The organism is Kribbella deserti (assembly GCF_042434725.1).
GTDB lineage: Bacteria > Actinomycetota > Actinomycetes > Propionibacteriales > Kribbellaceae > Kribbella > Kribbella deserti.
The window spans coordinates 56,403-164,740 of the sequence record NZ_JBHLTC010000040.1; the positions used below are offsets into that span (position 1 = coordinate 56,403).

At 67.2% G+C, this 108,338-nt stretch carries 116 protein-coding genes, 4 tRNA genes and 1 pseudogene (2 of these 121 cut by a window edge); 85 read left to right on the forward strand and 36 right to left on the reverse strand.

All coding sequences use genetic code 11. The annotated features are described in order from the left end of the window. Together ACFFGN_RS31455 and ACFFGN_RS31460 are read left to right on the forward strand one after the other, a co-directional pair. Positions 1–829, forward strand: the 3' portion of a protein-coding gene (locus tag ACFFGN_RS31455) for a hypothetical protein (RefSeq protein ID WP_380055271.1). 230 nt of this gene lie to the left of the window's left edge; the window shows 829 of its 1,059 coding nt (coding positions 231–1,059); the start codon falls outside the window, past its left edge; it ends in the stop codon at positions 827–829. A gap of 52 nt (positions 830–881) precedes the next feature. Beyond that, positions 882–1,244, forward strand: coding sequence for an NADH-quinone oxidoreductase subunit A (locus ACFFGN_RS31460; RefSeq protein WP_380055274.1), 363 nt, complete (start codon positions 882–884; stop codon positions 1,242–1,244). A 24-nt stretch (positions 1,245–1,268) separates the two neighbouring features. Here the strand turns inward: ACFFGN_RS31460 and ACFFGN_RS31465 are convergent, their stop codons facing one another. After that, positions 1,269–1,670, reverse strand: a complete 402-nt coding sequence (locus tag ACFFGN_RS31465; RefSeq protein ID WP_380055277.1) for a hypothetical protein — start codon at positions 1,668–1,670, stop codon at positions 1,269–1,271. A gap of 50 nt (positions 1,671–1,720) precedes the next feature. Beyond that, the gene (locus ACFFGN_RS31470) at positions 1,721–2,608 is read right to left on the reverse strand and encodes an ornithine cyclodeaminase family protein (protein ID WP_380055280.1); all 888 of its coding nucleotides are present in this window, start codon (positions 2,606–2,608) and stop codon (positions 1,721–1,723) included. Positions 2,609–2,821: 213 nt separating this feature from the next. Between ACFFGN_RS31470 and ACFFGN_RS31475 the strand changes: the two genes are divergently transcribed. Further along, positions 2,822–3,028 (forward strand): hypothetical protein, encoded by a 207-nt coding sequence (locus ACFFGN_RS31475; RefSeq protein WP_380055283.1) that lies wholly within the window; start codon positions 2,822–2,824, stop codon positions 3,026–3,028. Positions 3,029–3,046: 18 nt separating this feature from the next. Here the strand turns inward: ACFFGN_RS31475 and ACFFGN_RS31480 are convergent, their stop codons facing one another. The 3 genes from ACFFGN_RS31480 to ACFFGN_RS31490 form a co-directional block, all read right to left on the reverse strand. Further along, entirely contained in the window at positions 3,047–5,944 is a 2,898-nt protein-coding gene (locus ACFFGN_RS31480; protein WP_380055286.1) for an ATP-binding protein, read from the reverse strand. Positions 5,945–6,060: 116 nt separating this feature from the next. After that, positions 6,061–6,339: a hypothetical protein gene (locus ACFFGN_RS31485; RefSeq protein ID WP_380055290.1), complete on the reverse strand. Its 279-nt coding sequence runs from the start codon at positions 6,337–6,339 to the stop codon at positions 6,061–6,063. A gap of 300 nt (positions 6,340–6,639) precedes the next feature. After that, positions 6,640–6,780, reverse strand: coding sequence for a hypothetical protein (locus ACFFGN_RS31490; RefSeq protein ID WP_380055294.1), 141 nt, complete (start codon positions 6,778–6,780; stop codon positions 6,640–6,642). Positions 6,781–7,058: 278 nt separating this feature from the next. On the opposite strand from ACFFGN_RS31490, the gene ACFFGN_RS31495 reads away from it, so the two are divergent. From ACFFGN_RS31495 to ACFFGN_RS31505, 3 genes are read left to right on the forward strand one after another with little or no spacing between them, the layout of a single operon-like run. After that, a complete protein-coding gene (locus ACFFGN_RS31495; RefSeq protein WP_380055297.1) occupies positions 7,059–7,568 on the forward strand; it encodes a VOC family protein in 510 nt (169 codons plus the stop codon). A gap of 41 nt (positions 7,569–7,609) precedes the next feature. After that, positions 7,610–8,443: a MerR family transcriptional regulator gene (locus ACFFGN_RS31500; protein ID WP_380055299.1), complete on the forward strand. Its 834-nt coding sequence runs from the start codon at positions 7,610–7,612 to the stop codon at positions 8,441–8,443. 24 nt (positions 8,444–8,467) lie between these two features. Further along, a complete protein-coding gene (locus ACFFGN_RS31505; protein ID WP_380055303.1) occupies positions 8,468–8,677 on the forward strand; it encodes a hypothetical protein in 210 nt (69 codons plus the stop codon). Between the two features lie 60 nt (positions 8,678–8,737). Here the strand turns inward: ACFFGN_RS31505 and ACFFGN_RS31510 are convergent, their stop codons facing one another. The 5 genes from ACFFGN_RS31510 to ACFFGN_RS31530 are packed head-to-tail and all read right to left on the reverse strand — an operon-like array spanning position 8,738 to position 13,568. Continuing rightward, the gene (locus tag ACFFGN_RS31510; RefSeq protein WP_380055306.1) at positions 8,738–9,652 is read right to left on the reverse strand and encodes a PfkB family carbohydrate kinase; all 915 of its coding nucleotides are present in this window, start codon (positions 9,650–9,652) and stop codon (positions 8,738–8,740) included. Positions 9,653–9,683: 31 nt separating this feature from the next. After that, complete coding sequence (locus tag ACFFGN_RS31515; RefSeq protein ID WP_380055309.1) at positions 9,684–10,829, reverse strand: ADP-ribosylglycohydrolase family protein; 1,146 nt, start codon at positions 10,827–10,829, stop codon at positions 9,684–9,686. Beyond that, a complete protein-coding gene (locus ACFFGN_RS31520; RefSeq protein ID WP_380055312.1) occupies positions 10,826–11,542 on the reverse strand; it encodes a GntR family transcriptional regulator in 717 nt (238 codons plus the stop codon). Before ACFFGN_RS31520 ends, ACFFGN_RS31515 begins: the two co-directional genes overlap by 4 nt. Next, the gene (locus ACFFGN_RS31525) at positions 11,539–12,111 is read right to left on the reverse strand and encodes a cysteine hydrolase family protein (protein WP_380055315.1); all 573 of its coding nucleotides are present in this window, start codon (positions 12,109–12,111) and stop codon (positions 11,539–11,541) included. Before ACFFGN_RS31525 ends, ACFFGN_RS31520 begins: the two co-directional genes overlap by 4 nt. Then, complete coding sequence (locus tag ACFFGN_RS31530) at positions 12,108–13,568, reverse strand: purine-cytosine permease family protein (protein ID WP_380055318.1); 1,461 nt, start codon at positions 13,566–13,568, stop codon at positions 12,108–12,110. The genes ACFFGN_RS31525 and ACFFGN_RS31530 overlap by 4 nt, the downstream gene beginning before the upstream one ends. 200 nt (positions 13,569–13,768) lie before the next feature. On the opposite strand from ACFFGN_RS31530, the gene ACFFGN_RS31535 reads away from it, so the two are divergent. Continuing rightward, positions 13,769–14,341: an NADH-quinone oxidoreductase subunit B gene (locus ACFFGN_RS31535; RefSeq protein ID WP_446685230.1), complete on the forward strand. Its 573-nt coding sequence runs from the start codon at positions 13,769–13,771 to the stop codon at positions 14,339–14,341. Then, a complete protein-coding gene (locus tag ACFFGN_RS31540; RefSeq protein ID WP_380055321.1) occupies positions 14,338–15,315 on the forward strand; it encodes an NADH-quinone oxidoreductase subunit C in 978 nt (325 codons plus the stop codon). Before ACFFGN_RS31535 ends, ACFFGN_RS31540 begins: the two co-directional genes overlap by 4 nt. 306 nt (positions 15,316–15,621) lie before the next feature. Here the strand turns inward: ACFFGN_RS31540 and ACFFGN_RS31545 are convergent, their stop codons facing one another. After that, positions 15,622–16,836 (reverse strand): NmrA family NAD(P)-binding protein, encoded by a 1,215-nt coding sequence (locus ACFFGN_RS31545; RefSeq protein ID WP_380055324.1) that lies wholly within the window; start codon positions 16,834–16,836, stop codon positions 15,622–15,624. 105 nt (positions 16,837–16,941) lie between these two features. Between ACFFGN_RS31545 and ACFFGN_RS31550 the strand changes: the two genes are divergently transcribed. The 8 genes and pseudogenes from ACFFGN_RS31550 (at position 16,942) to ACFFGN_RS31585 (ending at position 25,008) form a co-directional block, all read left to right on the forward strand. Further along, complete coding sequence (locus ACFFGN_RS31550) at positions 16,942–17,901, forward strand: complex I subunit 1/NuoH family protein (RefSeq protein WP_380055327.1); 960 nt, start codon at positions 16,942–16,944, stop codon at positions 17,899–17,901. 452 nt (positions 17,902–18,353) lie between these two features. Next, a complete protein-coding gene (locus ACFFGN_RS31555; RefSeq protein WP_380055330.1) occupies positions 18,354–18,881 on the forward strand; it encodes an alkaline phosphatase family protein in 528 nt (175 codons plus the stop codon). A 210-nt stretch (positions 18,882–19,091) separates the two neighbouring features. Then, positions 19,092–19,307 (forward strand): annotated as a pseudogene (locus tag ACFFGN_RS31560) (4Fe-4S binding protein); the annotation flags it as partial. Between the two features lie 113 nt (positions 19,308–19,420). Further along, complete coding sequence (locus ACFFGN_RS31565) at positions 19,421–19,954, forward strand: NADH-quinone oxidoreductase subunit J family protein (protein WP_380055332.1); 534 nt, start codon at positions 19,421–19,423, stop codon at positions 19,952–19,954. Then, on the forward strand, positions 19,954–20,283 hold the full coding sequence (nuoK, locus tag ACFFGN_RS31570) for an NADH-quinone oxidoreductase subunit NuoK (protein ID WP_380055336.1): 330 nt from the start codon (positions 19,954–19,956) through the stop codon (positions 20,281–20,283). Before ACFFGN_RS31565 ends, nuoK begins: the two co-directional genes overlap by 1 nt. Then, complete coding sequence (locus ACFFGN_RS31575; protein ID WP_380055338.1) at positions 20,280–22,049, forward strand: NADH-quinone oxidoreductase subunit 5 family protein; 1,770 nt, start codon at positions 20,280–20,282, stop codon at positions 22,047–22,049. The genes nuoK and ACFFGN_RS31575 overlap by 4 nt, the downstream gene beginning before the upstream one ends. Next, positions 22,046–23,560 (forward strand): complex I subunit 4 family protein, encoded by a 1,515-nt coding sequence (locus ACFFGN_RS31580; RefSeq protein WP_380055341.1) that lies wholly within the window; start codon positions 22,046–22,048, stop codon positions 23,558–23,560. The genes ACFFGN_RS31575 and ACFFGN_RS31580 overlap by 4 nt, the downstream gene beginning before the upstream one ends. Then, positions 23,557–25,008, forward strand: a complete 1,452-nt coding sequence (locus ACFFGN_RS31585; protein ID WP_380055344.1) for an NADH-quinone oxidoreductase subunit N — start codon at positions 23,557–23,559, stop codon at positions 25,006–25,008. Before ACFFGN_RS31580 ends, ACFFGN_RS31585 begins: the two co-directional genes overlap by 4 nt. A 139-nt stretch (positions 25,009–25,147) precedes the next feature. Here ACFFGN_RS31585 and ACFFGN_RS31590 read toward each other — a convergent pair whose 3' ends face one another. Further along, on the reverse strand, positions 25,148–25,987 hold the full coding sequence (locus ACFFGN_RS31590) for an arylamine N-acetyltransferase family protein (RefSeq protein WP_380055346.1): 840 nt from the start codon (positions 25,985–25,987) through the stop codon (positions 25,148–25,150). A gap of 78 nt (positions 25,988–26,065) precedes the next feature. Here ACFFGN_RS31590 and ACFFGN_RS31595 point away from each other — a divergent pair, with 78 nt between their 5' ends. Continuing rightward, entirely contained in the window at positions 26,066–27,085 is a 1,020-nt protein-coding gene (locus ACFFGN_RS31595; protein WP_380055349.1) for a lactonase family protein, read from the forward strand. Here ACFFGN_RS31595 and ACFFGN_RS31600 read toward each other — a convergent pair. Then, positions 27,082–27,390 carry a hypothetical protein gene (locus ACFFGN_RS31600; RefSeq protein WP_380055352.1) on the reverse strand — a complete coding sequence of 103 codons (309 nt, stop codon included), beginning with the start codon at positions 27,388–27,390 and terminating at the stop codon, positions 27,082–27,084. The genes ACFFGN_RS31595 and ACFFGN_RS31600 overlap by 4 nt on opposite strands. Next, positions 27,387–28,238, reverse strand: a complete 852-nt coding sequence (locus ACFFGN_RS31605; protein WP_380055356.1) for a phytanoyl-CoA dioxygenase family protein — start codon at positions 28,236–28,238, stop codon at positions 27,387–27,389. The genes ACFFGN_RS31600 and ACFFGN_RS31605 overlap by 4 nt, the downstream gene beginning before the upstream one ends. Positions 28,239–28,346: 108 nt before the next feature. On the opposite strand from ACFFGN_RS31605, the gene ACFFGN_RS31610 reads away from it, so the two are divergent. Beyond that, complete coding sequence (locus tag ACFFGN_RS31610) at positions 28,347–29,126, forward strand: AraC family transcriptional regulator (protein WP_380055358.1); 780 nt, start codon at positions 28,347–28,349, stop codon at positions 29,124–29,126. Positions 29,127–29,229: 103 nt separating this feature from the next. Further along, positions 29,230–29,742: a hypothetical protein gene (locus ACFFGN_RS31615; RefSeq protein WP_380055360.1), complete on the forward strand. Its 513-nt coding sequence runs from the start codon at positions 29,230–29,232 to the stop codon at positions 29,740–29,742. Positions 29,743–29,838: 96 nt separating this feature from the next. Here ACFFGN_RS31615 and ACFFGN_RS31620 read toward each other — a convergent pair whose 3' ends face one another. Next, positions 29,839–30,330, reverse strand: coding sequence for a YajQ family cyclic di-GMP-binding protein (locus tag ACFFGN_RS31620; RefSeq protein WP_380055363.1), 492 nt, complete (start codon positions 30,328–30,330; stop codon positions 29,839–29,841). 81 nt (positions 30,331–30,411) lie between these two features. Here ACFFGN_RS31620 and ACFFGN_RS31625 point away from each other — a divergent pair. Next, positions 30,412–30,494 (forward strand) — tRNA-Tyr (locus ACFFGN_RS31625). 91 nt (positions 30,495–30,585) lie between these two features. Here ACFFGN_RS31625 and ACFFGN_RS31630 read toward each other — a convergent pair. Next, positions 30,586–31,104 (reverse strand): hypothetical protein, encoded by a 519-nt coding sequence (locus ACFFGN_RS31630; protein WP_380055366.1) that lies wholly within the window; start codon positions 31,102–31,104, stop codon positions 30,586–30,588. 104 nt (positions 31,105–31,208) lie between these two features. Between ACFFGN_RS31630 and ACFFGN_RS31635 the strand changes: the two genes are divergently transcribed. The 3 genes from ACFFGN_RS31635 to ACFFGN_RS31645 all read left to right on the forward strand — a co-directional run bounded on the left by ACFFGN_RS31635 (position 31,209) and on the right by ACFFGN_RS31645 (position 33,716). Further along, on the forward strand, positions 31,209–31,628 hold the full coding sequence (locus tag ACFFGN_RS31635) for a VOC family protein (RefSeq protein ID WP_380055369.1): 420 nt from the start codon (positions 31,209–31,211) through the stop codon (positions 31,626–31,628). 116 nt (positions 31,629–31,744) lie between these two features. Next, positions 31,745–32,809: a hypothetical protein gene (locus ACFFGN_RS31640; protein WP_380055372.1), complete on the forward strand. Its 1,065-nt coding sequence runs from the start codon at positions 31,745–31,747 to the stop codon at positions 32,807–32,809. A gap of 94 nt (positions 32,810–32,903) precedes the next feature. Beyond that, positions 32,904–33,716: a transglutaminase-like domain-containing protein gene (locus ACFFGN_RS31645; RefSeq protein WP_380055375.1), complete on the forward strand. Its 813-nt coding sequence runs from the start codon at positions 32,904–32,906 to the stop codon at positions 33,714–33,716. A gap of 239 nt (positions 33,717–33,955) precedes the next feature. Here the strand turns inward: ACFFGN_RS31645 and ACFFGN_RS31650 are convergent, their stop codons facing one another. The 3 genes from ACFFGN_RS31650 to ACFFGN_RS31660 all read right to left on the reverse strand — a co-directional run bounded on the left by ACFFGN_RS31650 (position 33,956) and on the right by ACFFGN_RS31660 (position 37,124). Continuing rightward, positions 33,956–35,173 carry a hypothetical protein gene (locus ACFFGN_RS31650; RefSeq protein WP_380055378.1) on the reverse strand — a complete coding sequence of 406 codons (1,218 nt, stop codon included), beginning with the start codon at positions 35,171–35,173 and terminating at the stop codon, positions 33,956–33,958. 359 nt (positions 35,174–35,532) lie between these two features. Next, positions 35,533–36,351, reverse strand: a complete 819-nt coding sequence (locus ACFFGN_RS31655) for a TrmH family RNA methyltransferase (RefSeq protein WP_380055382.1) — start codon at positions 36,349–36,351, stop codon at positions 35,533–35,535. A gap of 284 nt (positions 36,352–36,635) precedes the next feature. Then, entirely contained in the window at positions 36,636–37,124 is a 489-nt protein-coding gene (locus ACFFGN_RS31660) for a GNAT family N-acetyltransferase (RefSeq protein ID WP_380055386.1), read from the reverse strand. A 192-nt stretch (positions 37,125–37,316) separates the two neighbouring features. Here ACFFGN_RS31660 and ACFFGN_RS31665 point away from each other — a divergent pair, with 192 nt between their 5' ends. Continuing rightward, on the forward strand, positions 37,317–37,706 hold the full coding sequence (locus tag ACFFGN_RS31665) for a MerR family transcriptional regulator (protein WP_380055389.1): 390 nt from the start codon (positions 37,317–37,319) through the stop codon (positions 37,704–37,706). 22 nt (positions 37,707–37,728) lie between these two features. Here the strand turns inward: ACFFGN_RS31665 and ACFFGN_RS31670 are convergent, their stop codons facing one another. Further along, on the reverse strand, positions 37,729–38,676 hold the full coding sequence (locus tag ACFFGN_RS31670; RefSeq protein WP_380055392.1) for an aldo/keto reductase: 948 nt from the start codon (positions 38,674–38,676) through the stop codon (positions 37,729–37,731). 55 nt (positions 38,677–38,731) lie between these two features. Further along, positions 38,732–39,604 carry an alpha/beta fold hydrolase gene (locus ACFFGN_RS31675; RefSeq protein ID WP_380055397.1) on the reverse strand — a complete coding sequence of 291 codons (873 nt, stop codon included), beginning with the start codon at positions 39,602–39,604 and terminating at the stop codon, positions 38,732–38,734. Positions 39,605–39,676: 72 nt separating this feature from the next. Here ACFFGN_RS31675 and ACFFGN_RS31680 point away from each other — a divergent pair, with 72 nt between their 5' ends. Then, on the forward strand, positions 39,677–40,177 hold the full coding sequence (locus ACFFGN_RS31680; RefSeq protein WP_380055400.1) for a CGNR zinc finger domain-containing protein: 501 nt from the start codon (positions 39,677–39,679) through the stop codon (positions 40,175–40,177). A gap of 103 nt (positions 40,178–40,280) precedes the next feature. Then, entirely contained in the window at positions 40,281–40,826 is a 546-nt protein-coding gene (locus tag ACFFGN_RS31685) for a GNAT family N-acetyltransferase (protein ID WP_380055404.1), read from the forward strand. Positions 40,827–40,965: 139 nt separating this feature from the next. Here ACFFGN_RS31685 and ACFFGN_RS31690 read toward each other — a convergent pair whose 3' ends face one another. Next, a complete protein-coding gene (locus ACFFGN_RS31690; RefSeq protein WP_380055407.1) occupies positions 40,966–41,904 on the reverse strand; it encodes a M23 family metallopeptidase in 939 nt (312 codons plus the stop codon). 453 nt (positions 41,905–42,357) lie between these two features. On the opposite strand from ACFFGN_RS31690, the gene ACFFGN_RS31695 reads away from it, so the two are divergent. The 3 genes from ACFFGN_RS31695 to rpmG all read left to right on the forward strand — a co-directional run bounded on the left by ACFFGN_RS31695 (position 42,358) and on the right by rpmG (position 42,787). Then, a tRNA-Thr gene (locus tag ACFFGN_RS31695) sits at positions 42,358–42,430 on the forward strand. 48 nt (positions 42,431–42,478) lie between these two features. Beyond that, positions 42,479–42,552: transfer RNA gene (locus ACFFGN_RS31700), tRNA-Met, on the forward strand. 67 nt (positions 42,553–42,619) lie between these two features. Next, complete coding sequence (rpmG, locus tag ACFFGN_RS31705; RefSeq protein WP_328990830.1) at positions 42,620–42,787, forward strand: 50S ribosomal protein L33; 168 nt, start codon at positions 42,620–42,622, stop codon at positions 42,785–42,787. Between the two features lie 74 nt (positions 42,788–42,861). Here rpmG and ACFFGN_RS31710 read toward each other — a convergent pair whose 3' ends face one another. After that, positions 42,862–43,626, reverse strand: coding sequence for a hypothetical protein (locus ACFFGN_RS31710; RefSeq protein WP_380055410.1), 765 nt, complete (start codon positions 43,624–43,626; stop codon positions 42,862–42,864). 86 nt (positions 43,627–43,712) lie between these two features. Here ACFFGN_RS31710 and ACFFGN_RS31715 point away from each other — a divergent pair, with 86 nt between their 5' ends. Genes ACFFGN_RS31715 through ACFFGN_RS31725 form a run of 3 tightly spaced genes read left to right on the forward strand, consistent with a single transcriptional unit; the run spans position 43,713 to position 45,592 of the window. Beyond that, the gene (locus tag ACFFGN_RS31715; protein WP_380055413.1) at positions 43,713–44,138 is read left to right on the forward strand and encodes an FAS1-like dehydratase domain-containing protein; all 426 of its coding nucleotides are present in this window, start codon (positions 43,713–43,715) and stop codon (positions 44,136–44,138) included. Beyond that, complete coding sequence (locus ACFFGN_RS31720) at positions 44,135–44,557, forward strand: MaoC family dehydratase (protein WP_380055415.1); 423 nt, start codon at positions 44,135–44,137, stop codon at positions 44,555–44,557. Before ACFFGN_RS31715 ends, ACFFGN_RS31720 begins: the two co-directional genes overlap by 4 nt. Before the next feature lie 3 nt (positions 44,558–44,560). Beyond that, positions 44,561–45,592, forward strand: a complete 1,032-nt coding sequence (locus tag ACFFGN_RS31725) for a UDP-N-acetylmuramate dehydrogenase (protein WP_380055418.1) — start codon at positions 44,561–44,563, stop codon at positions 45,590–45,592. A 778-nt stretch (positions 45,593–46,370) separates the two neighbouring features. On the opposite strand, the gene ACFFGN_RS31730 is transcribed toward ACFFGN_RS31725, so the two are convergent. From ACFFGN_RS31730 to ACFFGN_RS31745, 4 genes are all read right to left on the reverse strand, one after another. Beyond that, positions 46,371–46,562 (reverse strand): hypothetical protein, encoded by a 192-nt coding sequence (locus ACFFGN_RS31730; protein ID WP_380055422.1) that lies wholly within the window; start codon positions 46,560–46,562, stop codon positions 46,371–46,373. A gap of 646 nt (positions 46,563–47,208) precedes the next feature. Beyond that, a complete protein-coding gene (locus tag ACFFGN_RS31735; RefSeq protein WP_380055425.1) occupies positions 47,209–48,522 on the reverse strand; it encodes an NsdA family TPR-like regulatory protein in 1,314 nt (437 codons plus the stop codon). Positions 48,523–49,385: 863 nt separating this feature from the next. Continuing rightward, positions 49,386–50,429 carry an adenosine deaminase gene (locus ACFFGN_RS31740; protein ID WP_380055428.1) on the reverse strand — a complete coding sequence of 348 codons (1,044 nt, stop codon included), beginning with the start codon at positions 50,427–50,429 and terminating at the stop codon, positions 49,386–49,388. A 129-nt stretch (positions 50,430–50,558) separates the two neighbouring features. Further along, positions 50,559–51,752, reverse strand: a complete 1,194-nt coding sequence (locus tag ACFFGN_RS31745; protein ID WP_380055431.1) for a pyridoxal phosphate-dependent aminotransferase — start codon at positions 51,750–51,752, stop codon at positions 50,559–50,561. 200 nt (positions 51,753–51,952) lie between these two features. Between ACFFGN_RS31745 and ACFFGN_RS31750 the strand changes: the two genes are divergently transcribed. From ACFFGN_RS31750 to rplA, 5 genes are all read left to right on the forward strand, one after another. Next, a tRNA-Trp gene (locus ACFFGN_RS31750) sits at positions 51,953–52,025 on the forward strand. A gap of 124 nt (positions 52,026–52,149) precedes the next feature. Continuing rightward, positions 52,150–52,392, forward strand: coding sequence for a preprotein translocase subunit SecE (gene secE, locus ACFFGN_RS31755; protein WP_380055434.1), 243 nt, complete (start codon positions 52,150–52,152; stop codon positions 52,390–52,392). A gap of 284 nt (positions 52,393–52,676) precedes the next feature. Next, positions 52,677–53,501 carry a transcription termination/antitermination protein NusG gene (gene nusG, locus ACFFGN_RS31760; RefSeq protein WP_380056121.1) on the forward strand — a complete coding sequence of 275 codons (825 nt, stop codon included), beginning with the start codon at positions 52,677–52,679 and terminating at the stop codon, positions 53,499–53,501. A 12-nt stretch (positions 53,502–53,513) separates the two neighbouring features. Continuing rightward, on the forward strand, positions 53,514–53,945 hold the full coding sequence (gene rplK, locus ACFFGN_RS31765; RefSeq protein WP_380055437.1) for a 50S ribosomal protein L11: 432 nt from the start codon (positions 53,514–53,516) through the stop codon (positions 53,943–53,945). Between the two features lie 80 nt (positions 53,946–54,025). After that, positions 54,026–54,748, forward strand: coding sequence for a 50S ribosomal protein L1 (gene rplA, locus ACFFGN_RS31770; RefSeq protein WP_380055440.1), 723 nt, complete (start codon positions 54,026–54,028; stop codon positions 54,746–54,748). A 79-nt stretch (positions 54,749–54,827) separates the two neighbouring features. On the opposite strand, the gene ACFFGN_RS31775 is transcribed toward rplA, so the two are convergent. Next, complete coding sequence (locus ACFFGN_RS31775; protein WP_380055443.1) at positions 54,828–55,856, reverse strand: alpha-hydroxy acid oxidase; 1,029 nt, start codon at positions 55,854–55,856, stop codon at positions 54,828–54,830. Positions 55,857–55,960: 104 nt separating this feature from the next. Here ACFFGN_RS31775 and ACFFGN_RS31780 point away from each other — a divergent pair, with 104 nt between their 5' ends. The 4 genes from ACFFGN_RS31780 (at position 55,961) to srmL (ending at position 58,938) form a co-directional block, all read left to right on the forward strand. Then, the gene (locus tag ACFFGN_RS31780) at positions 55,961–56,680 is read left to right on the forward strand and encodes a class I SAM-dependent methyltransferase (protein WP_380055446.1); all 720 of its coding nucleotides are present in this window, start codon (positions 55,961–55,963) and stop codon (positions 56,678–56,680) included. A gap of 48 nt (positions 56,681–56,728) precedes the next feature. Beyond that, a complete protein-coding gene (locus ACFFGN_RS31785; protein ID WP_380055449.1) occupies positions 56,729–57,208 on the forward strand; it encodes a hypothetical protein in 480 nt (159 codons plus the stop codon). Then, on the forward strand, positions 57,205–57,549 hold the full coding sequence (locus tag ACFFGN_RS31790; protein ID WP_380055451.1) for a type II toxin-antitoxin system RelE family toxin: 345 nt from the start codon (positions 57,205–57,207) through the stop codon (positions 57,547–57,549). The genes ACFFGN_RS31785 and ACFFGN_RS31790 overlap by 4 nt, the downstream gene beginning before the upstream one ends. A gap of 198 nt (positions 57,550–57,747) precedes the next feature. Continuing rightward, positions 57,748–58,938, forward strand: a complete 1,191-nt coding sequence (gene srmL / locus ACFFGN_RS31795; RefSeq protein ID WP_380055454.1) for a PheS-related mystery ligase SrmL — start codon at positions 57,748–57,750, stop codon at positions 58,936–58,938. A 199-nt stretch (positions 58,939–59,137) separates the two neighbouring features. Here srmL and ACFFGN_RS31800 read toward each other — a convergent pair whose 3' ends face one another. Genes ACFFGN_RS31800 through ACFFGN_RS31815 form a run of 4 tightly spaced genes read right to left on the reverse strand, consistent with a single transcriptional unit; the run spans position 59,138 to position 64,139 of the window. Continuing rightward, positions 59,138–60,535, reverse strand: a complete 1,398-nt coding sequence (locus ACFFGN_RS31800; protein WP_380055456.1) for a GntP family permease — start codon at positions 60,533–60,535, stop codon at positions 59,138–59,140. A gap of 24 nt (positions 60,536–60,559) precedes the next feature. After that, complete coding sequence (locus ACFFGN_RS31805; RefSeq protein ID WP_380055459.1) at positions 60,560–61,195, reverse strand: bifunctional 4-hydroxy-2-oxoglutarate aldolase/2-dehydro-3-deoxy-phosphogluconate aldolase; 636 nt, start codon at positions 61,193–61,195, stop codon at positions 60,560–60,562. Further along, positions 61,195–62,835: an N-acyl-D-amino-acid deacylase family protein gene (locus ACFFGN_RS31810; protein ID WP_380055462.1), complete on the reverse strand. Its 1,641-nt coding sequence runs from the start codon at positions 62,833–62,835 to the stop codon at positions 61,195–61,197. Before ACFFGN_RS31810 ends, ACFFGN_RS31805 begins: the two co-directional genes overlap by 1 nt. Beyond that, positions 62,835–64,139: a type III PLP-dependent enzyme domain-containing protein gene (locus ACFFGN_RS31815; RefSeq protein WP_380055465.1), complete on the reverse strand. Its 1,305-nt coding sequence runs from the start codon at positions 64,137–64,139 to the stop codon at positions 62,835–62,837. The genes ACFFGN_RS31810 and ACFFGN_RS31815 overlap by 1 nt, the downstream gene beginning before the upstream one ends. A 153-nt stretch (positions 64,140–64,292) precedes the next feature. On the opposite strand from ACFFGN_RS31815, the gene ACFFGN_RS31820 reads away from it, so the two are divergent. Genes ACFFGN_RS31820 through ACFFGN_RS31830 form a run of 3 tightly spaced genes read left to right on the forward strand, consistent with a single transcriptional unit; the run spans position 64,293 to position 66,467 of the window. Next, positions 64,293–65,312: a sugar kinase gene (locus ACFFGN_RS31820; RefSeq protein ID WP_380055467.1), complete on the forward strand. Its 1,020-nt coding sequence runs from the start codon at positions 64,293–64,295 to the stop codon at positions 65,310–65,312. Beyond that, positions 65,309–66,058, forward strand: a complete 750-nt coding sequence (locus ACFFGN_RS31825) for an IclR family transcriptional regulator (protein WP_380055470.1) — start codon at positions 65,309–65,311, stop codon at positions 66,056–66,058. Before ACFFGN_RS31820 ends, ACFFGN_RS31825 begins: the two co-directional genes overlap by 4 nt. A 10-nt stretch (positions 66,059–66,068) precedes the next feature. Beyond that, positions 66,069–66,467: a RidA family protein gene (locus ACFFGN_RS31830; protein ID WP_380055473.1), complete on the forward strand. Its 399-nt coding sequence runs from the start codon at positions 66,069–66,071 to the stop codon at positions 66,465–66,467. Between the two features lie 64 nt (positions 66,468–66,531). Here the strand turns inward: ACFFGN_RS31830 and ACFFGN_RS31835 are convergent, their stop codons facing one another. Then, positions 66,532–67,392, reverse strand: a complete 861-nt coding sequence (locus ACFFGN_RS31835; RefSeq protein ID WP_380055476.1) for a trypsin-like serine protease — start codon at positions 67,390–67,392, stop codon at positions 66,532–66,534. Positions 67,393–67,528: 136 nt separating this feature from the next. Beyond that, entirely contained in the window at positions 67,529–67,717 is a 189-nt protein-coding gene (locus ACFFGN_RS31840; protein ID WP_380055479.1) for a DUF1918 domain-containing protein, read from the reverse strand. A gap of 147 nt (positions 67,718–67,864) precedes the next feature. On the opposite strand from ACFFGN_RS31840, the gene ACFFGN_RS31845 reads away from it, so the two are divergent. The 3 genes from ACFFGN_RS31845 (at position 67,865) to rplL (ending at position 70,418) form a co-directional block, all read left to right on the forward strand. Then, positions 67,865–69,058: an MFS transporter gene (locus ACFFGN_RS31845; RefSeq protein WP_380055482.1), complete on the forward strand. Its 1,194-nt coding sequence runs from the start codon at positions 67,865–67,867 to the stop codon at positions 69,056–69,058. Positions 69,059–69,344: 286 nt separating this feature from the next. Continuing rightward, positions 69,345–69,968, forward strand: a complete 624-nt coding sequence (gene rplJ, locus ACFFGN_RS31850) for a 50S ribosomal protein L10 (protein ID WP_380055485.1) — start codon at positions 69,345–69,347, stop codon at positions 69,966–69,968. 63 nt (positions 69,969–70,031) lie between these two features. Beyond that, positions 70,032–70,418, forward strand: a complete 387-nt coding sequence (gene rplL, locus ACFFGN_RS31855) for a 50S ribosomal protein L7/L12 (protein WP_380055488.1) — start codon at positions 70,032–70,034, stop codon at positions 70,416–70,418. A gap of 133 nt (positions 70,419–70,551) precedes the next feature. Here rplL and ACFFGN_RS31860 read toward each other — a convergent pair whose 3' ends face one another. Beyond that, on the reverse strand, positions 70,552–71,724 hold the full coding sequence (locus tag ACFFGN_RS31860; protein ID WP_380055490.1) for an acyltransferase family protein: 1,173 nt from the start codon (positions 71,722–71,724) through the stop codon (positions 70,552–70,554). Further along, a complete protein-coding gene (locus ACFFGN_RS31865) occupies positions 71,721–72,953 on the reverse strand; it encodes an acyltransferase family protein (RefSeq protein WP_380055492.1) in 1,233 nt (410 codons plus the stop codon). The genes ACFFGN_RS31860 and ACFFGN_RS31865 overlap by 4 nt, the downstream gene beginning before the upstream one ends. A gap of 318 nt (positions 72,954–73,271) precedes the next feature. On the opposite strand from ACFFGN_RS31865, the gene ACFFGN_RS31870 reads away from it, so the two are divergent. The 38 genes from ACFFGN_RS31870 to rpsE all read left to right on the forward strand — a co-directional run. Next, positions 73,272–74,228 (forward strand): ABC transporter ATP-binding protein, encoded by a 957-nt coding sequence (locus tag ACFFGN_RS31870; RefSeq protein ID WP_380055495.1) that lies wholly within the window; start codon positions 73,272–73,274, stop codon positions 74,226–74,228. Then, positions 74,225–74,998: an MlaE family ABC transporter permease gene (locus ACFFGN_RS31875; protein WP_380055498.1), complete on the forward strand. Its 774-nt coding sequence runs from the start codon at positions 74,225–74,227 to the stop codon at positions 74,996–74,998. Before ACFFGN_RS31870 ends, ACFFGN_RS31875 begins: the two co-directional genes overlap by 4 nt. 2 nt (positions 74,999–75,000) lie before the next feature. Then, entirely contained in the window at positions 75,001–75,831 is an 831-nt protein-coding gene (locus tag ACFFGN_RS31880; protein WP_380055501.1) for an MlaE family ABC transporter permease, read from the forward strand. A 3-nt stretch (positions 75,832–75,834) separates the two neighbouring features. Continuing rightward, entirely contained in the window at positions 75,835–77,145 is a 1,311-nt protein-coding gene (locus tag ACFFGN_RS31885; RefSeq protein WP_380055504.1) for an MCE family protein, read from the forward strand. Further along, a complete protein-coding gene (locus ACFFGN_RS31890) occupies positions 77,142–78,179 on the forward strand; it encodes an MCE family protein (protein WP_380055506.1) in 1,038 nt (345 codons plus the stop codon). The genes ACFFGN_RS31885 and ACFFGN_RS31890 overlap by 4 nt, the downstream gene beginning before the upstream one ends. After that, a complete protein-coding gene (locus ACFFGN_RS31895) occupies positions 78,176–79,222 on the forward strand; it encodes an MCE family protein (protein WP_380055509.1) in 1,047 nt (348 codons plus the stop codon). The genes ACFFGN_RS31890 and ACFFGN_RS31895 overlap by 4 nt, the downstream gene beginning before the upstream one ends. Beyond that, on the forward strand, positions 79,219–80,412 hold the full coding sequence (locus ACFFGN_RS31900) for an MCE family protein (RefSeq protein WP_380055512.1): 1,194 nt from the start codon (positions 79,219–79,221) through the stop codon (positions 80,410–80,412). The genes ACFFGN_RS31895 and ACFFGN_RS31900 overlap by 4 nt, the downstream gene beginning before the upstream one ends. After that, positions 80,409–81,650 (forward strand): MCE family protein, encoded by a 1,242-nt coding sequence (locus ACFFGN_RS31905; protein ID WP_380055515.1) that lies wholly within the window; start codon positions 80,409–80,411, stop codon positions 81,648–81,650. Before ACFFGN_RS31900 ends, ACFFGN_RS31905 begins: the two co-directional genes overlap by 4 nt. Then, entirely contained in the window at positions 81,647–82,933 is a 1,287-nt protein-coding gene (locus tag ACFFGN_RS31910) for an MCE family protein (RefSeq protein WP_380055518.1), read from the forward strand. Before ACFFGN_RS31905 ends, ACFFGN_RS31910 begins: the two co-directional genes overlap by 4 nt. Further along, positions 82,930–83,538 (forward strand): Rv1363c family protein, encoded by a 609-nt coding sequence (locus tag ACFFGN_RS31915; RefSeq protein ID WP_380055521.1) that lies wholly within the window; start codon positions 82,930–82,932, stop codon positions 83,536–83,538. The genes ACFFGN_RS31910 and ACFFGN_RS31915 overlap by 4 nt, the downstream gene beginning before the upstream one ends. Further along, entirely contained in the window at positions 83,538–84,302 is a 765-nt protein-coding gene (locus tag ACFFGN_RS31920; RefSeq protein WP_380055524.1) for a hypothetical protein, read from the forward strand. The genes ACFFGN_RS31915 and ACFFGN_RS31920 overlap by 1 nt, the downstream gene beginning before the upstream one ends. A gap of 260 nt (positions 84,303–84,562) precedes the next feature. Next, positions 84,563–88,045, forward strand: a complete 3,483-nt coding sequence (gene rpoB / locus ACFFGN_RS31925) for a DNA-directed RNA polymerase subunit beta (RefSeq protein ID WP_380055527.1) — start codon at positions 84,563–84,565, stop codon at positions 88,043–88,045. A 71-nt stretch (positions 88,046–88,116) separates the two neighbouring features. Then, positions 88,117–91,977, forward strand: coding sequence for a DNA-directed RNA polymerase subunit beta' (locus ACFFGN_RS31930; RefSeq protein WP_380055530.1), 3,861 nt, complete (start codon positions 88,117–88,119; stop codon positions 91,975–91,977). Between the two features lie 198 nt (positions 91,978–92,175). Then, entirely contained in the window at positions 92,176–93,567 is a 1,392-nt protein-coding gene (locus ACFFGN_RS31935) for a nuclear transport factor 2 family protein (RefSeq protein WP_380055533.1), read from the forward strand. Beyond that, the gene (locus ACFFGN_RS31940) at positions 93,560–94,291 is read left to right on the forward strand and encodes a maleylpyruvate isomerase family mycothiol-dependent enzyme (protein ID WP_380055537.1); all 732 of its coding nucleotides are present in this window, start codon (positions 93,560–93,562) and stop codon (positions 94,289–94,291) included. Before ACFFGN_RS31935 ends, ACFFGN_RS31940 begins: the two co-directional genes overlap by 8 nt. 316 nt (positions 94,292–94,607) lie before the next feature. Next, on the forward strand, positions 94,608–94,982 hold the full coding sequence (gene rpsL / locus ACFFGN_RS31945) for a 30S ribosomal protein S12 (RefSeq protein ID WP_012923692.1): 375 nt from the start codon (positions 94,608–94,610) through the stop codon (positions 94,980–94,982). Beyond that, positions 94,982–95,452, forward strand: coding sequence for a 30S ribosomal protein S7 (gene rpsG / locus ACFFGN_RS31950; RefSeq protein ID WP_328990880.1), 471 nt, complete (start codon positions 94,982–94,984; stop codon positions 95,450–95,452). The genes rpsL and rpsG overlap by 1 nt, the downstream gene beginning before the upstream one ends. A 116-nt stretch (positions 95,453–95,568) precedes the next feature. Beyond that, entirely contained in the window at positions 95,569–97,629 is a 2,061-nt protein-coding gene (gene fusA, locus ACFFGN_RS31955; RefSeq protein WP_380056124.1) for an elongation factor G, read from the forward strand. Positions 97,630–97,703: 74 nt separating this feature from the next. Beyond that, on the forward strand, positions 97,704–98,897 hold the full coding sequence (gene tuf / locus ACFFGN_RS31960; protein WP_380055541.1) for an elongation factor Tu: 1,194 nt from the start codon (positions 97,704–97,706) through the stop codon (positions 98,895–98,897). A gap of 354 nt (positions 98,898–99,251) precedes the next feature. Further along, on the forward strand, positions 99,252–99,560 hold the full coding sequence (gene rpsJ, locus ACFFGN_RS31965; RefSeq protein ID WP_012923688.1) for a 30S ribosomal protein S10: 309 nt from the start codon (positions 99,252–99,254) through the stop codon (positions 99,558–99,560). A 17-nt stretch (positions 99,561–99,577) separates the two neighbouring features. Further along, the gene (gene rplC, locus ACFFGN_RS31970) at positions 99,578–100,234 is read left to right on the forward strand and encodes a 50S ribosomal protein L3 (RefSeq protein ID WP_380055543.1); all 657 of its coding nucleotides are present in this window, start codon (positions 99,578–99,580) and stop codon (positions 100,232–100,234) included. Further along, entirely contained in the window at positions 100,231–100,923 is a 693-nt protein-coding gene (gene rplD / locus ACFFGN_RS31975; protein WP_380055546.1) for a 50S ribosomal protein L4, read from the forward strand. Before rplC ends, rplD begins: the two co-directional genes overlap by 4 nt. Then, entirely contained in the window at positions 100,920–101,228 is a 309-nt protein-coding gene (gene rplW / locus ACFFGN_RS31980; protein WP_380055549.1) for a 50S ribosomal protein L23, read from the forward strand. Before rplD ends, rplW begins: the two co-directional genes overlap by 4 nt. Then, on the forward strand, positions 101,228–102,061 hold the full coding sequence (rplB, locus tag ACFFGN_RS31985; RefSeq protein ID WP_380055552.1) for a 50S ribosomal protein L2: 834 nt from the start codon (positions 101,228–101,230) through the stop codon (positions 102,059–102,061). The genes rplW and rplB overlap by 1 nt, the downstream gene beginning before the upstream one ends. A 15-nt stretch (positions 102,062–102,076) precedes the next feature. Further along, entirely contained in the window at positions 102,077–102,358 is a 282-nt protein-coding gene (gene rpsS / locus ACFFGN_RS31990; protein WP_012923683.1) for a 30S ribosomal protein S19, read from the forward strand. Positions 102,359–102,407: 49 nt separating this feature from the next. Continuing rightward, a complete protein-coding gene (gene rplV, locus ACFFGN_RS31995; protein ID WP_380055556.1) occupies positions 102,408–102,860 on the forward strand; it encodes a 50S ribosomal protein L22 in 453 nt (150 codons plus the stop codon). Then, the gene (rpsC, locus tag ACFFGN_RS32000) at positions 102,860–103,738 is read left to right on the forward strand and encodes a 30S ribosomal protein S3 (protein WP_380055559.1); all 879 of its coding nucleotides are present in this window, start codon (positions 102,860–102,862) and stop codon (positions 103,736–103,738) included. Before rplV ends, rpsC begins: the two co-directional genes overlap by 1 nt. Positions 103,739–103,741: 3 nt before the next feature. Then, positions 103,742–104,161 (forward strand): 50S ribosomal protein L16, encoded by a 420-nt coding sequence (gene rplP, locus ACFFGN_RS32005; RefSeq protein WP_380055562.1) that lies wholly within the window; start codon positions 103,742–103,744, stop codon positions 104,159–104,161. Beyond that, the gene (gene rpmC / locus ACFFGN_RS32010; protein WP_380055565.1) at positions 104,161–104,457 is read left to right on the forward strand and encodes a 50S ribosomal protein L29; all 297 of its coding nucleotides are present in this window, start codon (positions 104,161–104,163) and stop codon (positions 104,455–104,457) included. Before rplP ends, rpmC begins: the two co-directional genes overlap by 1 nt. Continuing rightward, positions 104,454–104,750 (forward strand): 30S ribosomal protein S17, encoded by a 297-nt coding sequence (rpsQ, locus tag ACFFGN_RS32015; protein WP_380055567.1) that lies wholly within the window; start codon positions 104,454–104,456, stop codon positions 104,748–104,750. The genes rpmC and rpsQ overlap by 4 nt, the downstream gene beginning before the upstream one ends. An 88-nt stretch (positions 104,751–104,838) precedes the next feature. Then, complete coding sequence (gene rplN, locus ACFFGN_RS32020) at positions 104,839–105,207, forward strand: 50S ribosomal protein L14 (protein ID WP_020388099.1); 369 nt, start codon at positions 104,839–104,841, stop codon at positions 105,205–105,207. Position 105,208: 1 nt separating this feature from the next. After that, complete coding sequence (gene rplX / locus ACFFGN_RS32025) at positions 105,209–105,619, forward strand: 50S ribosomal protein L24 (RefSeq protein ID WP_442914241.1); 411 nt, start codon at positions 105,209–105,211, stop codon at positions 105,617–105,619. Then, positions 105,619–106,191, forward strand: a complete 573-nt coding sequence (gene rplE, locus ACFFGN_RS32030) for a 50S ribosomal protein L5 (protein ID WP_380055571.1) — start codon at positions 105,619–105,621, stop codon at positions 106,189–106,191. The genes rplX and rplE overlap by 1 nt, the downstream gene beginning before the upstream one ends. A gap of 1 nt (position 106,192) precedes the next feature. Next, positions 106,193–106,378 carry a type Z 30S ribosomal protein S14 gene (locus tag ACFFGN_RS32035; RefSeq protein WP_328990893.1) on the forward strand — a complete coding sequence of 62 codons (186 nt, stop codon included), beginning with the start codon at positions 106,193–106,195 and terminating at the stop codon, positions 106,376–106,378. 103 nt (positions 106,379–106,481) lie between these two features. Further along, positions 106,482–106,889 carry a 30S ribosomal protein S8 gene (rpsH, locus tag ACFFGN_RS32040; protein ID WP_328990894.1) on the forward strand — a complete coding sequence of 136 codons (408 nt, stop codon included), beginning with the start codon at positions 106,482–106,484 and terminating at the stop codon, positions 106,887–106,889. 28 nt (positions 106,890–106,917) lie between these two features. Further along, the gene (rplF, locus tag ACFFGN_RS32045; protein WP_380055575.1) at positions 106,918–107,460 is read left to right on the forward strand and encodes a 50S ribosomal protein L6; all 543 of its coding nucleotides are present in this window, start codon (positions 106,918–106,920) and stop codon (positions 107,458–107,460) included. 2 nt (positions 107,461–107,462) lie between these two features. Beyond that, the gene (rplR, locus tag ACFFGN_RS32050) at positions 107,463–107,846 is read left to right on the forward strand and encodes a 50S ribosomal protein L18 (protein ID WP_380055578.1); all 384 of its coding nucleotides are present in this window, start codon (positions 107,463–107,465) and stop codon (positions 107,844–107,846) included. 35 nt (positions 107,847–107,881) lie between these two features. Continuing rightward, positions 107,882–108,338 carry the 5' portion of a 30S ribosomal protein S5 gene (rpsE, locus tag ACFFGN_RS32055; protein WP_328990897.1) on the forward strand. The gene runs 143 nt beyond the window's last position, so only the first 457 of its 600 coding nucleotides appear in the window; its start codon is at positions 107,882–107,884; its stop codon lies beyond the right edge, outside the window.

Below are 108,338 nucleotides of genomic sequence, written 5' to 3' on the forward strand. Positions count from 1 at the left end.
TGCGCGCAACCAGAACAAGTGGTCGGCCCTGCGCACGATCACCACCGGCAACGGTTCGTTCGCGTTCGACGTCACCCAGAGCACGGCGTACGACTACCGCGCGGTCTACGCGGGCAGTACGGCGTACAAGCCGGCCACGGGCGCCACGTACTACCCGGCGGTTCTGCGCAAGGTAATCCTCGACTCGATCAAAACCACCGACTACGCCAGTGGCCGCCTGCAAGTCTCCGGACGGGTTTATCCCGCTGGGCCGAAGGTGCAGCTTCAGCGCTGGGTAGCCGCTAGCCGTACCTGGAAGACGATCGGCACCTTTACCGGCAGCGGGACCGCTGTGAAGGTCGACGCGACGGTAGGTGGTTCGGTCCTGACCTACCGCCTCTACTCGCCGATGGCCTTCCCGTACGGCGCAGGCTCCTCGAAGGCCAGGTCGTTCCAGCACTTCGTCTGGCGGGGTGTGTTCAAGAAGCCCTTGCTAGCGCGTGGCGGCACGGCCAACCCGGAGTTCAACGTATTGCCCGCTAGCGAGGTCCCCGCGCTCTCCGAGGCCGACCTGCTGGCCGACCGCACCGGAACGGTCTGGGGCGATCTGAACACTCGAGGCTGCACGAAGATCAAGGCCTGGTTCGGCAACCTCACCGACGGCACAGTCCGGACGTCCTTGCTCAACGGCACCACGGTGATCGGAGCCGTCAACCAGCCGCAAGAGTCCGAGACCGAGCTGATCCGGTCACTGGCCGGTTCCACCCGAACCCGCCTCCAAGTCCAGGACACGAACTCCGGCTACGGTCCCTCTGTCGCTACCGACACCTACGTGCTCTGCAACAACTAGCCCCACGGACCTGACGGGTGCCGACAGGCGTCCGGGGAATTAGGGTGGGGGTATGGCGGAGGGTTATGGCGTGATCGCGGCGGTGGTCGTGCTCGGCCTGGGGGGACTGGTCGGGGCGTTCGCGCTGAACAAGGCGCTGACGGTGACCCACGCGACGCCGGAGAAGCTCACCACCTACGAGTCCGGGGTCGACCCGGTGGGCGAGGGCTGGGCGCAGGCGCACATCCGGTATTACCTGTTCGCGTATCTGTACGTGATCTTCGCTGTCGACGCGGTGTACCTGTTCCCCTGGGCGACGGTGTTCGCGCTGGCCGGATTCGGCGCGGCCAGCCTGGTGGAGATGTTCGTGTTCCTGGCCTTTGTCGCGGTGGGCCTGCTGTATGCCTGGCGCAAGGGCGTCCTGTCCTGGACCTGATCCGCCGGGCTAGTTGGACCTCGGTTAGTTGGACTTGGCGCACTGCTTGCGGAAGGCGGCCGCGGCAGCTTCGCGGGTGGCCTGGTTCGCGGTGACGAGGGCGTCCGCGGCGATGGCGAGGTTCTTGATCGACTCGTCGGAGCTGCCGCGGTAGTGCCCGATCGCGCGGCGCAGAGGCGGTTCGATCACCTTGCGCTGGGCGGCGTTGGCGCTGAACCACGCGTCGCCCGCGTCGCAGAGCAGCTTGCCCGCGGCCTTCGCGTCCACCTTCGGGTCGGGCAGTTCGGTCGGGATCTGCGGGATGTTGACCTTCGGAACCGTCACGTCCGGTACGTCGGGTAGAGCCGGGGTATCTTCCCCGCAGCCGCTCAAGGCCAGGCCGAGTACCAGTGCCACCGCTGCCGTCGTACCGCGCGTCAGTCTCACAGCCACTCCTCCAGTCGGTAGACCTAGCATCCCAGCCTCCGAGGGTCTAACTAAGCGAGCAGACTTGTAACGGCCCAGTCCTGGGCAGCGAGGCCTACGGACTTGAAGACCGTACGACCGCGCGGAGCCGGTGGGGACGCCAAGGCGGCTCCAAGCTCAACAGGTTCCACGGGAAGTCCTGCGGCCAAGGCGTCGATGATCTCGCCGGATTCGGCCAGCGCGGCTTCCAGTTGATCCACCACCACTACCGAGGCGTCGGCGAGCAGGTCGAGCGGCAGTTCGCACATGGACGGCCGGAAGGCGCCGATCGCGTTCACGTGGGCCCGCTCCGGCAGCGCCGACAACTCGAACAACGGTGTGGACGACGACGTCGCGCAGCAGACCACGTCCGCGTCCCCGATGGCCTCGTCGATCGACGTACCGGCGGTGAACAGCACCTCGGCATAGTCATGCGCCAGTACGGCGGCCAGCGTGGACGCGCGGGTGAGGTCCCGCCCGACGATCGTGACGTGTTCGATCGGCCGGACGGCCAGTACGGCGTGGACCTGGTCCGCCGCCTGCGCGCCCGTGCCGATCAAGGTGAGCCGGATCGCGCCCGGCCGGGCCAGGAGGTCTGTCGCGACACCGACGACCGCGCCGGTTCGCAGGGTGGTGAGCGTGGCGCCATCCGCGACGACCTGGCCGCGGGCGCCGGTCCAGACCACGGTCGCCTGCACGGCCGGAACCCGGTCGAGGTCGATGCCGATCGTCTTCACCACGGCCGTGTTCGTGGGCGAGTGGTAGGCCGACATCACCAGCACCTTGCCGTCACCGAAGACCTCGCGGGGCGGGAGCACGAAATGGCCGGCCTGGAGATCGAAAAACGCCTGCCGAACGGCCCGGATGGCCTCTGCCATCGGCACGGCCCGGCGAACCTGATCCGCGCTGAAGGACTTCACCTGTTGATGAAACAGCACCGCGGCCGCACGGCCAAACGGCGTCCGGATTGTGCTGGGCAACCAGCGCGGGCGGTGACCGTGTGTAATTGCTTAGCGCAACAATGCGAAGGTTTCATGTGCATTGAGTAACGGCAGCCCACGCTCTGTTCGCAACAATGTTAGATCATGGTTAAGCTGCTACGTGGGGGAACGGGGAGAACACGGGGAGATGTGATGGCGTGGCATTACTGGGTTCCAGCGTTGGCAGGGCTGTTCCTGCTCTTCGCGATCATCTGCGCGGTCAAGTTCCATCACGCCTCGCAGGTGTTCGATCAGCTGATCAGCAGCGTCGATCAGGCGCGCGATGACGAACTCGCGCAGCGCCGCGACCGCCACGCCGGCCTGATCCACCACCCCCGCCTACGCCACCGCCACCACTAGCGGCGACGTCGAGGCGGCCTACAGCAGTCCCGTGCGACGGGCTACGGCGGCGGCTTCGGTGCGGCTGCGGACGCCCAGCTTGGCCAGGATGTTGGAGACGTGCACGCTCACCGTCTTCTCGCTGATGTACAGCTCGCGCGCCAGCTGACGGTTCGTCCGTCCCTCGGCCAACAGAGCGAGTACCTCGGTCTCACGACCGGTCAGAGCCGTGTTGGCGTCCGTACTGCCCAATTCGGCGAGTAGCGGCTTCGCACCGAGACGGCGGGCCACCTCCGCGGCCAGGTCGGTCTGCTCGTGGGCGTCGGCGATCCGACCCGCGGCCCGCAACGCGGCGGAGAGGTGAACGCGGCACCGGGCCTGCTCGTAGACATACCCGTAGCCGAAGGCCTCGACCGCCCGCTGCCAACTCTCGACCAGTTCCTCCGCGGTAGGCGCGTCGATCGCAGCCAGCCAGCGCAGGCGATCCCACTCCGCGTCCAGACGCGCGAGCCAGGCCCGGCCCTCGACACCGAGCGTACGGCCCGCGGGTAAGCCCTTTTCATCGACGGCCCGGCCCATCTCGACCAGTTCGGCGCCCTTGGCCACGAGCTGGGCGCGAGTGGCGTCCGGCTCGGTCACGACCCGGTGGCAGAGCACTTCGAGTTCGAGACTGGAGAAGCGGACGCGGGCGTGGAACCACTGCGTCTGGAACACCTCGGCGCACAGCTCGGTCGCCGCGTGCAGCGCCCGCTCGGCGGCCGCCGGCTGGTCAAGCTGCAGATACGCGTCGACGGCTCCTCCGACCCCGGCGATCGGGAGCATCACGTCCAGGCTCCACGAACCGCGCCGGTCCTCGAAGTCGGCCGCTACCGAGGTGTCACCGCGGGCGCTGCGAATCCCGAGGCCGAGCGAGACCAGGGCGGCCTCCGCGACGGGTGGCGGCGAGTCGCGAACCGCGGCGGTCGCCATCGCCGCATCCCAGTCGCCCATGACGAACTCGCACAAGGCGAGCATCCGGCGGGAGTCGAACCCGTACACCGCCCATTGCCGGCCGAGCTCGGTGGCGCGCTCGTACGCCGCGCTGAAGGAGGTATGGGCATTGGAGAGATCGCCGAGGTCGTACTGGATCGAGCCCACCAGGAACCGGCTCCGCACCTCGGCCGCGGCGTCGCCCGCCAGCCGGGCCTGCACCGCGGCCTCCTCCAGTTGCTGCATGGCCGTGCGGGGATCGCCCGCGCGACGGCGGAGCTGGGCCAAGGTGATGCTGGCATCGCTGGCGGCATCCTGGTATCCCGCTTTGGCGGCGACCTCGAGCGCCTCGGTGGCCCAGCGCTCGGCCTCCATGTTCCGGCCGAGCGCCCAGGTGGTCCGCGCGTGCAGGGCGAGCACCTCGGCGCGCAGTTGACTCGAGTCCCCGCTGGTCAGCCGTACGGCGAGCGTGCTCGCGCTATGCGCCTCCTGGTCGTGGTCCACCTCCAGCGCCACCGTGGCCAGAGCCAGTAACAGCCGGGCCCGGCCCCTGTCCGGCACGTCTGCGGGCAGATCACCCAGGGTCTTGCGAACCAGCTTCAGCGCGCGCGGCTGTTGCCCGGACAGGGCGGCGGCCTTCGCGGTGGCGCAGACCAGCCAGAGCTTGTCGATCTTCGAGTCGGGCGACGCGTTCGGCAACAACTCCAGCGCCATCTCGTAGTGCTTCAGCGCCTCCTGCGGCGCCGCGACCGACATAGCCTCGTCGGCCGCGCGGACCCGGGCCTCGAACGCGGTGGCCAGATCGTGCGACCGGGTGGCGTGGCGAGCCAGTTCGGCCGCCGTACCAGCGACGGTCTGTTGTTCCAGGGCAGTCGCGTACGCCGCGTGCAGGCGAACGCGCTCGCCCGGCAGCAGGTCGTCGTACACCGCCTCGGCGAGCAGCGCGTGGCGGAAGTAGTAACCGGAATCGCCGGGGTGCTCGATCACGTGGCCGTCGATCAGCTCGCGCAGAGCCGTCTCCAGCTCACGCTCGGGCAGTCCCGCGACGGCGCTCAGCAGGGTGTGCGGCACGCGGCGACCGGCCACGGTGATGACCCGCGCGACCTGGCGAGCGTCCTCCGAGACCGCATCGAGCCGGACGAGCAGCAGATCCGCCAGCTCAGGCGGTACGACGCAGGGATCGCCCATGCTCGACGCGGCGGCGACGAGTTCCTCGGTGAAGAAGGCGTTACCGCCCGCGCGATCGAGGATGCGCTGCACCTCGCGCTCGGCCAACGGCTCGGTGAGCAGGGCGGACAGCAGCGTGCGGGACTCGTCCGCGTCCAAGGGCAGCAGGTTCAGCCGGCGCACGTGCGGAATGCGGGACCACTCGCCGATCACCCGGCGGAGCGGATGACGGCGGTGCAGATCGTCGCTGCGGTACGAGACCAGCAGGGCGATCCGCTGCGTGTTCAGCCGGGTGAACAGGAATCCGATCAGGTCGCGGGTCGAGTCGTCGGCCCAGTGCGCGTCCTCGATCACCAGCAACAGCGGTTCGGCGGCGGAGATCGCGGTCAGCGCGCCCAGCACGGCGTCGAACAGCGCGGCGCGGGCGATCTGGCCGTCCTGCGGCGCGGACGGGGCACCGATCAACCGGTGCGTCGGCAGCAGCCGGCCGATCGCGGGGTAGCCGGTGAGCAGGCCGTCGAGTTGCTCCTGCGCCAGCCGGCCGAAGACCTCGGTGAACGGCAGGTACGGCAGCTCGGCGTCACCGAAGTTGGTGCAATGGCCGACCAGAACACTGAACCCGCGTTCCTGTGCGCCGGTCGCGACCTCGTCCAGCAAACGGGTCTTGCCGACGCCCGCGTCACCGGCCAGCAGCAACGCGCCGGCCCGCCCGGTTCGCGCATCGTCCACGGCGCTGAGCAAGGTGGCCATCTCGGTTGAGCGGCCGACGAGAGGTGTCGAAGTCCAAGGCACGTCGTCCATCTTCGCCCTTGGCGCCGACACCAGTCGACGGCAGCCCACCCGAGTACGCGAACCGCCCCCGGTCGAAGCCCCGGAAGTTGCCGGGAACAAGCGATCGGGGGCGGTGCCGACGGAGGTCATGCGGCCTGGGTGGGACGCAGTCCCCGACGTGCGTGCCGGGCGTGGTGCCGGGCGGTGTGCAGGCTGGCCGGCGACTGCAGCTCATGCGTGGTATGCGCTGCCTGAGCGGCCTCGACAACGCGCGCCTCGGCGGCCTCGACCGCCTGCAGCGCCCGCTCCTGCTTGGCCGCCGCCCGGCGCTGCCGCCAAGCCGACGCCTGGGCGAAGTCCCGGCTGATCCGTTCGGTGCGATAGGTCATCTCGGCTTGAGCGACCTGGGTGGTGGGGAACAACATTTGGTGCCTCCTGGCTGGTGTGGCTCGACTCCTTGTCGATGTCCCTACAGTGCTCCCCTGAGGCCCTCGTCCACATCGGAACAACTCCCTATCCCGCCTCACCCCACTCCCTACCCAGCCTCCTCCCGGACCCCTATGCCGCTCGCCACCGGCGCTTTCCGCGCGTACGGCGAGGCGCAGGGGTCCGCCGTACGGCGAGGGCCCGGGGATGTGGGCGGTCGGGGAAACGTGAAAGCGCGACCGGAGGCGGGGAGCCTGCGGTCGCGCTGGGTGGATGGGGCGGCGGGCGTGGGCCCGGGATCATGCGGTGTGGCGGGCCCGCAGGTGGAAGAAGCGGCGGTGTAACGGCTCGCTGTGCTTGGTCGACCTGCGGTAGCTCTTGGCCAGCAGCTCCTGACGGTAGGAGATCTCGGCCTGGGCTAGCTGGGTGGTGGGGTACATCGTGCGCCTCCTGGCGATTGTTGCCTCGACTCCTTGTCGATGCCCCTAATCTCCCGTTCTGAGGATGCCGCGCACATCAGGACAACTCCCTATGCCGCCGCTCCGCGCTCCCTATCCCGGTCCGCTCACGCCGTCCCCACGCCCTAGACCGCCGGTCACAAGCGTCCGATGAACCCCGACACGCCTGGTCACAAGCGTCCGATGAACGGCGACACGCGGGCGTGGGCGGGGCGGGGCGGGGTTGACCCTGACGTGGCGTGAGGGGGGACGGTGGGGGCATGGCTGATTACTACTCCGCGTTCGAGATGAGTCCTGTTCCGGTGCCGGCGCTTGATGCCGAACCGCCCGAGATCTGCCGGGGCATTTATGGCATGCCGATGTTCGTCACCGTGCCGACGACCGACTTGGCGGCGTCGGTCGACTTCTGGATTCGGGGGATGGGGTTCATCGACCTGTTCACGATTCCCGGGCGGCTCACGCACCTTCGCCGGTGGGCGTTCCAGGACGTGCTCCTGCTCCAGGCCGACGAGCCGGTCGAGAAGGCGCCCGCGGTGAGCGTGAGTTTCTCGTGCGTGTTGCGCCAGATCGACGAGGCGGCCGCGGCTTGTGCCGAACTGCTGCCCGGCTGTACCACCGGGCCACGGAAGACGCCGTGGAATTCCGTTGAGCTGGAGGTTGTCACGCCGGAGCGGGCCCGGGTCATTCTGACGGCCGCCCGTCCGCTCGAACCCGACAGCGAGGAGGCTCGTTATCTCAAGGCCGTCGGCATCGAGCGCCCGAAGGAGTGATGCCCGGAACCGCGCTCGTGCGGGCTGGCAAACTGGAACGCATGACTCTCGGTCCCGAGCCGTCCGACGCCCTGGCTGTTGAAGCTGGGGCGGAGGGTCTGACGGTTGGGGCTGCCGCGTCGGTGGTTGGGGTGACTGTGCGGACGCTGCATCACTGGGACGCGATCGGACTCGTTTGCCCGTCCGGGCGGACCTTGAGCGGCTACCGGCTCTACGCCCCGGCGGATGTCGCCCGGATCCACCGAGTCCTCATCTATCGCGAGCTCGGGTTCCCGCTCGAGGCCATCGGCGCTGTCCTGGACGACCCGTCGAACGACGCCACCAAGTCGCTGCAGCAGCAACGTGACCAGCTGGTCGACCGGATCGCCCGCTTGCAAGGCATGGTCGGTTCGGTCGACCGGCTGATCGAGGCAAGGAACGCGGGCATTCTGCTCTCGGACGAGGAGCAGGTCGCCATCTTCGGTGCGGACTGGCAGCCGTCCTCGGTCATCGAAGCCCGTGAGCGCTGGGGCGACACAGCCCAGTGGGCCCAGTACGCCGAGCGCTCGGCGGGCAGAACCGTCGAGGACTGGCAGGAGCTCGCCGAAAACACCGCGGCTCTCCACGAGGCCCTGGCCACTGCCAAACGGGCGGGCGTCACGCCCGGCAGTCCCGAGGCGAATGCACTCGCGGAGCGGCACCGGGCCTCGATCAGCGCCTACTTCGACTGCACTCATTCGATGCAGGTGTGCATCGGGCGGACGTACGTCGCGGACCCGGGCTACGCGACGTACTACGACGCCATCGAGCCCGGGCTCAACTCCTGGCTAAGCAGCGCCATTGACGCGAATGCCCGATCGCGCGGCATCGATCCGGACACCGCGACCTGGACCTGACGCGGCTGCAGGCTTTGCAGCCGCGTGAACAGTCTGAGCGGCTTCAGCCGGCTGAGCGGTTTCAGCGGTTTCGATGGCTTTCCCGAGGCGTCGCCGGGTGAACCAGCCCGCCCGGCGAAAGTCGCGGCGAATGCGTTCCTGGCGGTAGGCGATCTCGGTAAGGATGAAGTCGGTGTGCGGGTACACGGCGTCCTCCGGAAGCTCGTGGTCGATAACCCGACTCTGCGCGTCTGAGGACGCCCCGGACATCGGTACAACTCCCTACTCCGGCTGCGCCTGCTCTCCCTAGTACGTCTAGGAACGGAGGAAAACGTCTAGCTCCGCACTAGTGGGACCAGTAGCCGGCCCTCGGCGGGTAACGGCCAAGGCCGCGGCAGCGTTCGCACGGCTGGCAGCGGCGGCCGGATCGGCTCCAGCGGCCAGAGCCGCCAGAAAGGCTCCGGCATGCGCATCACCCGCACCGTTGAGGTCAACCGCCTCGACCGCGAAACCCGGCATGAGCCGCGGCTCGGCGCCCCGAACGGCGAGCAGGCATCCCGACGACCCAAGCCGTACGACGACCCCGCGACGGCCTGTCCGTTCTAGAAGGACCCGGGCGGCTTCTGCCGGGTCGGCCAGGTTGGTGAGGTCTGAGGCCTCGCGTTCGTTGCAGCTCCACCAGTCAGTCCGAGCCAGTACGACGGCCAGGTCGTCCGCAGGAACTTGGTGGCCGAGCGGCCCGGGGTCGACGTACACGAGCACGTCGTCGGGGATCCGGCTCAGCCAAGGAACGAGCGCCGCCCGGTTGGACGGGTGCATCAGGCCGTACCCGGACAGGTAGACGAGGTCGTCCGGGCCGAGGCTTATCCGGTCGAGGTCGGCCGCCGTGAGGGTGGATTCGGCTCCACGGCTGGTGACGAAGGTGCGTTCGCCGTCGGCCTCGACCAGCGTGACGACAAATCCGGTGTCTATGCCCGGCGTGATCGGCTGGACCACCTCGATCCCGGCGGCGGTCAAGGCCTCGCGGGCCAGCTCGCCGAACGGGCCAGTGCCGTGCGCGCCGCCGTACCCGACGGGCAGGCCGAGCCGGACCGCCGCCGCCATCACGTTGAAACCGCCGCCCGGGGTGGTCGCCGTACTGCTCGCGATCACGTCACCACCACGCGCCGGCAGATCGTCGATGGTCAGCACCAGGTCGATCACGACATTGCCGAGATGTAGCAGCCTCACGATCGGCCCTGCCGCAGCGCCAGTCCCGGCCTCATGATTGCCTCAGCGCCAGCAGGTCGCCGGCCAGTTCGTCCAGCCGCAGATTGTTGACCTCGGCAACGGTCTTGCGGGCCTCGTCGGGAAAGGCCCCGGCGCCGTGGCAGGCGCCCGCGATCGCACCGGCCATCGCGCCGATGGTGTCGCAGTCACCGCCGACCGACGCGGCCACGCGGCTGGCCAGCCACGGGTCGTCGGGATACGCGGCGAGGATCGCGAAGGCCGCTGGTACCGATTCCTGGCTGGCCAGGCTGGTGCCGACGAGGTCGTAAACCAGAGCGGACACGGCACCTGGGCAGGGAGGCTGTCCTGGTGCCGCTCCGAGACTCGGGCGAGCGGCCGGGGATACGCCGTCCGATCCGACGGTGGCCAGGGAACCACCGGCCCGGGAATGCCGGCCCACGCTCGGGCCGTCCGGAGGGTCAGTCGCATCGTCGATCAGCCGTACGCCGGAACGGATCAGGCCGACGGCCCAATCGATCCGGGTGGCGATATCGGCGCCGGCCACCCAGTGGCCGCGATCAGCCGCGATCCGGGCCGCCTCGATGCCGACGATGATGGCCTCTTGCACGGTCGCGCCGTCCACGCCCGCGCTGACCGCGGCCGCGACGGCCGAAGCGCCGGCGAGGGCCAGACCCGTGTTGTGGGTGACCGCGCTCGCCTCGACCACACGGTCGACCAGTGCCGGTAGATCGCTGCACCCGGTGGCGATACCGACCGGGGCGATTCGCATTGCTGCGCCGTTCGTCGTACCGAAACGGCCGGTCTGGCTGATGTCGGTACCGGCCAGCAGTTCGGTGACGGCGCGTTTCGTGGAAGGCCCGAGCAGGTCGAGCGAACCACGCTCGTGCATCGACTCTTCCCAGGCCAGCAGGCGCCTCGCCAGTTCCTTGCCGTCGATCCGGCCGCCGGACGAGACCAGCAGTTCGGCCAGTAGCAAGGCCTGTTCGGTGTCGTCGGTGATCGCGCCCGCGGGTAAACCGGCGGCTAGCGGTTGGTCCGCCGGGGCCGGGTGAAATCCGTCCAGCACGTCGCCGTACCGCTCGATGATGAGTTCCCTAGGCAACGACTGGGTCGGCATGCCGAGCGCGTCACCGATGGCCAGGCCGTACAGCGCTCCAGTGGCCCGGGCCGTGCTCACTCACCCTCGCTGTAGTGCAGGCTGAGCTCGAAGTGGTCCGGATCGAGCAGGCTGTCCACCTGTTCGGCGAATCGCTCGTCGGCGGTCCAGCTGACCCGCCGGGTGTGCAGGAACCACTCGCCGGGCTCGCGGCCGAGCAGATCGGCCTCGCCTTCGTCGATGGCCCGGCCGCGCAGGCGCTGCTCGCCGTGATGCAGGTACAGGCCGGCCTTGTTCAGGGTGGTGGTGATCGAGTCGTTGTCGAGCCCACGTTCGGGCACGTCCCGCAGGCCCTCGATGGCAGGGATGCAGCTGCGCTCGATCGAGATCGCCGCGCCGTCCACGATCGCCCGGACGCGTTCGATCACGATCACGTCGGGGGAGTCCAGCCCGAGCCGTTCGGACAGCTCGAAGTCCTTTTCCAGCGCGAGCCGCAGCACCCGGACGTGAGTGTTGACGCCGTGCTGGGCCAACGCGTGCGCCCAGCCGAGCCGGTCATCGAGAGGCCGTCCGTCGAACAGCACGAACGAGCCCTTGCCGGTCCGGGTGGTGATCAGGCCGGCCTCGTTCAGATCGGCGAGGGCCGCCCGCACGGTGTTGCGGCTGACGGCGAACCGCTTCGCCAGCTCCACCTCGCCGGGCAGCTGCGCGCCGCTGCGAACCTGGCCGGAGCGAATCTCCTTGGCCAGGATCGCGGCGATCCGCTCGTGCTTGAGGTTGACCCCGCGGATCACTGGTGTTGCACCTCAAGCCCGTCGCGCTCGAGCAGCCCGGCGACCGTCACCACCTCTAGCAGCGGGGCGTACAGGTTCATCACGTCCAGGGCCTTGCGGTGGGTGCGCTCGTCCACACCCGCACAGGCGTCTGCGACGACCTGGACGTGTACGCCGGCATCCACGGCCGCGAGGGCCGTCGAGAGCACGCAGCAGTCGGTAGAGACCCCTGCGAGCACTAGGCGGTTCCCGCTGCCTACCTGTTCGGCAAGTTCGTATCCCCACTTGCTGAAGGTGGTGGCGTCGATAGTCGGCTGACCGTTGTTGAGGCTGTCAACCAGCTGGTACGCATACGAATCAGCTGGTTGCAGTGCGAACGGCCAAGCCTCGTAGTAGTCCTTCCAGGCGCCGTGAGGTTGGTCCGGTGCAACGAACCGGGTGAAGACCACCCGGGGAGCCATAGCCGTCACAAGCTCCTGGATCGGCCCGACGATGTCGTCGAAGCCAGGAGTAGCCCAGCGGCTCTCGGGCTCTGCGAAGATCCGTTGCATGTCGATGACCGCGAGCAGCGGCGCCTGGTGTTCGGTCATTCCCTGATCCCCTCCTGGGCACGGACCCGGCCACGGCCGGTGAAGTACTGGATGACGAATCCGGCGACCAGGGCGAGCAGTACGCCGATGTTGGCGAAGGCCCACGCGCCTTCCTTGCCGCCGATCGGACCGAGCAGATAGCCCTGCCAGGTCAGCCACGGGGCCGAGCCGTTGGTGACGAGGCCCCAGCCGATCGCGGTGGCGGCGAGCACGGTCAGCACGGGGATCCAGCGGATGTCGCCGTAGCGGCCGCGCGGGTCGTACAACTCGGCGTCGGCGTAGTCGCCGCGGCGCGAGGCGATGTCGGCGAGCATGATGCCGCACCAGGCCGCGATCGGAACGCCGAGCGTGATCAGGAAGCCCTGGAACTGCCAGACGAAGTCGGTGCTGAAGAAGACGATGTAGACCGTGCCGATCACCATCAGCGTGCCGTCGATCAGCGCGGCCACCCAGCGCGGCGCCTTCAGGCCGAGGGACAGCAGGGCCAGACCGGACGAGTAGATGTCGAGCACCGCGCCACCGACCAGGCCGAGTACGGCGACGATGGCGAACGGAACCAGGAACCAGGTCGGCAGCAGTTCGGCCAGCGCGCCGATCGGGTCACCGGCGATCGCGGCGCTCAGGTCCGTCGACGAACCGGCCAGCAGCAGGCCGAAGAAGAGCAGTACGAGCGGGGCGATCGCCGCGCCGAACGTGGTCCAGCCGACAACGCCCTTCGAGGACGACGAACGCGGCAGGTAGCGCGAGTAGTCCGCGGCGGCGTTGACCCAGCCGAGGCCGAAGCCAGTCATCAGGAAGATCAGCGCGCCGATCACGGCCTGGGTCGAACCGGCCGGCAGCGCCGAAACCGTGCCCCAGTTGATGGTGTCGGCCACCAGCGCGATGTAGATGACGGTCAGTACGGCGGTGACCACGGTGATGATGGCCTGCAACCGCATGATCAGGTCGAAGCCGAGTACGCCGGCGGCGACGATCAGCGAGCCGACCACGACCAGCGCGATCAGCTTGGTGGCGTTGCCGCCGCCCCAGCCGAGCCGCTCGAAGATGGTGGCCGTCGCCAGCGTGGCGAGAATGGTCAGCACGGTCTCCCAGCCGACCGTCAGCACCCAGGAGATGAACGACGGCAGTTTGTTGCCGCGCACCCCGAACGCCGCCCGGCTGAGCACCATCGTCGGCGCCGAACCGCGTTTGCCGGCCAGGGCGATCAAGCCGCAGAGCAGGAACGAGAAGACCACGCCGATCAGGCCGGCGAAGATCGCCTGCCAGAACGAGATACCGAAGCCGAACGTGAAGGCGCCGTAACTGAGACCGAGCACGGAGACGTTCGCGCCGAACCACGGCCAGAACAGGTCCCGCGGCCGCCCTTTACGTTCGGCGTCGTCGATGACGTTCAGACCGTTGCTCTCCACCGACAGCGCCCGGGTGGCGGTGGCCCCCGGGTCCAACTGCTCGACCATCTTTTCTCCTCCTGGGACAGGACGCGGGAACAGGCTGCCGTGGGCTGGCCGGATAGAACCTGTTCAGTCCTGTTCAGTCACGCTAAGTTGCGGTTCGTTACCCGTCAAGGCGCTGAGGCCCGCCTTAACGTGCCTCTTTCAACTACCGCTCGATCGTTACTTTCGCCGGCTCGCGGCGGGCGCGCGGGTAGGCTTTGGCCGTGTCCACTCCAGACCGCGCGGTCCATCTGCCGACGCCCACCGTTGGGCCGCCGCAGGTCGGTGCGCTGGCCCGGCTGGCGCCGGCTCCGGTGCGCTATCTGCTCAACTGGGGCCGCAAGTACTCGTTGTGGGTCTTCAACTTCGGCCTGGCCTGCTGCGCGATCGAGTTCATCGCCGCGTCCATGGGGCGGCACGACTTCATCCGGCTCGGCGTGATCCCGTTCGCGCCCGGACCGCGGCAGGCCGATCTGATGGTCGTCTCGGGTACGGTGACCGACAAGATGGCCCCGGCGATCAAGCGCCTGTACGACCAGATGCCCGAGCCTAAGTACGTCATCTCCTTCGGGTCCTGCTCCAACTCCGGCGGCCCGTACTGGGACTCGTACTGCGTCACCAAGGGCGTCGATCAGATCATCCCTGTGGACGTCTACGTACCTGGCTGCCCTCCCAGGCCGGAGGCGTTGCTGCAGGGCATTCTCAAATTGCAGGAGAAGATCGCGGGCGAGAAGCTCGAAGACCGGTACGAGCCGTCCCCGCAGGCACTGACCCGCGGCCTGGTGTTGCCGAAGTGACGGCCGACGTCCTGGCCCAGGCCACTTCCGTGCTCACCGCGGCCGGAATCGCCGTCACCCCGGCCGAGAGCTTCGAGCCGCAGGCACTGGATGTACCGGCCGAATCGTGGGTCGAGGTCCACGAACTGCTGCGCGACCAGGTCGGCCTCACCTTCTTCGACTTCCTCAGCGCGTCCGACGAGCTGAACGACGGCTTCCGGGTTGTGAGCCACCTCGCGGACTTCTGGGGCGGCGGCCACGTCGAGCACCTCCTGCTGCGCACACTCATTCCCCGTACGACGCCCCGCTTGGCCACGCTTACCGAGGTATTCGCGGGCGCCGACTGGCACGAGCGCGAAACCTTCGAGATGTTCGGCATCGACTTCGAGGGCCACCCGAACCTCATCCCGCTTCTGCTGCCCGACGGCTTCGAAGGCAACCCCCTGCGCAAGGAGTTCATCCTGGCCTCCCGGGTGGCAAAGCCCTGGCCAGGCGCCAAAGAACCAGGCGAGTCCGACCACGCCCCAACCCCCATACCGGCCGTTCCCGCTGCTCCTGGGGCTGAGGCGGCTCCGGGCGCTCCGGCGGCTCCCGCAGCGGCGGACGGGTCTGCTGGGGATGCGGCGGCGCCAGCCGCGGAGGCGGGCGCGCGACCGCCCCGGGCCGCAAAGAAGACCGGCGCGCCGAGCCGCCGCAGGACGTTGCCACCCGGCGTACCGGACCCGGAAACCTGGGGCCCCCGCCCACCCGGGTCACCCGACCCCGACCCGTTGGCCGCCGCCCAAGCCGCCTCCGCCCCCGCGCGCCCCCGCCGCGCCGCAGGCGAACGACGCGCCCCCGGCGAACGCCGTACCGCCAAAACCACCGAAGCGCCCCCGACCACCGAAGCGCCACCGACCACCGAAGCGCCCCCGACTGCCGAAGCGGCTCCAGCCGCGGAACCGGCTTCAGTGGCCGAAACACCTTCAGCGGCCGAGGGGCCTGCTGAGGACTAGGGCAGTTGCTAGCTCCGAGGCGGCAGCCGCGGCAATCTCGGCGCCGGGTTGTACGCGTAGGGCTGACTGTGGTGGTTACAGGAGGCTGGCAGGGGTAGTCGTGTCCTAGCGGCCCTATCACCCCCTGCTAGGCCCCGGTTTCCCGTGCCAAGACGTCCTCCAGACCCTGCCCAAGTGCACCGGCTGCCGACTTGTGGCGCGGCTACCCGGCTGCAACCAGGTGGTGGTCAAACAACTCGGCACCGGACCGCCCATAACCCGGCAGCTGCACCAAAACCCGGTAGCCGCCAGCCGCCAGCCGTCCGGCTACGGCGCAGGGTGGTCGGGGAGGGTGAAGTAGAAGACCTCCTCGCGGACAATTCGGCTGTTGGTGACGGTGTAGAGGGACATCTTGCTGGTGGTGCCCGGGTCGCTCAGGTCGAGATCGCCCGCGCCGAAGATGAACCGAACCGCGAACTGGTTGCCGGCCAGGAACGGCCCTTGCACGTCCACCTTTTCGATCACGTGCCCGTCCAACAGGCGCACGCTGTTCTCGAAGATCGCGTTCAGCCCCTTCAAGGGAGTCGGGTCGCCCCCGAACTCGATCGGCGCGATCCGCTCCATCTCCGGCGACAGCAAGGTCATCGCCGACTCCATCGCCCCGCCGCGGAAGGCCTCGACGTACCGCTCGGCCACCTCCGTCGTGGTCAGGGGGCGGAACGCGTCGGCGTGGTCCTCGACCCACTCGCGGTACGTCAACGCCGGTCGGCCGAGAACGTTCTCGACGGTGGTCTCGACACCTTCAGGGTTCTCCACCAGCGAGGCCCAGTACGGCATGGCCTCGGCCGCGAACTCCTCGCCCAGCTGCGCCACCAGGTGGGCCCGCGCCACCTCGGGCGAAACCTCCACGACCCGCAGCGGGCGGTCGATCACCTCGCCGATGATCCGGATCTGCTCGCGCTGGGTCAGCGTTTCCGGACCGGTCAAGGTCAGCGTTTCGCCGACGCGCCGATCCAGCAGGGCCCGTACGGCGACCTCGGCGATATCGCGTTCGTGAATGAGCGAGCGGCCCGCCTCGGTGTACGGGAGGTGGACCTCGTCGCCACGCAGGGTCTGCTCGGACCACTCCAGCGTGTTGGCGGCGAAACCACCCGCGCGCAGGAAGGTCCAATCCAGGCCGGCCTTCCGTACCAGCTGCTCGATCGTGCCCCAGACGCCGTTCTGCTCGGCGCTCTGGTCATCGCGTACGGCGCTGGCGGACAGGTAGACGACGTGGCCGGTGAGCTGTTCGACCACCTTTTCGGCGCCGTCCGGCGGGTAGAACGGCCAGAGCAAGAAAGTGCCGTCCGTACCGGTTGATGCCGCGGCGACGGAAGCGGGATCCGTCAGATCACCCGCAACCAGCTCGACGCCTACCGGCAGGCCCGCCAGCGCGGGGTTGCGGACCAGGGCCCGCACGGTCACGCCGGCCGCGAGCAGGCCGGTGACCACGTGGCGGCCGACGTTGCCGGTGGCGCCGGTTACCAGGATTGTGCGTGTCATCGCAGAGCCTTCCAATCGATTGCCGCGAGGGGAGATCCGCCCGCGAGGTAAGGCTCGTGCCTCAACAAAGGTTGAGGTCAAGCCGGAACCGTTAGGCTCTGCCGCATGGAGCTGATCGCCGTGCTGGAGTTCCTGCTGCGGGTCGCCGGCGTGATCGTCGCGTTCCTGGTGCTGCCGTTGGTGGTCGGGCAGACCGAGCACAAGGTGATGGCGCACATGCAGTCCCGGCTCGGCCCGATGTACGCGGGTGGTTTCCACGGCTGGGCCCAGCTCGTCGCGGACGGCGTGAAGTTCGTGCAGAAGGAGAGCGTCACTCCGGCCGCCGCCGACAAGCGGGTCTTCGAGTGGGCTCCGATCGTCGCGATCCTGCCGTACATGGCCGCCCTCGCCGCGATCCCGGTGATGCCCGGCATCGTCGGCGCTGATCTCGACTCCAGCCTGTTCTTCGTACTCGCGGTGATGAGCATCGGGGTGCTCGGTTCGCTGATGGCGGGCTGGGCCAGCGGCAACAAGTACAGCCTGCTCGGTGGTCTCCGGGTCGCGGCCCAGCTGATGAGCTACGAGCTGCCGTTCGTACTGTCCGCCGCGAGCGTGGCCGTCGCCGCCGGCACGTTGAGCCTGACCGGTATCGCCGAGGCGTGGAGCCCGTGGTGGTTGCTATGGCAGCTGCCTGGCATGTTCGTGTTCTTCGTGGCGGGTCTGGCCGAATTGCAGCGGCCGCCGTTCGACATGCCGGTGGCCGACTCCGAGGTGATCTTCGGGCCCTACACCGAGTACGGCGGTCTGCGCTTCGCGATGTTCCTGCTCGCCGAGTACGCCGGCATCGTGGTGCTGGCCGGTCTGACCACGGTGATGTTCCTCGGCGGCTGGGCCGGTCCAGGCCCCGATTCGCTCGGCTGGTTGTGGACCCTGCTCAAGGTCGGCGCCGTCTCGTTCCTGGTCATCTGGATCCGCGTCGCCTTTCCCCGCTTCCGCGCCGACCAGCTCCAGCGCCTCGCCTGGCAAGGCCTCGTCCCCCTGGCCCTGCTCCAACTGGCCATCACCGGCATCGTCGTAGCCCTCTAACAACGACAACGTAAACACGCGCCACCACGGCCCGGACCCGCACAACCAAAGGCCGGACTGCCGGACGGACGTGTGCCGCCTCTCCGGAGACTCGACGCGTGGCCGCGTGGCCGCGTGGACGCGTGGAGGCCCGGGCGCCGCGGTGCTCAGGTGAGGTGTATCCGGTATCGCCTTGCCGGCTAGCGCTCGACGTTCGCGGGTCGACCTCTCCGATCCCGGACACGAGTGCCGGGATTTTGCTCGGCTACCCGGTTGTGGTGCCGCCGCTGCCGAGTTGTTTGACCGCTACCCGGTTCCAACCAGGTAGCCGCGCCAAAAGTCGGCAGCCGACCCCCCGTCTACCGCCGGCCGTCGGTCGTCTCCTGTTCACCGCTTGGCCGTTGACGCTGTCGTACGGCCTTTCACAAGTTGGTCCGGACCAATTTTCGAGCCTCTCGTGACCCGAGGAACGCGTGAAGAGATCCGCCGCCCTGTTCGCCCTGGCGACCCTGACCACCGTCGCGCTCGTACCCCAGCCCAGCTGGTCCAAGCCGAGCGCCCCGATTCCGAAGGTCGTGGTGATCGGCGTCGACGGCGCCATGCTGCCGAAGATCCAGGCCTTCGATACCCCTGCGCTGAAAGGCCTGATCGCCGGCGGCCATGCCGCCCAGACCACCCTGTACGCGCAGCCGTTCGCGCCGACGCTGTCCGGCCCGGGCTGGGCCACCAACGCGACCGGCGTCTGGCCCGACAAGCACAAGGTGAAGAGCAACAGCTGGGGTACGGCGACCGACCTCAGCCGCCATCCGGATTTCCTCACCCGGCTGGAACGGGCCAGGCCCCTGACGTACGGCGGTGACGTGATCGCGAAGGCCGAACGGCTCGAGGTGGCCGTGCCGGCAGGAGCCCGCCGGATGACGATCACGTGGACCCTGACCAACGGCGACAACGACTGGTACTGGGCCATCGACGCGCCCCACGTGACCAAGCCGGCCCCTTAGGCAGGGCTGATCGCGGCATGAGGGCGGCGGACCCACTAGTGTCAGGCCTCAGGACTCTCGGACGGAGGAGGAGGCGTGGCTGTACCAGGTAAGGGACTGATCGACGGCCTCAAGGTCACCGCGAAGACCCTGTCTCGCCGTTCCGTCACCGAGCAGTACCCGGATGTCCAGCCCGAACTGCCGCCGCGGACGCGGGGCGTGATCGCGCTGATGGAGGAGAACTGCACCTCGTGCATGTTGTGCGCGCGGGAGTGCCCGAGCTGGTGCATCTACATCGACTCGCACACCGAGACCGCGCCGTCGGTCGGTGAGCAGGCGCGGGAGCGCAGCCGGAACGTGCTGGACCGGTTCGCGATCGACTTCTCGCTGTGCATGTACTGCGGGATCTGCATCGAGGCCTGCCCGTTCGACGCGCTGTTCTGGTCGCCGGAGTTCGAGTACGCCGAAACCGATCTGCGCAATCTCACCCACGAGAAGGAGCGGTTGCGGGACTGGATGTGGACGGTGCCGGCGCCCCAGCCGATCGACGGAGGCGAGGCGTGACCACGGTGCTCTTCGCCGTCGCCGCGCTGGTGACACTGGTCGCCGCGGTACAGGTGGTCATCTCGCGCCGGATCGTGCACGCGGCTCTCTGGCTGGTGGTCGCGCTCGGCGGCGTGGCCGGCTGCTTCGGCGCCCTGCAGGCCGAATTCGTCGCGCTGGTTCAGATCCTGGTGTACGTCGGCGCCATCGTGGTGCTGGTGCTCTTCGCGCTGATGCTGACCAAGGCCCCGACCAATCCGTTGCCGGGTATCACCACCGGCCGGAGCCCGTTCGCCGCCGTCGTGGCGACCGGGCTCGGCCTCGTTTTGAGCCTGGGCGTGATCCTGGCCTTCGGCGGCGAGCGGATCCAGCCTGTGCCGGAAGGCTCGGCCACGGCCATCGGCACCGCCGTCTTCAAGACCTGGGTGCTGCCGTTCGAAGTGCTTTCGGTGTTGTTGCTCGCGGCCCTCGTCGGCGCCATCGTGCTCTCCCAGCGACCCGACCGGACCACGCTCGCCACGGCGGATGAGGCTGAGGAGGAGCGGGACTGATGCCGTTGATCCTGCCGCTGCTGCTGGCGGTCGTGCTGTTCTGCGTCGGCGTGTACGGCGTACTCGCGCGCCGCAACGCGATCACCATGCTGATGTCGTTCGAGCTGATGCTGAACGCCGTGAACCTGAACCTGGTCGCGTTCGACGCCTGGCACCTCGACGGCCTGGCCACCGGCCAGACGATGGCGGTCTTCGTGATCACGATCGCGGCAGCTGAGATCGGCCTTGGCCTGGCGATCATCCTGCTGCTGTTCCGCGGCCACGGGCACGTCGACGCGGACAGCGCGCGCGATCTGGTCGAGGCCCCCGCGGTGGAGGAGGCCAGGTGATCGCGACCGCCTGGCGCGTCTTCGGGATCGCCTTCTCGCTGGCCGTCATCGTCGCCGCCGCGATCCTCGCCGGAACGGAGCCCGGGCAGTACCAGTTCGCGACCGCGCTCGCCGGTGACCAGGTGATCGGATTCGGCGTCCGCACCGACGACCTCACGGCGTACATGCTCGCGGTGGTCGGGGTGGTCGCCACCTGCGTCCAGGTGTACTCGATCGGCTACCTGCACCACGAGCCGCGCATCGCGCCGTACACCGCCCTCGTCACGCTCTTCACGGCGGCGATGGTCAGCGTGGTCGTTGCCGACAGCCTCTTCCTGCTGTTGATCGGCTGGGAGGTGATGGGCGTCTGCTCGTACCTGCTGATCAGCCATTACTGGGAACGGCGTGACGCTCGCTCCGGCGCGGTCAAGGCCTTCCTGATGACCCGGCTGGGCGATGTCGGTTTCCTGTTCGGCATCTTCGTCCTCGGTTTCGCCGCCAAGACCTTTACGATCAGCGAGCTGGACCCGGCCAAGATCCCGCCGGGCGCCTTGACCGCCGGCACGTTGCTGCTGCTCGTCGGGGTTGTCGGCAAGTCCGCGCAGGTGCCGCTGCAGACCTGGCTGCCCGACGCGATGCCCGGCCCGAGCCCGGTCAGCGCCCTGATCCACGCGGCCACCATGGTCGCGGCGGGCGTCTTCCTGATCGCCCGCTTGTACGACGTGTTCGCGGCGGCCGAGACTACCTTCACCGTGCTGGCCATCGTCGCCGCGATCACGATGGTGTTCGCGGCGCTCTGCGCATCGGCCGCCGTCGAGGTCAAACGCGTGCTCGCCTGGTCGACCGTGAGCCAGCTGGCCATCATGTTCGCCGGACTTTCGCTGGGTTCGGAGAAAGGCCGTCACGCGGCGTTGTTCCACCTGCTCACGCATGCCGCGTTCAAGGCGCTGTTGTTCCTTTGTGCGGGTGTACTGCTGCATCAGGTCGGAAGCGCCGCCCTGGTGGTTCTTCGCCGGTACACGCGTCGCGGCGCGCTGCGAAAGGCGATGCCCGTCACCTTCGTCACGATGACGATCGGCCTCGCGGCACTCGCCGGCGTACCGGGTTTTGCCGGGTTCTTCTCCAAGGACGCGGTGGTCGAGGCCGCTTGGAGTACCGCCCGGAATGGTTCGGCCGTGGGCTGGATCGTGCTGGTGGCGGTTTGCCTCACCGCCGTACTGACGGCCTTCTACTGCGTGCGGTTGTGGTTGTGGGTGTTCTTCCGGACGCCCGCGCTCGCCGGTGCGCTTGGCGCCTTCGAGGAAGAGGAGGCGATGGCGGATCTCGACGAGCCGGACACCTCGGGCCTGCGCGACGGCTCGCTGCTGATGCTGATCCCGCTCGGCGTGCTCGCCCTCGGCGCGATCGGCCTCGGGTACGTCGAAGGGCTGCACCTCAATCTCGGCGTGGGCCTGCTGACGCTGGTGCTGGCCATCGTCGGTGCCATGCCGGCGTACTCGTTGTGGCAGCGTGGGGCGGATCCACGGCCCGAGTTGCTGGAGCGGGAGTTCGGGGTGGACTCGTTCTACGACAAGGCGGTTGTGACGCCGGCGCGGTGGTTCGCGCGACTGGCCGTCGCGGGAGACCGTGACGTCATCGGTGGGTATGTGCGCGGTTTCGGCCGAACCGGGACACTCGTTTCGCAGGGCTTCCGCCTGCTGCAGACCGGCAACGTGCAGACGTACCTGACCGCCGCCGTGGTCGGTGTGGTCGCGCTCGCGATTCTCGCGGGGGTGATCGGCGCATGAGCACGGTTCTGCTGGTCATGCTTGGTCTGCCGTTGCTGGCGGCAATCATTCTCTGGGCGCTCCCGGTGACAGTGGGCGATCGGATCGCGGCCGCCTTCGGTGCCGTCGTCTCCGGTCTCACCTTGATCGGCTCCGGCGTGCTCTGGTCCCGGATGACCGACTGGCATTGGGTCGCCACTTCGTCTCAGCCCTCCGCGTTCTCCTGGTCTGAGACGAACACACCCTGGATTCCGCCGCTAGGTGTGCGTTTCCATGTCGGCGTCGACTCGATCTCCGTGCCGCTGGTCGCGCTCACCGCGCTGCTGGTCTTGCTCTGCTGCGTGTACTCGCTGCGCATCACCCCGCGCGTGGGCCGGACCCGCTCGCTGATCGCGCTGCTGCTGGTGATCGAGGCCGGCGTGATCGGCACGTTCTCCGCTCTCGACCTGGTGCTGTTCTTCGTCTGCTTCGAGATCGTGCTGATCCCGATGTGGCTGGTGATCGACATCTGGGGTGATCACCACGACCCGGCCGGACGTCGCCGGGCCGCGACCACCTTCGTACTGATGACCGTCGCCGGTTCCGCGGTGATGCTGCTCGGGTTCCTGCTGGTCTACCGCGAGGTCGGCACGTTCGACCTGGTCTGGCTGACCCAGAACCCGATCACCGGCGGCCACGGCGTACCGCTGCTGGCGGCGGTGCTGATCGCGCTCGGCCTCGCGGTGAAGCTGCCGCTCTGGCCGTTGCACATCTGGCTTCCCGACGCGCACGCGAAGGCCCCGACGGTTGGTTCGGTGTTGCTCGCCGGGGTGTTGCTGAAACTCGGCAGCTACGGCCTGATCCGGATCCTCCTGCCGGTACTGCCGGAGGCCACCGTCACGATCGCGCCGTACCTGGCCGGCTTCTCGACCGTGGCGATCATCGCGGGTTCACTCGCCTGCCTGGCGCAGACCGACCTCAAGCGCCTGATCGCTTACTCCAGCGTCGGGCACATGGGTTTCATCGGTCTTGGCATCGCCACGATGTCGCCCAAGGGCCTCAGCGGCGCGCTGTTCGCGAATATCGCGCACGGGCTGATCACCGGCCTGCTGTTCTTCCTCGCGGGCGCGATCAAGGACCGGCACGACACCAGCGACCTGCGCACGATCGGCCGCGCCCTGTACGCCCGGTTGCCGCGGATCGCGGCCCTGCTGACGTTCGCGTCGCTGGCCAGCCTGGGGCTGCCGGGACTGGCCGGATTCTGGGGCGAGATGCTCGCGCTGTTCGGCGCGTACCAGCCCGGGCCGGGTCTGCCGCGGGGCACCTTCCTGACCATGATGGTGATCGCCGGCCTGGGCACGGTGCTGACCGCCGCGTACTTCCTGCGCCTGGTGCGGAACCTCAACCAGGGTGATCCCGCCGAGTACCCGGCGACCGCCTTCGCCGTCGACCTGAGCCGGATCGAACTGATCACCTGGGCGCCGCTGGTCGCCCTGACCGTTCTGCTCGGCGTGTGGCCCGGCCTGCTCCTCGACTACTGGAACTTCTCGTGACGATCACCTGGACCGACTGGCAGGCGGCGACCGTACCGCTGGTGCTCGTGCTCGCGGCGATCGCCGTGCTGCTCGTGGACGCCTTCTGGAGCACCGGCGACAAGCGGCTCAAGCACACCGTGATCAGCGTGATCGGGGTCGGCGCGATCGTCTTCGGGCTGGCCTTCGTACTGGTCAAGCGCAACGACTTCCTGCCCGCCTTCTGCCGGTTCGCCGCGGAGGGCCCGGCCGAGTGCAGCCTGGTGGTCGAACCGTTGACGGTCGGTCTATGGGTCGTACTGCTCGGTGGTGGCCTCGGCGTGGTCGGCCTGTCGGCTTACCGGTTGCTCGACGCATCGATCCCGGTCGGGGAGTACCACTTCTTGTTGCTGAGCGCCCTGAGTGGTGCCGTCGTACTCGCGGGCGCCCGCGACCTCGCCACCTTGGTGATCGCGCTCGAAGTGGTTTCGCTGCCGAGCTTCGCGCTGGTGGCCCTGCGCCGGGATCGCCGTGGTTCCGAGGCCGCGCTGAAGGCCTTCCTGGTCTCGGTGCTTTCGACGGCCGTGATGCTCTTCGGCATCTCCTACCTGTACGGCGTAACCGGCACGCTCTACCTGCAGTCGATCAGCTCGCGCATGCTCGACCTCGATCCCGGGCTGCACCGGGTGGCCCTGGCGGCAGGGTTGTTCGTGCTGGTCGGGTTCGGCTTCAAGATCGCGGCCGTTCCGTTCCACGGCTGGCTGCCGGACACATACTCCGGTGCGCCGATCGAGGTCACCGCCTTCCTCGCGGTGGTGTCCAAGTCCGCCGGTGTGGCGGGCCTGCTCGTACTCGTGACGAGTGGAGTCGTTCCCGACGGCTCGGCCCTTCGTACGGCGGTTGCGGTACTCGCCGCCGTCACCATGACGGTCGGCAACCTGGCCGCCCTCCGCCAGGTCGAGGCCGTACGACTGCTCGCCTGGTCCTCGATCGGCCAGGCCGGTTTCCTGCTCGCGCCGCTGGCCATCGGCGACGCCGCGACCGTGGTCGGTTATCTCGCCGCCTACGTCATCGTCACCGTCGGCGCCTTCGGCGCGGTCGCCGTGGTCCAGCGCCACCGCCCCGCAGGCCTGCTCACCGACTACCGCGGCATGATCCGAACCGAGCCCGGCCTCGGCGCGAGCCTGGTTCTCTTCCTGGTGGTACTCGCGGGCCTACCGCCGGGCCTCGCCGGCCTGTTCACCAAGTTCGCCGCCTTCGGCTCGGTCATCGACGCCGACCTGATCTGGCTCGCCGTGGTGATGGCCCTCAACGTGATGATCGGCCTGGCCGTCTACCTCCGCTGGGTGGCCGAACTCTTCCGCCTCCCGGTCGACAACCCCTTCAACGTCAACATCGAAAACCCAGCCGTAGCCGTCATCGGCACCTGCCTGGGCGCCACCGTAGTCCTCTCCCTCCTCCCCGCCACCCTCTTCACCCTCGCCCGCTAATTTCTCGCCCCCCGCCGCCCTCCCCGCAACCCGCCGCGGCGCATCGGTATCCCGCTCATCGGACGCTTGTGACGCGGCGTGTCGGCGTTCATCGGACGCTTTTGACGCGGCGTGTCCCCGCTCATCGGACGCTTGTGACTCAAGAGTGCTGGGCGGCCGCCCACGCCTCGTGCTGGGCGAGGGCGCGGCGCCAGAGGGTTTGGCGGGCGGTGGGGGAGAGGTGTTGCAGGGGGAGGTGGAAGACGTCGGCTAGGGCGGTGAACCAGGCTGCGGGTGCTTCCAGCAGCGTGGGCGCGGTGGTCGGCGTACTGAGGGATAGACCGCGCAGGATGTGTACGTCGCCCGGCGTGCGGATAAACGCCGAACAGACGCGTACGAACGGCGACTCCGGCGATTCCGACAGGTACGCGTGCTGCCGCGCGAAGTCGCTCATGACGGCTGGCGCGTTGTCGAAGTCCATCCCAATCAGTCCGCCCGTCTCATCGTGGTCCAGCCGCCACCCGTCGGGTACGACCTCGGATCGCCGCAGGCCGAACGTGAACGGCCTCTGGTCGTACACCCCGGCCCTGAGCGGCAAGGGCACGTGCAGGCCGTCCCCCAGGCCGGCGTCGACGAGCCAGGTTGTACCCGGGGCATCGGGAAGACCCGACACCGTCAGCACTAGGTGGCTACTGTCCACCCGAGCGGCTTGAGTCGACGTGTGGACTCCACCGCGGTGACGAGTCACTCGATAGCCCAAGGCCTCTAGCAGTACCGATAGCGCGCCATTGATCTGAAAGCAGTAGCCGCCGGTTCGACCGGCGATGATCCGCTCGGCCGACTCGAACGGGTCTAGCGGCGTACGACCACCTAGCTGGAACTGGATGGACTCGTACGGCACGGACTCGACGTACGCCGCGTGCAGCCGGAACAACCACTCGACGTCGGGTTTACCCGGCTTGGGCAGGCCAATGCGGCGGAGGAAGGCCGGGACATCCATGGCGTCGAGCGTAGGCGGAACCGCTTGCATGCTGGAACTGCGAATGCCTCAACGGCGTCCGGGTGGCAGGGTAGGCGCATGACCTCGGAGCGCATCTACGTCGGCAGTTACACCAGTCAAGCGGGCGGAGGGACCGGGATCGGCCTCGGGTCTCTCGAGCAGGCGGAGGTGGCCGCGACCACCAAGGACCCGTCGTTCCTGGCCAGGTCGGCGGATGGGCGGTTCCTCTACGCGGTGAACGAGCTGGACGAGGGCCGCGTGAGCGCCTTCGCGGTTGGTGCCGACGGCGCGCTCGAATTCCTGAACGACCAGCCCACCGAGGGCGCGCATCCCTGTCACCTGGCGATCGACCCGTCCGGGCGGTACGTGCTCTCGGCGAACTACAGCTCCGGGTCCGTCGCGATCCACCCGATCCAGGCCGACGGCTCGCTCGGCGCGGCGACGCAGATCGTGCAGCGCGAGGGCACCGGGCCGAACGTGGAGCGCCAGGAAGGCCCGCACTCGCACCAGGTCGCCTTCGATCCCGCGGGCGAGTACGCGGTCGACATCGATCTCGGTAGTGACACCGTGCACGTCTCCCGTTTGACCGAGGACGGACGTCTGGAGGAGGCCGGCAGTCTGTCGGTCCACCCCGGCGCGGGTCCTCGCCACATCGTTTTCCACCCGGGCGGCGCCGCGGCGTACGTGATCAACGAACTCGACTCGACTTTGACCGTCTGCGCCTACAGCGCGGGCAAGCTCGACGCCGTGCAGGTGGTGTCGACTCGCCCTGAAGACGCTACCGGCGAGAGCTTTCCGGCGGAGGTGCTGATTTCAGCGGACGGCCGTTTCGTCTATGGGTCCAACCGGGGTGACGACACCATCGCGGTGTTTGCCCTCGCTGAGGACGGGTTGTCGGCTGAGCTGGTTCAGACGATCAGTTCTGGTGGGACCTGGCCACGGCACCTTGCCTTCAGCAAGGATGGAACCGGCCTGTACTCGGCCAACGAGCGCTCCGACTCGGTGGCGTTCTTCACGGTCGACCAGGCCAGTGGCGTCCTTACCGCAACGGGGACTCCGCTGACCTGGCCGAAGCCGGTATGCGTGCTGCCGCTCTAGACCCGCACGAGCTTCTCGAAGAAGAACTCGTGCTTCAGGAACGACGTGTCGTACTCGTGGCCCGGGTGCGGCGGTAGAAGCTGCGCAGCCTGGAACAGGCGCCAACCGTCTTTAAGAGCGTCCAAGCCGGTCTCGTACGGCGGTACGTCGCTGTCGCCCGTAGTCGGGGTTGTAGCGCCCGTGCCGTCGTACGTCGACCAGCCGATCACGTGAGCGTCTAGCGCCGAAGAGGCCAGGTAGAGCACGAGAACCTGCTGGCGGATCTGTACGTCCTGTTCAGCGGCTACTTGGGCAGTGAGACTCATGCCATCTCCTTCGGGGCGTGCGGGTTGAGGCTGCGCTGGGCGACGACGCGTCGCGGCTGGTTGGTGACGCGGGTAACCCAGTACTCCGGGTCGAACGTGTCGTCACCCGTGAGGGCCTGCCACAACTTCACCCGGTTGTAGAGCTCCAATCGGCCCGTGGCGGTCTCGTACCAGGGGAAGAACGTCGAGAGCTCCTTGGCCACTGCAGGGTCGTAAAGGTCGTCGGTGTTCCAAAGCCGGACCTGCCGGACAGTTGGGTTGAACCGGATTTTGAACATGTACCGGTCGATCGAGCTGTCATTGCGGCGTCCGCCGTGCCAGATCCCATGGTGGAGGAATACGACGGTTCCGGCCGGGCAAGTCAGTCGGGTCTGTCCACGGAGGTTCTGGTACCTCCCGGTGTCCGACTCGTTCGTACGCCGCAGGTGGCTGCCCGGAACGCTCAACGTGCCACCCATCTCCAGGGTGACCTCCTGCGGGTAATACATCAGCTGGACGTCGAAGGCTCCGGGACGTACGTCGATGATCGCGTCGGCGTGGAGGTTCTGCGCCTCGCCTTCGTTCGCCTCGCGGATATGCACGGCGTGGTGATCCACCGTCGGGTCAGGGCCCACCAAGCTCTGGATGGCGCCGGCCACCTCCGGGAGCTGGACCAGTCGCTGCGCGAACGAGCCTTCGGGGAAGGTTTCCCGCAGCGGAGTGCCGTACGGGACCGCGGGAATGCCCTGGTCGAGCACTTCGATGGCCTGTGCGTTCATCTCGTCCGGTACGACGGCGTCCATCCGGAGCGCGCCGTGCGCCACGAAATGCGCCATCTGCACGGAGGTGAGCAGGTGTTTGCGATGCATAGTGTCTCCCCTGGACCGGAGGTCGGAGTGGTTCCTACTCCACAAGCCTGCGGTGCTGGGCCGTGCTTTCGCGTGGGTCTGACTCACTATCACTGGTAGTTTTTCACCATGGTTGAGCGCGTCCCGCTGTACCTGGAAGAGCCTCCCGACCTGATCAACCCCGGCGTAGGCGTCCACGGCGTGCAGAGCCTGCGCGACGTCTTCCGGCTGCCGGATCTCTGGCAGTTCCACGTGTACGGCTACCACGCGGACCTGACGATCAACGGCCACGTCTATCCGGTCCGGCCGGGTTCGGTGAGCCTGGTACCACCCGGCGTGCAGGTCGCCTTCGACTACCGCGGCCGTTCGGAACACCTGTTCGCCCACTTCCGTACGGCGCTTGCGGGTGATCCGGTGATGGTCCCGGTGGTTCAAGACGCAGGAGTAGCGTCCACGGTCTTGTCGGACCTCCTGCGCGAGGCGATCCGTGCATCCCCTGGAGGCTCTCGCAGGGTCGTAGCCGAGGTTTGGGCGGCCTTATGGCGGGTGGCTCAACTACCTGAGCAATCCACGCACGGGTCGTCCCACGCGGCTGTAGCGACGGCCGTCGCCCATATCGAGGCCAACCTGGCGCGGCCGCTCGCCGTACCGGAGTTGGCCCGGGTCGCCGGTATCTCGCACAACCACCTGACCCGGCTCTTCCGGGCCGAGACCGGTATGACCGTCGTGGCCTACCTACGAGGCCGGAGGATGGCCCGGGCTCGGCACCTTCTCACCTCGTCCACGCTCTCCATCCCGGCCGTAGCCGCCTCCGTCGGGATCAACGACCTGCAGGCCTTCAACAAGGCTTGCCGCCGGGAACTCGGCGGATCTCCCCGGGCCGTCCGTACGGGCAAATACGGTCGCTAGCGACGTACGGCGCGTCTAGCGTGCCTCATATGTATGAGCTGGTACCGATCGCCTCAGCCTCATCGCCGGCTGCTGGGGCGTACCGATCTCCTGGTCGTCCGAGGTGGCAGACCTGCCTGGGGGCTTTACGGACGCCCTTGCGCGGGCGGTTGGCGAGCACGAGGCCGGCGTCGTACCCGACACCTTCGTGCTCATGGCCGCCGCCGTCCGGAACGACGAGCAGGGACGGGGTCACGCGGGCCGGGTCATCACCAGCGTCCGCGAGTACGCCGTAGCCGCGGGACTGGCCAAGGTGATCGCACCGGTTAGACCCACGCTGAAGAGTTCCTACCCGTTGACGCCGATCGACGAGTTCACGACCTGGAAACGCCCGGACGGCCTACCGCTTGACCCCTGGCTCCGCACGCACGTACGCCTCGGCGCAACCATCCTCGCCCCAGCACCGGCCAGCCAGACCATCACGGGGACTGTCGCGGACTGGGAGGCCTGGACCGGCTTAGCCCTCCCAAGCAGCGGCACGTACGTCATCCCGGCCGGCCTGGCCACACTGCACGTAGATCGCGCTGCCGACCTGGGCACCTACCAAGAGCCCAACGTCTGGGTCCGCCACGCCTAACTCCGGCGGCCAGTGGGACGTGAGGAGGCCGTACGGCGGGCGGGCCGTACGACACCTCTCGAGTGACCAGCGATGGCTCAGTGGTTCAGTGGCAGTTCAGCGGTAGTTGACGAACTGCACGGCGAAGTCGTAGTCCTGGCCCTTGATCAGCGCCTGAACCTCCTGCAGGTCGTCCCGGCTCTTGCTCGAGACGCGCAACTCGTCGCCCTGGATCTGCGCCTTGACGCCCTTGGGGCCTTCGTCGCGGATGAGCTTGGAGATCTTCTTCGCGTTCTCCTGGGTGATGCCCGCGCTGATCGTGGCGTTGATCTTGTAGATCTTGCCGGACAGCTTGGGCTCGTCCGCCTCCAGGCCCTTGAGCGAGATCTGGCGCTTGACCAGCTTGTCCTTGAACACGTCCAGGACGGCGTTGGCCCGCTCCTCGGTGTTGGCCTGGATGTCGACCGACTCACCCGACCACTTGATACCGGCGTCGACGTTCTTGAAGTCGAACCGCTGGCTGATCTCCTTCGCCGCCTGGTTCACGGCGTTGTCCACCTCCTGGTGGTCAACCTTGTTCACGATGTCGAAGGAGGACTCCGAGGCCATGGGCACTTCCTTTCGATTTGCTGTCGGGGGTGCTTCCTGTTGTATTGTCTCTCCCGCTGGCCTTCGGACCAGCAGCACCCTGGCAGGTTGCCCGAGTGGCCAAAGGGAGCAGACTGTAAATCTGCCGGCTTACGCCTACGCAGGTTCGAACCCTGCACCTGCCACAGGAGCTGAAACCGCCCCTGACCCGCGGAAACGCGGGCCAGGGGCGGTTTTGCGTGTCCAGCCCGGGTCGGACGCGTCGGGCCTGAGCGGCTAGTGGATTTCGACGGCGTCGTGGATGAGTTGGGTGTGGAGGCGGCCGTATTGGCGGTAGGTCACCTTCACTGCCGGGATATTGAGTGGGCGCTGGTCGCTGGTGATGCGGAGATGCACGAGCACGGTGTCCGGAAGGGCCTCGTTCGGTACGAGCTGGCGGCCGTTGACCTCGCCGATCAAATGCCGCCTCGGGTCGTCCTCCGGCGACCGGAACTGGCCTTTGAAGGTGCGCGTGGCTGAGAAGAAGTCGTAGACCTTCGCGTCGACGAACTCGATACCCGGGTCAGGGTCTACCGGGACGACGTTCACGAGAGTGATGATCTGGCGGCTGGTGTTCTGGATCGACTTCACCGGGTAGTAGACGTCGTCGCCGGCCTTGATCGCGAACATCGAGTTCGACGATCCACCCTCGACGTACAGGGCGTCGCCGCCGCGGAGGACGAACCATAGTCCGATCGAGACGATCAGTGACACCGTGACCCCGATGGCGGCGGCGATCTTGTCGGTACGTCGCATTTGTCCCCCTCCGAATGCATGTGGTCATCACAGCATCCCGGAACGTAGGCGCACCGAACGAGTAGAGGTCACAAGCTGTCCTCTGCGTTCGACAACCTAGAGCCATGACTGAGAACGCGACCACCATCAGCACGTACTACGGATACCGCGACGCCGCTGCGGCGATCGACTGGCTCGGCCGGGCCTTCGGCTTCGAAACCACCATGCGCTTCCCGGAGGAAGAAGGGCCCGTCGCGCACGCCGAGCTCCGGCTGGGCGACGCCGCCATCGTGGTGTTCAGCGACCTCGACGGGTACGAGCGCCCGCCGCGTAAGGGCGAGACCTGTGGCTTCGGGACCTACCTCACGGTGGCCGATCGGGGTGAGGTCGACAAGGTCCACGCGCGGGCGGTTGAGGCTGGGGCTACGAGCGTGTGGACGCCGGACGACACGGAGTGGGGGAACTACCGCTGCCGGGTGCTCGATCCGGAGGGTTTCGAGTGGACATTTGGTACCCATCGGCCGGGGCAACCCGCCAGTTGGTGACAATCTGTAACGAATGCGCCGACCCAGCGATGTAGCCAGCACGATGGCCGTGCCGGCGGGGGCCCAACAAGGGAAAGCCGGCATCCCGGGCCATCGCTGATCTCCAGGGGGAGCGCATGCGTTTCAGAAGTACGGCGATAGGCCTGACCGCGTTGGCGTCGGCCACCACCGGGTTGACGGCGGCGGTTGCCAGTCCGGCAGCAACCGCCGCACCCGCGGTCGTGACGGCGTCCACCGCGGTCACGGCCGCAACCGCGACCAAGGTCGTCTCGATGACGGTCCGCTTCGGCATGAACGGCGACATTCCGGTCGCGCGCAACTACGTCGGCGACAGTCGGGTCGATCTCGCGGTCTGGCGTCCGGCAACCGGCGTCTGGCACGTGCGCGGCCTCGGCTCGATCAAGTGGGGCGTGCGCGGCGACATCCCCGTTCCGGCCGACTACAACGGCGACGGCCGGGCCGAGCTGGCGGTATTCCGCCCGGCCACGGGCACCTGGTACATCCGCGGCATCGGCACGTTCAAGTGGGGCATCAACGGCGACGTGCCCGTGCCGGCCAATTACCTCGGCAACGCCCGAGCCGAGCTCGCGGTATTCCGCCCGGCGACGGGCAAGTGGTGGATTCGCGGCGGTACCGCGATCGCCTGGGGCCAGCGCGGCGACGTACCGGTGCCGTCGAACTACGTCGGGGACAGCCACGCCGACGTCGCGATCTTCCGCCCGGCGAACGGCCGCTGGTACCTGCGTGGCGGCGGCATCTACGCGTGGGGCGTTCGCGGCGACATCCCGGCCCCGGCCAGCTTCGGCGGCGACAGCCGTTCCGAACTCGTCGTGTTCCGCCCGTCCACGGGTAGTTGGTACATGCGTGGCGTAGGCATCGTGCGCTGGGGTGCGACCTGGGACAAGCCGCAGCCGGGCCAGTACGGCGGCGACGCTCGCGCGGATCAAGCGGTCTTCCGGCCTTCGAACGGCACCTGGTACGTGCGCATGCTCGTACCGGTGACAACGCCTCCGCCGCCTCCGCCCCCGCCGACGTGTCACCCGTCCTACCCGGACTTCTGCATCGCGCCGCCGCCTCCGGACCTGGACTGCCCCGACATCGGTCGGACGAACTTCACTGTGGTGGGCACTGACCCGCATCGCTTCGACGCCGACAATGACGGTATCGGCTGCGAAAGCTGAAGTTCGGACTCGAAAGACCTAAGAACTGAAGGAGAACCGGCCCTCGCAGTGTGAGGGCCGGTTCTTGTCGGTGGGCCCGTCTAGCATCACTCCCATGACGCTCGACTATCGATTACCCGGGCCGTTCACCACGTTCGATCCCGGTCAGATCGCTTTACTGCAAGGGCTTCCGGAGGATGCGGTCGGCCTCTGCCAGGCTGTGCAGAAGCTCGTCATCCAGCCGTTCGACGCCACGCCGCTGGGAGTGCCCGACCAGCGGATCGATGAGCGGAACCTGCGCCCGGTCAACGCGATCGTCGCCGCGCTGGCCGCCCTGGACCCAAGACCGTTGAACATCCCGCGTCCCAAGGAGAAACGGGTGGTCGGCTGCTGCCGGCACTTCGTCACCCTCGCGACGGCCTTGCTGCGCCAGCGGGGTATTCCGGCACGCGCCCGCGCCGGCTTCGGAACCTACTTCAGCCCCGAGCGAAGCTTCGATCACTGGATCCTCGAGTACCACGACGGCGAACGGTGGATCCGAATCGACGCGGAACACCTCGGCCACGGCTACGTCGCGAACCCGGCGGACCTCGCGCCAGGCGAGTTCCTCACGGGCGGCGAAGCGTGGACGCTGTACCGCGCCGGCAAGGTCGACCCGATGACCTTCGGCGTCGTCGGGACGGATCACGCCTGGGGGCCGGGAGAGATCCGCGGCAACGTCATCCGCGACCTGGCCGCGCTGAACAAGTGGGAAGCGCTCAACTGGGACGAGTGGGGCCGGATAACCGACTCGTACGAGGGCAAGACCGACGCCGACTACGACGACCTGATCGACAACATCGCCGCGGCCTGCGCGCGCGACGAGCCAGCCGAACTCCAGGAGGTGTATGCCATCGACGAACTAACCTTCCCCGCCACCTTCCGGTGACCTCATCTCGACACCTTGCGGGCAGTTCCCCCCGAGCCGGGTGTAGGCCGCGTGACCCGTGGCCGCGTCCGCCAGTTCGCGGGTACGACGCCTTGCTGCTGGGCGGTCCCGCCGTGCCGCCTTGGGGTGGTTCCGCCGCGCCGCCTGCCACGGATGTCTGCACGGCGCAATGCAGCCTGCGACGGCCTTCGCGCCAAGGTGCATCGACCTTCACGCAGACCAACCGGGCCACAGGCTGGTCAGCGGAGTTTGAAGATCTCGACCACGTGGGGCGTATCGATCAAGGTGTGCGGCGCGAGCGCGTGGTAAGCCCAGACATGGGTCCATGCATTCCCGGTGCGAACCGTCAGCACGGTCTTCATCATTCCCGGGCCGAAGTACGTGAAGAACAGAAAGACGATTGACAGCAGCGCGTCGGTCGGAGAGGTCAGGACCGTCCAGGCATCCCATACGTGCAGGAGTGTGTACGTGACCCCGCCGAGAATGACCGTTGTCGCTGCTGATCCAGTGAGCCGGAGGAAACGCGGCACCAGGATGCAGTAGATGAACACCATGGCGGGAAGTACGGCGCCTGCAAGGTAGAGCACGAAGGTGACGGGGAGGCCGACGACGTATTGTCGTGCGGAGAGCTCGCCCACCACGGTCGCCAGCGTCGCGAACTGGATTGTCGACTCGACGAGCAGGATGATCACGATCAGGCGGGCATCGGAACGCCGGTCGCTGGACACCAGGTTCAACTGCACAGCCGAGTAGCGCCGACGGAAGTAGGCCAGCGGCACCACCGCATAAACGAGCAGGTTGTACGCGGCCCAGGAGATTGCTTCTGCGGGTCCGACGTGCTCGTGCGTACCGAAGATCGTGCCGGCCAGATGTAGTCCGAATGGATGCCATCCCAGAAGCCGGGCCAGGCCAAATCCGAGCACCAGGCCCAGGACGCCGTACGTGAGCAGGAAGGCGACCTCCCGCCGGGCGGTTGCCAGATCCGGAGCCCGCTCGGCCAGGTCGGGCCGGGCACGGTTGCGAGTCAAGAGGCACGTGAGCGCCATCAGTCCGAAGATCCCCAGCAGCGCGATGTTCGTATTCAGTACGTGCTCGACGGACGACCCGGGCAGCTCTGGCCAGTCGAACGGCAAGGCGTCCTCCGCCAGCAGCAGCACCAGTGCGTTGGCGGCGAACCAGATCGCTGCGGTGATCCGGACGGTGCGCTGACGGGCGATTGCCCGCAGGGCGCTCGTAGCTCGAACTGCTGTTGGAGGCATGGCGGCTCCTTTATTTGATACGCCCGTATCAACGACGATCCCGGAATCTAACACGGTTGTGTTATAAAGCCCATGCTCAAGTTTGCCGACGCCGTGCGACGCCGTCGTGACCTCGCCGAGGTGGTTTGGCGGGTGATCCGCACGAGGGTCCGTGAGCGCGTCGGTCCGGACGTTCCGCGATAGATGGAACTCCACCACCGCGACGGCCGGAGCACGCCGTACGGTCGAAGAACGGCGAACTCGCCTCTTCGGCCCTCACAAAGACCCTTCGAAACAGCTGTGGGGCAAGGGGCTATCGGCTGGCTCGCTGCGCCACATGTTCGGCACGCCGAACGAGCTACTCGTCTTCGCGATGAGCCAGGTGGTCGCCCGGATCTCGGATCGGTTCAACGGCCAGGCAGCTGCTCTCTACCGGGCGTCGATGCTCGGTTCGCCGTTCCTCGTGGACCAGACCGGCCCGCCTCGCGACGATCCCACTGCTGCGTCGCGACTGCACTCGGACACCTGCCGCCGCTCCTTTGGCTGCGCCGCCTTCCTGCCGGCGCGAGGCGCGCGTATCAGGGACGGGCGGAGTGGAGGCGTTGGCGGCGGGCTTCGTAGAGGACCGTGGTTGCGGCGTTGGCGGCGTTGAGGGAACTGGCTGAGCCGGTCATGGGAATGCTGACGAGGTGGTCGGCCAGTTCACGCCAGGCTGCGCTCAAACCGGAGGTTTCGTTGCCGATCAGCAGGAGCGTTGGCCGGGTGAGGTCGAAGTCGAAGATCTCGGCTTCGCCTTTCTCGTCCGTACCGACGACGAGCACCGGCTTGCCGCGATCCCGCTCGCGGTCGATCCACGCCATCACCTCGCGTTGCGACGGCACTCGCACCGACGGCAACGCGAAGAGGGATCCCGTACTGGCGCGCACCGAGCGCGGATCGTAAACGTCGGCGGCATGACCCGTCACGATCAGCCCGTCGGCTCCGAAGGCATCGGCGGAACGAATGATCGAGCCGATATTGCCCGGACTCGACGGCCGGTCGAACACGAGGCCGAGGAAGTCGTGCCGTACCTCGATGCGATCCAGGTCGTCGGCCGGCATCTCCAGCACGGCGATGATCTCCGGCGCGGCTTCTTCCTTCTCACCTAGCTCGGCCAGGAGATCGGGCGCCATGTTCACACGCTCGCCACCGGCCCGGTGCAGGATGTCCTCTGCCCAGGCCGTACGTGGTCGCTGGGCGTCGTACAGCAGCGCACGGATCGGCCAGTCCTGGTCAACCGCGATCGTGATCGGCCGCACGCCCTGCACGAGGAACTCACCGGCACGCTGCCGTTTGTTCCGGTTGGTCAGCAGTGCCTGCCACTGCTGGAACCGCGCATTGCGCGAGCTGATCCGCATCGAATCCTCCGGTCGTTCGAGGCTCTACCTCACCACGTCGAATCGCAGATACCCGACATCAGGTGCCCTGACCACCCGGCTGCGTCGCAAGTGAACCGGCTCCGGCGACCCGGCGTACGCCCAGCCATGCAGTGCCCCAAGGCCCACGCGGAGGCGTGGATGGCGCCGCCCGCACGCCCGCACGCCCGCCGCCCGAGTCGCCAGGGCGTCCGTGTAGCCGAGCTGCCGGGCCACCCGTCGAACGAGGCACCGGGCCATCCGCCGCCTGCCGTGCGAGTCGCCCGTCAGGTCGAGTCGCTGGGGCGGTCGTCCGGTGAGCCTAAGACGTGCAAGACGTACTGGATGCCGTCCTCCGGAGGAGGTTGTTGCTCGGGTGGCACGCGTTGGAAGCCGACCTTCTCCAGTAGCCGGACGGAGCCGACGTTCTGCTCGGCTGGATCGGCGTACAGCGGGCGAATCGGTATTTCGTCCAAGAAGAGGCGCAGCGCGGTCGATCCGACACCCCGGCCCCAGAACGCCCGCCCGAACCAATAGCCGAGCCAGTGTTGCTCGTCTTGCTCCCATTCGACGATGTTGCCCGCGACCTCGCTGTCGACCAGCACCGTGCGCAGGTTGACGCTCGGATCGGCCCGGATCTTCGCCCAGTGCTTGACGAACCGGTCATGCTCGCGCGCAGGAAAGGCCGCCCGCTCGGACGCCACCGGATCCGACTCGTACCGATGGAAGATCTCGATGTCGTCGTCCTCGACCGGCCGAAGCGCCACCGTGGTCATCGCACCACCTCCTGAACTCACCTAAACACCCGCCGCCGACAGAAAACCGATCGATCGACCGGCCGCCACTACCGCGACCCAAACACCTGCCACCGACAGAAATCGATCCGATCGGCCGACCTGGCCACGACCCACACGAAACGACCCAAACACCCGGCACCGACAGTTTGTGCGGGGTGCGACGATCGGGGCATGACGCAGACCAGAACGGCGGACGGCCGGTACAGCCCGGGCGCGGCGGCGGAGCTGACCGGCCTGACGATCGACACCCTGCGCTACTACGAGAAGGAGTCGCTGATCGGACCGATCGAGCGACTTCCCGGCGGGCGCAGGGTCTACCGCGAGGGCGATATCGCCTGGATCGGCGTGGTGAGCTGCCTACGCGACGCGGGCCTGGGGATCAGCGACCTGCAACGGTTCACCAGCCTGTTGCGGGCCGAGGGCGATCCGGGCACCCGCGTGGAATTCCTCCGCGAGCGTCGGACCGCCCTGCTGGACCACATCGCCCGGATGAACGCGGCCCTCGGCGTTCTGGACGACAAGATCGCCTACTACAGCGCCCGGGAGGTGAGCGCCGACTGAGCCCACAACCGAATAGCGGGTGTCACCACGGCTTGTCCAGCTCGGCACGTACGTCGCCGGGCAGGTCGAGGCGCGCGCCTTCGAGCGAGGCCGCGAGCTGTTCCGGCCTGCTCGCGCCCACGATCGGCCGAACCGCGGGAGTACCGCCGACGAGCCAGGCCACGACCACGCTCGACCGGCTGACTCCGAGTTCGGCGGCCACCTTCGCGAGCGTCTCGACCCGTGCCGTCGTACCGGGGTGGTCGTATTCCTGCGGGAACGACTTGTCATCGCGGTCGTACGCGCCGGACATCAGCGGGGTGTAGGCCCACAAGTTCCAGTTCGGATCGGTCGTCGCGTAGTCGATCGTCTCGTCGGTGAGCCAGCCGAACCGGTGTCCACCCGTCCTGTCCGCCACCAACGGCCTCGGGCGCACGTAGCTGTACTGGAGCTGCAGGTAGCTCGGCGCCTCGACGCCCAGGCCGACTGCCACGGCGCGAGCGCGTTCAGTTCGCCAGAGCGCCCAGTTCGACAGCCCGATGTGGCCAACCGTGCCGGCGGCCACGTGCCGCCCGAAGGTGCCGATCGTCTCCTCCAACGGCGTCGCGCGGTCATCGCGATGAGCCCAGTAGAGGTCGACGTGATCCACGCCGAGCCGCCGCAACGACGTACTCAGGGCCGCGTCGATTCCCGCCTGATCGAGTGACTCGACGTGGGCCGGATAGCCGCCGGGATGCAGCGGTTCGCAACCGACTTTGGTCGCCAGCTTGATCCGGTCCCGGACGCCGGGGCGCTGCGCGATCCAGCGGCCGAGTAGCTCCTCGCTTTGGCCGCCGTGCCCGCTCGGGTTCTGCCAGAAGGCGTAGCAGTTCGCTGTGTCGATCCACTCGCCACCCGCGTCGACGTACTGGTCGAGCAGTGCGAAAGAGGCCTTCTCATCGATGCGGGAGCCGAATTCCATCGCTCCCAGTGCAAGGTTCAGTCCAGTCATGGCCCGAGCCAACAACCTGGAGCGCGCTCCAGATCAAGGTCATGACCGGATTTGGTCAGTTCCGGGCGGGAAGACGGCGGGCAAGGAAGTCCAGGATCAGCTCGGCGATCTCGGTCGCGTGGGTCTCGAGCGCGAAGTGCCCGGTCGGCAGCAGGTGGATTTCGGCGTCCGGCAGATCGCGGGCGAAGGCCTTCGCGCCGGCAGGCGGGAAGATCTCGTCGAACTCGCCCCAGGTCGCAAGCAGCGGCACCTGGCTGGTCCGGAAGTACTCCTGGAACTTCGGGTAGAGCCGGAAGTTGTCCACGTACGAACGAATGATGTCGAGCTGGACGCGCTCGGCCCCGGGCCGTGCGAGAAGCGCCAGGTCGTGCGTCCACGTGTCCGGGCTGACCAGCGTCGGGTCCGGTACACCGTGCAGGTACTGCCACTTCACCAGCTCCGGGCTTTGCATCGTCGCAACCGCCCGGGCGTTCTCAGGTGACGGGTCCTCGGCGTACGCGTGCACGTCCGACCACATTCGCTCGACCAGGCCGTCTTCGTAGGCGTTGCCGTTCTGGGTGATCACCGCGGTGATGCGTTCGGGATGCGCGAGGGCCATCCGCCAGGCGATCGGCGCGCCATAGTCCTGACCGTACACGGCGTACGACGACAGGCCGAGCGCCTCCGTGAACGCGGTCGTCATCGTAGCGAGAGTGGCGAAGTTGTACTCGAACTCGTCCGCCGACGGCATCGCGGAATAGCCGAAACCGAGGTGGTCCGGCGCGATCACGCGGTACTGCCCGGCCAGCAGGGGGATCAGGTTGCGAAACATGTGCGAGCTGGTCGGAAATCCGTGCAGCAGAAGGATTACGGGCGCATCGGCGGCGCCGGCCTCCCGGTAGAAGATCTCGTGCCCGTTGACCTGAATGGTGCGGTGGTGCGTAGTCATCGCCTAACCCCTTTAAGTGATTGATGTGGTTACAAGCAGCGAGTGAACACCGTGAAGTGCTAACCTGTCAACATGTCCAATGTGGTTAGACGTGATGACGAGGTGTTGCTCGAGCTGCTCAACACCGCGCCGGTCGTCGACGGCGTCCAGACCGATGCGCTTGCGGACAAAACGGCTGCGCGGGAGTGGCTCGACGCCCGCGGTGCGAGTGGTACGAGCCCTGCGATGGCGAAGATGGTCCGCGAGGCGATCGCGTCGGTAGTTCGCGGCGAATCGGCGGAGGTGCTTCAGCCGTTCCTCGCTGGCGCAACCCAGCTGCCGGCTATCGACGGGCGAGGCCTTCGCTGGGACATGAAGCCCGGTAAGGCGGGGGCGTTCGCCATGCGGTGCGTACTGGCTTGGGCCGAGCTGGCAGAGCTTGCGCCGGGCCGGCTCCGCCCGTGCGAGAACGACGAGTGCAACCTGTTCCTGCTCGACCGAAGCCGGGCGAACTCACGGCGCTGGTGTTCGATGGCTACCTGTGGCAACCGCCTGAAGGCCCGTCGCCACCATCAGCGCGTTACCCAGGGCTAGGCGTCCGCGCGTAAGTCGTACCGCCTCCAGCCGCCGCAGGCCGCCGTATGGCGTCGAGGCGCTCGTACGGCGGTGAGGCCGTAGTACGAGCGTGAGGTGGTAAATGCCCGGACAAGCGAACCGGCTCGGGGTGATGATGGTCGGCGTGACTGATGCCGTACGACAGGACGTGACCATTCGCCGAGGTCTGCCGACGGACGAAGCCGATCTGCTGGCTCTCGACCAGGCGGCGTGGGGCCCGGATTCAGGCTTTCCCTCGCTCACGGAAGGCGAGCGCGACTCGTTCTTCACCGAGCGGTCCAAGCCGGAGGACCACCTGGTTGCGCTGTATGACGAACGAATCGTCGGCTATGTGAAGCTGGTCCCGCGTTATCCCTTCGTGGAGGGCGACGGCGTATACGGCGTTTACGGGCTGGCGGTGTCGCCTCAAGCCCGTGGCCTCGGCGTTGGCTCCGCACTGCTGACTGCAAGCGAGGGGGAGGCTCGTCGCCGCGGCGGCCGCAAGATCTGCCTGAACGTGCTTGCCACGAATGCGCCCGCTCGCCGGCTCTACGAGCGCCACGGCTACGAGGTGGTCGGCCACGCCCGTGCGGAGTTCGTGATCAACGGGCGGCTCGTCGACGACTACAGCCTCGCCAAGTTCCTCTAGTGTCCCGACTCAGGACACTAGCCAGCTCTAACGCGCAAGGGTCGTCTAACGCGCGAAGGCAGCCTGAAGCGCAAGAGCGCTTAACGTGCGAAGGACCCTGCGCAAGCGCAAGGTCCTTCGCACGTTGGGATTGCGAGCACTACGGGTTGACGCCGTGGTCCTGCAGCCAGGGCTTCGGGTTGACCTGAGTCTCGCCGCCCAGCAGTACCTCGAAGTGCACGTGCGGGCCGGTGGAGTTGCCAGTCGAGCCAACCGAGCCGATCTGCTCGCCAGCGCTGACGTTGTCCCCGACGGAGGCCACGAACGCCGACATGTGCGCGTACGACGTGACGGTGCCGTCCTCGTGGCGGACCTTGATCTGACGGCCGTACGCCCCGGCGTACTCCGCCGAGATGACCTCGCCGGGCAGTACCGATAGAACCGGAGTGCCCTGCGGCGCTGCGAAGTCCAGGCCGGTGTGGTTGCGGGCCCAGCGGCTGCCGCCCTGGTTGAACGTCGCGGTGATGCGGTAGCCGGTAGTCGGCAGCGAAGCCTTCGGAGCCTTGTCGGCCTCTGCCGCGGCGCGAGCCCTTTCGACCTGCTCAGCCTTCTCGGCCTTGGCGGCATCCGCAGCAGCCTGGGCCTTCTTCTTGGCCTCTGCAGCGATTGCAGCCTTCTTGGCGGCCAGTAGCGCGGCGGCTCGGCGCTCAGTCGCACTACGGTTCGCGGCCTGCTTGGCGGCTCGGGCCTTCGCCTGTACCTCTGCGGCGGCCTGAAGTTTGCGGGCAGTTGAGTCGGCCAAGGCGAAGCGCGAGGCGTCGCGGCTGGCCAACTCGCGACGGTCGATCCGGGCCGCAGTGATCGATTCGGGCTGGATGGAGCTCGTCTGGGTGGTGGCGCCGTTACTGACGCCGACGGTGCTTGCACTGGCTGCGGCCGCAAGTGCGGCGGTGAGGCCGACGACCTGGGCGCCTCGGATTTGCTTACGCCGAGTGACACGGTGTTTGGCGGGTGACCGCCGGGTGGTGGCTGCCGTGTTCGCCGTGCGAACCACGGATCGCGACAGGGCGCGATCGGACGCGTCACGGAGAGGGGACACGAGGGGACCTTCCACTGGAGGGGCATGACTTACCCCCAGGGTTATCCCCAGGGGTCGCCTCGACGATAACGACGAGATCACGGTGAGCCCAAACGGTTGAACCTGAAACAGCTCGAAATTCGCTTACAGAACGTGACGATCGTCTTCGCGTTCAGTGGTCGGCAGGCGGAACGGCGGCGGTTTTCCAGACCCCTTCGCCTGTGACTCAAGTCATGCTTGTCGATGCGGGGAAACGTCCACGAACTTGTTATAAGCGTCCGTCTGAGGTCGGGTTCGGCTGTGATCGGGGTCGCTGGAAAGTCGCGATCGAGGTCGCCGGAAATTGGCAGAAGCACCCCTTTGGGCAGGGTAGACTTCCGCTGTCGGAAGAGCGGTGCAACGGCCGTCCGGCAGGTGCGATCGAACTCGATTTCACACCTGGGCAGGTGGCCGTGTAGTGTCTCTCCTCGGCCCGCCCCTTTAGCTCAGTCGGCAGAGCGTCTCCATGGTAAGGAGAAGGTCTACGGTTCGATTCCGTAAAGGGGCTCTGAGAAGGACGTCTCGCCCGGTCCGCCGGGCGTGACGGACAACTCTTGGCGGGGTAGCTCAGGTGGTTAGAGCACACGGCTCATAATCGTGGTGTCGCGGGTTCGACTCCCGCCCCCGCTACCCACCAATGCAGTACATCGAGAGTGCGATCACCCAAGTTGCGCACTCCTGACTAGAAGAGACACCAATGGCCAAGGCAAGCGACGTCCGCCCGAAGATCACCATGGCGTGCACGGTGTGCAAAGAGCGCAACTACATCACCAAGAAGAACCGGCGCAACGACCCGGACCGTCTTGAGCTGAAGAAGTTCTGCCCGCGCTGCAACGACCACACGGAGCACCGCGAAACCCGCTGATCTCCAGATAACTTTCGCGAAGAGGCCGTTCCCCTTGGGGAGCGGCCTCTTCGCTGTCGTCCAAGCCTCAGGGATCAGACGGCGGCGTAGTTCGCCAGGCGGTCCTGCCGGGGCGTGAGGCAGCAGCTCGCGCAGCACTTCCCGCTGCCGTCCGCGCAGGAGTAGTACAGACAACACGTGTTCCGCAGATAAACGAGGATGTCCCGTCCGCCACGGTTGACCGTCGTGACCTCGCCCAGAGCGTTGAGCCCGCACGGTGCTCCGCCCACGAACTCCGCCCACTTCTCCGCAAGCACCTTCGGATCTGCCGCGACGGTCTCGCGCGTCGCTGCGCAGAAGGCCATCGCCGTACCGGAGGCAACTCCTCCGCGCAGCTGGCGAAGGCCCGCGCGGGTACGCCGGTGAAGCTCGTCGGCCAACGGTAGAAGGTGGCCCGCGAGCGTTACGTCGTACAGGGTGGCTAGACCGCCGGGCAGTGGTTCTAGCGAACGGATGGCCACGGCCTCGATGCCAGCGTCCTCAGCCGGTTTGAGCCACAGGTTCTCGGGGCGGACGTCTAGGACGATTCCGTGGAGTGCCCAGAGTAGGAGGGCCGTGGCCGGGAGGCGGCCGGCGTACACGGCCATGAGGCTTAAAGCTGTCGCGTGTTCCGTGGCGTGGCCCCGGCCATCGAACTCGTGCTTGAGCAGTCCGGTGAGTTCTGGACCGTCCGGGACCAGTAGGTGGTCCGTGCGGATCCAGCCGTCTCCACTCGGTGCACCGAGCTGTGCCTCGTACCGAGCCCCGAAGCGGGCCAGCGCGGCCACGGTTCCAGTGGGGACGTCGTCGTACGCCGTCACGCAGCTACCTTCCAGTAAGGGATTCAAGCGGTGGTGGCGGCACACGCGCTAAGAGCCGGGATCAGTCTGCCAGTAGGGTTCATGCCATGACGATCGACGCATCGGCTGTGGGCCGGACTTATCCGGCACCAGAGTCTTACCTGGTCGGCCGGGAGAAGATCCGCGAGTTCGCCGACGCCATCGGTGACCCGAACCCCGCCTATCGCGGCGACGACGCGATCGCCCCGCCCACCTTTGCCTTCCCGCTCGGATCCGGCGCCTTCGATCTGCTGCTGGCCGATCCCGAGCTCGGGCTGGCGCTGCACCGGATCGTGCACGCGGACCAGCGGTTCGCCTACAAGCGGCCGATCCGCGCCGGCGACGAGGTGGCCGCGACCTGCACGCTGACCGCGTACCGCCAGGTCCGTGGCATGGACGTCGTCACCACTGAGACCCAGCTGCGCACCACCGCCGGCGAGGACCTCGCGACCACCACCACGGTCATCTTCCACACGCCGGAGGGCGACGCATGAGCACCCCGCTGACCGAGGTCGAGGTCGGTACCGAACTGCCGCCGCTGACCGTTCACCTGACCCGCGCCTCGCTGGTCCGCTATGCCGGTGCCTCGGGCGACTTCAACCCGATCCACTACAGCGACCGCTTTGCCGCCGCCATCGGTCTGCCCGGCGTCGTCGCGCACGGCATGCTCACGATGGCCTCCGCTATCCGCGTGGTGACGGACTGGCTCGGCGATCCCAGTCGCGTGATCGAGTACGGCGTGCGCTTCACCAAGCCTGTGGTCGTTCCCGACGACGAGAAGGGCGCCACGCTGGAGATCAGCGCGAAGGTGGCCGCGGTCAACGAGGACGGCACGGCTCGGATCGACATCACGGCCGTCGCGGCCGACGAGAAGGTGCTCGGGCAGGCCCGCGCGCTGGTGCGGTTGACCTGAGCCATGCAGACGATGAACGACGTACGACTGGCCGACCTCACCACGCTGCGGGTCGGCGGCCCGGCCGATCGACTGGTCACGGTCGAGACCGAGGCCGAACTGATCGAAGCGGTCCGCACGGCTGACGCGGCCAAGGAGCCGGTCCTCCTGCTCTCCGGCGGCAGCAATCTCGTGATCGGCGATGAGGGCTTCCGCGGCACGGTGATTCGCATCGCCACCCGTGGCATCCGCGAAGACGCCGACGCCTGCTCCGGCGCGACCGTAGCGGTGGCCGCCGGCGAGGACTGGGACCCATTCGTCCGACGGGCCATCGCCGAAGGCTGGGTCGGCCTCGAGTCCATGTCGGGCATCCCGGGCCTGGTCGGCTCAACTCCGATCCAGAACGTCGGCGCCTACGGCCACGAGGTCGAGAAGTCGATCGCCCGCGTCCGGGTCTGGGACCGCGTCGACAACGCCGTTCGTACGTTCGCGGCGGCGGACTGCGGCTTCGCGTACCGCACGTCCCGCTTCAAAACCGAGCCCAGCCGGTACGTCGTACTCGAGGTGACGTTCCAGCTGCCGCTCGGCGACCTCTCGGCCCCGGTGGAGTACGCCGAACTGGCCCGGGTCCTCGGTGTGGACACGGGTGCGCGCGTACCGCTCCAGGACGTACGCGAGGCCGTACTCGGCTTGCGGCGTGGCAAGGGCATGGTCCTGGACGAAGCGGACCACGACACCTGGAGCGCCGGGTCGTTCTTCACGAACCCGATCCTGGCCGAACCGGCCGAGGTACCCGCGGGCGCACCGCAATGGCCGATGCCGGACGGCCGGGTCAAGACCAGCGCCGCCTGGCTGATCGAACACGCGGGTGTCGGCAAGGGCTACGCCGTCGGCCGCGCGGCGGTCTCGACCAAGCACACCCTGGCCATGACCAACCGAGGCGGCGCCACCGCCAAGGAACTGCTGGCCCTGGCCGGGCACGTGCGCGACGAGGTACACCGAGCCTTCGGCATCACCCTCATCAACGAGCCCACCCTCATCAACTGCACCCTCTGATCACGCCAACCCGCTGCCCGCCCGCGCCCACTCGGAGGCTGTGACCACCCGGCCGCGGGCACGCCGTCGCGCGGGTCGGCACGGGCCAGCGCGGGTCGGCGCGGGTCGGCACAGGGCAGCGTGGGCCCGACGGGTAGGGAGTGGGCGCATGCGTGGTCCGGCTGTGAAGGTTGGAAGGTGGGACCGGCGCCGATGACAGGGATCAAGACGCCGGCCCCACCGGTCTTTGAAACACCACAGGTCGCATCGCTCGCGACCTCCGCTCAACGAACTCGCCGACGTTAGACAGCGAAGCGATCCCACTGACGGCGCGCCAACCGAACGCCCCTTGCGACTAGGCCAACCCGGCCGGTGCCCATCCACGCTCCGGCTAACCACGCCGAACCGCTTAGACCTCGCCGCATGCGATCCGATCGACCACGGCGAGCCGGATGCATCTCGCGCGAATGGCCCGGCCGTCTAGTCGCCGTGACCCTTTGTCCCGGCGAATGGATAGTCCGCTTCGGCATCACCCGCTCAGAACAAGGGCGTGCTTGGTCGTCGGTGGGCACGGCGGCGCGAGTCAGCTGTGCGAGAGCATTGAGGTCATTGGCTTGTTCCTGCGGAACGCGGGCGAACGGTTGCACGCCGGGTACCGCCGGTGACGGTGCACGTGTTGGTGAATGCCAGCAGGGCGCCTCGATGTAGCGGCTGGCCATAGCCACCGACGCCTCGAACACTTGGTCACCGATCGATCCGCCCTTTGATGCATGGCGGAACCGCGGTCAGCGACGAACAGCTAATGGTGGTTGGTGAATCGGGTAGGAAGATCTTCAGTTGTCACGCGCAGGCCGGTGAAGCGGCGGCGCATCATTTGCTCCCATCTCTCGGCGATGGCGACCGCGCCGACGTGTTCGGCGATGACGTGCTCGCCGAACCAGACGCGCACCCTTCGCCGGGGTTGTCCGACCTCGTCTTCCAGCAGGTTCATCGATCTCGCACCTCCCGGTCGACGGAACGCACAATCAAGCCGTACAACGCGATCGTCACGATGACGGCCGTTAACAGGACCCACGAATTTCCCATCATCTGGAACTGCCTTTCTCAAGACTGATTCGAATAGGGCTTCTCGGAATGTCACTCAGCGTTATTCATCTGGCGCCGCCTCGGGAGGGCAGATCGCCGGGCAACCTGGGCCATCCAGGGGCGGATGCTCACCACCAGCACTCGCCGGCGAACTAGCCCATTCGCCAAGCTCAGGCCCCTCGTCGGATCGCACTTGCAACAAGCCGTGCCTCGACAGGCCTCGCTTACCCACAGCCGCGGCCCTCGGCGGATCGCACCTCGGTCAAGCGGCGGCCTATAGCGGATCACGCTGAAATGCCGCGCGACTCCACGACGTGATAGCGGTGGTTTGCCTTATTTTGTTGGCCTTCGGGTGGACGCCGCGTCGCTGCGGCTGGGTGAGCCGATGCGATCTTGTGGACCGCGCCACCGCGACGTACGGCCATCGCGACGTACCGCCATCACACGTGCAGCCACGGCGACGTACCGCCACCTGTGGTGCAGGATGGGCAGCCTGCGGGAGTTGGTTCGGCCGACGGTAGAGGAGTGCCGGGTTAGCGGGGAGTGCCGGGTTAGCGGGAGTGGCGGGTTGCGGCAGGGCGGCGGACGAACTCGCGGATGGTCTCGTGCATGGCCCTGGCCTTGGCCTCGCCGAGATAGCGCGGCGTCCTGGTTTGCGCGGCCACCTCGCTGACGCGTTGAATCAGCGGGCGAACGCGGAATTCCGGTGCCGTCTCCAGCACTACCGCGAGGGCCTCGACAGCGCCGTCGAGCTCGCCCAACTCCAGACGAGCTTTCACCTGTTGGAGCCGGACCATTCGTTCGGAGCCGTAGTTCCGCAGCGCATGCGGGGATGACTCGAACATCTGAACGCTACGATCCGCATGTTTTGCGGTCACGTGAGCCTCGCCGAGCCAGAGGTGGGCATCCGACCAGATCGCTTCGGCACGCTCCGGCGAACACCACAGCGGTCCGCCAAGATCGTTGGCGCCATCCGAATACACCGTTTTCTTCGCCAGCTCGAGTGCCTTCCGAGCAGGCTGGAGTTGTCCCGACCGGGCAAGGTCCACCGCATGCGCCGCCGCCAGGAACGTCTTCGCCGAACCTTGCGCGAACCGCAGTCCGTCGCCGGCGAACTCCGCCGCCTTGGCGAAGTCGTCCTGCCAGAACGCCGCGGTGTGCTGTGTCGCCCGCACCCACGCCCGCAGGTCGTCGTGATCCGCGCTTTCCGCGCAGGCCCAAGCCGTTCGGGTGTGACTTTCGGCGATATCCGGGCGGCCCAGGTCCACCGACATCCACGCCAGCAGGGTGAGGGACCACCCGGCGGCGGCGTACAGGTCGCGCGTTTGGGCGGGCTGCTGGCGCCCCGTGAGCAGCTTGAACGCGCGATCGCGGATGTTTCGGGTTCGCAGGAACAACGGCTTTGTCGGCACCCGCAGATACGTCTGGGCGACGCGGTGCAGGTCGACATGCATCTGCTCCACGGTGAGGTCGCCGAGATTCGACTCCTCCGCCAAGGTCAGCAAGGCGATCGACTCGTCACCGGCCTCCACGATGTCGTCCTCGAGACCGACGGTGGAACAAGCGGTGAGATCGGTTTCGATCGGCGGTGCCGCTCCGGGCGGGATGAAGCCGAGTTCGTGGTCGGAGGCAACATTCAGCACATGCCGCAGCCCTGCCCGGTAGGGGGCGCCCGGCCAGCGCACCGCTCCCCGTTCGAGTTTTGCGATGTAGTGCCCGTCCAGTTCGTACTTCGTTTGGGTGGTTTGCCACAACCATTCGCAGACCGCGTCCGCCAGCTCGGTGCGGGACATGCTTTCCCCGGGCGCGCTCGGCGACCGGGTTCGCTCCCGTGCAGCCCGGAGCAACCCGTTGACCTCAGACATGCGCCGACAGTACTGGCGTGAACACGCTTAGCCAGCGGCGAAAACCCGCTCTGAACCGGTCTGCCCCAGCTTGCCCCGAGCTGCCCCGGCCTGCCCCTCTGCGCACCTATCACCTCCGCTCGAAACACGAGGCACCTCCCGTCGTTGATCACACGTGATGAACCGATCTGGCTCACACACCGAACCGATCTGCCCGGCCAGCGAGCCGATCCGGCACACGCGAAGTCGGTCCGATCCGCAAGCCGGTCCGGTCCACGCAAGCCGTTTCGATCCACGTGAACCGATCTGGCCCACGCAAAGAGAAGATGCCGTCGGCACCGATCCTCTGCACGGCTTTCTCAAAGCTGTGGAAAACCAGCTCACCGATCCGTGGCGTCGCGAAGACCCTTCAGCCGAGGTCTCCAGCACTGCTCGATGGGGCGTCTGGTGAGGGCCCGAACGTGAAGGAGTTGTAGCTCGGTGGGCTCTGCAGCCCGGCAGCCACGCTGACGGAGGTCACCAATGGCGGCAGGGCAGCCGGTCTGTGCGGTAGGGGCCGCACGGGCAAAGCAGCGGCCGCAGCGCGGCAGGGAGGGCATCCAGGATGGGCAGTGGCCGAGGGCGCGGTGATGGCGCTAGGAGCAGATGGCGACCGAGGGGCAGTTGGGGGTGACAGAAGTGGTTATGCCGACAGAAGTGGCCAATGCCAGCAGGAGGTGTCGAGGCAGGCAGGACGGCCAAGGCAGGAGGGGCCGCGCCCGGCAGGAAGGGCCGCGCCCGGCAGGAAGGGCCGCGGCCGGTGGGAGGGGCCGCGCCCGGCGGGGCCGAGGCCGATAGGAGGGCCGAGGTTGGCTGGAGAGTGCCAGGGGCCGTGAGGGCTGGGGTTAGGGAGTTGGAAGGGTGGCTGGGTGGGAAGCGCCTAGCCAGGTGTCGATTTCGGCTAGGAGGGTGCGTTGGACTTCGGGGGGTGCGGTTGAGGCTTGGACGGAGCCGCGGGCGAGGTTGGCGAGTTCGTCGTCGGTGAAGCCGTGCACGGAACGGGCCGTCTCGTACTGCTCCGCAAGCCTTGACCCGAACAACAACGGATCGTCCGCTCCCAAAGCGATTCGCGCCCCCGCGTCGTAGAGCTGTCGCAGCGGTACTTCCTCCGCCGAGCGATACACCCCGAGGGAGACGTTCGACGCCGGGCAGACCTCCAGAGCCACTTCCGCGTCGACCAGGCGAGCCAGGAGATCGGGGTCTTCGGCAGCACGCACGCCATGGCCGATCCGTTTGGCGCCCAGTTCGTCGAGGCAGGTCCGCACGGTGGCAGGCCCGCAGAGTTCGCCACCGTGCGGGGCGGCGAGCAAACCCGCATTGCGGGCGATTCGGAAGGCCGGCGCGAACTCCGACGTCGTACCCCGTCTTTCGTCGTTCGACAGGCCGAAACCGACGACGCCTCGGCCGACGTACTGACTGGCGAGGCGGGCGAGGATGCGGGCGTCCAGGGGGTGGCGCGTACGGTTCGCGGCGATCACGATCTGGACGGAGATCCCGGTCGAGGCGCTTGCGTCGCGGGCCGCGTCCAGCACCAGATCGGTGAATTCGGTGATGTTGTGGAAGCGGTTCGCGTAGCCGGATGGGTCGACCTGGATCTCCAGCCAGCGTGAGCCGTCGGCCCGGTCATCCTCGGCGGCCTCGCGAACCAGGCGCCGTACGTCGTCCTCGGTTCGGAGCACCGAACGGGCGATGTCGTACAACCGCTGGAACCGGAACCAGCCGCGCTCATCGGCCGCGGACAGCTGCGGCGGCCATTCGGTGCGCAGCGCGTCGGGCAGTCGCACCCCGTGCGTGTCGGCCAGCTCGACCAGGGTCAGATGCCGCATCGAGCCGGAGAAGTGCAGGTGCAGGTGGGTCTTCGGCAGCAGCCGCAGGTCCCGTTGCGTCATTACAGAAGGTTACCGACCGATGCCCAGGAACGGAAAACCGGTGGCCGCGGCAAGGGAAACCCGCCACGACCACCGGCAACAAACCAGCGCGAACAGCTCAGCGCGAAAACAGCTCAGCGTGCGAACAGCTCAGGCAAGCAGCTTGGCGATCCGGTTGACGCCTTCGGTCAGGTCGTCGTCGCCGAGGGCGTAGGACAGCCGCAGGTAGCCGGGCGCGCCGAAGGCCTCGCCCGGTACGACCGCGACCTCGGCCTCTTCCAGGATGATCTCGGCCAGTTCGGTCGAGGTGGTCGGCGTCCGGCCGTTGATGTCGCGGCCGAACACGCCCTTGACCGACGGGTACGCGTAGAACGCGCCGGTCGGCTCCGGGCACTCGACGCCGGGGATCTCGTTCAGCAGCTGGACCATCGTCTTGCGGCGACGGTCGAACGCGACCTTCATCTCCTCGACCGCCGTCAGGTCACCGGTCAGCGCGGCGATAGCGGCCCGCTGGGCGATGTTGCAGACGTTCGAGGTCTGGTGCGACTGCAGGTTGGTCGCGGCCTTGATGACGTCCTTGGGGCCGATCATCCAGCCCACCCGCCAGCCGGTCATCGCGTACGTCTTGGCGACGCCGTTCAGCACGACGGTCCGGTCGGCCAGTTCCGGTACGGCGACCGGGATCGACGTGGACTTGGTGTCGCCGTACGTGAGGTGCTCGTAGATCTCGTCGGTGATCACCCAGATGTCGTGCTCCAGGGCCCACTCGCCGATCGCCTTGACCGCCTCCGGGCTGTCCACCGCGCCGGTCGGGTTCGACGGTGAGCAGAACAGCAGCGCCTTGGTCTTCTCGGTCCGGGCGGCCTCGAGCTGCTCGACCGTGACCAGGTAGTTCTGGGTCTCGTCGGCCAGCACCTCGACCGGGACACCGCCGGCCAGCCGGATCGCCTCCGGGTAGGTGGTCCAGAACGGCGCGGGCAGCAGCACCTCGTCGCCCGGATCGAGCAGCGTTGCGAAGGTGTTGTAGACCGCGTGCTTGCCGCCGTTGGTGACGAGCACCTGCGCGGCCTCGACCTCGTAGCCGGAATCCCGCTTGGTCTTGTCGACGATCGCCTGCTTGAGCTCGGGCAGACCCCCCGCCGGGCTGTAGCGGTGGTTCTTCGGATCGCGGGCCGCCTCGACCGCCGCCTCGACGATGTAGCCGGGCGTCGGGAAGTCGGGCTCGCCGGCGCCGAAACCGATCACGGGCCGGCCGGCGGCCTTGAGCGCCTTCGCCTTGGCGTCGACGGCGAGAGTCGCGGATTCACTGATTGCACCGATGCGTTCGGAGATGCGGGAGACCATGGGGCTATCCTGGCACTCCCGTGTGAGGCGTGACATACCGGTCTCGGTAGGTAGTCTCGGCTGTCACACGGGGAACCGGCGCGAGTGGCGCCGGGGTGACAGGCCCAGTTCGACCCGGGCACCTTTCACCCCGTACACTCGTTCCCCGGGCGTAGGAGGCCCTGATCCGGCATGCCCGAGATCAGGCCGACTTCACCCGTAGGGCAGTAGCTCAACTGGCAGAGCATCGGTCTCCAAAACCGAAGGTTGGGGGTTCAAGTCCCTCCTGCCCTGCAGAACACCTGGCCGGCCCCAGCGGCCGGCCAGGTGCCTTAGCAGGGCCGTACCGCAGCGCACGTGAGGCTGTTCGCGGAACCAAGACAGGTTGTATTCGGATCGCACAGGAAGAAGGTTGGTCGTGACGGAGACCCGCACCCCGGCAACGTCCGGCGCCGGCCGCCCGGCCGAGGGCGGCTCGGGCAACCGACTGCTGCGCTTCTACCGGCAGGTCGTGGCCGAGCTCCGCAAGGTGGTCTGGCCGACCCGCAAGCAACTGTCCACGTACTTCGTGGTCGTGCTGACCTTCGTGGTGTTCGTCATCGCGATCGTGTCCGTGCTCGACCTCGCGTTCGGCTGGGCGATGTTCAAGATCTTCGGCTGACCGAAGCATCGATCGCCCGTGGTACCCCTCAGCACCGCATAAGAGATTTTGGAGACAACGTGTCAGACCAGCGCGACGACGATGACCTCGACCTCGAGGACGAAGTCGACGTAACCGCTGACGCGGACGACGAGATCGATCTCGACGACTTCGACTTCGGCATTGAAGAAGCGGGTAGCGAGGACGAGCTCTTCGAGGTCGACTCCGACTCCGACGATCCCTTCGCCGAGCCCGCGACGCCGGTAACGGCCGTCGAGGAAACCGACGAGGAAGACGACGACGAGGTGGCCCCGGCCGTTGCCTCCGTCTCCTCGGTCGAGGATGAGGACGAAGAAGACGACGAGGACGAGGACGAGGTGACCGCCGCGGCGGAGCTCGCCCCGGCCGCCGCCACCTTCTCTTCCGGCGACGACGATGACGACGCGGTCGCGACCGCCGGCGGCACCGACGACGAGGAAGAAGAGGAAGAGGCCGTCGAGCAGGAGCCGGGCGACCCGCTGGAGGAGTTCCGCAGCGCGCTTCGGTCCAAGTTCGGCGACTGGTACGTCGTGCACACCTACTCCGGTATGGAGAACAGGGTCAAGGCGAACCTGGAGAACCGGATCACCTCCCTCAACATGGAGGACTTCATCTTCGAGATCGTCGTGCCGACCGAAGAGGTCGCCGAGATCAAGAACGGCCAGCGCCGGATGGTGAAGCGGACCGTGCTGCCCGGCTACGTGCTGGTCCGGATGGACCTCACGGACGAGTCGTGGTCGACGGTTCGGCACACCCCGTCGGTGACCGGGTTCGTCGGGCACAGCCAAAAGCCCGTCCCGCTCAGCCTCGAAGAGGTCGAGAAGATGCTTGCCCCGGCAGTGGTCGCTGCGGCCGAGGCAGAGGCCGCCGAGACCGGCGGTACCACCACGAAGACTCCGGCCAAGAAGAAGGTCGAGGTCGCCGATTTCGGGGTGGGCGACTCGGTCATGGTCGTGGATGGGCCGTTCGCGACCCTGCACGCCACCATCACCGAAATCAACCCCGACGCCCAGCGGATCAAGGCGTTGGTGGAGATCTTCGGCCGGGAGACCCCGGTCGAGCTCAGCTTCAGCCAGATCCAGAAAGTCTAAGGACCCGAGAAGATGCCTCCCAAGAAGAAGATCGCTGCCCTCGTCAAGGTGCAGCTCCAGGCCGGTGCCGCCACGCCGGCGCCGCCGGTCGGTACCGCGCTCGGTCCGCACGGCGTCAACATCATGGAGTTCTGCAAGGCGTACAACGCCCAGACGGAATCCATGCGTGGCAACGTCGTGCCGGTCGAGATCACGATCTACGAAGACCGCACCTTCACCTTCGTCACGAAGACGCCCCCGGCGCCCGAGATGATCAAGAAGGCTGCCGGCGTGCAGAAGGGCTCGGCCGTCCCGCAGAAGGACAAGGTCGGCAAGATCACCAAGGCTCAGGTCCGCGAGATCGCGGAAACCAAGATGCCGGACCTGAACGCCCGCGACATCGACGCGGCGATGCTGATCATCGAGGGCACTGCGCGCTCGATGGGCGTCACCGTCGAGAACTGACCCAGGTCGGTTCGCACCACCAGTAGTAGTGGCAGGGCGACAGCGCCGCCCGACGACCACATCCCACGAGAGGAACACCTATGACTCAGCGCAGCAAGAGCTACCGCGCGGTGGCCGAGAAGATCGACGCCGACAAGCTGTACTCGCCCCTCGAGGCGGTCAAGCTGGCGAAGGACGCCGCCGGTTCCAAGAAGTTCAACTCGACCGTCGACGTCGCCATGCGACTCGGTGTCGACCCCCGCAAGGCGGACCAGATGGTGCGCGGCACCGTCAACCTTCCGCACGGTACCGGCAAGACGGCTCGGGTCCTCGTCTTCGCCACCGGTGAGAAGGCGGAGGCCGCACTGGCCGCCGGCGCCGACTTCGTCGGTTCGGACGACATGCTGGAGAAGGTCAGCGGCGGCTGGCTGGACTTCGACGCCGTCGTCGCCACCCCCGACCTGATGGGCAAGGTCGGCCGGCTGGGCCGCGTGCTCGGCCCGCGTGGTCTGATGCCGAACCCGAAGACCGGCACCGTCACCCCGGATGTCGCGAAGGCCGTCACCGAGATCAAGGGCGGCAAGATCGAGTTCCGGGTCGACCGGCACGCGAACCTGCACTTCATCATCGGCAAGGCCTCCTTCACCGAGGCCCAGCTGGTGGAGAACTACGCGGCCGCGCTCGACGAGATCCTGCGTCTCAAGCCGTCCAGCTCCAAGGGCCGCTACATCCGCAAGACGGTCATGTCGACCACCATGGGTCCTGGTATCCAGGTCGACCCGAACCGTACGCGCAACCTGCTCGAGGACCCGGTCGAGGCCTGAGCCTCGCTGGTTCCGAAGCGGTAGTACGTAGTCGAAAGGCCCCGGTCGTTGACCGGGGCCTTTCGCGTTGCCAGCGAGTTCAGCCCAGGAGGTCCGGGGTGAGCGCAGCCGGGTTGGCCCGGCCGCAGAGGCGAAGGGCGTGATCCAGCTCCGCGCCGAGGTCGTTGAGCAACCGGGTCACGCCGGGTGCGCCTTCGACCGAAAGCGCCCACAGCGCCGGACGTCCCACCAGTACGGCGCGAGCGCCCATCGCCAGTGCGGCAAGAACGTGCTCGCCGCGGCGAAGGCCTCCGTCGACGTACACCTCGGTGGTCGTGCCGGCGAGGGCCTCGGCCACTTCGGGTAGGGCCCGGGCGGTCGGGATGGCTCCGTCGAGTTGGCGGCCGCCGTGGTTCGAGACGATCACCCCGGCGGCACCGGCTTCGGCGCAGCGTAGGGCGTCGTCCCCGCGTAGTACGCCCTTGATCAGTACGGGCAGTCCCGTACGTTCCGCGAGCCAGCCGATTACGTCAGGCCCGAGGTCGTCGGCCTTGGCCAGGTCCTCGTTCGTGTACTTGTCCTCTTCGAGGTTGGCTAGCAGGTGCCCGGGCTGGATCACCTCCCAGACGGTAGGCCCGCTGTCTTCCTTGCGGCCTACTACTGGAGTGTCAGCCGTTAGTACGACGGCCCGGGCTCCTGCGGCTACGGCGGCGTCCAGCATCTCGATCGTGGCCGAGCGGTTCCGGGCGACGTAGATCTGCAACCACCAAGGCGTACCCGTCGCGCCAATGTCGGCGAACGTGGTCCCGGCGTTGCTCGACACCACCACCAGCGATCCGGCCGCCCCGGTCCCGGCCGCCATCGCCGCTTCGCCGTCGGGATCGGCCTGCCGCTGCAGGGTTGTCGGCGCCACCAGGACGGGTACGTCGACCGGAGTTCCCGCGACCGTCGTACTCAGGTCGATCTGCGAGACGTCGGTCAGTACCTGCGGGCGAAACCGGATCGCGTTCCAGGCGTCTACCGCCTCGGCGGCGCTGATACCGCCTGCCGAGCCCTGACGGAAGTACCGATGCACGGGCTCGGGGAGACGCCCGGCCGCGAGTTCCTCGAGTGCGTCAATCCATCGCATCACCTGATCCTCCCATCCCGGCCCAACGTTTAACCGGTCGCCAGCGCGGGACCGGTACGCCAGAGTTGCCGGATGGACTCCGAGGTGAAGCAGAACCGGATCGCTTGGGAACGGCCTCCCAGAAACACATCAACGAGTACGACGAACTGCTGGCGGAAGCCCGCGCCGGCACGATCCTCTTCGAGCGCGAGCGCGAATTGCTGGCACCGCTGCTGGCCACTTCCCCCGAGGTGGTTCACCTGCAGAGCGGGCACGGCCTCGACGACGTGGCGCTGATCGACGCGGGCGCGCGATCGGTGGTCGGCGTCGACTACAGCGAGGTGGCCGCCACCATGGCGCAGCGCCGCGCGAACGACCTCGCGAAGGCCTGCCGCTACTTGGCCGCGGAGGTGCCGGGTGTTCCGCTGCGCGACAGCTGCGCGGATCTCGTCTACACCGGCAAGGGCGCGTTGATCTGGATGCGCGATCTGTCCGCCTGGGCACGGGATATCGCCCGGCTACTGCGGCCCGGTGGTCATCTGTTCGTCTACGAGGCGCATCCGATGGTCCCGCTGTGGACGTGGGACGAGGACGAGACCCGCATCCACCCGGATCGCGGCTACTTCGGCCGGACCCACATCAACGACACCTTTCCCGCGAACGGCGCACGCGAGTGGCAATGGACCCTCGGCGAAATCGTCACCACCCTCGCCTCGGCCGGTCTGGAGGTGCTGGTCCTGGAGGAATACGCCGAACCCTTCTGGCGCCCAGCCGACCTGCCTCCCGTCGCCGCCTGGCAAGGCCGCCTCCCCAACGCCTTCGCCCTGACAGCCCGCCTGAAATAAGCCAGAGGCAGATTTGCGAGCGGAGTAGTTCAGAAGTAGTCTTGAAGTATGGCCGCCAAGCTGCAGAATGTCGTCAACTTCTCGGAGCTACTCCGCGATCCCACCTCCACGGTGGAGAAGCTGGGGCGCTCGAACGCGCGTTCCTTGCGCCTTGCCCGTCGCGGCTCGGACGACCTGGTGCTGAGTACCGCGGCAAGAGCCAGCCAGGACGATGAGCTTTTCCAGGTCGTCATCCGGATGCTGCGCGCCGTGATGAGTAACCCGGCTGTGCGATCCCAGTACCTGCTCGACATCTTGCCGACGGCCTTTCCCTGGATCGGCTTCCTGCCTTCGGAAGACGTCGCCGCCTTCGCCGAGGAACTCATTCAGGTTATGGATGCCAGTGCGGAGCTGGAATCGCCGGCCGCGATTCTGCAGACGATCACTGCCTGGCGGCACACGGCCGAGATCCACTCCGACCCTGAGCTGTTCGCCGCGTTGAGCTCCCGCCTGGGCGACCACGGGCCGGTGCCCGAACCGCCCGCATGAGCCCGGCGAAGCGCAACGATCGGGTCGCGCCACCCGCCGAGCCCGGGAAGTGGGAGATGCGGTTCGGCACCAGCGATGCGGCCAAAAGCTGGGAAGAGCTGTGCCGGCAGGCGCCGGGCAACACCCGCAAGGCTTGGGAGAAGATCCTGGCGGATCCGCGTCCGCATCCTCCGGACGGTCGGCATCACCAGTTGAAGGGCAAGCTGGCGACCGTGGACGGCCTGAAGCAATGGCAGGTGGAGGTGACCAACGGCGGCCGGATCTGGTGCGTGATCGACGACGCGAGGAAGACCATTTACCTCCGGTTCGCGAGTACGGGTCATCCGAAAATGACCGACTAGGGCGAAGGGGTGTCGGGTACGGTGGTGGGGTGGTTAGGTATGGGCGGCGATTTTGTGGCCCCGGCCGGTGCGGTGGTGCCGTCGGGGTTGGCCGTTCGCGTGCGCTCAGGTAGGTAGGCGCCGGGTCTTCTCCAGGTGATCGCGGCCGGTCGGGGTGTGAATTCCCACCGAATCGCCTTCACACCTTGGAGAAACCCGATGAACCACCCGGCATTGACCATTCGCGACCTGACCGATCCCGGGCAAGGTCCGCACGCGATTCAGCTGATCGTTGACGCCCTCCGGACCGCCTTGGCCGAGAGCTGGCCTGCCGCTGAAGTGCGGGTTCGCCGGGATCATCCGGTGGTCCCGCTTGCGGACAACTACGACAACCTCGGTTACGCGCCGGACGCCGTCACACGCGACGCCCGCTACACCCGGTACGTCGGCCCGGGCGAGGTGCTACGGAGCCACAGCTCGGCGATGGTCCCGCCCGCACTCCGCCAACTCGCCGCCGAATCGAGCGCCGAATCGAGCGCCGAATCGGGCGACGAATCGGGCGACGAATCGGGCGACGAATCGGGCGACGACGAAGCTGCGCCGGGCGACGTACTGCTTGTGTGTGCGGGGATTTGCTATCGGCGGGACAGCGTCGACTGGCAGCACACAGGTACGCCGCATCAGCTGGATCTTTGGCGCATCAAGCGTACGGCGCCGTGCGCGGAGGCGGACCTGGAACGGATGATCGCGGGAGTGGTCGAGGCGGCTCTGCCCGGAGCGGACTGGCGTACGGTTCCGGCGGTTCATCCCTATACGACCGAAGGCCGGCAGATCGACGTTCGTTGGCAAGGGCAATGGATCGAGATCGGCGAATGCGGTTTGGCCTCGGCCGGCGTACTGCGGCGCGCGGGCCTCGATGCGACTTGGGCTGGTTTGGCGATGGGGCTCGGGCTCGATCGGCTGGTGATGCTGCGCAAGGGGATCGGCGACATCCGGTTGTTGCGTTCGGCGGATCCACGCGTCGCGGCGCAGCTGACCGACCTGGCGCCGTACCGCCCGGTGTCGGCGATGCCCGCGGTACGGCGGGACCTGTCCGTGGTGATCGGGCCCGAGGTAGACGCCTCGGACGAGGCCCTGGGCGATCGAGTACGCGAAGCCCTTGGTGAACAGGCCGACGCGGTTGAGTCGGTCGAGGCCCGCGGCGAGACGACGTACGACGCCCTGCCGGAAACCGCGCGAGCCCGGCTCCAGCTCGAACCGGGGCAACGGAACCTGCTGGTCCGGCTGGTCCTGCGTCCGCTCGACCGGACCCTTACCGACGCGGAGGCCAACGAACTCCGGGACCGGGTCTACGCCGAACTACACGAAGGCCGAGTCGCCGAATGGGCAGCGCCTGAACCGGCTAGTTGAGCGCGGGCCAACTCGAACGGCGGTCGAACTCGCAGAGGCCATCTGAGGCACTGACGTTCATGCCGTGCGCTGCGGCCGTGACTCCGAGGCCGGTGCCCAGGTCTACCTGGTCAACGCGATGTCCGGCGACGACGTGTCGACGGAAGACGCCTGACTAGACAGGCCGGACCGCCACAAAGCGATCCGGCCTGTTGGCGGGCTAGAAGATTGCCCAGAGGAGGGCGGTGGTGGCGAAGGCGGTTAGGGAGAGGATGGTTTCCAGGACGGTCCAGGTTTGCAGGGTTTGCTTGACCGTCATGTTGAAGTACTTCGCGACGATCCAGAAGCCGCCGTCGTTCACATGGCTGAGGATGATCGAGCCGGCGCAGATGGCGATCGCGATCAGCGCGAGCTGGATCTGCGAGTAGCCCGCGTCGGTGATCAGCGGCCCGACGATTCCGCCGGTGGCGACGATGGCGACGGTCGCGGAGCCCTGCGCGATGCGGAGTCCGCAGGAGATCACGTAAGCCAGTAGTAGTACCGGCAGCCCCGCCTTCGACAGGCTTGTGGCCAGCGCGGCGCCCACCCCGGTCGCCGAGATGACCGCGCCGAAGAACGCACCGGCGCCGACCACCAACAAGATCATGCCCACCGGTTTCAGCGATTCACTGCTCAGCTCGCTGAACTCGGTGTTGGTCATACCGCGCCGCTTGCCGAGCAGGTAGTACGCCAGCAGTACCGCGATCAGCAGAGCCACCGCCGGGTTGCCGATGAACGTCAGCACGCTGAGCAGATCCCGCTTCGGATCGAGCAGCAACGTGCCGAACGTGGCCCCGAGAATCAGGATCAGCGGCAACACGATGACTGCCAGTACGGTCGGCAGCCGCGGCGGCTCCTTGACCTCGCCCTCCGCGGGCTCCGCGACCAGGAACTCGTCCGGCACGGCGACCGGCACGCGCGGCGCGATGTACATCGGCCAGAGAATGCCCGCGACGGCGAATGCCGGAATACCGCAGGCCAGACCGATCAGGATCAGCCAGCCCATGTCCACCTGCAACAGACCCGCCACGGCCGTCGGGCCCGGGTGTGGCGGCAGGAACGCGTGGGTCATGGACAGACCCGCCAGGACCGGTAGGGCGTACAGCACCAGGGACTTGCCGCCACGCTTCGCCGCGACGTACACCAGCGGTGCGAGCACGAAGATGCCGATGTCGAAGAAGACCGGGATACCGAAGATGAGGCCGACCAGGCCCATCGCGATCGGTGTGCCCTTCGGTCCGAAGATGCGCAGCAGTTTCTGGCTGAGCACGTCGGCGCCGCCGGATCGTTCGAGCAGCGCGCCGAGCACGGTGCCGAGGCCGATGATGACCGCGATATGGCCGAGAATGCCGCCGAAGCCCTTTTCCAGTACGGATTCGTTGGCCTTCAGGGCGGTACCGACGATGACCCGGACGTTCAGGCCGGCCGCCAGCGCGAGGAACAGGCCGGTCGCGAGCAGCGAGATGAACGGCTCGAGTTTGACCTTGATGATCAGGAACAGCAACAAGCCGATGGCCAGCAGGCACAGCAGCAACAAGCCTGCCGTGTCATGGTGCAGCCAATCGAGAACTTCATTCATAGGGACTCTTTCGGGCAGTGGGGATCAGCGCAACGCTGCGCGGAAAGCGGTCGCCTTCGCGGTGATATCGGCCCAGCGGCCGTCCACCACGTCGGCGGGGGACACCACATCGGTTCCAGCGCTGACGGCCAGGGCGCCGGCCTCGAGGAACTGACGCGCGTTGCCGGCGTTCACACCACCGGACGGAACCAGCGGGACGCCGGGAAACGGCCCGCTGAGGTCTTTGAGGTACCTCGGGCCCAGGTGGTGGGCCGGGAAGATCTTGACCGCGTCGGCCCCCAGCGCCATCGCGGTCATCACCTCCGACGGCGTGAACGAACCGAGCACAACCGGAACACCGCCGCGCTGAGCCGCGTCCACGATCGCGGCCGCCTCGGGCCCCTGGCCGGGCGTGACCAGGAACTGAGCACCGGCGTCGATCGCCTGCTGCGCGTGGGCGAAGGTCTGTACCGTGCCCGCGCCGACCACCGCGCCGGTATCGCCGGAGCCGGACGCGGCTCGTTCCAGGTGCCGCGGCAACTCCGGCGTGGTGAAGGTCAGCTCGATCACATGGATGCCCCCGGCAACCAACGCGGCGCACAGGTCACGCGCGTCATCGATCGACGGAGCGCGTACGACGCTGAGCACACGGTCTTCGCGGAGCAGGTCCAGGGTGGTCATCAAACGCCTTTCTCAGCATCAGTGGTACGTCGGAGGGCCTTACCGGGCAGGGCTTCGGTCCGTACGCCGGCCTCGATCACAGGGGTTCCGGCCACCAGCACCCAGGGAATTCCCTCGGCCTGCTGGCGCGGGTTCTCGAACGTGGCGGTGTCGCGCACGCCGTCGGGATCGAACAACACCAGATCCGCGTGACACCCCTCGCGAACCAGGCCCCGATCGGTCAGACCGAGGCGTCTCGCCGGACGGCCGGTGAGGTGGTGCACGCAGTCCGCGAGTTCCAGTACGCCGAGTTCGCGGACGTAGTGCGCCAGGTAGCGGGGGAACGTGCCCCAGGCTCGCGGATGTGGTTTGCCGCCGACCAGAATCGCGTCCGAGCCACCCGTATGGCTGGGGTGTTTCATGATCGCCTGGACGTTCTCCTCATGACCGACGTGCTGGAGGATCGTGGTGGCGAGGTTGTCCCGGATCAGGATGTCGAAGAACACGTCGGCCGGCCGCTGTCCGGTTTGCGAAGCGAGGGCCTCGATCGTCTGACCGACGGCGTCGGCGAGCTCCGGGTTCTTCACCCCACCGATTTCGATCGTGCGCCAGTCGGTAACACACCCATGGCAGCCGTCCGTCCCGACCTGTTCGAGCTCATAGGTGATGCGCTCGCGATCGGCCGGGTCCCGCAGCCGGGCGAGCAACGCGTCGGGACCGCCCTCGGAGGTCCAGCTCGGCAGGATCGCGGCGAGGGTCGTTGCCCCCGGCAGGTACGGATACGTGTCGGTGGTGATGTCGATACCGGTCGCAAGTCCTTCGTCGATGAGGGCGAGCAGGTCGCCGGCCCGGCCACGGTTCGGCTCGAAGTTCATCGTGGCGTGGGTGAGGTGCAAGGCGCAGCCGGACAACCGGGCCACCTCCACCATTTCGGCGTAGGCCTCGACCGCGCCTTTGCCGTACGACCGTTGGTGCGGGCTGTAGTACCCGTTGTACTGGGCAACCACCTTGCAGAGTTCGACCAGTTCGTTCGTATCGGCGAACATGCCGGGCGTGTAGGTGAGCCCGCTGCTCATGCCGAAGGCGCCTTCTTCGAGGCCGGTGGCCAGTAGTGCCTTCATCTGTTCGAGTTCCGCGGCGGTGGCGGGCCGGTTCGACGTACCGACGACCATCAGGCGAAGGGTGCCTTGGGGGACCAGGTACGCCGCGTTGCAGGCGATTCCGCGATCGAGGCGATCGAGATAGCCCGCGACGGTGTCGAAGTCGAAGTCGAAGTCGTCCGGTTCGCCGTTCCAGCCGGCGATCTGGCGCCGCAGCGCGGTTCGGGTCTGGTCGTCCACCGGCGCGAACGACAGTCCGTCCTGGCCGACCACCTCCAGCGTGACGCCCTGGCTGACCTTGGCCGTGTGATCAGGGTTGGCCAGGATCTGCAGATCGGAGTGCGCGTGCATGTCGATGAAGCCCGGTGCGAGCGTCAAGCCGTCCGCGTCGATCGTACGGTCGGCGCCTCCCGGTAGGCCCTTGCCGATGGCAACGATGCGGCCGTCGGTGATCGCCACATCGGCGTACCTCGCGGGGGCGCCGGTGCCATCCAGTACGGACGCCCCGGTGATCAGCAGGTCGGTCATCTTCGCTCCTGACGTCTCGGGAAGGCCGCTCATCAGAAGAAGGTACGGATCAGGTCGACGATCACCGGATCGTCGGCGTCCGGGTCGTCGATGACCGGGACCAGCCCCCATTTGTCGAAGGCCGTACACGGATGCGACAAGCCGACGCGGAGCTCGTCGCCGATCACCACCGGCGCCGCAATGGCCGGATCCCAGCGCAGGAAGCCGTGCTGGTCGTTGATCGACGGAATGCTCAGGCCTTCGACCGGGGTCACGGCCTCGCCGGGTGTCCGAGGACGCAGCAGTTGCGGTTCGGGCATGCCCTCGTCGAACGGCAGATCCCGCTTACCCGCATCGAAGATGGCCAGGCCGGGTTCCGGCTGTGAGCTAATCCGGATCCACCCGTGCATGGCCGGTACAAGCTGCCCCCCGGGCGTGCGGGGTTCGCCACCTAGCGGGGAGATGACCCGGTAGAACCCGTCATCGTGGGCGACGTACGCACCGGAACGTAGTACGACCTGAGCGTTCTCCAGGCCCGCGAGCACGTCAGCCACCACGTCGAAGTAGGCGCTACCGCCAGCGGTGACGATCGGTTCGAGGTCTGCAGGGTAGAGATCGCGTACTTCCTCGTGCAGGGTCTTCAAGTCGCGCAGGTAGTTCGCGATGACTGCCAGGCTGGCGTCATCCGTACCGTGCGAAAGCGACCCCTCGTACCCCGCGACTCCCGCCAGGCGAAGCGTCTTCGAGGCGGCGATGGCCTCCGCGATGGCCCGGGCGGTCTGCCGGTCGCGGGCGCCCGTCCGGCCGCCATGCGCGCCCAACTCCACCAGTACGTCGAGGCGGCGCGCGTCGGGGCTCACGTGCGCGGCGCGCGCGGCGTCGATGAGCTCGACCGTACGGACGGAGTCGGCCCAGACGATCACCTCGAAGGCCGGGTCCTCGGCCAGTTGGTCGGCGATCCACCGATGGGCCAAGGGGGAGATGACCGCGTTGGCCACCATGACCCGGGCGACGCCGAAGGCCCGGGCGACGCTCAGCTGGTACGAGTTGGCCAGCGTGATACCCCAGGCGCCGGCCTCGAGCTGCCGCTGCCACAGGGCGGGCGACATCGTGGTCTTGCCGTGCGGCGCGAGCAGGACGCCGCGATCGGCGCACCAGCGGGCCATCGTGGTGACGTTGTGCTCCAGCGCCGGGCCGGACAGCGTGAACAGTGGCGTCGGCAGCTCGGACAGTCGCGGCTTCGCGGCCAGCACCTCCGCGACCGTCCTGCCCCAGAACGCGGGTGGAATCGCTTTGTCCTGCCAGCCGACGGTCTGGTCGGCCAGAGCGGCAACAGCCGAGCTGTCCAGAGCGGGCATCAAGTTCCTCCACGTCACGGCTTACGGATGGGCTGTGCTCTCAGAATGAGCCTGAATTGCAAATAGTGCAATCACCATTGCGCATTCTGATGTCTCGGTTGTAGCATCGCGTCAGAACTCCCGTCAACGAGTAGCGCTTTCGAGAGGACCCGCATGGCCGATCCGGTACCCCGCGCGGTCTGCCTGGGCGAGGCGATGATCATGCTCGCGCCGGCCGACGAGACCGCGCCGCTGGAGGACGTCGAGACCTTCCGGCGGTCCGTAGGCGGCGCGGAGTGCAACGTGGCTGGTGGTCTCGCGGCTCTGGGCGTGCCGACGGGCTGGATCTCGCGGCTCGGCGCCGACGGCTTCGGGCGCCATGTGCGCCAGGACCTGATCAGTCGCGGTGTAGACGTCGGGGGAGTCGAGGACGACATCGAGCGGCCTACCGGTCTCTACGTGAAGCACACCCTTGGTGGCCGGACCCGGATGCACTACTACCGTTCGGGTTCTGCTGCCGCTGCGATGGACGCAGGCTTCTTGGACCAGCCGGCCGTTCGCAACCGCCTGGCTGGCGCAGAGCTGGTTCACACCACTGGAATCACCGCAGCCATCTCAGCCTCGGCGGCGAGCTTGCTGGACCGCCTAGCCGCTCTACGCGAAACAGCCGGTTTCACGTTGAGTGTGGACTTGAACTGGCGGCCCGCGCTTTGGAAGGACAGAGATCCCGCACCGCTTTGGCGACTGCTGCGGGCGGCAGACCTGATCCTGCTGGGTGCGGATGAGGCAGAGGTCTTTGCCGGGACTAGCGATCCGGACGAGTTGCGGGGGCTACTGGGACCTGCGGCGACGATTGTGCTCAAGTCCGACTCTCACGTGGCTCTAGCGCTATTGCCGGACGGCGCACGTGTGGAGGTTCCGGCGCTCAGTGTCGATGTAGTAGAGCCAGTGGGGGCTGGCGATGCCTTTGCCGCGGGCTACTTGGCCGGGACTCTGCAGGACCTTCCGATGGAGCAGAGGTTGCGGTTGGGGCATCTGACCGCTGCGGCCGTTCTAGCCGTTCCGGAGGACCACGCCGTTCCGCCCGCGCTGGAGATACGGCAAGCTCTGTTGGCCTGCCCGGTCGACGAGTGGTCAGCCACCCGCGTCGGCCCGACAGGCATCCAGTCCCCAGTTCTTGGAGGTGCCGCATGAGTCAGAGCCTGGCCCGAGCCCTGCAGATTCTCGTCAGCCTCGGTGAGCGGGACCACTCGCTGGACGAGCTGGCGACCGAGCTGGACGTGCACAAGACCACGGTGCTGCGCCTGCTGCGCACGATGGAGGCCGAGCGGTTCGTGCGGCACGACGACGCGCATCGCTATCGGCTCGGCTCGCGCCTGTTCGCCTTGGCGGATGCGGCCCGTGAGCAACACGCCGTACGGGAGGTGGCCGCGCCGCACCTGCGCCGGCTGAACCAGCGCACCGGGCAGACCGTGCACCTCGCGGCGTACGAGAACGGGCAGGTCATCTACATCGACAAGCTCGACAGCGTGCAGTCGGTCCGGATGTACTCGCAGGTCGGCGTGCCGGCCGCGCTGCACTGCACCGCCGTCGGCAAGGTCCTGCTGGCGGCGCAGCCCAAGCGAACGCGCGAGACCTTGCTGGCCACGATCGACTACCCGCGCTTCACCGATCGGACCATCACCGGCCCGGACGACCTGCGCGACGAGCTGGACCGGGTGCGGGCGCAGGGCTGGGCCCAGGACCACGCCGAGCACGAGTCGTTCATCAACTGCATCGGCGCCCCGATCATCGACGGCTCGAAACGAGTGGTCGGTGCGGTATCGGTTTCGGTACCGGACGTCCTGCTCGGCTACGAGCAAGTCCTCGACCTGCTGCCGGAGCTGCTCGCCACCACCGCGGCCATCGGCGCCGACTACTCACCAACCACGACTGCTTGAAAGGCTTTTGATGTCCCTCAAGATCGCCATCTCCACCACCGACGCACCCGCTCCGGCGCACACGTTCTCCCAGGGCGTGCGCAAGGGCAACCTGCTGCAGGTCTCGGGTCAGGGGCCGGTCGACCCGGCGACCAACGAGTACCTGTACCCCGGTGACGTGAAGGCCCAGACCATTCGTACCCTGCAGAACGTCGAGGCCATTTTGATCGCGGCCGGCGCGAGCTTCGACGACGTGATCATGCTGCGCGTCTACCTCACCACTCGCGACGACTTCGCCGCGATGAACGAGGCGTACGGCGAGTTCGTCACCCCGCGCGCCTCCGTACTGCCGTCCCGTACGACGGTCATGACCGGTCTGCCGCGCGAGGAGATGCTCGTCGAGATCGACGCCCTCGCCGTCATGTCCTGAGTGTTCTGAGGCTTGCGGCCGGGGAAAGCTGATCCCCGGCCGCAAGTCCGCAGAAGGCTTGAGCTCAGCCGGCCTTGACGCCGAAGGTGGCGAGCCAGTTCTGGACTACTGGGACGTCGACGCGCTGCAGGCCGCCGAGGTACCTGCAGTTGGCCGTGTAGCCGTAGCTCGTCACGGTGACCACATAGCCGCTGTGGAAGCTCGGGCCGCCGGAGTCACCGAAGCAGGTTCCGCCGGTGCCGCGGTTGTCGTTCGGGTTGCCGTTCACCTGCAGGATCTGCGGGGTGAGCTTCTGGCCCGGCGCCTGAGCCACCCGGCGCAGCAGCGGGTACGACATGGGCGTGGGCTTGCGGTTGCCGTCCTCGCCCTTGCGGACCTCCGTGCCATAGCCGACCGCCTTGAACAGCGTCTTGTTTAGCTGGGAGGTCGGGATCGTGTCGAGATGCTTGCTCGGCGCGATCTTCGCCGGGGTGATGTTCGTGATCGGGCGGTCCAGCACGATCACGCCGACGTCGTTCCAGTTCGCCATATCGGTGAAGTCCGAGTATTTCGGGTGGCTGTGCGCCGTACCGGAGTGGTATCCGGCGGCCTCCAGCTCCGCCTGCGTGTAGCCCTTCGCGGGGTTTGCCGCAACGGGTAGGGGAGACGGCGGCTTGAGCGCGATGACCGACTTGAACGTCACCGCCGTCCTACCGACCGTGCCGAGGGTGCAGTGTGCGGCGGTCAGGACCACGGTCGGGCTGACCAGCGTGGCCGAGCAGCGGAAGCGGTCCGTGCCGTCGTAGAACGCGATCATGCCGACATTCGGGTGGCCTTCGCCGTCAGGCTCACCACCCGTGATCGCCGACGCGGTGAGGGCGGGCAGGGTTGCCAGCCCGAGAACCAGCGCCAAGACGCCCAGCGGGCGCGCGAGTCGAACCTTCATCAATACCTCCAGGGGATCGTGCGAGTGGTTCGTCACCACCTGGCCCGATTGTCAGGAGCAACCACCCCTGAGTCCAGGGCTCAACGAACTTCGGTCAGATCCCCTGGCGCTACGACCGCCACGCGACCCTGATCGGTCAGGACGTGCGGTGTTCCACCTGGCAGTCGGTCCCCGGGAAGACGAGGGCCTCGTGGCCGTCGCTGTACCGGACCCAGTACGGCGGAGCGCCGTTCTCGCCGCGGACCTCCAGGACCTCGCAGTGGCGCTCCGAGGTGCCGACCGTTCGGCCCTTGATGCGCAGCCGATCACCGACTTCGGCGTGCATGCTCATCACCTCCGATTCAACACCTCACCAGGCTAATCGGCGCCCGCCCGGCCGCACACCCCTCGCGCGACGGCGGCACCGGCCGAGCTCGTACCAACTGCTGAGCCGCTTGTCCTGACTTGGCGGCGGGGTGGCACGATGGCGGGGATGGATGAGCCGGTGAGTCTGTGGCGGATGGCGCCTTCGGTCTACCTGCCCGCACTGCTCTACGGCATCGGTCAGGGCGCGATCGCGCCGGTGGTGGCGATCACCGCCCGCGAACTCGGCGCCTCGGTGGCGGTGGCCAGTCTGGTGGTTGCGGCCGCGGGGCTCGGGCAGGTGCTCGGGGACATCCCGGCCGGCGCGCTGACCTCGCGAATCGGCGAACGGCGGGCCATGTTGCTCGCGGTCGGCCTGGTCAGCTGCGCGCTCGCCGCCTGCCTGGTGGTGCCGACGGTATGGGGACTGGCCCTCGCGATCGTCGTGACCGGTCTTGCCAGTTCGGTCTGGGGCCTTGCCCGGCAGGCCTATCTGAGTGATGCCATACCTATCCAGCTCCGGGCCCGGGCGTTGTCCACGCTCGGCGGCGTCGCGCGGATCGGCACCTTCATCGGCCCGTTCCTCGGCGCCGGGGCGATGCGCTTCCTCGGCACCGACGGCGCCTACTGGGTCCACCTCGCCGCTGCCGGGCTGGCCGCCATGGTGCTGCTCGGCCTGCCCGACGTCGGCGGCGTACGTCGTACCGGCCGCACCGGGTTGGCGGGCCCGAGCACCCGCGAGGTGATCCGGGACCACCTGCCCGTGCTCCGTACGCTCGGCATGGGTGCTCTCCTGGTCGGCGCGATCCGGGCCTCGCGCCAGGTGGTGATCCCGCTGTGGGCGTTGCACATCGGGCTGGACGCGGAGACCACCAGCTTGATCTTCGGTTTGTCCGGGGCCGTCGACATGGCGCTGTTCTATCCGGCTGGTTCGGTGATGGACCGGTTCGGGCGCAAGTGGGTCGCCATTCCCTCGATGACCGTGCTCGGGCTCGCGCATCTGCTGTTGCCGCTGACGCACTCGCTGATGCCGTTCACGGCGGTGGCGCTGCTGATGGGGATCGGCAACGGCCTCGGCGCGGGCGTGATCATGACACTCGGCGCGGACGCCTCGCCGCCGGTAGGGCGGGCGCAGTTCCTCGGGGCGTTCCGCCTGTGCGCGGATACCGGTGTCGCCGCGGGGCCGTTCCTGATCGCGGCCGTGACCGGTTTGAGCGGACTGGGCCCGGCAGTCGTGGTGATGGGCCTAACCGGCTGGGGCGCCGCCGCCGCGATGAGCCGCTGGATCCCACCCCACCCCCAACACGAACCCACCCACCAGTAAAACGGGCGCGCGAGAGGGCATCCCGAACGCCCGACGCGGGAGTGGTGGGGCAGTGGATTTGGTGGGGGTGGGGTGAGGCGGTTACATTGGACGCTGCCGAAGACCGCTGGTCGTCGCTCCATCCGGAGTGACTTAAGGTCCCACTCATCGTGGGCGGCCCGCGCAGGTGACAAGTTAGTGGATGTTTTCACGCCCTTGCGCCTGCGCAGGGGCGTTTTCGATGTTCGGGTCCTGCCGGTGTGGCAATGAAGCCCAACTCTGTCGCTGACAGGGCGGAAGGAGACCCATGGCGAGGCCGGACAAGGCTGCCGACGTCGCAGAGCTCACTGAGAACTTCAAGAGCTCTAACGGCGCCGTGCTGACCGAGTACCGCGGACTCACCGTGGCGCAGCTGCGCGAACTGCGCTCTACGCTCGGTGCGGACGTGAACTACGCCGTGGTGAAGAACACGCTGACCAAGATCGCGGCCAAGGAAGCCGGGGTGGAGTCGTTCGACTCGCTGCTCCAGGGACCTTCAGCCATCGCCTTCATCAAGGGCGACGCTGTGCTGGCGGCCAAGGGCCTGCGTGACTTCGCCAAGGCCAACCCGAATCTCGTGATCAAGGGTGGTGTGCTGGAAGGTAAGGCACTCGACTCGAACGAGATCACCAAGCTCGCTGACCTGGAGTCGCGTGAGGTAATCCTCTCGAAGCTCGCAGGGGCGATGAAGGCGGCTCCGCAGAACGCGGTGTCCCTGTTCGCTGCTCCGCTGTCGCAGGCCGCGCGCCTGTTCGCGGCGCTGCAGGACAAGCTGCCGGCCGAGGCCGCCCCCGTGGCGGACGAGGCACCGGCTGCGGAGGCTGTGCAGGACGCACCCGCCGACGCGCCTGCCGAGGCGAGCACCGAGGAGACCGCGTCAGCCGAGAGCTGACGAGTCCTCACGTACGACCCATTCAGTAATCATCCAGCAAGTCACTTAGGAAGGACCGCCAAAATGGCGAAGCTCAGCACCGAAGAGCTGCTCGGTCAGTTCAAGGAGCTCACCCTGCTCGAGCTCTCGGAGTTCGTGAAGGCGTTCGAGGAGGAGTTCGGCGTCACCGCTGCGGCTCCCGTGGCCGTTGCGGCCGCCCCGGCCGGTGGCGGCGGCGCCGCTGCCGAGGTCGAGGAGCAGGACGAGTTCGACGTCATCCTCGAGTCGGCCGGCGACAAGAAGATCCAGGTCATCAAGGAGGTGCGCACCCTGACCGGCCTCGGCCTGAAGGAGGCCAAGGACCTCGTTGAGGGCGCGCCGAAGCCTGTCGTCGAGAAGGCCAACAAGGAAGCTGCCGAGAAGGCCAAGGCTGCCCTCGAGGGCGCTGGCGCCACCGTCACCCTCAAGTGATGGTCGCGGCCTAGCCGCTTCCCGCAGTACGGCGGCCTAGCCGCCCGCAGTAACCGCGAAGGGCGGTCCGGAGAAATCCGGACCGCCCTTTTCGTTGCCCAGCTGTCAGCCCGGCGCAGCGCCGGGCTGTACGTCAGTGGCGGGTGTCGAAGCGGCGGGCGAGGGCCATCACGGCAGCACGCGCGGGGGCTTCCAGATAGCGGTGGGCGCCTTCGGCGATCAGCAGGGTGATTCCGCTGATCGCGAGCACCATCAGGTAGGCGTACACGTTGCTGCCGTGGGCCAGCCGCTCGCCCATCCCGTTCAGCACGGGCTTGTGGAACAGGAACCACGCCAGGCCGAGTACGCCCAGGTGGACCATCAGCGGCGTCGAGAGCAGCCGGGCCAGCCAGGATCGCCGCGAGACCGCCACGGTGAGAATCAGCAGGGCGAACGGCACGGCCCAGACCAGCCCGTAGGACAGGAACCGGCCGGTGCGCGCCGAGGTGTAGTCCGACGCGACGGCCACCACCGCCAGGATCGAGACCGCCTGCAGCACGTTCGCCGTACGGACCTTGAGGGTGAAGCCCCGGGTGACCACAAACGCCAGCGCCATCCCGATCACGAACGTCGGGATCCACACCAGCGGGTTGCGGAAGAACAGCGTGTTCACCCGGAGCGAGTCCTCCTCCAGGCCACCGATCGACCAGAGCACCGCCACGATCGCGGCCTGGGTCACGAAGGCGCCGGCGAGTACCGTCAGCACGCCGCGGAATCCGTTGCGCTCGATCGTCGCGCGCACCATCGAGACCAGTGCCGGGAATACGACGTACAGGCAGCCGAGCAGGCCGATCGCCCAGGCCTGGTCCTTGAAGATCGTGACGATCCAGCCGTCCACGCCGTAGGCGCTGTGCAGCACGAGCAGATAGGCCAGTACGGCGACCGCCAGCGGCACGATCCGGGCGAACCGAGCCAGGTAGAACCGGCTCAGCCGTCGCAGGCCGGCCCGCGGGCTGAGCTGCGGATAGTTGTAGGCCAGCACGAAGCCGGACAGCATCACGAACAACGGCAGCGCGAGCCACTTGGTATCGAACAGGTTGTCCAGGCGGCCCGGCACCGACGACGGCAGGCCGATGTTGGCCACGACCACACCGAACATGGCCAGTCCACGCAGGCCTGTCAGCGCGAGGATCTCCGCGCGCGGGTGGGACAGGGCGGCGCCGTTCTCAGTGGCGGTCAGGCCGTGCGGTTCGGTCACGGAGGTCACCTTGGTCACTGAAGTCACCTTGGTCGCGGGGTTCGCTGCGGGCGCGGTGGTCGTGGTCATGACGAGGCTCCCGTGCCGGACGTCGCCGGAACCCGGTCTGCCGAGGCGGTCGGGGCAGCGGTACGGCGCCGGACCAGGTTGAGAATGGCCTTGCGGCACGGCACCTCGATGAAGCGGTGCGCGCCCTCGCCGATCAGCAGGCACATGCCAAGAATCACCGCGACCATGAAGTACGGGTTGATCCCGTCCAGCTCGACCAGGTTCTGGCCGAGGCCGGGCAGGATCGGCCGGTGGGTCAGGTAGAGCGCGTAACTGGCCGTACCGAGCGACACCATCACCCGGGTGGACAGGAACCGCGCCAGCAGGGCGCGGGGCTGCGCCGCCAGCGACAACAGCAGTACGCCGAACGGAACGGTCCACATCGCGCCGTAGAACAGCGCGCGCATCAGGCCGCCATCGCGCGGTAGCGCCGACAGCACCACCACGAAGGCGATCACCACGAACTGCAGCACGTTCGCGGCGCGCACGCGCAGCCGGATCCCGCGCATCAGCAGGAACGCGAGCGAGATACCGACGACGAAGTCGGGCAGCCGGGTGAGCGGGTTGCGGTAGAGCCAGCGGTGCGCGGAGTTGGGCTCGCGCGCGTGCAGATCGGCCCAGCCGAGAGCCGCGAAGTAGCCGACCAGGATCAGCTGGAACGCCCAGGCGGTGGTGATCACCAGCACCAGGCCGGCCGTGTGGTACCGCCGGGCGATCAGCGCGATCACCGGCACGATGAAGGGGAACATCGCGTAGAGAAAGATCTCCACGCAGATCGACCAGCCCGGCGCGTTGTAGGCCTGCTGGCCGACCAGCCAGTCACCCGACCAGGTCTGGATCGCCAGCGCGTGGCGCCACAGTTCGTCCTGCGGGATACCGCGCGCCGCGCGCACCAGCACCAGGTAGAACAGCACGACCCAGTACAGCGGCATCACGCGCGCGATCCGGGCGATGTAGAACCGCCAAAGCTTGGTGCCGTCCGTCGGTGTCAGCGTGGAGTAGTTCCAGGCGAGCACGAGGCCGGACAGCATGAAGAACAGTGGGACACCGATATAGCCGGCGTCGACCAGCTGCTTGAGCGGTTGCGGCGCCGAGGTGGGCAGCCGGATGTGGTGCAGGACCACCGCGATGGCGGCGACGGCGCGGATCCCGGTCAGGGCCAGGATCTCGGTCCGCGGATGGGGCAGCGCGTCACCGTGCTGGGGGGAGGTCAGCCCTTGGGGCGGAAGCTGTTCGGTAGCTCGGTTCAACCACGTACCTGACCGCAGCACAGGTCCTCTTTCAGCTGTCTTCATCTCTGCCAACAGACCGCTACTGCGGGTGACTCGCAGGACTGTACATGACCCACCCGCACGCCTGCCATCGCCTCGCAAGACCACTTGGCCAGGTGGTTGCGGCGATGCCGGTACCGCCCACGGTGACCGAAGTGTGACCCAGGGCTCCCGCACGGCCGTGAAACAAGGGGTTACGTTCCTAAGTGACTCGTGCGTAACCTAGGGCGGCGTCGCCTCGTTGAACCGATGAGCCATCGTCGGTCGGGGCCGTGACGGAGTCCGTGAGGAGGACCGGTGGGCGTAGAAGTGCGGGTCGAAGGCCTCACCAAGTCCTTCGGTAGCCAACTCATCTGGGGCGACGTTTCGCTGACGTTGCCGGCCGGAGAGATCTGCGTGATGCTCGGCCCTTCCGGCACTGGTAAGTCCGTATTCCTGAAGACCCTGATCGGTCTGCTCAAGCCCGACCGGGGCCACGTGCACATCGAGGGCACGGATATCGCCACCTGCTCCGAGCGCGAGCTGTACTCGATCCGCAAGTTGTTCGGCGTGCTGTTCCAGGACGGCGCGATGTTCGGCTCGATGAACCTGTACGACAACGTCGCCTTCCCGCTGCGCGAGCACACCAAGAAGTCCGAGTCCGAGATCCGCTCCATCGTGATGGAGAAAATGGAGATGGTCGGCCTGGTCGGCTCGGAGAAGAAGCTGCCCGGCGAGATCTCCGGCGGTATGCGCAAGCGGGCCGGCCTGGCTCGCGCGCTGGTGCTGGAGCCCGAGATCCTGTTGTTCGACGAGCCGGACTCCGGTCTGGACCCGGTGCGGACGGCGTTCCTGAACCAGCTGATCATCGATCTGAACGAGATGACCCAGGCGACCTGCCTGATCGTCACCCACGACATCAACACCGCCCGCACGGTGCCCGACAACATCGGCCTGCTCTACCACCGGCACCTGGCGATGTTCGGCCCGCGGGAGATGCTGCTGTCCAGCGAGGAGCCGGTGGTCCGCCAGTTCCTGAACGCGCAGCGCATCGGCCCGATCGGCATGTCCGAGGAGAAGGACGCCGACGAGCTGGCCCGCGAGTCCGACCAGGAACTGCCGCCGCTGCCGCCGATCCCGTTGCAGCAACTGCCCAGCAGCGGCGTACTGCGCCCCTCGCAGCGCCCGCCGGGCGAGTGGTGCCGGGAGAATGGCGTAACGCCTCCGCCAGGCTCCTTCGAAGGAGCCGTCGCAGACACTGCAGGAGTCTCGTGACGATCTCCGCCACCGCGCCGCTCAAGCATGCCGGCTCATTGTTCGCGTTCGCCCTGGACACCGGGCGGGCGTCGTTCAGGCGGCCGTTCCAGCTGAAGGAGTTCCTGCAGCAGGCCTGGTTCGTGGCGAGCGTGACGATCATTCCGACCGCGCTGGTGGCGATCCCGTTCGGCGCGGTGATCGCGCTGCAGGTCGGCGGCCTGATCAAGCAGTTCGGCGCCCAGGCGTTCACCGGTTCGGCCGCGGTCCTGGCCGTTGTCCGGGAGGCCTCGCCGATCGCGACGGCGCTGCTGATCGCGGGCGCGGGGGGATCGGCGATCTGCGCGGATCTCGGCGCGCGCAAGATCCGCGAAGAACTGGACGCGATGATGGTGCTGGGCATCGACCCGATCCAGCGCCTGGTGGTCCCGCGCGTACTCGCCACCATGATGGTCGCGTTCTTCCTGAACGGCTTCGTCAGCGTGGTCGGCGTGATGGGCGGTTACGTCTTCAACGTGGTGCTGCAGGACGGCACACCCGGCAGCTATATCGCCTCGTTCACCGCGCTCGCGCATCTGCCCGATCTGTGGCAGGGCCAGGTCAAGGCGCTGGTCTTCGGGTTCATCGCCGCGGTCGTCGCGTCGTACAAGGGCATGAACGCCGGCGGCGGGCCGAAGGGCGTCGGTGACGCCGTGAACCAGTCCGTTGTGATCACCTTCATGTTGCTGTTCGTGGCGAACTTCGCGATGACGGCGATCTACTTCCAGATCGTTCCGCCGAAGGGGGCGTGAGCATGCCCACCCTGGTCGACGTACTGGTGAAGAAGCCGCTCGGGTCGCTGGACCGGCTGGGCGAGCAGCTCGCGTTCTATCTGAAGGCGCTCGCGTGGTCGGGGCGTTCGGTCCGGCGGTACCGCCGCGAGATCGCCCGGCTACTGGCCGAGGTCACCCTCGGCACCGGGGCCCTGGCGGTGATCGGCGGCACCGTCGGCGTGATCACCTTCCTGGCCTTCTTCACCGGTACCGAGGTCGGCCTGCAGGGTTACGCCGCGCTGAACCAGATCGGTACCTCGGCCTTCGCCGGTTTCGTCTCGGCGTACATCAACACCCGGGAGATCTCCCCGCTGATCGCGGGTATCGCGCTCGCCGCGACCGTCGGCTGTGGGTTCACCGCTCAGCTCGGCGCGATGCGGATCAGCGAGGAGATCGACGCGCTGGAGGTGATGGCGATCCCGTCGCTGCCGTTCCTGGTCACGACGCGGATCATCGCGGGCCTGATCGCGATCGTGCCGTTGTACGTCGTTGGCCTGCTGGCGTCGTATTTTGCGACCAGACTGACGGTAACGACCTTCTACGGGCAGAGTACGGGCACGTATGACCACTATTTCCATCTCTTCTTACCTCCCGGCGACGTGCTCTGGTCGTTCGGCAAGGTGCTGGTCTTCGCGGTGCTGGTCATCCTGGTGCACTGCTACCACGGCTACCACGCCACCGGCGGCCCCGCGGGCGTCGGCGTCGCGGTCGGCCGGGCGGTCCGGACCTCGATCGTGGTCATCAACGTGGTCGACCTGCTGCTCTCGATGGCCATCTGGGGTACGACGACCACCGTGCGGCTGGCGGGCTGATCGATGACCAGACGAGTGCTCGGAACCGCCTTCATCGGCCTGGTCTGCTTCCTGGTGTGGCTGACGTACGCCTTCTACGCCAAGATCTTCACCGACACGGTGAACGTGCGGCTGGAGACCAGTCACATCGGCCTGCAGCTGAACAAGCACGCCGACGTGAAGCTGCGCGGCATCATCGTCGGCGAGGTGCGCGACGTGTCCACCAACGGTGAGATCGCGACCATCGACCTGGCGCTCAAGCCGGAGCAGGTCTCGATGATCTCGGCGCAGGTCAGTGCCCGGATCCTGCCCAAGACGCTGTTCGGCGAGAAGTTCGTCTCGCTGGTACCGCCGGAGGGCGCACGTGGCCGGGCGATCAAGGCGGGTGACGTGATCACCCGCGACAAGACGGCCGTCGGTATCGAGATCGAGAAGGTGCTGAACGACGCCCTGCCGCTGCTGCAGGCGGTCGATCCGGCCGATCTGAACGCGACGCTGAACACCCTGGCCACCGCGCTGGAAGGCCGCGGCAGCCAGATCGGTAGCACCCTCACCCAGCTCGACGGCTACCTGAAGAAGCTGAACCCGAACCTGCCGAACCTGATCAAGGCGCTGGACAGCCTGACCAGGGTGGCCGGGGTCTATTCGGACGCGACGCCCGACATCGTGAACTTCCTGCGCAACATCACCATCACCGGAAACACCGTGGTGGAGAAGGAGAAGCAGCTCCAGGTGTTCTTCACCGACGTGCAGAAGGTGTCGGCCACCGGAGACGCCTTCCTGACGGAGAACGAGGACCGGGTGATCCGCCTCGGCGCGGTCAGCCGTCCGGTACTGGATCTGCTCGAGCGCTACTCGCCCGAGGTGCCGTGCTTCCTGCGGGTGATGACCGAGACCGCCCCGATCCTGAACGACACCTTCCGCGACGGCGCGCTGCACATCAACCTCGAGGTGATCACGAACCAGCCGACGCCGTACAAACCGGACGAGCGCCCGGTGTACGCGGACAAGCGCGGCCCGACCTGTGTCGGCAAGAACTACAGCCACCCGAACTCGAAGCCCGGGCCGTACACCCAGGAGAACCCCGCGCCGTACATCACCGGGGCCGACGGGGTGAAGGGTGATCACAACAAGACCACCCGGTTCCCGGTGCCACTGACGCTGAACCGGACGGCGCCCGGATTCGACGTGGACACGGTCGGCAGCTCCGAGGAACGGCAGATGATCAACTCCGTGGTCGGCCCGGTGATGGGACGGCCCGCGGCCGACGTACCAGCTGTGGCGACCTACTTGTTCGGGCCGCTGGCCCGGGGTGGCGAGGTGAGCCTGCGATGAGCAAGTTCCTGGACAAGAAGACCTCGTTCGACATCATCCGGTTGTCGATCTTCGTGGTCGTGACCACGGTCGCGACGGCCTTGCTGGCCGTGACGATCGGCAACATCAGCTTCACCGACACCACCCGGTACAAGGCCGTCTTCACCGACGTGACCGGTCTGAACAAGGGCGACGACATTCGCATCGCCGGTGTCCGGGTCGGCCAGGTGAACAAGATCGAGCTGCACCAGGACGAGCTGGCCCTGGTCACCTTCACGGTCGACTCGACCCAGGTGGTGTCGACCACCACCCGCGCGACGATGCGCTACCGCAACCTGGTCGGCAACCGGTACATCGCGCTCACGGAGGGCACCGGCCCGGGCACCCGGCTGAAGAAGGACGACGTCATCGACGTCAACCACACCGCGCCCGCGCTCGACCTGTCGGTGCTGTTCAACGGCTTCAAGCCGCTGTTCACCGCGCTGACGCCGGCCGACGTGAACCAGTTCGCCTTCGAGGTGATCAAGGTCCTGCAAGGCGAGGGTGGCACGATCGAGAGCCTGCTGGCCCGGACGGCCTCGCTGACCACCACGCTGGCCGACTCCGACGAGGTGATCGGTGATCTGATCACCAACCTCACCTCCACCCTGCAGATCGTCTCGCAGCGGCAGGCGAACTTCTCCGCGCTGCTGGTCAACCTGCAACAGTTCATCTCCGGCCTGGCCCAGGACGTCACCCCGATCCTGAACTCGCTCGGTTCGATCAACAGCCTGAACACGAAGACCGCCGACCTGCTCCGGCAGACCCGTGTTCCGCTCAAGTCCGACCTGGACGAGCTCCGCACGGTCGCGACCACCCTCGGCAATACCGAGGACATCTGGGTGAAGACGCTGCAGTTCATGCCGACCAAGCTCGAGAAGATGACCCGTACCGCGACGTACGGCTCCTGGTTCAACTTCTACCTGTGCGGCTTCGACGGCAACGTGGTGCTGCCCACCGGCACCCGCATTCCGATCAGCCACGACGTGAACTCGGCGAGGTGTCAGAACCAGTGAAACCTTTCCGCGAACAGAACCAGGTCACCATCGGTGTGGTCGGCCTGACCGTGCTCGGGTTGATCATGCTGGCCGGATTCCGGGCCCAGGACCTGCCGTTGATCGGTGGCGGCCTGAAGTACTCCGCGCAGCTCACCGAGGCCGGTGGGGTCAAGCCGAACGACGAGATCCGGGTGGCCGGTGTGCGCGTCGGCCAGGTCCGCAAGGTGGAGCTCGACGGCAGCCATGTGCGGGTCGACTTCGTGGTGGACCGCGGCGTGAAACTCGGCGACCAGACCGGCGCCGAGGTGAAACTGAAGACCCTGCTCGGCCAGAAGTACATCAAGCTGCTGCCGAAGGGCGAGGGCCGGCTCAAGGAGGGCTCGGAGATCCCGCTCGAGCGCACCATCTCGGCGTACGACGTGGTGGACGCCTTCTCGGACCTGGCGAACACCACCGAGCGGATCGACACCGCGCAACTCGCGAAGGCCCTCGACACCTTGTCGACCACCTTCGCGAACACGCCGGAAGAGGTCCGGGCCTCGCTGACCGGGTTGTCCCGGCTGTCCAAGAACATCGCCGCCCGGGACGCCGAGCTGAAGAAGCTGCTGAAGCACTCCGAGGTGGTGACGAAGGTGCTTGCCGAGCGGAACAAGGAGCTCATCACGTTGCTGCGCGACGGCAACAAGGTGTTCCAGGCGGTCCAGGCCCGCCGCGCGCTGATTCATCAGCTGCTGGTCTCGACGCAGGCCCTGTCCGCGCAGATCACCGCGCTGGTCCGGGAGAACCGCAAGGACCTGGCGCCGACCCTGCAGAAGGTGAACGGTGTGCTCGCCACCTTGCTGAAGAACCAGCAGAGCCTCGACGCCAGTATCAAGGGCCTAGCGCCGTTCGTGCGGGTCTTCACCAACACGCTCGGCACCGGCCCGTGGTTCGACACCTACGTGCAGAACCTGGTGCCCGTGCCGGAGATCCCGCTGCCGCCGATCACGTTGCCGAGCCTGCCGCTGCCGAGTCTGCCGCTGCCGAGTCTGCCGGTTCCGAACGGGGGTGCGCCGCGATGACCAAGGTGAACTCGTTCTCCCGGCTCGTCTCGATCGCCGTCGTGGTCGCGATCCTGGCCGTCAGCGTGGTGACGTTGTGGCCGGAGCCCAAGCGGGTCAGCGTTTCGGCGTACTTCCCGCGGACCGTGAGCATCTATCCCGGCTCCGACGTGCGCATTCTCGGCATCAAGGTCGGCGAGGTGGAGACGATCACCCCGGCCGGCCGCAGCGTCCGGGTCAGCTTCTGGTGGGACGCCAAGCACAAGGTGCCCGCGAACGCGAAGGCCGTCATCGCGGCGCCGTCGATCGTGGCCGACCGGTACGTACAACTCACGCCCGTCTACACCAAGGGCGAGGTGATGGCCGATGGCGCCCAGATCCCGCTGGACCGGACCGCCGTACCGCTCGAGCTGGATCAGATCTACCAGAGCCTGAACGACTTGTCCGTGGCGCTCGGGCCGAAGGGCGCGAACGACCAGGGCGCGTTGTCCCGGCTGCTCGACGTCTCCGCCCGGAACCTGAACGGCCAGGGCGCCAAGCTGAACCAGACCATCGGCGACGTCGCCACCTTGTCGCAGACCCTCGCGGGCAACTCGAAGAGCCTGTTCACCACGGTCCGGCAGCTGCAGACGTTCGTTTCGGCGCTCGCGGCGAACGACCAGCTGGTCCGGCAGTTCAACGCCAACTTCGCGACGGTCTCGACCACGCTCGCGGGTGAGCGGAAGGACCTCAGCCTGGCCCTGTCGACGCTGGCCGTCGCGCTCGCTGAGGTGACCACCTTCGTGCGGGACAACCGGGCGCTGGTGAAAACCACCGTGTCCCAGGCGACGGCGTTGTCCCAGATCCTGGTGAAGGAGAAGGAGGCCCTGGCGGAGGTGCTCGACACCGCGCCGCTCGGCCTCGGCAACCTGGCCCGGATCTACAACCCGCAGTTCGGCACGCTCGACCAGCGGATCAACCTGGCCCAGCTGGACGACCCCGCGACGTTCGTGTGTTCGTTGCTGCTGCAGGCCAACCAGCCGCTGTCGACGTGCTCCGCGCTCAAGGGTGTGCTCGACCTGCTGAACAAGCTGCCGCTGCTCGGTGGCGCGAGCGGCATGGGACCCGCCGGTACGCCGCTGGCCCCGGCGCCGACGCCCGCCGCCACGGAGCTGCCCAGCCCGGATCCGATCGACAAGACGCTCGGCGGGATCATCGGAGGTGCGCGATGAGGGCAGGACGCCGTACGACGATCGTGGCGGGCGTGGTCGCCGTGGCCACGTTGCTGTCGGGCTGTGACTTCAGCGTCTACTCGTTGCCGTTGCCGGGTGGCGCCAAGATCAAAGGTCCGTCGTACACGATCACCGCCGAGTTCTCCGACGTACTGGACCTGGTTCCGAAGTCCACGGTCAAGGTGGACGACGTCACCGTCGGCACGGTCGAGAAGGTCTGGCTGGAGGGATACGTCGCCAAGGTCCGGCTGAAGCTGCCGAAGAACGTGGAGCTGCCGGACAACGCGCGCGCCACCATCCGGCAGACCAGCCTGCTCGGGGAGAAGTTCGTCTCGCTGGCACCACCCACCGGGACGGAGCAGCCGCGCGGCACGCTGAGCAACGGCGAGGTCATCCCGCTCAGCCGGACCACCAGCAACGTCGAGGTGGAAGAGGTGCTCTCGGCCCTCTCGCTGTTGCTGAACGGCGGCGGCGTGGCCCAGCTGCAGGTGATCACCCAGGAGCTGAACAAGGCCCTCACCGGTAACGAGCCGGCCATTCGCAGCGTGCTCACCCAGCTGAACACGTTTGTCGGCACGCTGGACAAGAACAAACAGAACATCGTCAACGCGATCACCGCCGTGGACGCGCTGGCGAAGAAGCTGAACGCGCAGAAGACCACGCTGGCGACGGCGATCGACTCGCTGCCGAAGTCCATCGCGACACTGGATCGGCAGCGCGCCGCCCTGGTGAAAACCCTGCAGGCGCTGGCGAAACTCGGCAACACCGCGACTCGCGTGATCGTGTCCTCGCAGCAAGATCTGGTCGCGAACCTGAAGTCGCTCTACCCGATCCTGTTCCAGCTCGCGAAGGCCGGGGAGAACCTGCCGAAGGCGCTGGAGCTGATGTTCACCTACCCGTTCCCGGATCAGGCCGCCAACGCCGTACGGGGTGACTTCACCAACCTGGAGATCACCCTCGACGTCGACACCCAGAAGGCGCTGAAGGGCCTGCTCGGGCTGAACCTGCCGACGATCGCGCCGACGATCATCCCGACCATCGACATCAGCCTGCCGGGGATTCCGACCAAGAAGCCGACGGTGAAGCCCTCCGGGGGACTGCCGACGCTCACGCCGCCACCCGGCGTGCCGACCACCTGCATCACGCTGCTCGGCCTGCCGGTCTGTACGCCGAAGCTGGGCCGGGGCAATCTCGATCCGGAACTGGCGAAGATGATGATGCCGGGGGTGACCGGATGATCACCCGCCGGACCAGGATCCAGCTGATGGTGTTCCTGCTGATCACCGTGGTGGGTGTCGCCTACGTGGGCGCGAAGTACGCCCGGGTGGACCGGTTGTTCTTCGACGGCACGTACACGGTGACCGCGAGTTTCGCCGAATCCGGCGGCATCTTCACCGGCGCCGAGGTGACGTATCGCGGCCAGCCGATCGGCCGGGTGGGCACGCTCAAGCTGGAGCCGGACGGCGTTCTGGTCGCCTTGGACATCGACAACGGTATGCAGGTGCCGCGCGATACCAAGGCGGTGATCGCGAACCGCTCCGCCATCGGCGAGCAGTACGTGGACCTGCAGCCGCGGACCGAGTCGGGCCCGTTCCTGAAGGACCGGTCGGAGATCGACCGCAAGGACACCGAGCTGCCGATCTCCACCACCGAACTGCTGCTCAACCTGGACGAGCTGGTGAACTCGGTCGACAAGGACAGCCTGCGGACCACCGTGAAGGAACTCGGTACGGCGCTGCGCGGCAAGGGCGGTGACCTGCAGAAGATCATCGACAGCTCCGGCGTGCTGATCGACGTCGCGGACGCGAACATCGCCCAGACGATCAAGCTGATCAACGACGGCAACATCGTGCTGGCCACTCAGGTTGCCAGCGGCAACCACCTGAAGACCTGGGCGAAGAACCTGGCGCTGCTGAGCCAGACCCTGGTCAGCTCCGACGCCGAACTGCGCGCGGTGATCGACAACGGTTCGGCCGCCACCCAGCAACTCAACGCGCTGATCACCGAGAACAAGGCCGATATCGCGGTGCTGCTCGGTAACCTGCTGACGGTGAGCGAGTTGACCGCGGTCCGGATGGATGCCGTCGAGCAGTTGCTGGTGGTCTACCCCCTGGTCTCCATGGGCGGTTACATCGTGCCCGGGCGGGACCGCGGTACCGGCCACTACGACGCGCACTTCGGCCTCGTGCTCGGGTTCGACCCCGCGGCGTGCCGGGCCGGTTACGGCCAGACCGACAAGCGCGTTCCGCAGGACACCAAGGACAAGCCCGCGAACGTGAACGCGAAGTGCTCGGCCTCGTCGAGCAGCGGCGTGAACGTGCGCGGCGCCCAGAACAAGCCCAACCCGTCCTCCCGCGCCCTGAACCGAGGCGGTATCGGCCTGCTCGCGGATCCCCAGACGGGTGAAACGGGTGGCGTGGCCGGCGTACCGGAGTTCGTGATCGGCTCGACCGGCGGACAGCAGCGGCTGCTCGGCAAGGACGGCTGGAAGGCAATGATGCTAGGACCGGTTACCCAGTGACCTCTGGCGACACCACGCCCGCGACTCCGGCCGACGACGCGACTCCCACCGGCGAGACTCCCGTCAGCGGCGAGGAGCAGGCGTCGTACGGACGGGTGGTCGCGGATGAGCGGCCTGCCGGCGATCGGCGGTTGCCGATGCTGGCGTGGGCGCTGAGCCTGCTGCTGGTGGTCTCGTTGGCAGGGCTGGTGACGGCGGTGGTGGCGTTGCGCAAGCAGGACACCACCAGCGATACCCGGCTGAGCGTGATGCAGGCGGCCCGGCAGACGGCGCACGACTTCACCACTTACAAGTACGACACCTGGGACGCGGACGCGCAGCGGGTGCTCGACGGGTCGACCGGTCAGTTCAAACAGGAGTTCTCCGCCGCGGCCGGATCGGTCAAGGCCTCGGTGCTCACCGGCAAGGCCACCTCGGCCGGCGAAGTACTGGAGGCCGCGGTGCAATCGCTCGACCCGGACTCGGCCCAGGTACTGGTCGTGGCCGACGCGGTCGTCACGAACGAGGCCCAGGGTGGCGCCAAGCGGCGGCACTACCGGATGAAGCTGGAGATGGTCCGTGAGGGCGATCGCTGGCTGGTCGCGGACCTGCAGGCGGTCGGCTGATGCCCGAAGAACGCCGCAACCCGCCGCGCCGCCGCATCGCCGGCCAGCGCCGCCGCGACACGCCCGAGTCCAACCCGACGACGCCCGAGACCGACCAGACCGTCGCGCCCGAGTCCGACCAGGCGCCCGACTCCGGCATCGACCAGACCGTCGCGCCCGAGTCCGACGCCACGATCACGACCGGCACGACCGGCACGACGGACCCGCCTGTCGCGGCCGAGGGAGCCGAGTCGGACGACTCCGGCTCCGCGCACGTGGACGCCGAACCGGAGACCTCTGTGGGAGGCCGGGGGCGGTTGGTGGTGGGGTTGCTGGCGGTGTTGGTGGTGCTGGCGCTGACTTCGGCCGTGTTGCTGGGGGAGCGAGCGTTGCGCGGGCAGCGGGCCGAGCAGGCGCGGTCGGAGGCGTCCACGGCGGCGCGCCGGGCGGCCGAGCTGGTGCTCTCGTACGACTACCGCTCGCTCACGAAGGACTTCGAGGCGTCGCGGGCGGTGCTCACGCCGGAGTTCGCGGCGGACTTCGACCAGACCACCAAGGTCGTCGCCGAGCAGGCAACCAAGGTCAAGGCGACCGTTCGCGCCGAGGTGCGGGAGGTCGGCGTACGCGATGGTGACGCGGACCGGGTCACCCTGCTCGTCTTCGTCAACCAGACCACCACGAGCACGATCACCCAGAACAAGCCCCGGGTGGACCTGAACCGCGCCCGGTTCACGATGGTACGAATCGGTGGGCAATGGCTGGTCCGATCGATCGAGCCCCTGTAGGCTCTGCGGTGTTCCGGATTGGATCTACTCGGCGACTCGCGGGTGGGCGCTCCTCGCTCGAGAACCGGTGAGATCCTTGACGGAATAGTGGGCGCACGGCATCATATTTGCGCCCATTGGACAGTCTTGCCCAGATCGGGTAACCTAACTCTTTGCGCTGCCTTCACCTTTCCCCTGGTTCGGCTCAAAACTTGACTAGGGCGGTTTGGCGTGCGCTCCCCAGCACCAGATGAGTCTGCGAGCCCGTGGAAGGACGCCCCTTGGTCGCCTCGCGCAACCCCCAGTCCGACAGCTTCACCGATGTCTCCACCTCCCGTCGCATCTCCTTCGCGAAGATCTCTTCACCCATCGAGGTGCCGGATCTGCTCGCGTTGCAGGTGGATAGTTTCGACTGGTTGGTCGGAAACGAGACCTGGCAGGCCCGGGTGGCCGCCGCCGAGGCGGAGGGACGGACAGATCTGTCCTCCCCGTCCGGCCTGGAGGAGATCTTCGAGGAGATCTCCCCGATCGAGGACTTCAGCGGCACCATGTCGCTGTCTTTCCGCGACCACCGTTTCGAGCCGCCGAAGAACACGGTCGACGAGTGCAAGGAGCGTGACGTCACCTACTCGGCGCCGCTCTTCGTCACCGCCGAGTTCATGAACAACGAGACCGGCGAGATCAAGAGCCAGACGGTCTTCATGGGCGATTTCCCCCTGATGACCAAAAAGGGCACCTTCGTCATCAACGGCACCGAGCGTGTCGTTGTGTCGCAGCTGGTCCGTTCCCCGGGCGTGTACTTCGAGCGCAACCCTGACAAGACGTCGGACAAGGACATCTTCACGGCCAAGATCATTCCGTCGCGCGGTGCGTGGCTGGAGTTCGAGGTCGACAAGCGTGACCTGGTCGGCGTCCGTCTGGACCGCAAGCGCAAGCAGAACGTCACCGTGCTGCTCAAGGCGCTCGGCTGGACCGACGCGCAGATCCTCGAGGAGTTCGGGGAGTACGAGTCGATTCGCCTGACCCTGGAGAAGGACCACACCTCCGGCCAGGACGACGCGCTGCTGGACATCTACCGCAAGCTTCGCCCGGGCGAACCGCCCACCCGCGAGGCCGCGCAGGCGCTGCTGGACAACTACTACTTCAACGGTAAGCGCTACGACCTCGCGAAGGTCGGCCGGTACAAGATCAACAAGAAGCTGGGCCGCGACGAGGCGCACGACACCGCGGTACTGACGATCGACGACATCGTGTCGACGATCAAGTACCTGGTCGCGCTGCACGAGGGCAAGACCGAGCTGGCCGCGCCGACCGGCGAGATCGTCGTCGAAGAGGACGACATCGACCACTTCGGTAACCGCCGTCTGCGTACGGTCGGCGAGCTGATCCAGAACCAGCTCCGCACCGGCCTGGCCCGGATGGAGCGCGTGGTTCGCGAGCGGATGACGACTCAGGACGTCGAGGCGATCACGCCGCAGACGCTGATCAACATCCGCCCGGTGGTCGCGGCGCTGAAGGAGTTCTTCGGTACGTCGCAGCTGTCGCAGTTCATGGACCAGACCAACCCGATCGCGGGTCTGACCCACAAGCGCCGCCTGTCGGCCCTTGGCCCGGGTGGTCTGAGCCGTGAGCGGGCCGGCTTCGAGGTTCGTGACGTGCACCCGTCGCACTACGGCCGGATGTGCCCGATCGAGACCCCGGAAGGCCCGAACATCGGTCTGATCGGTTCGCTCGCGACGTACGGCCGGGTCAACCCGTTCGGTTTCGTCGAGACGCCGTACCGCAAGGTCGTCGACGGTCAGGTCACCGACCAGGTCGACTACCTCACCGCCGACGAGGAGGACCGCTTCGTCATCGCGCAGGCCAACGCCGCGCTGACCGAAGAGAACCGGTTCGCCGAAGAGCGCGTGCTGGTTCGCCGGCGCCACGGTGAGGTCGAGCTGGTCCTGGTCGAGGACGTTGACTACATGGACGTCTCGCCGCGCCAGATGGTGTCGGTCGCGACGGCGATGATCCCGTTCCTCGAGCACGACGACGCCAACCGCGCCCTGATGGGCTCGAACATGCAGCGCCAGGCCGTTCCGCTGATCACCGCGGACGCCCCCCTGGTCGGTACCGGCATGGAGTACCGCGGTGCGGTCGACGCCGGTGACGTGCTGGTCTCGGAGAAGGCCGGTGTCATCAAGGAGGTCTCGGCCGATCTGATCGAGGTCGCCGCCGACGACGGTACGTACCAGACCTACCGGCTGCAGAAGTTCCGTCGCTCGAACCAGGGCACCTGCATCAACCAGCGTCCGCTGGTCGACGCGGGGCAGCGGGTCGAGGTCGGCTCGCCGCTGGCCGACGGTCCCTGCACCGACGAGGGGGAGATGGCGCTCGGCCGGAACCTGCTCGTCGCGTTCATGCCGTGGGAGGGTCACAACTACGAGGACGCGATCATCCTCAGCCAGCGCGTCGTACAGCAGGACCTGCTGACCTCGATTCACATCGAGGAGCACGAGGTCGACGCTCGCGACACCAAGCTGGGCCCCGAGGAGATCACCCGCGACATCCCCAACGTCTCCGACGAGATGCTGGCGGACCTGGACGAGCGGGGCATCATCCGGATCGGCGCCGAGGTCACCACCGGTGACATCTTGGTCGGCAAGGTCACGCCCAAGGGTGAGACCGAGCTGACCCCGGAAGAGCGGCTGCTACGCGCGATCTTCGGTGAGAAGGCGCGCGAGGTGCGCGACACCTCGCTGAAGGTGCCGCACGGCGAGAACGGCACCGTCATCGGTGTCCGCGTCTTCGACCGCGACAACGGCGACGAACTGCCCCCGGGCGTCAACCAGCTGGTCCGTGTCTACGTGGCCCAGAAGCGCAAGATCTCCGTCGGCGACAAGCTCGCCGGACGCCACGGCAACAAGGGCGTCATCTCGAAGATCCTGCCGGTCGAGGACATGCCGTTCATGGCGGACGGCACCCAGGTCGACATCATTCTGAACCCGCTGGGCGTGCCCGGCCGGATGAACGTCGGTCAGGTCCTCGAGACGCACCTGGGCTGGGTCGCCAGCCGCGGCTGGGAGATCGATCCGGAGAACACCGAAGAGTGGGCTCAGCGGCTGATCAAGATCGGCGCCGGCAAGGCCGCTCCGTTCACCAACGTCGCCACCCCGGTGTTCGACGGTGCGCGGGAGGAAGAGGTCACCGGTCTGCTCGGCTCGACCCTGCCGAACCGCGACGGTGACCGGATGGTCGACAGCACCGGTAAGGCCCGGCTGTTCGACGGCCGCTCCGGCGAGCCGTTCCCGGCTCCGGTCGGCGTCGGCTACATGTACATGCTGAAGCTGCACCACCTGGTGGACGACAAGATCCACGCTCGCTCCACCGGTCCGTACTCGATGATCACGCAGCAGCCGCTGGGTGGTAAGGCGCAGTTCGGTGGTCAGCGCTTCGGTGAGATGGAGGTGTGGGCCCTCGAGGCCTACGGTGCCGCCTTCGCACTGCAGGAACTGCTCACGATCAAGTCGGACGATGTGGTCGGTCGCGTCAAGGTGTACGAGGCGATCGTCAAGGGCGAGAACATTCCGGAGCCGGGTATTCCCGAGTCCTTCAAGGTTCTCGTCAAGGAAATGCAGTCCCTGTGTCTGAATGTCGAGGTCCTCTCGTCCGACGGTAGTCGGGTCGAGATGCGCGACAGTGAAGAGGACGTCTTCCGCGCTGCGGAGGAACTGGGCATCGACCTGTCCCGGCGTGAGCCGAACAGCGTCGAGGAGGTCTGAGCGGGTTGCCGCTCGAGATCAGCATCCACCAACTCACTCAGACCTTTATGACAAGCGGGAGATAACACATCGTGCTCGACGTGAACTTCTTCGACGAGCTTCGGATCGGCCTGGCCACCGCGGATGAGATCCGCCAGTGGTCGCACGGTGAGGTCAAGAAGCCCGAGACGATCAACTACCGGACGCTCAAGCCCGAGCGTGACGGTCTGTTCTGCGAGAAGATCTTCGGTCCCACCCGGGACTGGGAGTGCTACTGCGGTAAGTACAAGCGTGTTCGCTTCAAGGGCATCATCTGCGAGCGGTGTGGCGTCGAGGTCACCCGTTCCAAGGTGCGCCGCGAGCGGATGGGCCACATCGAGCTGGCCGCGCCGGTCACCCACATCTGGTACTTCAAGGGTGTTCCGTCGCGACTCGGCTACCTGCTCGACCTCGCCCCGAAGGACCTCGAGAAGGTCATCTACTTCGCGGCGTACATGATCACGGACGTCGACGAGGAGGCTCGCCACCGCGACCTGTCCTCGCTCGAGGGCCGGACCGATGTCGAGCGCAAGCAGCTCGAGGGCAAGCGCGACAACGACATCGAAGCCCGGATGAAGAAGCTCGAGGAGGACCTGGCCCAGCTCGAGGCCGAGGGCGCCAAGAGCGACGTCCGGCGCAAGGTCAAGGAAGGCGCCGAGCGCGAGGTCAAGCAGCTGCGTGACCGCGCCCAGCGGGAGATCGACCGCCTCGACGAGGTCTGGAACCGGTTCAAGAACCTGAAGGTCCAGGACCTCGAGGGTGACGAGATCCTCTACCGCTCCATGAAGGAGCGGTTCGGCAAGTACTTCGAGGGTGCGATGGGTGCCGCCGCCATTCAGCGTCGCCTGCAGACCTTCGACCTGGTCGCCGAGGCCGCGAGCCTGCGCGAGACGATCAAGACCGGCAAGGGCCAGCGCAAGACCCGCGCCCTGAAGCGGCTCAAGGTCGTCACCGCGTTCCTCGCCACCAACAACAGCCCGATGGGCATGGTGCTCGACTGTGTTCCGGTCATCCCGCCGGATCTGCGGCCGATGGTTCAGCTCGACGGTGGCCGGTTCGCCACCTCCGACCTGAACGACCTGTACCGCCGGGTGATCAACCGGAACAACCGGCTCAAGCGCCTGCTCGACCTGGGCGCGCCGGAGATCATCGTCAACAACGAGAAGCGCATGCTGCAGGAGGCCGTCGACGCGCTGTTCGACAACGGCCGCCGTGGCCGGCCGGTGACCGGACCGGGTAACCGCCCGCTCAAGTCGCTGTCCGACATGCTCAAGGGCAAGCAGGGTCGTTTCCGTCAGAACCTGCTGGGCAAGCGCGTCGACTACTCGGGCCGTTCGGTCATCGTGGTCGGCCCGCAGCTGAAGCTGCACCAGTGTGGTCTGCCCAAGACGATGGCGCTGGAGCTGTTCAAGCCCTTCGTGATGAAGCGGCTGGTCGACCTCAACCACGCGCAGAACATCAAGTCCGCCAAGCGCATGGTCGAGCGTCAGCGCGCCCAGGTCTGGGACGTGCTGGAAGAGGTCATCACCGAACACCCCGTGCTGCTGAACCGTGCGCCTACGCTGCACCGGCTCGGTATCCAGGCGTTCGAGCCGCAGCTGATCGAGGGCAAGGCGATCCAGATCCACCCGCTCGTCTGCTCGGCGTTCAACGCCGACTTCGACGGTGACCAGATGGCGGTGCACCTGCCGCTGTCGGCCGAGGCCCAGGCCGAGGCGCGGATCCTGATGCTGTCGACGAACAACATCCTGAAGCCGGCCGACGGCCGTCCGGTCACGATGCCGACGCAGGACATGATCATCGGCATCTACTTCCTGACGATGCTGAAGGAAGGCGCCCTCGGTGAGGGCCGGGCGTTCAGCTCGGTCGCCGAGGCGCTGATGGCCTTCGACCGCAACGAGCTGGCCCTGCAGGCCAAGATCACGCTGCGGACCGACGGCGCCGGCGCACCCGAGGGTGCGGAGGTGCTGGCGAACGGTGGCTTCCAGATCGAGACCACGCTGGGCCGCGCGCTGTTCAACGAGGCCCTGCCGGCGGACTACACGTTCGTCGACGCCGAGGTGGGCAAGAAGCAGCTCGGCGTGATCGTCAACGACCTGGCCGAGCGGTACTCGAAGGTCCAGGTGGCGTTCTGCCTGGACGCGTTGAAGGACCTCGGTTTCCGCTGGGCCACCCGGTCCGGTGTCACCGTGTCGATCAACGACTTCAGCACGCCGCCGAGCAAGCCCGAGATCATGGCCCGCTACGAGGCCCAGGCCGAGAAGGTCCAGAAGCAGTTCGAGCGTGGTCTGATCACCACGTCCGAGCGGCGTCAGGAACTGATCGAGATCTGGACCGGGGCCAACGCCGAGGTCGGTAAGGCGATGGAGGAGAACTTCGTCAAGACCAACCCGATCTGGATGATGGTCCACTCCGGTGCTCGTGGAAACATGATGCAGGTCCGTCAGATCGCCGGTATGCGTGGTCTGGTGGCCAACCCGAAGGGTGAGATCATCGCCCGGCCGATCAAGGCGAACTTCCGTGAGGGTCTGTCCGTCGTCGAGTACTTCATCGCGACGCACGGCGCCCGGAAGGGTCTGGCGGACACCGCGCTGCGGACCGCCGACTCGGGTTACCTGACCCGTCGTCTGGTCGACGTGTCGCAGGACGTCATCATCCGCGAGGAGGACTGCGGCACCGAGCGCGGTCTGCCCAAGCAGATCGGTGAGCCCGGTCCGGACGGCAAGGTCGTGCACGCCGAGAACGTCGAGACCAGCGCGTACGCACGCACCCTGGCCACCGACGTGACCGACGCCAAGGGCAAGGTCATCCTGACCGCGGGCAGCGATCTGGGCGACGTGTCGATCGCGGCACTGGTCGAGGCCGGTATCGAGGTCGTCAAGGTTCGCTCCGTGCTGACCTGTGACGCCAAGACCGGTACCTGCGCGAAGTGCTACGGCCGTTCGCTGGCCACCGGCAAGACCGTCGACATCGGCGAGGCCGTCGGCATCATCGCGGCCCAGTCGATCGGTGAGCCGGGTACCCAGCTCACCATGCGTACCTTCCACACCGGCGGTGTCGCGGGTGATGACATCACCCACGGTCTGCCCCGCGTGGTCGAGCTGTTCGAGGCCCGTCAGCCCAAGGGCAAGGCGCCGATCGCGGAAGCGGCCGGCCGGATCTCGATCGAGGACACCGAGAAGACCCGCAAGCTGGTTCTCACCCCGGACGACGGTTCCGAAGAGGTCAGCTACCCGGTCTCCAAGCGTGGCCGCCTGCTGATCGAAGAGGGTCAGCACGTCGAGGTCGGTCAGCAGCTCACGCACGGTACGCCGGATCCGCAGGAGGTTCTGCGCATCCTGGGTGTCCGCAAGGCCCAAGAGCACCTGGTGGACGAGGTCCAGGAGGTGTACCGGTCGCAGGGTGTGGCCATTCACGACAAGCACATCGAGATCATCGTCCGGCAGATGCTGCGCCGGGTCACGGTGATCGAGTCCGGCGAGGCGAACCTGCTGCCGGGTGAGCTGGCGGACCGCCTGCTGTTCGAGGCGGAGAACCGTCGCGTCGTGGCCGAGGGCGGCACCCCCGCTTCCGGTCGCCCGGTGCTGATGGGTATCACCAAGGCGTCGCTCGCGACCGAGTCGTGGCTGTCGGCCGCCTCCTTCCAGGAGACGACCCGCGTGCTCACCGAGGCCGCGATCCACGGCAAGTCGGACTCCCTGGTGGGCCTCAAGGAGAACGTCATCATCGGAAAGCTCATCCCGGCGGGTACCGGCATGGATCGGTACCGCAACATCCGGGTCGAGCCGACCGAAGAGGCGAAGGCCGCGATGTACTCGATGGTCGGATACGAGTCGTACGACTACGACTTCGGTCCGAGCTCGGGCCAGTCGGTCCCGCTCGACGACTTCGATCTCGGCTCCTACCGGAACTGAGCCAAGTCACTGCCCACAGGGGCGGTATCCGCTTAACCGCGGGTGCCGCCCCTGTGGCGTTCCAGGCCGCTTTTCGCCGCCACGAGTGGCCGCCTTCGAACCGCCCGGAGGGCTCCGTTCGGGCGGCCTGCCGGCGTACTCGTTGGTACCTGTGGGGCGGGTGGTGCAAGTGTCGGTGGAGTAGGCGAAGATGACGCCATGACGGAGATCCCGGCCTACCTGCGGCCGTTCGTGCTGACGGCTTCCGACGAGGCGGGACCCGAGGCCGAGCGGGTCGGCGAGCTGGACGTGTACCGGCCGGCCGAACCAGGCCGGCGGCCGGCCGTGCTGTTCGTGCACGGTGGGCCAGGACCCTTTGATCTGAAGGTGTTTCCGCGCGACTGGCCGCTGTTTCAGGGTTACGCGAAGGCCGTCGCCGAGCGGGGCCTGGTGGGCGCCGTCGTCGATCATCCACTGGTGCTCGGAATGGACCAGTTGACCGCCGCCTCCGACCAGGTGGAGGCCGCCGTCGGCCGGTTGCGCGCGGACGAACACGTCGACCCCGAGCGCATCCTGCTGTGGTTCTTCTCCGGCGGCGGATTGCTCGCGGGGGAGTGGATCGACAGCCGGCCCGAGTGGCTGCGCGGCATCGCCTTGAGCTACCCCGTGCTGGACGGCCCGGGCGACCTGATCTCCGCCACCGAGGTGGTCGGTAACCACCCTGACCTGCCGATCCTGCTGACCCGCCCCGGCAAGGAGCAGGAGGCGCTCGCGGCGGCCGTACAGGCCTTTGTGGACGCTGCCGGCAAGGCCGCCACGCTGCGCGTCATCGACGTACCGAACGGCCGTCATGCCTTCGACGTACTGGATCCCACCGAACAGTCCCGGTCCGCCGTTCGCGCGGCGCTGGACTGGGCCGTCTCCGTTCTGCTTCCCGACGTTCCTGGTTCCGCCACCAGGACCCGTTCCACTCGTTCCACGACTCCTAGGAAATCCCCGGTGACCACACCAGTAAAGACCTCCGCATCCGAATCGCTGAAGACCACCATTGCCGCGCCGGCGGCCGCGGCGACCACCGCCGGTACGACGACCCGGGTCAAGCCGGCGCCCAAGCCCAGCACCCCCGCGAAAGCCCCTGCAGCAGAAGAAACCCCGGCAGCGGAGGCTCCAGTAGCGGAGGTACCGGCCGAGACCGCGGCGCCCACGCCGGAAGCCGTGCCGTCCGTGCCGTCCGTGCCGGCGGTGCCGTCTGTGCCGCCGTTGCCGCCCGTGCCGGTGCTGGCGGACAGCCCGGCGGCGCGCGTGGTGGCCCGCCAGCTGTCGGCGTTCCTGTCGCACGACCTGGAGGCGTTCCTCTCGCTCTACTCGCCGACCGCGCGGGTCTTCCTGGCGGACGGCAAGGAGGTTCCAGGCCGCCGTGCGCTTCGGGAGTACTACGGACCCCTGGTGGAGTCCGCGACCGCCTGGATCGAGGTGGAGACCCGCCTGACCGAGGGGGAGTGGGTCGTCGACCAGCAGGTCCTGCACGGCGTCGGCCCGCAGCCGGTCCGCTCGATCGTCGTACACCGCGTCCAGAATCGCGCCATCGTCGAGGTCCGTCACCTTGCCTGACAACTCCCTGGACTATCCCGAGTTGCTGGCCGGGGCCGTGCACGACATGGCCTCGGCCCTCGCGGTGGCGGATCCGGCCGCTGCGGTGCCGGCCTGTCCGGGCTGGACGGTCAGCGACCTCGCCGAGCACATCGTTTCGGTCCACCGCTGGGCCACCGAAATCGTGCGGACCGGTGCAAAACAAGAGGAACCAGAGGTGCGGCGTACCGGCTCCCTCTCCGAGTGGTACGACGAAACCGCGCAGGTCCTCGTCACCACGATCCGGGCCTCCCGCCCGGAAGCGCCGTGCTGGAACTTCGCGCCAGTGCCGCAGTTGGCGTCGTTCTGGCCGCGGCGCCAATTGCATGAGACGACGATCCATACGGTGGACGTGTTGCAGGCGGCCGGCCGGGATCCGGAGATCGACGCCGAGGTGGCTGCCGACGGAGTGGACGAGGCCTTCCGGGTATTCCTGCCGCGGCTGCTGATCCGGGGGTTCCCGCCGGCGGTGACCGAACCCGTGACGGTGGTCGCCTCGGATACCGGTGACGTCTGGACGCTGAGCCCCGTCGCGGGCCAGGCACCGCGGGTCGACAGCACGTCGGCGGGAGGGCTCGCGACGATCTCGGCACCGGCGCAGCAGCTCTATCTGGCCTTGTGGAAAAGGGTTTCGGCCGATCTGCTCACCGTCGAGGGGGACCCCGCGGTGGCCGCCAGGTTCCTTACTGGTCAGATCACGCCGTAGGTCCGGTACACTGGGCCTAGACGGCTGCATGAACGACGACCACACGATCTTCCCGAGCAAAGCTGACACCGGAAAAGCGGTGCGGGCCAAGCTCTATTTTGACCGTGCTGGGGGCAGCCGCTAGTCTTAACGACCGTGCCTGGGCTATCCCGGGCCGTCATGCGTGCCCCTCGTCTAAGGGACAGTGCGCGTGGCTCGGACTTCTCGCCGACAGCCAAGATTACGGCTCAGGTGGGGGACGTGCCATCGCGACACACCCGACCGCGGGGGTCAGGCGCGCAGAATCCGAACCGGACGACAGAAAGAGAACCACGCGGTGCCCACCATCCAGCAGTTGGTCCGCAAGGGCCGCCAGGACAAGGTGTCGAAGAACAAGACGCCGGCTCTGAAGGGTTCTCCTCAGCGTCGCGGTGTGTGCACGCGCGTCTACACGACGACCCCGAAGAAGCCCAACTCCGCCCTGCGCAAGGTCGCTCGTGTCCGCCTCACCAGCGGCATCGAGGTCACCGCGTACATCCCGGGCGTAGGCCACAACCTGCAGGAGCACTCGATCGTGCTCGTGCGTGGTGGTCGTGTTAAGGACCTTCCGGGTGTCCGGTACAAGATCATCCGCGGTTCGCTCGACACCCAGGGTGTCAAGAACCGCAAGCAGGCTCGCAGCCGTTACGGCGCGAAGAAGGAGAAGAGCTAATGCCCCGTAAGGGACCCGCTCCGAAGCGCCTGGTCATCATCGACCCGGTCTACAACTCGCCGCTCGTCACCAAGCTGATCTCCAAGATCCTGGTCGACGGCAAGAAGCAGATCGCGCAGAACATCGTCTACAGCGCTCTCGAGGGCACTCGTGCGAAGACCGGTACCGACCCGGTCATCACGCTGAAGCGTGCGCTCGACAATGTGAAGCCGAGCATCGAGGTGAAGAGCCGCCGTGTTGGTGGTGCCACCTACCAGGTGCCGATCGAGGTCAAGGCCGACCGGTCGACCACGCTGGCGCTGCGCTGGCTCACGTCGTACTCCCGCGCTCGTCGCGAGAAGACGATGTCCGAGCGCCTGATGAACGAGATCCTGGACGCCTCCAACGGTCTGGGTGCTTCGGTCAAGCGGCGCGAAGACACGCACAAGATGGCCGAAGCCAACAAGGCGTTCGCCCACTACCGCTGGTGAGCCGGGCCCGGATCCGGGCCTGAGACCCTTTTTTGCACGACGGAAGCGAGAGGTAGACCACCGAGGTGGCCGTAGACATCACCACCGACCTGAGCAAGGTCCGCAACATCGGCATCATGGCGCACATCGACGCCGGTAAGACGACGACGACTGAGCGGATCCTGTTCTACACCGGTATCAATTACAAGATCGGTGAAGTCCACGAGGGCGCCGCCACGATGGACTGGATGGAGCAGGAGCAGGAGCGCGGCATCACGATCACGTCCGCCGCGACGACCTGCACCTGGAAAGACCACACCATCAACATCATCGACACCCCGGGGCACGTCGACTTCACGGTCGAGGTGGAGCGCTCGCTGCGCGTCCTCGACGGTGCCGTCGCCGTGTTCGACGGTGTCGCCGGTGTGGAGCCCCAGTCCGAGACCGTGTGGCGCCAGGCCGACCGCTACGGCGTGCCGCGGATCTGCTTCGTGAACAAGCTGGACCGCACCGGCGCCGAGTTCATGCGCTGTGTCGACATGATCGTCGACCGCCTCGCGGCCACGCCGCTGGTGCTGCAGCTGCCGATCGGTTCCGAGTCCGACTTCATCGGTGTCGTCGACCTGGTCGGCATGCGCGCCCTCACCTGGCGTGGCGAGACCACGATCGGTGAGGACTACACGGTCGAGGAGATCCCGGCCACGCACACCGAGGCCGCGGCGCAGTGGCACGACAAGCTGATCGAGACGCTGGCCGAGGCCGACGACGAGATCATGGAGCTGTACCTGGAGGGGCAGGCCCCGACCCAGGAGCAGCTCGTCGCCGGTATTCGCCGCGCCACGCTGGCCAGCAAGCTGACCCCGGTCCTGACCGGTACGGCGTTCAAGAACAAGGGCGTTCAGCCCCTGCTCGACGCCGTCAACGCGTACCTGCCGAGCCCGGTCGACGTACCGGCCATCGACGGTCACGACATCAAGGACGCCGAGGTCGTCGTGCAGCGCCGTCCGGACGACAGCGAGCCGTTCGCGGCGCTGGCGTTCAAGATCGCCGCTGACCCGCACCTGGGCAAGCTGACCTTCATCCGGGTGTACTCCGGCAAGCTCGAGGCGGGTTCGCAGGTTCTGAACCCGACGAAGGGCCGCAAGGAGCGCATCGGCAAGATCTACCGAATGCACGCGAACAAGCGTGAGGAGATCGCGTCGGTCGGCGCCGGCCACATCGTCGCCGTGATGGGTCTGAAGGACACCACCACCGGTGAGACGCTGTGCGACCCGGCCAAGCCGGTTCTGCTCGAGTCGATGACCTTCCCGGCCCCGGTGATCTCGGTCGCCATCGAGCCGAAGTCGAAGGGCGACCAGGAGAAGCTGGGCGTCGCGATTCAGCGGCTCGCCGAGGAGGACCCGACCTTCCAGGTCCGGACCGACGAGGACACCGGCCAGACGATCATCGCCGGTATGGGTGAGCTGCACCTCGAGGTGCTGGTCGACCGGATGAAGCGCGAGTTCCGCGTCGAGGCCAACGTCGGCAAGCCCCAGGTCGCCTACCGCGAGACCATCAAGAAGAAGGTCGAGAAGGTCGACTACACGCACAAGAAGCAGACCGGTGGTTCGGGTCAGTTCGCGCGTGTGATCATCGACATCGAGCCGACTGCCGTCGTCGCCGGCGGTGAGGGCGGTTACGAGTTCGTCAACGCCGTCACCGGTGGCCGCGTCCCCCGGGAGTACATCCCGTCGGTGGACGAGGGCGCGCAGGAGGCCATGGAGTTCGGCGTTCTCGCCGGATACCCGATGGTGGACGTCAAGGTGACGCTGCGAGACGGCGCCTACCACGACGTCGACTCGTCCGAACTCGCCTTCAAGATCGCCGGTTCGATGGCCTTCAAGGACGCGGCCCGCCGCGCCCAGCCGGTCATCCTCGAGCCGATGTTCTCGGTCGAGGTCACCACACCCGAGGCTTACATGGGTGAAGTGATCGGAGACCTCAACTCACGCCGCGGCCAGATCCAGTCAATGGACGAAGGCCCCGGTGGCAGCCGGGTCGTCAAGGCCCTGGTGCCGTTGTCGGAGATGTTCGGGTATGTCGGTGACCTGCGTTCAAAGACTCAGGGCCGCGCGTCCTACTCGATGCAGTTCGATTCCTACGCCGAGGTTCCGAAGAACGTGGCGGAAGAGATCATCAAGAAGGCTCGGGGCGAGTAGTAGTTTCTCTCTCGTTCCGGACTAACCACCCAAAGCGTCGTACGGCGTAGTCAACATTTTCCAGGAGGGCCCCAGTGGCTAAGGCGAAGTTCGAGCGGACTAAGCCGCACGTCAACATCGGCACCATCGGTCACATCGACCACGGTAAGACCACTCTTACCGCGGCGATCACCAAGGTGCTGCACGACAAGTACCCGGACCTCAACGAGGCGTCGGCCTTCGATCAGATCGACAAGGCTCCTGAGGAGCGTCAGCGCGGTATCACCATCTCGATCGCGCACGTCGAGTACCAGACCGAGGCCCGGCACTACGCCCACGTTGACTGCCCCGGGCACGCGGACTACATCAAGAACATGATCACCGGTGCCGCGCAGATGGACGGTGCGATTCTTGTCGTCGCCGCCACCGACGGCCCGATGCCGCAGACCCGTGAGCACGTGCTGCTCGCGCGTCAGGTCGGCGTGCCGGCCATGGTCGTCGCCCTGAACAAGTGCGACATGGTCGACGACGAGGAGATCCTGGAGCTCGTTGAGCTCGAGGTTCGTGAGCTCCTCAGCGAGCAGGAGTTCGACGGCGACAACGTGCCCGTCGTTCAGGTCGCGGCCCACCCGGCTCTGCAGGGTGACGCCAAGTGGGGCGAGTCCATCGTCAAGCTGATGGACGCGGTCGACTCCTACATCCCGCAGCCCGAGCGCGAGGTTGACAAGCCCTTCCTGATGCCGGTGGAGGACGTCTTCACCATCACGGGTCGCGGTACGGTCATCACCGGCCGGATCGAGCGCGGTATCGTCAAGGTCAACGAGACGGTCGACATCGTCGGCATCCGTCCGGAGAAGCAGACCACGACGGTCACCGGTATCGAGATGTTCCGCAAGCTGCTCGACGAGGGCCAGGCCGGTGAGAACGTCGGTCTGCTGCTTCGTGGCACCAAGCGCGAGGACGTCGAGCGCGGCATGGTCGTGATCAAGCCGGGTACGACCACCCCGCACACCAACTTCGAGGCTTCGGTCTACATCCTCTCGAAGGAGGAGGGCGGCCGTCACACGCCGTTCTTCCAGAACTACCGTCCCCAGTTCTACTTCCGCACCACGGACGTCACCGGCGTCGTCACGCTGCCCGAGGGCACCGAGATGGTCATGCCCGGTGACAACACCGACATGACGGTCGAGCTGATCCAGCCGATCGCCATGGAAGAGAACCTGCGGTTCGCGATCCGTGAAGGTGGCCGCACCGTCGGCGCCGGCCGGGTCACCAAGATCATCAAGTGATCTGACGAGGTCCGCGAGGGCTCGAACCTGAGCCCTCGCGGACCTCTGCTTTGCGCTCGGACCGCGGCGAAACAGCCGTGGATCCGGGCGGGAAGCCCCCGATTGGCATTCCGATGCCGATCTCTGGCACAATATCCAGGTTGCTCAGGCGAGGCCGCCGGGGCGCACTGATGATCGTTTCCGATCAGCAGGGGCGCCGGACCGGAGACCATGCCGAGGTTCCGGTCCGAGACCGGGCCCCGATCTCCTTTCCCGGGAAATCTGTGTGCTGACGCGCGTGCCGCGTCCGCGACACACCCGACCGCGGGGGTCGGAGCAACGCAACGAAGACGAAGAGAAGGACGAAGCGAAGCGATGGCGGGACAGAAGATCCGCATCCGGCTGAAGGCCTACGACCACGAGGTCATCGACAGTTCGGCGCGCAAGATCGTCGACACGGTGACGCGTACTGGTGCGAAGGTTGCTGGCCCGGTGCCGTTGCCGACGGAAAAGAACGTGTTCTGCGTCATCCGCTCGCCGCACAAATACAAGGACAGCCGCGAGCACTTCGAGATGCGCACCCACAAGCGGCTCATCGACATCATCGACCCCACTCCGAAGACGGTTGACTCGCTGATGCGTCTCGACCTGCCGGCCGGTGTCGACATCGAGATCAAGCTCTGAGGGAAACGCAGAAACCAATGAGCATTCAGAAGAACACGCGAGGGCTGCTGGGCACCAAGCTCGGCATGACCCAGACCTGGGACGAGAACAACCGAGTCGTCCCCGTCACCGTGATCCAGGCCGGTCCGTGCGTGGTGACCGAGGTTCGTACCTCGGCCAGCCATGGCTACGACGGTGTGCAGATCGCCTTCGGCGACATCGACCCGCGCAAGGTGAAGAAGCCGATGCGGGGCCACTTCGACAAGGCCGGCGTGACTCCCCGCCGCCACCTGCTCGAGCTGCGGACCGCTGACGCCAGCGAGTACGCGCTCGGCCAGGAGATCACCGCCGAGGCGTTCGCCGCCGGCGAGATCGTCGATGTTTCGGCCACCAGCAAGGGCAAGGGCTTCGCCGGTGTCATGAAGCGCCACGGCTTCCACGGCCTCCGCGCCAGCCACGGTGTGCACAAGAAGCACCGTTCGCCGGGTTCCATCGGCGGCTGCGCGACCCCGGGTCGAGTTTTCAAGGGCATGAAGATGTCCGGCCGGATGGGCAACGAGAAGGTCACCACGCAGAACGTGACGGTCCACGCGATCGACACCGAGCGCGGCCTGATCCTGCTCAAGGGCGCTGTCCCCGGCCCCAAGGGCGGCCTCGTGCTGATCCGTAACGCCGCGAAGGGAGCCACCAAATGAGCACCGTTGACGTCGTCGTCGTGAAGGGCGACAAGGTCAGCAAGAAGGGCTCCGTTGAGCTCCCCGCCGAGCTGTTCGACGTCCAGGTCAACATCCCGTTGATCCACCAGGTCGTCGTGGCCCAGCTCGCCGCGGCCCGTCAGGGCACCCACAAGGTGAAGACCCGCGCCGAGGTCTCTGGTGGTGGCGCCAAGCCGTACCGCCAGAAGGGCACCGGCCGCGCGCGCCAGGGTTCGACCCGTGCGCCGCAGTTCACCGGTGGTGGCGTCGTGCACGGCCCCACGCCGCGCGACTACAGCCAGCGGACCCCCAAGAAGATGAAGGTCGCCGCGCTGCGCGGTGCGCTTTCGGACCGCGCTCGTGAGGGTCGCGTCCACGTCGTCGAGCAGTTCGGCGCCGAGGACAAGCCCAGCACGAAGCTCGCGCTCAAGGTGCTGGACGGCATCACCGACCGCGCCAAGGCGCTGGTCGTGCTCGAGCGTGGCGAGGACTTCGCCTGGCTGAGCCTGCGCAACGTGCCGGGTGTGCACCTGATCGCGGCCGACCAGCTGAACCCGTACGACGTGCTTTGCGCGGACGACGTGATCTTCACGCGCGCCGCCTTCGACGCCTTTGTCGCCGGTACGCCGAAGGGCAAGACGGTCAAGGCGACCGCGACCCAGACCGAGGCTGAGGAGGTCGAGGCATGAGCCACCACGGAGTGAACAAGGACCCGCGGGACGTCCTGCTGCGGCCGGTCGTGAGCGAGAAGAGCTACGGCCTGCTGGACGAGCAGAAGTACACCTTCGAGGTGGCCACGGACGCCAACAAGACCGAGATCAAGCTCGCGGTCGAGAAGGTGTTCAAGGTTCGCGTGAAGAACGTGAACACGATCAACCGCAAGGGCAAGCGTCGCCGTACTCGTAACGGCTGGGGCAAGCGTGCGGACACCAAGCGAGCGATTGTCAGCCTCTCGGGCGACGACCGCATCGACATCTTCGGAGGCCAGTCGTAATGGGTATCCGCAAATACAAGCCGACAACGCCGGGCCGTCGTGGCTCCAGCGTGGCCGACTTCGTCGAGCTCACCCGTTCGACCCCCGAGAAGTCGCTGCTCCGGCCGCTGCCCAAGAAGGGTGGCCGGAACGCCTCCGGCAAGATCACCGCTCGTCACCACGGTGGCGGCCACAAGCGGGCCTACCGGATCATCGACTTCAAGCGCTACGACAAGGACGGCGTGCCGGCCAAGGTCGCGCACATCGAGTACGACCCGAACCGCACCGCGCGGATCGCACTGCTGCACTACGCCGACGGTGAGAAGCGCTACATCCTCGCCCCGGCCAAGCTGGAGCAGGGCACGGTCGTCGAGAACGGCCCGACCGCCGACATCAAGGTTGGCAACAACCTGGCGCTGCGCAACATCCCGGTCGGTTCCACGGTTCACGCCGTCGAGCTGCGTCCGGGCGGTGGCGCCAAGATGGCCCGGTCCGCCGGAGCGAGCGTTCAGCTGGTCGCCAAGGAAGGCAAGATGGCGACGCTGCGCATGCCGTCCGGTGAGGTCCGCCTGGTCGACGTCCGCTGCCGCGCCACCCTCGGTGAGGTCGGCAACGGCGAGCAGTCGAACATCAACTGGGGCAAGGCCGGCCGGATGCGCTGGAAGGGCAAGCGCCCGACCGTCCGTGGTGTCGCCATGAACCCGGTCGACCACCCGCATGGTGGTGGTGAGGGTAAGACCTCGGGTGGTCGTCACCCGGTGTCGCCGTGGGGCAAGCCTGAGGGCCGCACCCGTACCCGCAAGGAAAGCGACCGCATGATCGTCCGGCGCCGCAAGGCCGGCAAGAAGCGCTGATAGGGAGCCGGACAGATGCCACGCAGCCTCAAGAAGGGCCCGTTCGTCGACCACCACCTGATGAAGAAGGTGGAGGTGCAGAACGAAAAGGGCACCAAGAATGTCATCAAGACCTGGTCTCGCCGATCGATGATCGTGCCGGACATGATCGGTCACACGCTCGCGGTGCACGACGGTCGCAAGCACGTACCGGTGTTCGTGACGGACGCGATGGTCGGGCACAAGCTCGGCGAGTTCGCCCCGACCCGGACGTTCAAGGGTCACGAAAAAGACGACCGCAAGGCACGGCGTCGCTGACGCCTAGCGTCAACGACGAAGCCAGCACCCGACGGAGAGATCGAACATCATGAGCGTTATGGAGCGTAGGGCCACCAGTGCCCGTCGCGAGAGCCTGTTGGGCGACGAGCCCGGGGCCTTCGCGGTCGCGCGCTTCGTCCGCGTGACGCCGATGAAGGCGCGTCGCGTGGTCGACCTAGTGCGCGGCATGGGCGTCGACGACGCACTCGCCACTCTGAAGTTCGCCCCGCAGGCCGCTGCCGCGACCGTGTACAAGGTCGTCGACAGCGCCGTGGCGAACGCCGAGAGCACCGAGCACCTGAGCCGGGCCGACCTGGTCGTGGCGCAGGCCTTCGTGGACGAGGGACCGACGCTGAAGCGTCACCGCCCCCGTGCGCAGGGTCGCGCCACCCGGATCGACAAGCGGACCAGCCACATCACCGTGGTCGTGGCCCCGCGCGTCGAGGCCGAGCCCGCGAAGCCGGCCGAAAAGGCCGCTGAGAAGAAGGGCAGGACCCGATAGTGGGCCAGAAGGTAAACCCGCACGGGTTCCGTCTGGGTATCAGCACGGATCACAAGAGCCGCTGGTACGCCGACAAGCTTTACCGCGACTACGTGGGCGAGGACGTCAAGATCCGCCGCCTGCTGGGCAAGGGCATGGAGCGCGCCGGTATCTCCCGTGTGGAGATCGAGCGCACCCGTGACCGCGTCCGCGTGGACATCCACACCGCCCGTCCGGGCATCGTCATCGGCCGCCGCGGCGCCGAGGCCGACCGGATCCGGGGCAGCCTGGAGCAGCTCACCGGCAAGCAGGTGCAGCTGAACATCCTCGAGGTCAAGAACGGTGAGACGGACGCTCAGCTCGTCGCGCAGGGCGTGGCCGAGCAGCTGTCCGGCCGGGTCGCGTTCCGTCGTGCGATGCGCAAGGCGATGCAGACCACCATGCGGGCCGGTGCCCTCGGTATCCGGATCCAGTGCTCCGGCCGTCTCGGCGGCGCCGAGATGTCCCGCTCGGAGTTCTACCGCGAGGGTCGCGTCCCGCTGCACACGCTGCGCGCGGACATCGACTACGGCTTCTACGAGGCCCGCACGACCTTCGGCCGCATCGGCGTGAAGGTCTGGATCTACAAGGGCGACGTGTCCGGTAGCCGCGCCGAGCGGGAGGCGCAGGCAGCTGCCCGCGCCGCAACGCAGGGCCGTGGCCGTCCGGCTCGCCGTGACGGCGCCGGTGGTGGCCGTGGTGGCGAGCGCGGCGGCGACCGTGGCGGACGCCGTGATGACCGTCGTGACGGTGGCGCGGCCAAGGCAGAGGCCCCCAAGGCTGAAGCCCCCACCGCTGACGCTTCCAAGGTTGGCGCGCCGGCCGAGAAGCCGGCCGAGACGACCGGAACGGAGAGCTGACCCATGCTCATCCCCCGCAAGGTCAAGCACCGCAAGCAGCACCACCCGAAGCGTTCGGGTGCGGCCAAGGGCGGCACCACGCTGGCCTTCGGTGACTTCGGCATCCAGGCACTGGAGAGCCACTACGTCACCAACCGTCAGATCGAGTCCGCTCGTATCGCGATGACCCGGCACATCAAGCGTGGCGGAAAGGTCTGGATCAACATCTACCCGGACCGCCCGCTGACCAAGAAGCCGGCCGAAACCCGCATGGGTTCCGGTAAGGGGTCGCCCGAGTGGTGGATCGCGAACGTCAAGACCGGTCGCGTCATGTTCGAGCTCTCGGGTGTGCCCGAGGACGTCGCCCGTGAGGCCATGCGCCGCGCGATCCACAAGTTGCCGATGAAGTGCCGCTTCATCACCCGAGAGGCAGGTGAGAACTGATGGCCACCCTGAGCGCCGCCGAGTTGCGGAATCTCAGCAAGAACGAACTGCTGGAAAAGCTGGGTAACGCCAAGGAGGAGTTGTTCAACCTCCGGTTCCAGGCTGCCACCGGACAGCTGGAGTCGCACGGCCGGCTGCGGGCCGTCCGCAAGGACATCGCCCGGATCTACACGGTGCTGACCGAGCGTGCGCTCGGCATCACCGAAGAGGTCGACGCGGATGTCGCGCCGGCCGACGCAGCCGACGTCGAGACTGACGCCGACGCCGAAAAGGCTGAGGCCGGGAGCAAGGCATGACCGAGAACACAGCTAAGGACGACACCGTGACCACTGTCGAGGCGCGCGGCCGCCGCAAGACCCGTGAGGGTCTGGTGCTGAGCGACAAGATGGACAAGACCGTGACCGTCGAGGTCGAGGACCGGGTCAAGCACAAGCTGTACGGCAAGGTCATCCGCCGCACCAGCAAGCTGAAGGCTCACGACGAGCAGAACGCCGCCGGCATCGGCGACCGCGTCCTCCTGATGGAGACCCGGCCGCTGTCCGCTACCAAGCGTTGGCGCGTCGTCGAGATCCTCGAGAAGGCCAAGTAATTTCAGGCCCGGCAGTACCCATCCGAATTATTCGTTCCGCAAGGCTCACCGAGCGTGAGAACCGGCGAGACAACCAGGAGATAAACCGATGATCCAGCAGGAGTCGCGACTGAAAGTCGCCGACAACACGGGTGCCAAGGAGATCTTGTGCATCCGCGTTCTCGGTGGCTCCGGTCGGCGCTACGCCGGTGTCGGCGACACGATTGTCGCCACCGTCAAGGACGCGATCCCCGGCGGCGGTGTCAAGAAGGGCGACGTCGTGAAGGCCGTCATCGTGCGCACCGTGAAGGAGCGCCGGCGTCCGGACGGCTCCTACATCCGGTTCGACGAGAACGCCGCGGTGATCTTGAAGGCCGATGGCGAGCCGCGCGGTACCCGCATCTTCGGGCCGGTCGGCCGGGAGCTGCGCGAGAAGAAGTTCATGAAGATCATCTCGCTCGCTCCGGAGGTGCTCTGAGATGGGCCAGAAAGCACAGGCCAAGGTGCAGCGTTCGCTGCACGTGAAGAAGGGCGATGTCGTTCGCGTCATCGCCGGCAAGTCCAAGGGGCTGGAGGGCAAGATCATCCAGGTCCTGCCCGAGGCTGAGAAGGTCATCGTCGAAGGCGTGAACCGGGTCAAGAAGCACACCAAGGTGCAGCAGGCCCAGCGCGGCGGCACCACTGGTGGCATCGTCACGCAGGAGGCACCGATCCACGTCTCCAACGTGATGCTGCTGGTCGAGGTCACCGACGAGGACGGCAAGAAGCGCAAGGTCACTACTCGCGTGGGTTACAACCGCGTAGAGGTGCAGAAGCGCCGCCCCGACGGTTCGACGTACACCGGGTTCCGCAGCGTGCGTATCGCGCGCCGCACCGGCGAGGAGATCTGATGACGACCGCGACGACGGAGACCAAGCAGGTCCCGCGGCTGAAGACGAAGTACCGCGAGGAGATCCTTCCGAAGCTCCGCGAGGAGTTCGAGTTCGAGAACGTCATGCAGGTGCCCGGGCTCACCAAGATCGTGGTGAACATGGGTGTCGGCGAGGCGGCTCGCGACTCGAAGCTGATCGACGGTGCGGTGAAGGACCTGGCGGCGATCACCGGGCAGAAGCCCCAGGTGACCAAGGCCCGTAAGTCGATCGCGCAGTTCAAGCTGCGCGAGGGCATGCCGATCGGTGCGCACGTCACGCTGCGCGGCGACCGGATGTGGGAGTTCCTGGACCGGCTGCTCGCCCTGGCGCTGCCGCGGATCCGTGACTTCCGGGGTCTGTCGAGCAAGCAGTTCGACGGCAACGGCAACTACACCTTCGGTCTGACCGAGCAGGTGATGTTCCACGAGATCAACCAGGACAAGATCGACCGGGTGCGCGGTATGGACATCACCGTGGTGACCACCGCCAAGAACGACGACGAGGGGCGCGCGCTGCTGCGGCAGCTCGGCTTCCCGTTCAAGGAGAACTGACGTGGCGAAGACAGCACTCATTGTCAAGCAGGCCCGGAAGCCGAAGTTCGCGGTGCGGGGTTACACCCGCTGCCAGCGCTGCGGCCGGCCCAAGGCGGTCTTCCGCAAGTTCGGCCTCTGCCGGATCTGCTTGCGTGAAATGGCGCACCGCGGCGAACTGCCCGGTGTCACCAAGTCCAGCTGGTGAATCCAGCCGGTCGCTGTTCCAGCACTGAATTCTTCAATCGAAACCATCTAGTCACCGTAGGTCGCCGGCCGGCGAAACCACGGCGGGAAAGAGGCCCCAGGCCATGACGATGACCGACCCGATCGCAGACATGTTGACACGTCTGCGCAACGCCAATCAGGCGTATCACGAGTCGACCCAGATGCCGTACAGCAAGATCAAGCAGGGTATCGCCGACATCCTCCAGCAGGAGGGTTACATCTCGGCCTACAAGGTCGAGGAGCCGAAAGAAGGCGCCGTCGGCAAGACCCTGGTGGTCGACCTGAAGTTCGGTCCGAGCCGTGAGCGCTCGATCGCGGGCGTCCGCCGGATCAGCAAGCCTGGTCTGCGGGTTTACGCGAAGTCGACCAACCTGCCCAAGGTGCTCGGTGGCCTGGGCGTCGCGATCATCTCGACGTCACAGGGACTGCTCACGGACAAGCAGGCCAAGAACAAAGGCGTAGGCGGAGAAGTTCTCGCCTACGTCTGGTGACGGAAGAACCGGAAGGAGGACCTCAGTCATGTCTCGCATTGGCAAGCTCCCGATCACGGTCCCGTCCGGCGTCGACGTCACGATCGACGGCCAGACGGTCACGGTGAAGGGCCCCAAGGGCACGCTCTCGCACGAAGTTGCGGAGCCCATCGTTGTCGCCCGGGACGAGGACGGCACCCTTGCCGTTTCGCGCCCGAACGAGCAGCGCAAGAGCAAGGAACTGCACGGCCTGTCGCGCACGCTGGTCCACAACATGGTGGTCGGCGTGACGGACGGCTACGAGAAGAAGCTCGAGATCGTCGGTGTCGGTTACCGCGTCCTGGCCAAGGGACCGAACCAGCTGGAGTTCTCGCTCGGTTACAGCCACACGATCACGGTGGACGCCCCTGAGGGCATCACCTTCGCGGTGGAGTCGCCGACCAAGTTCTCGGTGCAGGGAATCGACAAGCAGTCGGTCGGCGAGGTCGCTGCCAACATCCGCAAGCTGCGCAAGCCTGAGCCCTACAAGGGCAAGGGCGTGCGGTATGCGGGCGAGCAGGTTCGCCGCAAGGTCGGAAAGGCTGGTAAGTAGTCATGGCCATCGGTCTGCGTGCGAACAAGCACACCGCGAAGAAGACCGCATCGCGTCTGCGTCGTCAGATGCGCGTGCGCAAGAAGGTCAACGGGACGGCCGAGCGGCCGCGCCTCGTGGTCACGAAGTCGTCGAGGCACCTGTTCGCTCAGGTCATCGACGACGTGGCCGGCGTCACCGTCGCATCTGCTTCCACCATGGAAGCCGACCTGCGCGGTGCCGACGCCAACAAGACTGACAAGGCCAAGACCGTCGGCGGCTTGCTCGCCGAGCGGGCGAAGGCTGCAGGCGTCGACACGGTCGTTTTCGACCGGGCCGGCAACAAGTACCACGGCCGCATCGCGGCCCTAGCTGATGCCGCTCGTGAGGGCGGCCTCGGCTTCTGACCGGCGACACAAACACAGGAAGAGGGTAGTTCGACATGAGCGGAGGCCAGCAGCGTCGCGGAGGCGGCGCCGGTGGTGAGCGCCGTGGCCGCGACGGTGGTCGTGGTGCGGCAGCTGACAAGACCGCCTACATCGAGCGCGTGGTAGCCATCAACCGTGTCGCCAAGGTCGTGAAGGGTGGTCGTCGCTTCAGCTTCACCGCCCTCGTGGTCGTTGGTGACGGTGATGGCACCGTCGGTGTCGGTTATGGCAAGGCCAAGGAGGTGCCCGCGGCGATCGCCAAGGGTGTCGAGGAGGCCAAGAAGTCGTTCTTCAAGGTGCCGAGGATTCAGGGCACCATCCCGCACCCGGTGCAGGGGGAGAAGGCGGCCGGCGTGGTCATGCTGCGCCCGGCTGCTCCCGGTACCGGTGTGATCGCGGGTGGTTCGGCGCGTGCGGTTCTCGAGTGCGCCGGAATCCACGACATCCTGAGCAAGTCGCTGGGCTCGTCCA

What these genes read in the sequence shown, in the direction of transcription:
- ACFFGN_RS31460 (WP_380055274.1), top strand. Translation starts at nt 882, where the DNA reads ATGGCGGAGGGTTATGGCGTGATCGCGGCGGTGGTCGTGCTCGGCCTG.
- ACFFGN_RS31475 (WP_380055283.1), top strand. Translation starts at nt 2,822, where the DNA reads ATGGCGTGGCATTACTGGGTTCCAGCGTTGGCAGGGCTGTTCCTGCTC.
- ACFFGN_RS31480 (WP_380055286.1), bottom strand. Translation starts at nt 5,944, where the DNA reads ATGGACGACGTGCCTTGGACTTCGACACCTCTCGTCGGCCGCTCAACC.
- ACFFGN_RS31485 (WP_380055290.1), bottom strand. Translation starts at nt 6,339, where the DNA reads ATGTTGTTCCCCACCACCCAGGTCGCTCAAGCCGAGATGACCTATCGC.
- ACFFGN_RS31490 (WP_380055294.1), bottom strand. Translation starts at nt 6,780, where the DNA reads ATGTACCCCACCACCCAGCTAGCCCAGGCCGAGATCTCCTACCGTCAG.
- ACFFGN_RS31495 (WP_380055297.1), top strand. Translation starts at nt 7,059, where the DNA reads ATGGCTGATTACTACTCCGCGTTCGAGATGAGTCCTGTTCCGGTGCCG.
- ACFFGN_RS31500 (WP_380055299.1), top strand. Translation starts at nt 7,610, where the DNA reads ATGACTCTCGGTCCCGAGCCGTCCGACGCCCTGGCTGTTGAAGCTGGG.
- ACFFGN_RS31525 (WP_380055315.1), bottom strand. Translation starts at nt 12,111, where the DNA reads ATGACCGAACACCAGGCGCCGCTGCTCGCGGTCATCGACATGCAACGG.
- ACFFGN_RS31530 (WP_380055318.1), bottom strand. Translation starts at nt 13,568, where the DNA reads ATGGTCGAGCAGTTGGACCCGGGGGCCACCGCCACCCGGGCGCTGTCG.
- ACFFGN_RS31545 (WP_380055324.1), bottom strand. Translation starts at nt 16,836, where the DNA reads ATGACACGCACAATCCTGGTAACCGGCGCCACCGGCAACGTCGGCCGC.
- ACFFGN_RS31550 (WP_380055327.1), top strand. Translation starts at nt 16,942, where the DNA reads ATGGAGCTGATCGCCGTGCTGGAGTTCCTGCTGCGGGTCGCCGGCGTG.
- nuoK (WP_380055336.1), top strand. Translation starts at nt 19,954, where the DNA reads ATGCCGTTGATCCTGCCGCTGCTGCTGGCGGTCGTGCTGTTCTGCGTC.
- ACFFGN_RS31580 (WP_380055341.1), top strand. Translation starts at nt 22,046, where the DNA reads ATGAGCACGGTTCTGCTGGTCATGCTTGGTCTGCCGTTGCTGGCGGCA.
- ACFFGN_RS31590 (WP_380055346.1), bottom strand. Translation starts at nt 25,987, where the DNA reads ATGGATGTCCCGGCCTTCCTCCGCCGCATTGGCCTGCCCAAGCCGGGT.
- ACFFGN_RS31595 (WP_380055349.1), top strand. Translation starts at nt 26,066, where the DNA reads ATGACCTCGGAGCGCATCTACGTCGGCAGTTACACCAGTCAAGCGGGC.
- ACFFGN_RS31600 (WP_380055352.1), bottom strand. Translation starts at nt 27,390, where the DNA reads ATGAGTCTCACTGCCCAAGTAGCCGCTGAACAGGACGTACAGATCCGC.
- ACFFGN_RS31605 (WP_380055356.1), bottom strand. Translation starts at nt 28,238, where the DNA reads ATGCATCGCAAACACCTGCTCACCTCCGTGCAGATGGCGCATTTCGTG.
- ACFFGN_RS31610 (WP_380055358.1), top strand. Translation starts at nt 28,347, where the DNA reads ATGGTTGAGCGCGTCCCGCTGTACCTGGAAGAGCCTCCCGACCTGATC.
- ACFFGN_RS31620 (WP_380055363.1), bottom strand. Translation starts at nt 30,330, where the DNA reads ATGGCCTCGGAGTCCTCCTTCGACATCGTGAACAAGGTTGACCACCAG.
- ACFFGN_RS31630 (WP_380055366.1), bottom strand. Translation starts at nt 31,104, where the DNA reads ATGCGACGTACCGACAAGATCGCCGCCGCCATCGGGGTCACGGTGTCA.
- ACFFGN_RS31635 (WP_380055369.1), top strand. Translation starts at nt 31,209, where the DNA reads ATGACTGAGAACGCGACCACCATCAGCACGTACTACGGATACCGCGAC.
- ACFFGN_RS31640 (WP_380055372.1), top strand. Translation starts at nt 31,745, where the DNA reads ATGCGTTTCAGAAGTACGGCGATAGGCCTGACCGCGTTGGCGTCGGCC.
- ACFFGN_RS31645 (WP_380055375.1), top strand. Translation starts at nt 32,904, where the DNA reads ATGACGCTCGACTATCGATTACCCGGGCCGTTCACCACGTTCGATCCC.
- ACFFGN_RS31655 (WP_380055382.1), bottom strand. Translation starts at nt 36,351, where the DNA reads ATGCGGATCAGCTCGCGCAATGCGCGGTTCCAGCAGTGGCAGGCACTG.
- ACFFGN_RS31660 (WP_380055386.1), bottom strand. Translation starts at nt 37,124, where the DNA reads ATGACCACGGTGGCGCTTCGGCCGGTCGAGGACGACGACATCGAGATC.
- ACFFGN_RS31665 (WP_380055389.1), top strand. Translation starts at nt 37,317, where the DNA reads ATGACGCAGACCAGAACGGCGGACGGCCGGTACAGCCCGGGCGCGGCG.
- ACFFGN_RS31670 (WP_380055392.1), bottom strand. Translation starts at nt 38,676, where the DNA reads ATGACTGGACTGAACCTTGCACTGGGAGCGATGGAATTCGGCTCCCGC.
- ACFFGN_RS31675 (WP_380055397.1), bottom strand. Translation starts at nt 39,604, where the DNA reads ATGACTACGCACCACCGCACCATTCAGGTCAACGGGCACGAGATCTTC.
- ACFFGN_RS31680 (WP_380055400.1), top strand. Translation starts at nt 39,677, where the DNA reads ATGTCCAATGTGGTTAGACGTGATGACGAGGTGTTGCTCGAGCTGCTC.
- ACFFGN_RS31685 (WP_380055404.1), top strand. Translation starts at nt 40,281, where the DNA reads ATGCCCGGACAAGCGAACCGGCTCGGGGTGATGATGGTCGGCGTGACT.
- rpmG (WP_328990830.1), top strand. Translation starts at nt 42,620, where the DNA reads ATGGCCAAGGCAAGCGACGTCCGCCCGAAGATCACCATGGCGTGCACG.
- ACFFGN_RS31715 (WP_380055413.1), top strand. Translation starts at nt 43,713, where the DNA reads ATGACGATCGACGCATCGGCTGTGGGCCGGACTTATCCGGCACCAGAG.
- ACFFGN_RS31720 (WP_380055415.1), top strand. Translation starts at nt 44,135, where the DNA reads ATGAGCACCCCGCTGACCGAGGTCGAGGTCGGTACCGAACTGCCGCCG.
- ACFFGN_RS31725 (WP_380055418.1), top strand. Translation starts at nt 44,561, where the DNA reads ATGCAGACGATGAACGACGTACGACTGGCCGACCTCACCACGCTGCGG.
- ACFFGN_RS31730 (WP_380055422.1), bottom strand. Translation starts at nt 46,562, where the DNA reads ATGAACCTGCTGGAAGACGAGGTCGGACAACCCCGGCGAAGGGTGCGC.
- ACFFGN_RS31735 (WP_380055425.1), bottom strand. Translation starts at nt 48,522, where the DNA reads ATGTCTGAGGTCAACGGGTTGCTCCGGGCTGCACGGGAGCGAACCCGG.
- ACFFGN_RS31740 (WP_380055428.1), bottom strand. Translation starts at nt 50,429, where the DNA reads ATGACGCAACGGGACCTGCGGCTGCTGCCGAAGACCCACCTGCACCTG.
- ACFFGN_RS31745 (WP_380055431.1), bottom strand. Translation starts at nt 51,752, where the DNA reads ATGGTCTCCCGCATCTCCGAACGCATCGGTGCAATCAGTGAATCCGCG.
- rplK (WP_380055437.1), top strand. Translation starts at nt 53,514, where the DNA reads ATGCCTCCCAAGAAGAAGATCGCTGCCCTCGTCAAGGTGCAGCTCCAG.
- rplA (WP_380055440.1), top strand. Translation starts at nt 54,026, where the DNA reads ATGACTCAGCGCAGCAAGAGCTACCGCGCGGTGGCCGAGAAGATCGAC.
- ACFFGN_RS31775 (WP_380055443.1), bottom strand. Translation starts at nt 55,856, where the DNA reads ATGCGATGGATTGACGCACTCGAGGAACTCGCGGCCGGGCGTCTCCCC.
- ACFFGN_RS31785 (WP_380055449.1), top strand. Translation starts at nt 56,729, where the DNA reads ATGGCCGCCAAGCTGCAGAATGTCGTCAACTTCTCGGAGCTACTCCGC.
- ACFFGN_RS31790 (WP_380055451.1), top strand. Translation starts at nt 57,205, where the DNA reads ATGAGCCCGGCGAAGCGCAACGATCGGGTCGCGCCACCCGCCGAGCCC.
- srmL (WP_380055454.1), top strand. Translation starts at nt 57,748, where the DNA reads ATGAACCACCCGGCATTGACCATTCGCGACCTGACCGATCCCGGGCAA.
- ACFFGN_RS31800 (WP_380055456.1), bottom strand. Translation starts at nt 60,535, where the DNA reads ATGAATGAAGTTCTCGATTGGCTGCACCATGACACGGCAGGCTTGTTG.
- ACFFGN_RS31805 (WP_380055459.1), bottom strand. Translation starts at nt 61,195, where the DNA reads ATGACCACCCTGGACCTGCTCCGCGAAGACCGTGTGCTCAGCGTCGTA.
- ACFFGN_RS31810 (WP_380055462.1), bottom strand. Translation starts at nt 62,835, where the DNA reads ATGAGCGGCCTTCCCGAGACGTCAGGAGCGAAGATGACCGACCTGCTG.
- ACFFGN_RS31815 (WP_380055465.1), bottom strand. Translation starts at nt 64,139, where the DNA reads ATGCCCGCTCTGGACAGCTCGGCTGTTGCCGCTCTGGCCGACCAGACC.
- ACFFGN_RS31820 (WP_380055467.1), top strand. Translation starts at nt 64,293, where the DNA reads ATGGCCGATCCGGTACCCCGCGCGGTCTGCCTGGGCGAGGCGATGATC.
- ACFFGN_RS31825 (WP_380055470.1), top strand. Translation starts at nt 65,309, where the DNA reads ATGAGTCAGAGCCTGGCCCGAGCCCTGCAGATTCTCGTCAGCCTCGGT.
- ACFFGN_RS31830 (WP_380055473.1), top strand. Translation starts at nt 66,069, where the DNA reads ATGTCCCTCAAGATCGCCATCTCCACCACCGACGCACCCGCTCCGGCG.
- ACFFGN_RS31835 (WP_380055476.1), bottom strand. Translation starts at nt 67,392, where the DNA reads ATGAAGGTTCGACTCGCGCGCCCGCTGGGCGTCTTGGCGCTGGTTCTC.
- ACFFGN_RS31840 (WP_380055479.1), bottom strand. Translation starts at nt 67,717, where the DNA reads ATGCACGCCGAAGTCGGTGATCGGCTGCGCATCAAGGGCCGAACGGTC.
- ACFFGN_RS31845 (WP_380055482.1), top strand. Translation starts at nt 67,865, where the DNA reads ATGGATGAGCCGGTGAGTCTGTGGCGGATGGCGCCTTCGGTCTACCTG.
- rplJ (WP_380055485.1), top strand. Translation starts at nt 69,345, where the DNA reads ATGGCGAGGCCGGACAAGGCTGCCGACGTCGCAGAGCTCACTGAGAAC.
- rplL (WP_380055488.1), top strand. Translation starts at nt 70,032, where the DNA reads ATGGCGAAGCTCAGCACCGAAGAGCTGCTCGGTCAGTTCAAGGAGCTC.
- ACFFGN_RS31860 (WP_380055490.1), bottom strand. Translation starts at nt 71,724, where the DNA reads ATGACCACGACCACCGCGCCCGCAGCGAACCCCGCGACCAAGGTGACT.
- ACFFGN_RS31880 (WP_380055501.1), top strand. Translation starts at nt 75,001, where the DNA reads ATGCCCACCCTGGTCGACGTACTGGTGAAGAAGCCGCTCGGGTCGCTG.
- ACFFGN_RS31885 (WP_380055504.1), top strand. Translation starts at nt 75,835, where the DNA reads ATGACCAGACGAGTGCTCGGAACCGCCTTCATCGGCCTGGTCTGCTTC.
- ACFFGN_RS31890 (WP_380055506.1), top strand. Translation starts at nt 77,142, where the DNA reads ATGAGCAAGTTCCTGGACAAGAAGACCTCGTTCGACATCATCCGGTTG.
- ACFFGN_RS31900 (WP_380055512.1), top strand. Translation starts at nt 79,219, where the DNA reads ATGACCAAGGTGAACTCGTTCTCCCGGCTCGTCTCGATCGCCGTCGTG.
- ACFFGN_RS31905 (WP_380055515.1), top strand. Translation starts at nt 80,409, where the DNA reads ATGAGGGCAGGACGCCGTACGACGATCGTGGCGGGCGTGGTCGCCGTG.
- ACFFGN_RS31910 (WP_380055518.1), top strand. Translation starts at nt 81,647, where the DNA reads ATGATCACCCGCCGGACCAGGATCCAGCTGATGGTGTTCCTGCTGATC.
- ACFFGN_RS31920 (WP_380055524.1), top strand. Translation starts at nt 83,538, where the DNA reads ATGCCCGAAGAACGCCGCAACCCGCCGCGCCGCCGCATCGCCGGCCAG.
- ACFFGN_RS31935 (WP_380055533.1), top strand. Translation starts at nt 92,176, where the DNA reads ATGACGGAGATCCCGGCCTACCTGCGGCCGTTCGTGCTGACGGCTTCC.
- rpsG (WP_328990880.1), top strand. Translation starts at nt 94,982, where the DNA reads ATGCCCCGTAAGGGACCCGCTCCGAAGCGCCTGGTCATCATCGACCCG.
- fusA (WP_380056124.1), top strand. Translation starts at nt 95,569, where the DNA reads ATGGCGCACATCGACGCCGGTAAGACGACGACGACTGAGCGGATCCTG.
- rpsJ (WP_012923688.1), top strand. Translation starts at nt 99,252, where the DNA reads ATGGCGGGACAGAAGATCCGCATCCGGCTGAAGGCCTACGACCACGAG.
- rplC (WP_380055543.1), top strand. Translation starts at nt 99,578, where the DNA reads ATGAGCATTCAGAAGAACACGCGAGGGCTGCTGGGCACCAAGCTCGGC.
- rplD (WP_380055546.1), top strand. Translation starts at nt 100,231, where the DNA reads ATGAGCACCGTTGACGTCGTCGTCGTGAAGGGCGACAAGGTCAGCAAG.
- rplW (WP_380055549.1), top strand. Translation starts at nt 100,920, where the DNA reads ATGAGCCACCACGGAGTGAACAAGGACCCGCGGGACGTCCTGCTGCGG.
- rplB (WP_380055552.1), top strand. Translation starts at nt 101,228, where the DNA reads ATGGGTATCCGCAAATACAAGCCGACAACGCCGGGCCGTCGTGGCTCC.
- rpsS (WP_012923683.1), top strand. Translation starts at nt 102,077, where the DNA reads ATGCCACGCAGCCTCAAGAAGGGCCCGTTCGTCGACCACCACCTGATG.
- rplV (WP_380055556.1), top strand. Translation starts at nt 102,408, where the DNA reads ATGAGCGTTATGGAGCGTAGGGCCACCAGTGCCCGTCGCGAGAGCCTG.
- rplP (WP_380055562.1), top strand. Translation starts at nt 103,742, where the DNA reads ATGCTCATCCCCCGCAAGGTCAAGCACCGCAAGCAGCACCACCCGAAG.
- rpmC (WP_380055565.1), top strand. Translation starts at nt 104,161, where the DNA reads ATGGCCACCCTGAGCGCCGCCGAGTTGCGGAATCTCAGCAAGAACGAA.
- rpsQ (WP_380055567.1), top strand. Translation starts at nt 104,454, where the DNA reads ATGACCGAGAACACAGCTAAGGACGACACCGTGACCACTGTCGAGGCG.
- rplN (WP_020388099.1), top strand. Translation starts at nt 104,839, where the DNA reads ATGATCCAGCAGGAGTCGCGACTGAAAGTCGCCGACAACACGGGTGCC.
- rplX (WP_442914241.1), top strand. Translation starts at nt 105,209, where the DNA reads ATGGGCCAGAAAGCACAGGCCAAGGTGCAGCGTTCGCTGCACGTGAAG.
- rplE (WP_380055571.1), top strand. Translation starts at nt 105,619, where the DNA reads ATGACGACCGCGACGACGGAGACCAAGCAGGTCCCGCGGCTGAAGACG.
- rpsH (WP_328990894.1), top strand. Translation starts at nt 106,482, where the DNA reads ATGACGATGACCGACCCGATCGCAGACATGTTGACACGTCTGCGCAAC.
- rplF (WP_380055575.1), top strand. Translation starts at nt 106,918, where the DNA reads ATGTCTCGCATTGGCAAGCTCCCGATCACGGTCCCGTCCGGCGTCGAC.
- rplR (WP_380055578.1), top strand. Translation starts at nt 107,463, where the DNA reads ATGGCCATCGGTCTGCGTGCGAACAAGCACACCGCGAAGAAGACCGCA.